At 43.8% G+C, this 115,343-nt stretch carries 113 protein-coding genes, 1 tRNA gene, 3 pseudogenes and 1 riboswitch (2 of these 118 running past the window's edge); of the genes and pseudogenes, 46 read left to right on the top strand and 71 right to left on the bottom strand.

The features are described 5' to 3' along the window. The 4 genes from JMN17_RS15595 to JMN17_RS15610 form a co-directional block, all read right to left on the bottom strand. Positions 1–1,149 carry the beginning of an ATP-binding protein gene (locus tag JMN17_RS15595; RefSeq protein ID WP_202328494.1) on the bottom strand. The gene continues 1,749 nt to the left of window position 1, outside the view, so 1,149 of the gene's 2,898 nt are visible here — the first part of the coding sequence; the start codon lies at positions 1,147–1,149; the stop codon falls past the left edge of the window. A gap of 4 nt (positions 1,150–1,153) precedes the next feature. Next, positions 1,154–2,380, bottom strand: coding sequence for a metallophosphoesterase family protein (locus JMN17_RS15600; protein WP_202328495.1), 1,227 nt, complete (start codon positions 2,378–2,380; stop codon positions 1,154–1,156). Positions 2,381–2,486: 106 nt separating this feature from the next. Further along, the gene (locus tag JMN17_RS15605; protein WP_202328496.1) at positions 2,487–3,746 is read right to left on the bottom strand and encodes an ABC transporter permease; all 1,260 of its coding nucleotides are present in this window, start codon (positions 3,744–3,746) and stop codon (positions 2,487–2,489) included. After that, on the bottom strand, positions 3,739–4,635 hold the full coding sequence (locus tag JMN17_RS15610; RefSeq protein WP_202328497.1) for an ABC transporter ATP-binding protein: 897 nt from the start codon (positions 4,633–4,635) through the stop codon (positions 3,739–3,741). Before JMN17_RS15610 ends, JMN17_RS15605 begins: the two co-directional genes overlap by 8 nt. A 133-nt stretch (positions 4,636–4,768) precedes the next feature. Between JMN17_RS15610 and JMN17_RS15615 the strand changes: the two genes are divergently transcribed. Then, entirely contained in the window at positions 4,769–4,954 is a 186-nt protein-coding gene (locus tag JMN17_RS15615; protein WP_202328498.1) for a YhzD family protein, read from the top strand. A gap of 20 nt (positions 4,955–4,974) precedes the next feature. On the opposite strand, the gene JMN17_RS15620 is transcribed toward JMN17_RS15615, so the two are convergent. Next, a complete protein-coding gene (locus JMN17_RS15620; RefSeq protein WP_087991299.1) occupies positions 4,975–5,742 on the bottom strand; it encodes an enoyl-CoA hydratase in 768 nt (255 codons plus the stop codon). 177 nt (positions 5,743–5,919) lie between these two features. Between JMN17_RS15620 and JMN17_RS15625 the strand changes: the two genes are divergently transcribed. The 3 genes from JMN17_RS15625 to khtU are packed head-to-tail and all read left to right on the top strand — an operon-like array spanning position 5,920 to position 8,016. Then, entirely contained in the window at positions 5,920–6,237 is a 318-nt protein-coding gene (locus JMN17_RS15625) for a hypothetical protein (protein ID WP_087991232.1), read from the top strand. A gap of 56 nt (positions 6,238–6,293) precedes the next feature. Further along, positions 6,294–6,791 (top strand): K(+)/H(+) antiporter subunit KhtT, encoded by a 498-nt coding sequence (gene khtT / locus JMN17_RS15630; protein ID WP_087991231.1) that lies wholly within the window; start codon positions 6,294–6,296, stop codon positions 6,789–6,791. Positions 6,792–6,798: 7 nt separating this feature from the next. Beyond that, the gene (khtU, locus tag JMN17_RS15635; protein WP_087991230.1) at positions 6,799–8,016 is read left to right on the top strand and encodes a K(+)/H(+) antiporter subunit KhtU; all 1,218 of its coding nucleotides are present in this window, start codon (positions 6,799–6,801) and stop codon (positions 8,014–8,016) included. A gap of 18 nt (positions 8,017–8,034) precedes the next feature. Here the strand turns inward: khtU and JMN17_RS15640 are convergent, their stop codons facing one another. Together JMN17_RS15640 and JMN17_RS15645 are read right to left on the bottom strand one after the other, a co-directional pair. Continuing rightward, a complete protein-coding gene (locus JMN17_RS15640; RefSeq protein WP_202328499.1) occupies positions 8,035–9,540 on the bottom strand; it encodes a coproporphyrinogen III oxidase in 1,506 nt (501 codons plus the stop codon). A gap of 112 nt (positions 9,541–9,652) precedes the next feature. Next, positions 9,653–10,519 (bottom strand): Cof-type HAD-IIB family hydrolase, encoded by an 867-nt coding sequence (locus tag JMN17_RS15645; RefSeq protein ID WP_202328500.1) that lies wholly within the window; start codon positions 10,517–10,519, stop codon positions 9,653–9,655. A 488-nt stretch (positions 10,520–11,007) separates the two neighbouring features. Here JMN17_RS15645 and JMN17_RS15650 point away from each other — a divergent pair, with 488 nt between their 5' ends. Beyond that, positions 11,008–12,081: a DNA alkylation repair protein gene (locus JMN17_RS15650; protein ID WP_202328501.1), complete on the top strand. Its 1,074-nt coding sequence runs from the start codon at positions 11,008–11,010 to the stop codon at positions 12,079–12,081. A gap of 246 nt (positions 12,082–12,327) precedes the next feature. Here the strand turns inward: JMN17_RS15650 and JMN17_RS15655 are convergent, their stop codons facing one another. Together JMN17_RS15655 and JMN17_RS15660 are read right to left on the bottom strand one after the other, a co-directional pair. Beyond that, the gene (locus tag JMN17_RS15655) at positions 12,328–12,681 is read right to left on the bottom strand and encodes a YlbF family regulator (protein ID WP_087991226.1); all 354 of its coding nucleotides are present in this window, start codon (positions 12,679–12,681) and stop codon (positions 12,328–12,330) included. A gap of 92 nt (positions 12,682–12,773) precedes the next feature. Further along, positions 12,774–13,907, bottom strand: coding sequence for a DUF445 domain-containing protein (locus JMN17_RS15660; RefSeq protein WP_087991225.1), 1,134 nt, complete (start codon positions 13,905–13,907; stop codon positions 12,774–12,776). A gap of 266 nt (positions 13,908–14,173) precedes the next feature. Between JMN17_RS15660 and spaC the strand changes: the two genes are divergently transcribed. From spaC to JMN17_RS15690, 6 genes are all read left to right on the top strand, one after another. Beyond that, positions 14,174–15,265 carry a spore coat associated protein SpaC gene (gene spaC, locus JMN17_RS15665; protein ID WP_202328502.1) on the top strand — a complete coding sequence of 364 codons (1,092 nt, stop codon included), beginning with the start codon at positions 14,174–14,176 and terminating at the stop codon, positions 15,263–15,265. After that, the gene (yheD, locus tag JMN17_RS15670; RefSeq protein ID WP_202328503.1) at positions 15,255–16,616 is read left to right on the top strand and encodes a spore coat associated protein YheD; all 1,362 of its coding nucleotides are present in this window, start codon (positions 15,255–15,257) and stop codon (positions 16,614–16,616) included. Before spaC ends, yheD begins: the two co-directional genes overlap by 11 nt. Before the next feature lie 147 nt (positions 16,617–16,763). Continuing rightward, positions 16,764–16,982 carry a YheE family protein gene (locus JMN17_RS15675; RefSeq protein WP_087991222.1) on the top strand — a complete coding sequence of 73 codons (219 nt, stop codon included), beginning with the start codon at positions 16,764–16,766 and terminating at the stop codon, positions 16,980–16,982. 209 nt (positions 16,983–17,191) lie between these two features. Continuing rightward, positions 17,192–17,395, top strand: coding sequence for a beta type acid-soluble spore protein SspB (gene sspB / locus JMN17_RS15680; protein WP_087991221.1), 204 nt, complete (start codon positions 17,192–17,194; stop codon positions 17,393–17,395). Between the two features lie 105 nt (positions 17,396–17,500). After that, entirely contained in the window at positions 17,501–17,626 is a 126-nt protein-coding gene (locus JMN17_RS15685; protein ID WP_087991220.1) for a hypothetical protein, read from the top strand. 38 nt (positions 17,627–17,664) lie between these two features. Further along, positions 17,665–18,285, top strand: coding sequence for an NAD(P)-dependent oxidoreductase (locus JMN17_RS15690; protein ID WP_087991219.1), 621 nt, complete (start codon positions 17,665–17,667; stop codon positions 18,283–18,285). A gap of 44 nt (positions 18,286–18,329) precedes the next feature. Here JMN17_RS15690 and JMN17_RS15695 read toward each other — a convergent pair. Continuing rightward, positions 18,330–19,094 (bottom strand): annotated as a pseudogene (locus JMN17_RS15695) (ABC transporter ATP-binding protein); the annotation flags it as partial. A 101-nt stretch (positions 19,095–19,195) separates the two neighbouring features. On the opposite strand from JMN17_RS15695, the pseudogene JMN17_RS21785 reads away from it, so the two are divergent. The 4 genes and pseudogenes from JMN17_RS21785 to nhaC all read left to right on the top strand — a co-directional run. Continuing rightward, positions 19,196–19,378: pseudogene (locus JMN17_RS21785) on the top strand (abhydrolase domain-containing 18); the annotation flags it as partial. 144 nt (positions 19,379–19,522) lie between these two features. Beyond that, complete coding sequence (locus JMN17_RS21790) at positions 19,523–20,188, top strand: alpha/beta hydrolase (RefSeq protein ID WP_141113391.1); 666 nt, start codon at positions 19,523–19,525, stop codon at positions 20,186–20,188. Positions 20,189–20,678: 490 nt separating this feature from the next. Next, positions 20,679–21,179: a universal stress protein gene (locus JMN17_RS15705; protein ID WP_202328504.1), complete on the top strand. Its 501-nt coding sequence runs from the start codon at positions 20,679–20,681 to the stop codon at positions 21,177–21,179. A gap of 124 nt (positions 21,180–21,303) precedes the next feature. After that, positions 21,304–22,665 (top strand): Na+/H+ antiporter NhaC, encoded by a 1,362-nt coding sequence (nhaC, locus tag JMN17_RS15710; RefSeq protein ID WP_202328505.1) that lies wholly within the window; start codon positions 21,304–21,306, stop codon positions 22,663–22,665. A 41-nt stretch (positions 22,666–22,706) separates the two neighbouring features. Here nhaC and dat read toward each other — a convergent pair whose 3' ends face one another. Then, positions 22,707–23,555: a D-amino-acid transaminase gene (dat, locus tag JMN17_RS15715; protein WP_202328506.1), complete on the bottom strand. Its 849-nt coding sequence runs from the start codon at positions 23,553–23,555 to the stop codon at positions 22,707–22,709. Between the two features lie 283 nt (positions 23,556–23,838). Here dat and JMN17_RS15720 point away from each other — a divergent pair, with 283 nt between their 5' ends. Further along, positions 23,839–24,687, top strand: coding sequence for a polysaccharide deacetylase family protein (locus JMN17_RS15720; protein ID WP_087991216.1), 849 nt, complete (start codon positions 23,839–23,841; stop codon positions 24,685–24,687). A gap of 25 nt (positions 24,688–24,712) precedes the next feature. Here JMN17_RS15720 and JMN17_RS15725 read toward each other — a convergent pair whose 3' ends face one another. From JMN17_RS15725 to JMN17_RS15735, 3 genes are all read right to left on the bottom strand, one after another. Then, positions 24,713–25,456 (bottom strand): NAD-dependent protein deacylase, encoded by a 744-nt coding sequence (locus JMN17_RS15725; RefSeq protein ID WP_087991215.1) that lies wholly within the window; start codon positions 25,454–25,456, stop codon positions 24,713–24,715. Between the two features lie 73 nt (positions 25,457–25,529). Beyond that, positions 25,530–26,645 (bottom strand): mechanosensitive ion channel family protein, encoded by a 1,116-nt coding sequence (locus JMN17_RS15730; RefSeq protein WP_202328507.1) that lies wholly within the window; start codon positions 26,643–26,645, stop codon positions 25,530–25,532. 150 nt (positions 26,646–26,795) lie between these two features. Further along, positions 26,796–26,903 (bottom strand): YhdX family protein, encoded by a 108-nt coding sequence (locus JMN17_RS15735; protein ID WP_003224203.1) that lies wholly within the window; start codon positions 26,901–26,903, stop codon positions 26,796–26,798. A gap of 233 nt (positions 26,904–27,136) precedes the next feature. Here JMN17_RS15735 and JMN17_RS15740 point away from each other — a divergent pair, with 233 nt between their 5' ends. The 3 genes from JMN17_RS15740 to crcB are packed head-to-tail and all read left to right on the top strand — an operon-like array spanning position 27,137 to position 28,603. Beyond that, entirely contained in the window at positions 27,137–27,868 is a 732-nt protein-coding gene (locus JMN17_RS15740; protein WP_087991214.1) for a glycerophosphodiester phosphodiesterase, read from the top strand. Beyond that, positions 27,855–28,250 (top strand): fluoride efflux transporter FluC, encoded by a 396-nt coding sequence (locus JMN17_RS15745; protein ID WP_087991213.1) that lies wholly within the window; start codon positions 27,855–27,857, stop codon positions 28,248–28,250. Before JMN17_RS15740 ends, JMN17_RS15745 begins: the two co-directional genes overlap by 14 nt. Further along, a complete protein-coding gene (crcB, locus tag JMN17_RS15750) occupies positions 28,247–28,603 on the top strand; it encodes a fluoride efflux transporter CrcB (RefSeq protein WP_087991212.1) in 357 nt (118 codons plus the stop codon). Before JMN17_RS15745 ends, crcB begins: the two co-directional genes overlap by 4 nt. Before the next feature lie 12 nt (positions 28,604–28,615). On the opposite strand, the gene JMN17_RS15755 is transcribed toward crcB, so the two are convergent. Both JMN17_RS15755 and loaP read right to left on the bottom strand, forming a co-directional pair. Further along, on the bottom strand, positions 28,616–29,998 hold the full coding sequence (locus tag JMN17_RS15755; protein WP_202328508.1) for a hemolysin family protein: 1,383 nt from the start codon (positions 29,996–29,998) through the stop codon (positions 28,616–28,618). Between the two features lie 196 nt (positions 29,999–30,194). Further along, entirely contained in the window at positions 30,195–30,737 is a 543-nt protein-coding gene (loaP, locus tag JMN17_RS15760; RefSeq protein WP_202328509.1) for an antiterminator LoaP, read from the bottom strand. A 972-nt stretch (positions 30,738–31,709) separates the two neighbouring features. On the opposite strand from loaP, the gene pdxR (JMN17_RS15765) reads away from it, so the two are divergent. Then, positions 31,710–33,128: a MocR-like pyridoxine biosynthesis transcription factor PdxR gene (gene pdxR / locus JMN17_RS15765; protein ID WP_087991209.1), complete on the top strand. Its 1,419-nt coding sequence runs from the start codon at positions 31,710–31,712 to the stop codon at positions 33,126–33,128. Between the two features lie 142 nt (positions 33,129–33,270). On the opposite strand, the gene JMN17_RS15770 is transcribed toward pdxR (JMN17_RS15765), so the two are convergent. Both JMN17_RS15770 and fabD read right to left on the bottom strand, forming a co-directional pair. Continuing rightward, complete coding sequence (locus JMN17_RS15770; RefSeq protein WP_087991208.1) at positions 33,271–34,452, bottom strand: pyridoxal phosphate-dependent aminotransferase; 1,182 nt, start codon at positions 34,450–34,452, stop codon at positions 33,271–33,273. Between the two features lie 36 nt (positions 34,453–34,488). Beyond that, a complete protein-coding gene (fabD, locus tag JMN17_RS15775; RefSeq protein ID WP_087991207.1) occupies positions 34,489–36,723 on the bottom strand; it encodes an ACP S-malonyltransferase in 2,235 nt (744 codons plus the stop codon). 856 nt (positions 36,724–37,579) lie between these two features. On the opposite strand from fabD, the gene cueR reads away from it, so the two are divergent. From cueR to JMN17_RS15790, 3 genes are all read left to right on the top strand, one after another. Next, positions 37,580–38,011, top strand: a complete 432-nt coding sequence (gene cueR, locus JMN17_RS15780; RefSeq protein WP_087991297.1) for a Cu(I)-responsive transcriptional regulator — start codon at positions 37,580–37,582, stop codon at positions 38,009–38,011. Positions 38,012–38,070: 59 nt separating this feature from the next. After that, the gene (locus JMN17_RS15785) at positions 38,071–39,405 is read left to right on the top strand and encodes a hemolysin family protein (protein WP_087991206.1); all 1,335 of its coding nucleotides are present in this window, start codon (positions 38,071–38,073) and stop codon (positions 39,403–39,405) included. Between the two features lie 142 nt (positions 39,406–39,547). Next, on the top strand, positions 39,548–40,447 hold the full coding sequence (locus JMN17_RS15790; protein WP_202328510.1) for an NAD-dependent epimerase/dehydratase family protein: 900 nt from the start codon (positions 39,548–39,550) through the stop codon (positions 40,445–40,447). Positions 40,448–40,467: 20 nt separating this feature from the next. Here JMN17_RS15790 and JMN17_RS15795 read toward each other — a convergent pair whose 3' ends face one another. The 3 genes from JMN17_RS15795 to JMN17_RS15805 all read right to left on the bottom strand — a co-directional run bounded on the left by JMN17_RS15795 (position 40,468) and on the right by JMN17_RS15805 (position 43,424). Beyond that, the gene (locus tag JMN17_RS15795) at positions 40,468–41,595 is read right to left on the bottom strand and encodes an NAD(P)/FAD-dependent oxidoreductase (protein WP_202328511.1); all 1,128 of its coding nucleotides are present in this window, start codon (positions 41,593–41,595) and stop codon (positions 40,468–40,470) included. Positions 41,596–41,696: 101 nt separating this feature from the next. After that, complete coding sequence (locus JMN17_RS15800) at positions 41,697–42,296, bottom strand: 1-acylglycerol-3-phosphate O-acyltransferase (RefSeq protein ID WP_087991203.1); 600 nt, start codon at positions 42,294–42,296, stop codon at positions 41,697–41,699. Positions 42,297–42,428: 132 nt separating this feature from the next. Next, positions 42,429–43,424, bottom strand: a complete 996-nt coding sequence (locus tag JMN17_RS15805) for an aldo/keto reductase (RefSeq protein WP_202328512.1) — start codon at positions 43,422–43,424, stop codon at positions 42,429–42,431. 194 nt (positions 43,425–43,618) lie between these two features. Between JMN17_RS15805 and sigM the strand changes: the two genes are divergently transcribed. From sigM to JMN17_RS15820, 3 genes are read left to right on the top strand one after another with little or no spacing between them, the layout of a single operon-like run. Further along, positions 43,619–44,110, top strand: a complete 492-nt coding sequence (sigM, locus tag JMN17_RS15810; protein WP_087991201.1) for an RNA polymerase sigma factor SigM — start codon at positions 43,619–43,621, stop codon at positions 44,108–44,110. Next, positions 44,100–45,176 (top strand): anti-sigma factor, encoded by a 1,077-nt coding sequence (locus JMN17_RS15815; protein ID WP_087991200.1) that lies wholly within the window; start codon positions 44,100–44,102, stop codon positions 45,174–45,176. The genes sigM and JMN17_RS15815 overlap by 11 nt, the downstream gene beginning before the upstream one ends. Then, positions 45,164–45,454: an anti-sigma factor gene (locus JMN17_RS15820; protein ID WP_087991199.1), complete on the top strand. Its 291-nt coding sequence runs from the start codon at positions 45,164–45,166 to the stop codon at positions 45,452–45,454. The genes JMN17_RS15815 and JMN17_RS15820 overlap by 13 nt, the downstream gene beginning before the upstream one ends. A gap of 31 nt (positions 45,455–45,485) precedes the next feature. Here the strand turns inward: JMN17_RS15820 and JMN17_RS15825 are convergent, their stop codons facing one another. Continuing rightward, positions 45,486–45,914 (bottom strand): GNAT family N-acetyltransferase, encoded by a 429-nt coding sequence (locus JMN17_RS15825; RefSeq protein WP_087991198.1) that lies wholly within the window; start codon positions 45,912–45,914, stop codon positions 45,486–45,488. A 109-nt stretch (positions 45,915–46,023) separates the two neighbouring features. Here JMN17_RS15825 and pdxR (JMN17_RS15830) point away from each other — a divergent pair, with 109 nt between their 5' ends. Continuing rightward, positions 46,024–47,427, top strand: a complete 1,404-nt coding sequence (gene pdxR / locus JMN17_RS15830) for a MocR-like pyridoxine biosynthesis transcription factor PdxR (protein WP_202328513.1) — start codon at positions 46,024–46,026, stop codon at positions 47,425–47,427. A 35-nt stretch (positions 47,428–47,462) separates the two neighbouring features. On the opposite strand, the gene JMN17_RS15835 is transcribed toward pdxR (JMN17_RS15830), so the two are convergent. From JMN17_RS15835 to citA, 4 genes are all read right to left on the bottom strand, one after another. Continuing rightward, a complete protein-coding gene (locus tag JMN17_RS15835) occupies positions 47,463–48,818 on the bottom strand; it encodes a sodium-dependent transporter (protein WP_087991196.1) in 1,356 nt (451 codons plus the stop codon). 120 nt (positions 48,819–48,938) lie between these two features. Further along, positions 48,939–50,336 carry a branched-chain amino acid transporter BcaP gene (gene bcaP, locus JMN17_RS15840; protein WP_087991195.1) on the bottom strand — a complete coding sequence of 466 codons (1,398 nt, stop codon included), beginning with the start codon at positions 50,334–50,336 and terminating at the stop codon, positions 48,939–48,941. A 254-nt stretch (positions 50,337–50,590) separates the two neighbouring features. After that, complete coding sequence (locus JMN17_RS15845; RefSeq protein WP_202328514.1) at positions 50,591–51,460, bottom strand: SDR family oxidoreductase; 870 nt, start codon at positions 51,458–51,460, stop codon at positions 50,591–50,593. Between the two features lie 78 nt (positions 51,461–51,538). Then, positions 51,539–52,639 carry a citrate synthase CitA gene (gene citA, locus JMN17_RS15850; protein WP_087991193.1) on the bottom strand — a complete coding sequence of 367 codons (1,101 nt, stop codon included), beginning with the start codon at positions 52,637–52,639 and terminating at the stop codon, positions 51,539–51,541. Positions 52,640–52,747: 108 nt separating this feature from the next. On the opposite strand from citA, the gene citR reads away from it, so the two are divergent. Continuing rightward, the gene (gene citR / locus JMN17_RS15855) at positions 52,748–53,623 is read left to right on the top strand and encodes a transcriptional regulator CitR (protein WP_087991192.1); all 876 of its coding nucleotides are present in this window, start codon (positions 52,748–52,750) and stop codon (positions 53,621–53,623) included. A 69-nt stretch (positions 53,624–53,692) separates the two neighbouring features. Here the strand turns inward: citR and JMN17_RS15860 are convergent, their stop codons facing one another. Continuing rightward, entirely contained in the window at positions 53,693–54,706 is a 1,014-nt protein-coding gene (locus JMN17_RS15860) for a C40 family peptidase (RefSeq protein WP_087991191.1), read from the bottom strand. Positions 54,707–55,237: 531 nt separating this feature from the next. Here JMN17_RS15860 and phoA point away from each other — a divergent pair. Next, positions 55,238–56,623 (top strand): alkaline phosphatase PhoA, encoded by a 1,386-nt coding sequence (phoA, locus tag JMN17_RS15865; RefSeq protein WP_202328515.1) that lies wholly within the window; start codon positions 55,238–55,240, stop codon positions 56,621–56,623. Between the two features lie 29 nt (positions 56,624–56,652). Here the strand turns inward: phoA and spoVR are convergent, their stop codons facing one another. Then, complete coding sequence (gene spoVR, locus JMN17_RS15870) at positions 56,653–58,059, bottom strand: stage V sporulation protein SpoVR (RefSeq protein WP_087991189.1); 1,407 nt, start codon at positions 58,057–58,059, stop codon at positions 56,653–56,655. 165 nt (positions 58,060–58,224) lie between these two features. On the opposite strand from spoVR, the gene JMN17_RS15875 reads away from it, so the two are divergent. The 3 genes from JMN17_RS15875 to JMN17_RS15885 all read left to right on the top strand — a co-directional run bounded on the left by JMN17_RS15875 (position 58,225) and on the right by JMN17_RS15885 (position 61,910). After that, positions 58,225–59,751: a mechanosensitive ion channel gene (locus JMN17_RS15875; protein ID WP_202328516.1), complete on the top strand. Its 1,527-nt coding sequence runs from the start codon at positions 58,225–58,227 to the stop codon at positions 59,749–59,751. Between the two features lie 109 nt (positions 59,752–59,860). Beyond that, positions 59,861–60,301 (top strand): nitric oxide-sensing transcriptional repressor NsrR, encoded by a 441-nt coding sequence (gene nsrR / locus JMN17_RS15880; RefSeq protein ID WP_202328517.1) that lies wholly within the window; start codon positions 59,861–59,863, stop codon positions 60,299–60,301. A gap of 151 nt (positions 60,302–60,452) precedes the next feature. Further along, the gene (locus JMN17_RS15885) at positions 60,453–61,910 is read left to right on the top strand and encodes a C40 family peptidase (protein WP_202328518.1); all 1,458 of its coding nucleotides are present in this window, start codon (positions 60,453–60,455) and stop codon (positions 61,908–61,910) included. A 41-nt stretch (positions 61,911–61,951) separates the two neighbouring features. Here JMN17_RS15885 and JMN17_RS15890 read toward each other — a convergent pair whose 3' ends face one another. Next, entirely contained in the window at positions 61,952–62,275 is a 324-nt protein-coding gene (locus JMN17_RS15890; protein WP_087991185.1) for a YqzG/YhdC family protein, read from the bottom strand. Positions 62,276–62,473: 198 nt separating this feature from the next. Between JMN17_RS15890 and JMN17_RS15895 the strand changes: the two genes are divergently transcribed. Next, entirely contained in the window at positions 62,474–62,716 is a 243-nt protein-coding gene (locus tag JMN17_RS15895) for a YhdB family protein (RefSeq protein ID WP_003224139.1), read from the top strand. A 14-nt stretch (positions 62,717–62,730) separates the two neighbouring features. Here the strand turns inward: JMN17_RS15895 and JMN17_RS15900 are convergent, their stop codons facing one another. From JMN17_RS15900 to JMN17_RS15940, 9 genes are all read right to left on the bottom strand, one after another. Then, positions 62,731–63,255: an NADPH-dependent FMN reductase gene (locus tag JMN17_RS15900; RefSeq protein ID WP_087991184.1), complete on the bottom strand. Its 525-nt coding sequence runs from the start codon at positions 63,253–63,255 to the stop codon at positions 62,731–62,733. Beyond that, a complete protein-coding gene (locus JMN17_RS15905) occupies positions 63,252–63,899 on the bottom strand; it encodes a response regulator (RefSeq protein WP_202328519.1) in 648 nt (215 codons plus the stop codon). The genes JMN17_RS15900 and JMN17_RS15905 overlap by 4 nt, the downstream gene beginning before the upstream one ends. Next, positions 63,896–65,038, bottom strand: coding sequence for a GAF domain-containing sensor histidine kinase (locus JMN17_RS15910; protein WP_202328520.1), 1,143 nt, complete (start codon positions 65,036–65,038; stop codon positions 63,896–63,898). Before JMN17_RS15910 ends, JMN17_RS15905 begins: the two co-directional genes overlap by 4 nt. 145 nt (positions 65,039–65,183) lie before the next feature. Continuing rightward, positions 65,184–66,929: a phosphoglucomutase gene (gene pgcA, locus JMN17_RS15915; protein WP_087991182.1), complete on the bottom strand. Its 1,746-nt coding sequence runs from the start codon at positions 66,927–66,929 to the stop codon at positions 65,184–65,186. Between the two features lie 133 nt (positions 66,930–67,062). Then, positions 67,063–68,730 (bottom strand): glycerol-3-phosphate dehydrogenase, encoded by a 1,668-nt coding sequence (glpD, locus tag JMN17_RS15920; RefSeq protein ID WP_087991181.1) that lies wholly within the window; start codon positions 68,728–68,730, stop codon positions 67,063–67,065. 141 nt (positions 68,731–68,871) lie between these two features. Next, entirely contained in the window at positions 68,872–70,362 is a 1,491-nt protein-coding gene (glpK, locus tag JMN17_RS15925) for a glycerol kinase GlpK (RefSeq protein WP_202328521.1), read from the bottom strand. A gap of 18 nt (positions 70,363–70,380) precedes the next feature. Beyond that, positions 70,381–71,205 carry a glycerol uptake facilitator protein GlpF gene (gene glpF / locus JMN17_RS15930; RefSeq protein WP_087991179.1) on the bottom strand — a complete coding sequence of 275 codons (825 nt, stop codon included), beginning with the start codon at positions 71,203–71,205 and terminating at the stop codon, positions 70,381–70,383. A gap of 177 nt (positions 71,206–71,382) precedes the next feature. Then, positions 71,383–71,961 (bottom strand): glycerol uptake operon antiterminator GlpP, encoded by a 579-nt coding sequence (gene glpP, locus JMN17_RS15935; protein ID WP_087991178.1) that lies wholly within the window; start codon positions 71,959–71,961, stop codon positions 71,383–71,385. A 27-nt stretch (positions 71,962–71,988) separates the two neighbouring features. Beyond that, positions 71,989–73,341 carry an aspartate aminotransferase family protein gene (locus tag JMN17_RS15940; RefSeq protein ID WP_087991295.1) on the bottom strand — a complete coding sequence of 451 codons (1,353 nt, stop codon included), beginning with the start codon at positions 73,339–73,341 and terminating at the stop codon, positions 71,989–71,991. A gap of 171 nt (positions 73,342–73,512) precedes the next feature. On the opposite strand from JMN17_RS15940, the pseudogene JMN17_RS21795 reads away from it, so the two are divergent. Beyond that, positions 73,513–73,863, top strand: a pseudogene (locus JMN17_RS21795) (IS1595 family transposase); the annotation flags it as partial. A gap of 127 nt (positions 73,864–73,990) precedes the next feature. Then, positions 73,991–74,500, top strand: a complete 510-nt coding sequence (locus JMN17_RS15945; RefSeq protein WP_202328522.1) for a MepB family protein — start codon at positions 73,991–73,993, stop codon at positions 74,498–74,500. A 122-nt stretch (positions 74,501–74,622) separates the two neighbouring features. Here JMN17_RS15945 and JMN17_RS15950 read toward each other — a convergent pair whose 3' ends face one another. The 4 genes from JMN17_RS15950 to JMN17_RS15965 form a co-directional block, all read right to left on the bottom strand. Beyond that, positions 74,623–76,164 (bottom strand): bifunctional GNAT family N-acetyltransferase/carbon-nitrogen hydrolase family protein, encoded by a 1,542-nt coding sequence (locus JMN17_RS15950; RefSeq protein WP_148964392.1) that lies wholly within the window; start codon positions 76,162–76,164, stop codon positions 74,623–74,625. Positions 76,165–76,179: 15 nt separating this feature from the next. Next, positions 76,180–76,842, bottom strand: coding sequence for an HAD family hydrolase (locus JMN17_RS15955; protein ID WP_202328523.1), 663 nt, complete (start codon positions 76,840–76,842; stop codon positions 76,180–76,182). A 125-nt stretch (positions 76,843–76,967) separates the two neighbouring features. Then, positions 76,968–77,390, bottom strand: a complete 423-nt coding sequence (locus JMN17_RS15960; protein ID WP_087993733.1) for a CBS domain-containing protein — start codon at positions 77,388–77,390, stop codon at positions 76,968–76,970. Between the two features lie 137 nt (positions 77,391–77,527). Next, entirely contained in the window at positions 77,528–77,923 is a 396-nt protein-coding gene (locus JMN17_RS15965) for a YhcU family protein (RefSeq protein WP_087993732.1), read from the bottom strand. 109 nt (positions 77,924–78,032) lie between these two features. Between JMN17_RS15965 and JMN17_RS15970 the strand changes: the two genes are divergently transcribed. Further along, complete coding sequence (locus JMN17_RS15970) at positions 78,033–78,941, top strand: RluA family pseudouridine synthase (RefSeq protein WP_202328524.1); 909 nt, start codon at positions 78,033–78,035, stop codon at positions 78,939–78,941. A gap of 29 nt (positions 78,942–78,970) precedes the next feature. Here JMN17_RS15970 and srtA read toward each other — a convergent pair whose 3' ends face one another. Continuing rightward, positions 78,971–79,567: a sortase SrtA gene (gene srtA / locus JMN17_RS15975; protein ID WP_087993730.1), complete on the bottom strand. Its 597-nt coding sequence runs from the start codon at positions 79,565–79,567 to the stop codon at positions 78,971–78,973. Beyond that, positions 79,564–83,181 carry a 5'-nucleotidase C-terminal domain-containing protein gene (locus tag JMN17_RS15980; protein ID WP_202328525.1) on the bottom strand — a complete coding sequence of 1,206 codons (3,618 nt, stop codon included), beginning with the start codon at positions 83,179–83,181 and terminating at the stop codon, positions 79,564–79,566. The genes srtA and JMN17_RS15980 overlap by 4 nt, the downstream gene beginning before the upstream one ends. An 82-nt stretch (positions 83,182–83,263) precedes the next feature. Between JMN17_RS15980 and JMN17_RS15985 the strand changes: the two genes are divergently transcribed. Beyond that, positions 83,264–83,917 (top strand): spore coat protein, encoded by a 654-nt coding sequence (locus tag JMN17_RS15985; protein WP_087993729.1) that lies wholly within the window; start codon positions 83,264–83,266, stop codon positions 83,915–83,917. On the opposite strand, the gene JMN17_RS15990 is transcribed toward JMN17_RS15985, so the two are convergent. Both JMN17_RS15990 and JMN17_RS15995 read right to left on the bottom strand, forming a co-directional pair. Beyond that, positions 83,849–84,817: a hypothetical protein gene (locus JMN17_RS15990; protein WP_087993728.1), complete on the bottom strand. Its 969-nt coding sequence runs from the start codon at positions 84,815–84,817 to the stop codon at positions 83,849–83,851. The genes JMN17_RS15985 and JMN17_RS15990 overlap by 69 nt on opposite strands. A 121-nt stretch (positions 84,818–84,938) precedes the next feature. Continuing rightward, positions 84,939–85,517, bottom strand: a complete 579-nt coding sequence (locus JMN17_RS15995) for a YhcN/YlaJ family sporulation lipoprotein (RefSeq protein ID WP_087993727.1) — start codon at positions 85,515–85,517, stop codon at positions 84,939–84,941. A gap of 149 nt (positions 85,518–85,666) precedes the next feature. Between JMN17_RS15995 and JMN17_RS16000 the strand changes: the two genes are divergently transcribed. From JMN17_RS16000 to JMN17_RS16010, 3 genes are all read left to right on the top strand, one after another. Further along, positions 85,667–86,107, top strand: a complete 441-nt coding sequence (locus tag JMN17_RS16000; protein ID WP_087993726.1) for a hypothetical protein — start codon at positions 85,667–85,669, stop codon at positions 86,105–86,107. A 593-nt stretch (positions 86,108–86,700) separates the two neighbouring features. Further along, the gene (locus JMN17_RS16005) at positions 86,701–87,030 is read left to right on the top strand and encodes a PadR family transcriptional regulator (protein WP_010327757.1); all 330 of its coding nucleotides are present in this window, start codon (positions 86,701–86,703) and stop codon (positions 87,028–87,030) included. Then, entirely contained in the window at positions 87,005–87,574 is a 570-nt protein-coding gene (locus tag JMN17_RS16010; RefSeq protein ID WP_087993725.1) for a DUF2812 domain-containing protein, read from the top strand. The genes JMN17_RS16005 and JMN17_RS16010 overlap by 26 nt, the downstream gene beginning before the upstream one ends. 247 nt (positions 87,575–87,821) lie before the next feature. Here JMN17_RS16010 and tcyP read toward each other — a convergent pair whose 3' ends face one another. After that, positions 87,822–89,213 (bottom strand): L-cystine transporter TcyP, encoded by a 1,392-nt coding sequence (tcyP, locus tag JMN17_RS16015; protein ID WP_202328526.1) that lies wholly within the window; start codon positions 89,211–89,213, stop codon positions 87,822–87,824. Between the two features lie 171 nt (positions 89,214–89,384). On the opposite strand from tcyP, the gene JMN17_RS16020 reads away from it, so the two are divergent. Further along, a complete protein-coding gene (locus JMN17_RS16020; protein WP_087993723.1) occupies positions 89,385–90,464 on the top strand; it encodes a GGDEF domain-containing protein in 1,080 nt (359 codons plus the stop codon). A gap of 2 nt (positions 90,465–90,466) precedes the next feature. On the opposite strand, the gene JMN17_RS16025 is transcribed toward JMN17_RS16020, so the two are convergent. After that, entirely contained in the window at positions 90,467–91,297 is an 831-nt protein-coding gene (locus JMN17_RS16025; RefSeq protein WP_087993722.1) for a MetQ/NlpA family ABC transporter substrate-binding protein, read from the bottom strand. Positions 91,298–91,731: 434 nt separating this feature from the next. Here JMN17_RS16025 and cspB point away from each other — a divergent pair, with 434 nt between their 5' ends. After that, a complete protein-coding gene (gene cspB, locus JMN17_RS16030) occupies positions 91,732–91,935 on the top strand; it encodes a cold shock-like protein CspB (RefSeq protein ID WP_087993721.1) in 204 nt (67 codons plus the stop codon). An 89-nt stretch (positions 91,936–92,024) separates the two neighbouring features. Here cspB and JMN17_RS16035 read toward each other — a convergent pair whose 3' ends face one another. The 18 genes from JMN17_RS16035 to queG all read right to left on the bottom strand — a co-directional run bounded on the left by JMN17_RS16035 (position 92,025) and on the right by queG (position 108,265). Next, on the bottom strand, positions 92,025–92,966 hold the full coding sequence (locus tag JMN17_RS16035) for an ABC transporter permease (RefSeq protein ID WP_087993720.1): 942 nt from the start codon (positions 92,964–92,966) through the stop codon (positions 92,025–92,027). Beyond that, positions 92,959–93,876, bottom strand: coding sequence for an ABC transporter ATP-binding protein (locus JMN17_RS16040; protein WP_087993719.1), 918 nt, complete (start codon positions 93,874–93,876; stop codon positions 92,959–92,961). Before JMN17_RS16040 ends, JMN17_RS16035 begins: the two co-directional genes overlap by 8 nt. A gap of 21 nt (positions 93,877–93,897) precedes the next feature. Beyond that, positions 93,898–94,596, bottom strand: a complete 699-nt coding sequence (locus JMN17_RS16045; RefSeq protein WP_087993718.1) for an ABC transporter ATP-binding protein — start codon at positions 94,594–94,596, stop codon at positions 93,898–93,900. Between the two features lies 1 nt (position 94,597). After that, positions 94,598–94,963: a GntR family transcriptional regulator gene (locus tag JMN17_RS16050; protein WP_087993717.1), complete on the bottom strand. Its 366-nt coding sequence runs from the start codon at positions 94,961–94,963 to the stop codon at positions 94,598–94,600. A gap of 2 nt (positions 94,964–94,965) precedes the next feature. After that, positions 94,966–95,727, bottom strand: a complete 762-nt coding sequence (locus JMN17_RS16055; protein WP_202328527.1) for a hypothetical protein — start codon at positions 95,725–95,727, stop codon at positions 94,966–94,968. A 165-nt stretch (positions 95,728–95,892) separates the two neighbouring features. Then, entirely contained in the window at positions 95,893–96,267 is a 375-nt protein-coding gene (locus JMN17_RS16065) for a hypothetical protein (RefSeq protein ID WP_202328528.1), read from the bottom strand. A gap of 13 nt (positions 96,268–96,280) precedes the next feature. Beyond that, positions 96,281–96,811: an NAD(P)H-dependent oxidoreductase gene (locus JMN17_RS16070; protein ID WP_087993714.1), complete on the bottom strand. Its 531-nt coding sequence runs from the start codon at positions 96,809–96,811 to the stop codon at positions 96,281–96,283. A gap of 22 nt (positions 96,812–96,833) precedes the next feature. Beyond that, a complete protein-coding gene (locus tag JMN17_RS16075) occupies positions 96,834–98,432 on the bottom strand; it encodes an MFS transporter (RefSeq protein WP_202328529.1) in 1,599 nt (532 codons plus the stop codon). A gap of 40 nt (positions 98,433–98,472) precedes the next feature. Then, a complete protein-coding gene (locus JMN17_RS16080; RefSeq protein ID WP_087993712.1) occupies positions 98,473–99,138 on the bottom strand; it encodes an HlyD family secretion protein in 666 nt (221 codons plus the stop codon). Between the two features lie 39 nt (positions 99,139–99,177). Continuing rightward, positions 99,178–99,636 (bottom strand): MarR family transcriptional regulator, encoded by a 459-nt coding sequence (locus tag JMN17_RS16085; RefSeq protein ID WP_087993711.1) that lies wholly within the window; start codon positions 99,634–99,636, stop codon positions 99,178–99,180. Between the two features lie 159 nt (positions 99,637–99,795). Then, positions 99,796–100,974, bottom strand: a complete 1,179-nt coding sequence (gene yhbH / locus JMN17_RS16090) for a sporulation protein YhbH (protein WP_202328530.1) — start codon at positions 100,972–100,974, stop codon at positions 99,796–99,798. Positions 100,975–101,152: 178 nt separating this feature from the next. Continuing rightward, positions 101,153–103,048 carry a serine/threonine protein kinase PrkA gene (gene prkA / locus JMN17_RS16095; protein WP_148964361.1) on the bottom strand — a complete coding sequence of 632 codons (1,896 nt, stop codon included), beginning with the start codon at positions 103,046–103,048 and terminating at the stop codon, positions 101,153–101,155. Positions 103,049–103,398: 350 nt separating this feature from the next. Continuing rightward, positions 103,399–104,106 carry a hypothetical protein gene (locus JMN17_RS16100; protein ID WP_087993708.1) on the bottom strand — a complete coding sequence of 236 codons (708 nt, stop codon included), beginning with the start codon at positions 104,104–104,106 and terminating at the stop codon, positions 103,399–103,401. An 11-nt stretch (positions 104,107–104,117) separates the two neighbouring features. Continuing rightward, positions 104,118–104,831 carry a bactofilin family protein gene (locus JMN17_RS16105; protein ID WP_087993707.1) on the bottom strand — a complete coding sequence of 238 codons (714 nt, stop codon included), beginning with the start codon at positions 104,829–104,831 and terminating at the stop codon, positions 104,118–104,120. Continuing rightward, a complete protein-coding gene (locus JMN17_RS16110; RefSeq protein ID WP_176365314.1) occupies positions 104,822–105,463 on the bottom strand; it encodes a YhbD family protein in 642 nt (213 codons plus the stop codon). Before JMN17_RS16110 ends, JMN17_RS16105 begins: the two co-directional genes overlap by 10 nt. A gap of 124 nt (positions 105,464–105,587) precedes the next feature. Continuing rightward, on the bottom strand, positions 105,588–106,070 hold the full coding sequence (gene trmL / locus JMN17_RS16115; protein WP_087993706.1) for a tRNA (uridine(34)/cytosine(34)/5-carboxymethylaminomethyluridine(34)-2'-O)-methyltransferase TrmL: 483 nt from the start codon (positions 106,068–106,070) through the stop codon (positions 105,588–105,590). Positions 106,071–106,107: 37 nt separating this feature from the next. Continuing rightward, positions 106,108–107,037 (bottom strand): amidase domain-containing protein, encoded by a 930-nt coding sequence (locus JMN17_RS16120; RefSeq protein WP_087993705.1) that lies wholly within the window; start codon positions 107,035–107,037, stop codon positions 106,108–106,110. Between the two features lie 67 nt (positions 107,038–107,104). Further along, complete coding sequence (queG, locus tag JMN17_RS16125; protein WP_087993704.1) at positions 107,105–108,265, bottom strand: tRNA epoxyqueuosine(34) reductase QueG; 1,161 nt, start codon at positions 108,263–108,265, stop codon at positions 107,105–107,107. A gap of 82 nt (positions 108,266–108,347) precedes the next feature. Between queG and JMN17_RS16130 the strand changes: the two genes are divergently transcribed. Beyond that, a complete protein-coding gene (locus tag JMN17_RS16130; RefSeq protein WP_087993703.1) occupies positions 108,348–108,971 on the top strand; it encodes a B3/B4 domain-containing protein in 624 nt (207 codons plus the stop codon). 90 nt (positions 108,972–109,061) lie between these two features. On the opposite strand, the gene JMN17_RS16135 is transcribed toward JMN17_RS16130, so the two are convergent. Further along, positions 109,062–109,135, bottom strand: a tRNA-Gly gene (locus JMN17_RS16135). A 193-nt stretch (positions 109,136–109,328) separates the two neighbouring features. Between JMN17_RS16135 and JMN17_RS16140 the strand changes: the two genes are divergently transcribed. Together JMN17_RS16140 and JMN17_RS16145 are read left to right on the top strand one after the other, a co-directional pair. After that, positions 109,329–109,529, top strand: a complete 201-nt coding sequence (locus JMN17_RS16140; RefSeq protein WP_087993737.1) for a helix-turn-helix transcriptional regulator — start codon at positions 109,329–109,331, stop codon at positions 109,527–109,529. A gap of 1 nt (position 109,530) precedes the next feature. Next, a complete protein-coding gene (locus tag JMN17_RS16145; protein ID WP_087993702.1) occupies positions 109,531–110,004 on the top strand; it encodes a hypothetical protein in 474 nt (157 codons plus the stop codon). A gap of 17 nt (positions 110,005–110,021) precedes the next feature. Here the strand turns inward: JMN17_RS16145 and rpsN are convergent, their stop codons facing one another. Both rpsN and JMN17_RS16155 read right to left on the bottom strand, forming a co-directional pair. Further along, on the bottom strand, positions 110,022–110,291 hold the full coding sequence (gene rpsN / locus JMN17_RS16150) for a 30S ribosomal protein S14 (protein ID WP_061188229.1): 270 nt from the start codon (positions 110,289–110,291) through the stop codon (positions 110,022–110,024). Positions 110,292–110,404: 113 nt separating this feature from the next. Continuing rightward, complete coding sequence (locus JMN17_RS16155; RefSeq protein WP_202328537.1) at positions 110,405–110,941, bottom strand: hypothetical protein; 537 nt, start codon at positions 110,939–110,941, stop codon at positions 110,405–110,407. Positions 110,942–111,411: 470 nt separating this feature from the next. Here JMN17_RS16155 and katA point away from each other — a divergent pair, with 470 nt between their 5' ends. Then, positions 111,412–112,863 (top strand): catalase KatA, encoded by a 1,452-nt coding sequence (gene katA / locus JMN17_RS16160; protein ID WP_202328531.1) that lies wholly within the window; start codon positions 111,412–111,414, stop codon positions 112,861–112,863. Between the two features lie 236 nt (positions 112,864–113,099). Here the strand turns inward: katA and thiC are convergent, their stop codons facing one another. Continuing rightward, positions 113,100–114,872: a phosphomethylpyrimidine synthase ThiC gene (gene thiC / locus JMN17_RS16165; protein WP_202328532.1), complete on the bottom strand. Its 1,773-nt coding sequence runs from the start codon at positions 114,870–114,872 to the stop codon at positions 113,100–113,102. Between the two features lie 131 nt (positions 114,873–115,003). Continuing rightward, positions 115,004–115,111, bottom strand: a riboswitch (TPP riboswitch). 59 nt (positions 115,112–115,170) lie between these two features. Further along, positions 115,171–115,343 carry the 3' end of a Type 1 glutamine amidotransferase-like domain-containing protein gene (locus JMN17_RS16170; RefSeq protein ID WP_202328533.1) on the bottom strand. 529 nt of this gene lie beyond the right edge of the window, so the window shows 173 of its 702 coding nt (coding positions 530–702); its start codon lies beyond the right edge, outside the window; it ends in the stop codon at positions 115,171–115,173.

A 115,343-nucleotide genomic window follows, 5' to 3' on the forward strand; every position in this document is an offset into this window, starting at 1 on the left:
CTGCACCGCCTGCTGTAGCTGCCATTCATAGTCATATGACGTGTTCATATTCAGGAGTTCATTTTCATCCGTTTTATTGAGCTGTTCCAGCCCTGCCGCTGCCTGTGCGGACGACTGGCGCAGCTGTGCCTGAATGGCGGCGAGCTGTTCTCCGCAGGATTGGTACATATGAAACGCTGCGGAAAGCTCTTGTATCAGCGTTTCTTTCGCCAACATTTCTTGATCCGGATTAAGCTTTTGCACCTGTTTGTCCAGCTCCGCCATCTTCACTCGAAGCGCCTCCGCCTGTGCGGATTTCGGGTGAAGGTGAAATTCATATTTTTCCAGCTGGTGCAGCCCGTCAGCCGGAAATTGTCCCGCCTGTTCCGGATATTGTGCCATCGCCTGTTCGAGCGCCGCTTTTTCATTTAACAGCGGCTTCAGCTCAATCGCTCCCTCAAACGATCGGATATGTCCTGCCGCCTCTTGCAATTCGGTATCTGCGGCTGCAAGACGGGATTCGAGCGTTCTTTTTTCTTCAAGAAGCTGATGATAACCCGCTTCCTCTGCTTCAGCCTGTTTTAGCTTCGCTGCCAGCTGCTTAAGCGTTTCCAGCTCTTGATTCAATTGAGGATTTCGCCCGTTTGGTTTATAGAGGATTTCGCTTTCCTTTGTCAGCCGTGAATCAAGCTTAGATATAGCTTCAGCGCCAAACAAGCTGGAAAACAGCAGAAATTCCCCAATCTTGTCCCGATTAAAGGCGTGAATTTCCTGCAGCCCGAATACATCAAATGAATAAATGGCTTTATACAGCGCCCTGTCCGTGCCTTGAAACAGCTGCTTTAAAACATCTCCCTGCTTCACTTCGCCGTTTTCTGTGTACACTCTTAGCTTTTCGGCAGTCCCTTTCGTCCGTTCGATCCTCAACACCCCATATTCGGGATGTTCAGCTTCAAGAACACCTCCGTAGACACCGCCTGTTTTCGGTTCATATTTTTTCGTTTTCGGAAAACCAAACAGCATGCTTTCAATAAATGACATCATCGTCGTTTTTCCTGCCTCATTTAATCCGTAGATTAATTGGACAGGCGAGGCGGAAAAGTGAAAGGTCCGATTGGAAAATTTCCCGTATTGGTAGATATGTAAAGATTTAATTCGCAAAGCTTTCACCGCCTCATGTTTCAAGCACCTTAAGCTGTCTTTTCAATAAAATCTGTGCCTGCTCTTTTATTTCCTTTAGCTCCTCTTGGCTAAACCGGTCCGCGTGCCTTCTATACACAGGATTCCGCTCAAGCCCCTCCAGCACATCTGACAGATCGCCGCGATCAATGTCAGTAAATAAACCGCCAAAAAAAGGATCAAGGCTTGTAAGGTTTGTTTCATGTTCTGTCTCGTCTTCCAATGAGAGCGGCCAAATGAAGTGTTCTTCCTCCGCCTCTTGCTCCTGAAACGCTTCAAGAAGCTCATCCAAAGTGCCTCTCGGCGCCTCCAGCAGCCATTGTGGTGCGGCCCCTTGCAACACGAGTCTGACACAAACAGGGCTCCCCTTTATCCGCAGCTTCGAAAACGCGTCCTCAATCATTTGGAAAAGGGCGGTCACATTCTTTGCCTCCGTCACATCAACTGCCGCTTTTTCCCACAGGACATCATGCGCTTTCTGGAAGTCATACGAAATGTCTCCGCTGGCCACACGAACGAGATAATAGCCTTTGTCTCCCGTCTCCTTCATATGGCGCGCTTGCATGTTTCCCGGATAGATGACCGCCGGGTGCTCGGCAGAAAGAATCTGGCGTTTATGAATATGGCCAAGCGCCCAATAATCCATCCCGCTTTTCACGAGATCATCATGTGTAAACGGGCAATACGGATCGTGTCCTTCAGCTCCTGACAGCGTGCCGTGAAGCATACCGATATGAAACGGCGCGTCAGTCGACCTCCGATAGCGGACGGCTTGGTTTTCCGTCACGGCTCTCTCCTGATAACTGAAGCCGTAAATGCTTGCCATGCGCCTGCCTTCCTTATAAAACGATTTTTCTTCAGGTACAGCGGACGAAAAAATATGGACATTCTCAGGCCATTCAATCGGCGTCCACTCCCCGCCAAGATGATCGTGGTTCCCAAAGATCACATAAACTGAAATCCCGCACTCTCTGAGTCTTTCAAACTGCTTTCTTAAAAAGAGCTGGGCCTTTAAACTTCGATTGGCTTCGTCGAACAGGTCCCCCGCCAGCAAAATGAAATCAACGTTTTCTCTCACTGCGGCATCAATCATATGTCTCACGCTTGCAAACGTGCTTTCTTTGATCCGGGCAAAAATCGGTTCCGGCAGATGCGATATCCCATAAAACGGGCTGTCGAGATGTAGATCTGCCGCATGAATAAAGGTTAGATCAGTCAACATTCTGCTCCTTTCCAGGATGAAGTACCCTTATTTTAGCACCGAATTCTGGCGAATGCACGTTCTGTCAAAAAAGAAACAGCCTGAGGATGCCCAGGCTGTTTTTCAATCAGTTTTTCGCTAAACGAAGCGCTTGTTTGATCGCTTTGAACGCGCTTGAATTGCCGTAAATCAACACACCGCCTTTGTAAATTCTGGCGCCGATGACAGCCAGTATGACGATGGTAAGCAGTGTGATTCCAATTCCAGTAGCTGCCTGCCAAAACGGAATATCAAGCATGCCAACGCGCAAGAACATAATCATTGGCGTAAAGAAAGGAATAAACGAGGTTACCGTAATAAATCCTGCGTCAGGTGCATTCAAGCCGAACATCGCAATCATAAAACCGGCGACAACCAAAAGTGTCATTGGCGTGATCGTTTGCTGCACGTCCTCTATTCTGCTGACGACACTGCCGAGAAACGCGGCAAGTGTCGCGTATAAAAAGTATCCGAGCAAAAAGAAAATCACAGCATAGATGACAGTGGCTGCTGAAACGTCGGTCAGATTAAGGAATCCTCCGACAGATGAAGCTGTTTCGCTCGTTTTGTTCAGCTTTAGCGACAATGAGCCAGCAGCTATGATGACAGCAAGCTGCGTCATTCCGACGAGCCCGATGCCAAGCAGCTTTGCAAACATCTGCTGGATCGGCGGCATGCTCGAGATCAGAATTTCCATAACACGCGAGGATTTTTCGGTTGCGACCTCCATCGCAATCATACTGGCATACATAATGACTGAGAAATAAATGACAAACAGCATAATGTAAACAAGCCCCGCTGTTTGGCCAAGCTCTTCCTCAGACTTCGCCCCCTCTTTCAGCGTCTCCTGTCCGACAGTAACGGGCGCATAAAGACTGCTGATCGTTTCCTGCGAGACACCGAGATCCGCTGTTCCGACAGCCGTTTTGGTTTGCGTCAGCGCCTGCTGCAGCGTATGGTACGTGCTATCATCAGAAATCGTTAACGCTTTATAAGTTCCTGAAATGGCCCCTTTTTCATCTCGTTTGATGATGAGCATGCCATCGAGCGCTTCATCTTTGACTTGCTTTGTGACCTCATCCTCCGATTGCTTCGACTGCTTCACATCTAGACCGCCGTCTGTATCCACCGCTTTCAGCTGGTTCGAGAAAATCGGATATAATTCGTTTGTTTCATCAACAACGGCGATTTTTTCTTTCGTATCATCACCTTGAAACATAGAAATGATCGACTCCATATTCGTTACAACTAAAACAAGCAGTACCGTGATAACAGTCGAGATAATAAAGGATTTTGCCATTATTTTATTTTTATATGTATGAGAAAGCATGAGCCAAAATTTATTCATAGACGGCACCCACCTTTTCTATAAAAATATCGTGCAGTGACGGCTCTTCAAGCTCAAACTTTCTAATAAACCCTTTTCCTTGGAGCATGGCAAAGATCTCTTGAGAAATATCTTCATTAGCGATCTGCAACTTGACGCCGCCAGCCGTTTCCTTACATTTGAGAATGCCTTCATGAGACTGCAAAAAACGCAGATCTTCATCGGAGTGGATCGTGACATTCTTCTTGCCGAAGGAACGCTTGATCTCCTTCAGCCTGCCTTGCACAACCGGCTTTCCTTTCTGTAATATGCACAGGTGCTCACAAAGCTCCTCCACATGCTCCATCCGGTGGCTGGAAAATAAAATAGAAACACCGCTGTTTTTAAGAGAAATCACAGACTCTTTTAACAGCTCAACATTGACAGGGTCCAGACCGCTGAACGGTTCATCAAGGATCAGCAGCTCCGGCTTATGCAAAACAGCCGAAATGAATTGGATTTTCTGCTGGTTTCCCTTCGAAAGCTCTTCCACCTTCTTATTCTCGTAATCTGTTATATTGAAGCGTTCAAGCCATGTGCCGAGCTCTTTTACAGCCTCCTGCTTCTCCATCCCTTTTAATCTGGCAAGATAGACAAGCTGATCTTTCACCTTCATTTTCGGATAAAGGCCCCGCTCTTCCGGCAAATAACCGATTTTGTTGCTGATACTGTAATTTACAGGACGGCCTTTCCAGCTGATTGAGCCCTCCGTAATGCTTAATAAACCAAGGATCATGCGAAACGTCGTCGTTTTTCCCGCTCCGTTTGCACCTAAAAGACCGAACATTTGCTGCTCCGGAATGTCTAAGTCCAATCCGTCAACAGCTTTATAATCTCCAAATGTCTTCGTTACGTGATCAATCTTAAGCACCAAATCTCCTCCTTCCCTGACCCATTATATACTAATTTTGGATTAAACTTAATAAAGGATTTTGAATTCTTTTTTAGAATATAAATATAAATGAAGAAAGACTGATAAACCTTGAAAATGGAGGGGAAACCTGATGGCTGATTATTTCCTTACAGCTTTTGAACCTTCGGGGGAAACACTGGTTAACGAGCGATTTGAGGCAGAGAATGAAGAAGCGGCTAAAATGCGTGGTGAAGCCCTATTAAAAGAAAAAGGGCTGCACAGTCACACCCATCGTGTAGTCAATGCAGCCGGAAAGCTGATTTTGTTTCATAGATGATCAGCTTTCCGGCTGATCTGTTACGCTTGAAACTTAGGCTCTCGTTTTTCCAAAAAGGCACGGATTCCTTCCTGGTGATCCTTGGTCCTTCTCATTTTCTCTTGGGCGCTGCGTTCAAGGGCAAGCACCTTTTGCAGTTCTTCAAGCTGGAGGCTTTGAAAGATGGCTTTCGTTTCGATCATCGCCAAAAGAGGCGAGGCCAAAAGGGTTTCAATAAAGGGTCTTGCGCCTTCCGCAGGGTCTCCGGCAAATGTCCCGTCAAGAAGGCCCAAATCGGCGCCTTCCGCGGCGGAAATTTTTTTTCCGCTCCAAATGAGCTTTTTCGCCTTCGCTTCTCCAATTCTTTTCTTCAGCAAATAATGCCCTCCGCCGTCCGGAACAAGCCCAATGCCGATAAAATTCATCGCGAGAACGGCATTTTTTTCCGCGAGCACAATGTCAGCGCAAAGCGCCAAACTCAAACCCAGTCCCGCAGCAGCGCCGTGAATAGCTGCAATTGTCACTTTCTTCATCTGATATAATGACAGAGTGACAGCCTCAATCGTATCCATCAGCCGCTTAAATTGATCAGGGTCATGCTCTGATGTCATCATCCGAATATCTCCGCCAGCTGAAAAGCCTCTCCCGGTTCCTCTCAGGAGAACGATGAGCGCCTCGCTTGCAGCCGCCTTTTCAACCGCCTCCTTCAGTTCAGACAGCATCTGTTCATTCAGGGCGTGATGGGCTTCAGGGCGATTCAAGATAATCTCCGCAACGGTTCCATTCGATTCATATTGAATAAACTCCATGTGAAGCACCTCCATGTATGCGTTTTCTTTTTTCTTTCTCCTATACATTCCCCGCCATCCTCTAATAAACCTTTTTATTTTTCAAGATCAATAGATACTGAAAAATGCATATTGTTTGAGTGGAAACATAAAGTTTTATATAGTGAAAGAGGGCTATTCGAAAGGAGGAGAGGAAGCATGGATAAATTGCTTGTCAGTTTACTGTTAAGTTTATTTGTGGTGTACTTTCCCCCTTCGGACGTCGTTCTGCCTTCCCAGCTTGAAGAAACCACTGACAGCTATGTGCCTATGTCCTCATATCCGCAGGAAACACAGTCGGCCAAAACGCCGTCGCCGGGTAGCCTGTACATCGCAGAGCTAATCAAAGAATACAGTCCCCTGGCGCTGTCTGTCGGGCAGCTGTCTGTCAAACCCCTTGACGAACCGCTGATAAACAGGCTGGAAAAGGTTTGCGCCGTCCCTGTCAAATACCAGTCTAATTACCTCCGAATATAAATGTTCTTGTTTGTAACTCACCCCATTAGCCAACACTACATTCGGAGGGATTTTCATTGAATATTAAAGAAAACGATCTGCCGGGCATCGGCAAAAAATTTGAAATCGAAACGAGAAGTCATGAAAAGATGACCATTATCATTCATGATGACGGAAGAAGAGAAATTTACCGGTTTCATGACCGGGACCCGGATGAGCTTCTTTCCAATATCTCATTGGATGATTCCGAAGCAAGGCAAATTGCGGCTATTCTCGGTGGCATGGTCTATAAACCACAAGCACTGGAGTCGATCGAAATGGCCTTCAGCGATCTCATTATTGAATGGTTTAAGGTTGAAAAAGGCGCCAAATCGATCGGGCGAACACTCGGGGAGCTTGATGTTCGCCAGAACTGCGATGTCACTGTGATCGCCATCATCAAGCACAGCCGGGAAAAACTTTTAAACCCCGGGGCAGACTCGGTTATTGAAGAAAATGACACACTTGTCCTCTCAGGTGAAAGAAAGCATCTGAAGAAACTGATTCACGATTTTCTTTCTGGAGAGGGCGTGTAATCGGCCGATGGATCATCTTGTATTTGAAGTCGGGACTGCGCTTGTGCTTGTGGCGCTTGCCAGTGTGATCGCCAATAAAATTAAATTTTCGATTATTCCGTTTCTGATTGTGCTGGGAATGCTGCTTGGCCCCCACGCCCCGAAAGCGGGGATTATTGACCTTACATTTATAGAAAGCAGTGAAATCATCGCGTTTTTCGGGCGGATGGGCGTGCTGTTCCTCCTCTTCTATCTCGGACTCGAATTCTCTGTTGGAAAATTAATCAAATCTGGAAAGTCAATCGCGGCCGGCGGAACGATTTATATCTTGATTAATTTCAGCCTCGGGCTGCTTTACGGGTTTATCACTGGGTTTTCTTTTCTGGAAGTCCTCGTCCTTGCAGGCGTCATCACGATCTCATCAAGTGCGATTGTCGCAAAAGTGCTCGTTGATTTAAAAAGAACGGCCAATCCGGAAACCGAGCTGATCCTCGGTATTATCATGTTTGAGGATATTTTCCTTGCCGTATATTTGTCCGTTGTTTCCGGTCTTGTACTAGGTGATGCGACATCAGTCGGGAGTGCGTTTTTGTCCATTTTGATCGCCTTCAGTTATATGCTGCTGTTTTTTATCGCAGCCAGAAAGCTCCCGCCTCTGTTGAATAAGCTGTTGGACATTCGCTCAAATGAAGTGTTTATTATCGTCATTTTCGCCGCGCTCTTTTTTATTGCCGGATTCTCAGAGACGATTCATGTAGCGGAAGCGATCGGCGCGCTGCTGCTCGGTTTGGTTTTTTCCGAAACAGAGCATTCCGACCGGATTGAACACCTTGTCGTTCCGTTTCGCGACTTCTTCGGTGCGATGTTCTTTTTCAGCTTCGGCCTCAGTATTGATCCGTTTTCGCTAGGTGAAGCGGTTTGGCTTGCTTTAGGAGCAGTCATTCTGACCATTCTCGGAAACTTTATCGCCGGAATGGCGGCCGGACGGCGCGCAGGGCTTTCTCATAAGGCGTCATCGAATATCGGACTGACAATCGTATCACGGGGAGAGTTTTCGATTATTGTTGCGAATCTCGGGATAGCGGGCGGCCTGTCAGCCACATTAAAGCCGTTTGCCGCATTATATGTTCTCATTCTGGCGATTTTAGGACCGCTTTTAACAAAGGAATCAAAACGAATCTACCGCCTGCTGAACAAGGTATTTAAATGGAAGCCAGAGGTTCAGCCTGCAAGAAAACAGGGTTAAAAAAAAGCAGCACTGTGATCAGTGCTGCTTTGTCGTTTTCTCAAAAGTCTGCTCTAAATAGTTGATTTTTTCGTCCGTGTAGTGCTCAAATCGCTCATTGTACGATTTCGGATCTTTCGGATTGGCAAAGTGTGTGATTTTCCCTGTATCCCGGTCAATAAATTTACTTGCCGCGCCGCAGCCGATGCCGATAATCGTCTGCACCTCTTCCATAATCATAATGTTGTAGATGCTTTCTTGTCCCGGCAAAGAGTATCCGACATTCTCCAGGTTCCCGAGGATGTTTTTCTGGCGGTACAAATAATAAGGCACGTACCCATGCTCTTTCGTCCAGACTACCGCGTCATCCATCATTTGAGAAACCTCTTCCCTGCCGGCGACTTTGTACTTATGCTTGTTTCTTGTCATTTCTGACGCCCGTTTAAAGGAAAGAGTATGAACAGTAAGGGATTCCGGCATCAGATTTTCCGTTTCTGAAAGGCTGTGTCTAAACTCCTTCACGCCTTCCCCAGGCAAACCGATAATCAGGTCCATGTTGATATTATTCATGCCGTGCCGGCGTGACAGATGATATTTCTCAATGGTCTCTTCAACCGTATGATGCCGTCCGATCGCCTTTAGCGTTTCATTTTCATAGGATTGCGGGTTGATGCTGATTCGGTCAATGTCATATTTGTTTAAAACGGCAAGTTTTTCTTCTGTAATCGTGTCAGGGCGGCCGGCCTCCACCGTAATCTCACGAATGTTTTTCACATCCGGGAAGGAGCGGACCATCTCTTCATACAGCAGATCCATTTCCTCCGCTGTAATGCTTGTCGGCGTCCCGCCGCCAAAGTAAATGGTTGTTACCTTAACATCATGTTCCTTCAGCCATTCGCCGATTTTCTGCATTTCGTAATGCAGCCCCCATAAAAATGAACCGACTCTGCCCGCCTGCCCTTGGATGGCATACGCAGGGAATGTGCAATACGCGCATTTTGTCGGGCAAAACGGAATGCCAATATAAATACTGACTTCATCCTTTACTTGATACAAATCCGGCACTGCCGCCAGCTGCCGGTCAACAATGTCCTGCATTAATTCGATTTTCTCATCGTGAATTAAATAGTCTTTTCTCAATTCAGCATGCGCTTGCTCCTTCGGCATTCCGCTTTGCAGCTTTTTATGAAGCAGCTTTGTCGGCCGGATTCCTGTGAGGATTCCCCACTTTTGCGTGATGCCCGTGTGCGCTTGAAGAAGATTGAGGTACACATAAGAAATCGTGTTTTTCACTTGCTTGAAAGCTTCTTTTTCATTCATGCCTGAAGAAATGGATTTTGTATGCTGTTCCGTTATGCCAGTCCCCTTCACCTCTGCCGAAACCGTTACATGCTCATCCGTTTGTAAGCAGTCTAAAGAAATAACAAAACCTGCGGGCTCCTCTCCGCCGTACACCAGCTCGCACTCTTCATAAAACAAATTTGCAATATTTTGCAGAGGCCGATGCAGGCGGTCATCATGTATGCCTTCTATTTTAATTTGCAACTTCATCACCTAATTTATCAGATTCAAAACTTTCTTTAGTGTACAGAAATAAACCGCTAAAATCAATCCGGCAAAAAAGCCGCCGCACCTGTCAGGGCGCGAGCGGCTTTATTTACACACGTTTCATGTGGAACTTATCAAGAAATCCTTTTCGCTGCTGCATTCGGAAATATTCCTTCATCATGTAAGCGACACCCTGCTCGTCATTGGACCTTGTGACCCAATCAGCCTTTCTCTTGATCTCCTGAGCGGCGTTTCCCATCGCTACCCCAAGACCGGCAAGTTCAATCATCGGGAGATCGTCATACTGATGCCCGATGGCCACTACATCTTCCATAGTCAAACCCAGCTCTGAAGCGACGAGGGCCAGACCCGCTTCCTTCGAGACACCTTTCGGGACGATATTCAGCTTCTCATCGTTTACGCGAATAACGTCAACAGCAGAGAAGGCTTTCGTAATCGTTTCTGTAATGTCAATCTGAATGTCGTGCTCCGTGTACACCTCGATGACAGGCGCACTCACCGGCTCATCCATGAGAAGATCGCTTAATGATTCTACAAACTGGACTGGATAAAAGATCGGATCAGACGGATGAATGAGTGCTTTCCCCAATAAATTTGAATTCACCTTTTTCTTGTTTCCGATCGAATACTTCTCGTGAAGAAGCCGAATATTGCATTGATAGCTCTCCAGCACTTGAACAATATTAAAGGTGTGATCGTCAGAAATTCTTTTTTCAAACAACGGAGCGTCTATTTTCTCAGCGATGTATGCCCCGCTATGAGTGATCAGCTTGGCATCAAGCTTCAGCGATTTTGCTATTTTCTGTGCTGAACGAAAATGACGGTTGGTTACGAGTGTGACGTAAATCCCTTTTTTCTTAACATATTCGATCGCGTCTTTCGTTGCCTGATGAATCTTTCCGTTCGACCGAAGAAGCGCTCCATCTATATTTAAGGCAAGCAATTGTTTTGACACAGAGATGTCCCCCTCCTTGATGACTGTACTTGTGTATAGGATATGACCCTGTCTCTGTGTTTAGAACAACCTTTTCTGCCAAGCAAAAAAAGCCTGACTCAGCAGACTTTATGTATGGCATGATGATAGGATACGATCGAAGCTGCCATTCTCCCTAATATCGTTATTTCGATTTACGAAAAATCATGTATCAGGAACCCCTTGTTTGACCAATGACGCGCTCCGAACACTTACTCTCTCTGTTGCTTATCCCCTCTATATAACGGCATGATATGCGACCGTATCCAATTGAAACCAGGTAAGTGTAGGCGCTTTCAATGCTATTATCTCAGTTTTTCTTGCTGATGACAAGGGTTTTTTTAACTAAAAAAAGCAGCCGAGTGATGTATAGTAAGGTAGGATCTGTTGTTAATTTTTGGAATAGATCACTTAATTCGGAACATACATTCCCATATAATATATATAATAAACAAAAAAGCGGTGATCAGGTGGCTGACTTAAAAGAAATATACAATGAAAAACTGATATCTCAATTGATACACCATATAAAGGCATCTTGTCCTGATTTTAACCAAGACAGATTCGAGGAACAATTGCTGCAGGAAGACTGGCCTGAACTCGCTTTAAAAGAGCGGATGCACCGCATTACAGCTTCCTTATACGAAACGCTGCCAAAACATTACGATGAAGCGCTCGCAATTTTACGGAATGCAGCCCCTCATTTCAAAGGACTCAGCGGAATTCTATTCCCTGATTATGTGGAACAGTACGGGTTAGCGCATTGGGAAGAATCAATAAAGGCGTTGGAATACTTTACACACTATTCTACCTCAGAATTTGCTGTGAGGCCTTTTTTGCTTTTAGATCAAGAAAAAATGATCGCACAATTGCTTGCATGGTCTGAGCATGAAAATGAACACGTGAGAAGACTTGCGAGCGAAGGAAGCAGGCCCCGCCTGCCATGGGGAAAATCAATACCCGCTTTAAAATCGGACCCTTCCCCCGTTCTGCCGATCCTTGAGAAACTGATGCAGGACGAGTCCTTGTATGTAAGGAAAAGCGTGGCCAACAGCCTTAATGATATATCAAAAACGCATCCTCATTTGCTGAAAAAAATCGCAGATCAATGGCACGGAACACACCCCTACACTGATTGGATCATCAAACACGCCTATCGAACCTTATTAAAAAAGGGCGATAAACAGGCCTTACAGCTTTTTGGTTATGAAAATGCTGATTCGATCCAATTACATGATTTAACATGCCAATCCAGCCGTATAGCCATTGGCGAAAACCTCGAATTCTCTTTCTATATTCATTCAGAAAGGGATCAAAAAGTAAGAATTGAGTACGCAATTGATTTTATAAAAGCAAGGGGTCAGCGTCATCAAAAAGTATTTAAAATTTCAGAAACAAATATACGAAAAAATGAAACTAAGTCATACACAAGAATTCAATCCTTTAAGGATCTGACGACCAGAAAGCATTACAAAGGAATCCATACATTATCAGTGATCATCAATGGAGAAGTAAAAGATTCATTGAATTTCCAAGTTTGCTGAATCAATAAAAAATCCCTTCTTTTCCAAGAAGGGATTTCAGATGTTGACAAAATCCTAAAACGGTTTTCGTTTTAGGATTTTGTCATCTTTTCAGCGTGATTGAAAACCATTGAAGTCTAGGAAAGGCGAGCATCGGAGCACAGCGAATGTTGAAATTCGTGAGCACCGAAGCGCATCCTTGACAACGAATGCGAGGGTTTGTCGACACGCTAAAATCCCTTCTTTTCCAAGAAGGGATTTTGCCGATTAGCCTTCGACACTACCGTATAGCTCTTCTAAAGGCTTCATAATGATTTTGTTTAATTCACCGATCAGCACGCTCATGCGCTGCTCCGCTTCCATCAGCTGAGAAATTTTTTCGTGCTGCTGTACAAGCGCAACTGTTTTTTGAGCCTGCGTCACTTCTTCTTCTGTAATTTCTTCTCCTGCCATTTGCTTTTGCTGGAGTCTAAGCTGCACATCACGGAAGTTTTCGAACATGCTTTTTGCAGATTCATCTGCGTTTACTTCATCATAAAGGTTTTTTAAACGGGTGAACTCTTCGCTCCCGCGTAATGATTTTTCCAGTTCATACGCTACATCATAAAAATTACTAGCCATTGTGAATAGCTCCTTTCATCGTTGCCGTTTGACATACCACTCCACTATAACAGACTATGGAGCACCTTTCATTAATCAACAATCATTTCTTCTTAAAAAAGGGTGACAAACAATGCCTGAACCGCACCTATGATTCCACCTAGAAGGCCTCCCAAATAGGTAATCATTTTAAATTCTTTTTTTGAAATGGACAGCACCATTTCTTCAAGACGCTGCACCGGGAATTGATCCACCTGCTCCTTGACGATTTCCTCAAGGCGCATCCGTTTTAAGACACTTTCAAGATTGGCCGAAACCCCTTCAAGTAATGTATCTAACAATGCCGGAAGCATTTGCTGGGTCAGCTCAGATTCATAACGGAGGGTAAGGGTGCCAATCGTATTGTCGAAGAAAGGAGCCGTCGAAAATGTTTGCAGCACTCTTCGTTTCAGGCTGAAAATGAGCGCTTTGGCATTCCACTTTTCGTCTGCTTCATAGAACGTATACTCCCTCAGCTTGCCCCATTCGTTTTTCAAGAGATCAGAAAGCAGTTTTTTTGTCTCCTCATTCCGCAAAAACTTGAGAAGCTCCGGAAGCACGCGATCTGCAAGGCTTGTATTGCCTAGAAACATTTGCACCATGCTTCCAAGCATGCCGCGCTCTTTTAAAAAGTCATCAATCATATTGCCGAGACGGATTTTCCCTTCATCACTTTCAAAATAATGAACACCGCGTGACAATATATATCCTGAAATCATCGGAATCTTTTCCTCAAGCTTTTCCTGCACTTCCAAAGGCACCAGCTCTTTTAATGATTGGTGCTCGTATTGGCGGAAAAGCTCATTCAGCTTATCATCCGTCCAGCTGCTGATCCATGCGTCTGCCGCTTCATCAGGACGCTTAACTCCGGCTTTTTCAAGCGCTTCTTTTACTGTCATTTCAGAAAGTGACAGCTTTTGAATCAGCTGTTCCCCAACTTGAAGAGCCTGTTTTTTGGCTGTATCGGAGACGAGCCGCTTTTTAATACCCGCAGGGGTTAAGAGATGATTGACGACCATCAGTCCCATTTGTTTTGCAAGTTCATCCCGTCTTCTCGGAATCAGTCCGGGGGTAAAAGGGACTCGTTTCCCAAACAAATAGTACGCTTTATATGGCCTAAATAGCATTTGAATCGCTAAATGATTGGTAACTGCGCCAATGACAGCGCCGATCACAATCATAAAAATAAAGGTTCCTGCAATACCCATTCCTATTCATCTTCCTCCATCTGTGCTTCATCTTTTTTCTAATAGATCATGTACCTATTCGTATTATAGAGGCTGATGCAATCACTTAGCAAACGAGGAGACTAATTCGTGTTGTCAGAAAATCAGCTTGTACATCTGGAATAGGGCAAGGTGAAGAATCGTAATCTGTAAAGTAGAATACCGTCAGCTGCGTTCGTCCTGAATGTTTTTACCGTAAAGCTGCTGACACCCGCCGGCAGCTTTTGAATAAAAGGGGGAGTCTCATCATGATAACACTCGGTTTTATGTCCTTATCCCGCCAGCATGAAGCGGATTATTCCGCAGAACTGGCCGAAAGAGCACCCGAATTCGGCATACGATTCATCCGCTTTACACCGTTTGATATTTCACCTGACACCTTGCGTGTCAAAGCATCGGTCTATCATTCGGCCAGCGGCACTTGGAACGAAACTGAATTGGCGATTCCAGATTATATTTATGACCGCTGTTTTTATGGCAAGGATTCACAATCCCAAAAAGCGAAGCCGATTGTTGAGTGGCTCAAAAAATATCCGAAAACGGAATTCATCGGGCGGGGTCTTCCTGATAAATGGACCGTCCTTCATGATTTGCAGCAGCACGCTGTGATCAATCCTTATATTCCGGAGACGATGAAAGTAAGCCGCTATGAACAAATCCATTCCTTTTTATCCAAGGAAAAAGCCTGCATCTTAAAACCGGCGTTCGGCGCAGGAGGCAGAGGCGTTATTTTATTGGATCTCGGTAAGAAAAACATAACCGCCACGTATCACATCGGAAAGGATAAGCAGACAAAAACCTTTTCCAACCATGCTTCTTTTAAAACATGGTGCAAAAAAGTGCTTCAGCATCACTATTTGCTTCAGCCTTATTTAAATATTCAAGATAAAGAACAATACCCGTGTGATATTCGCCTGTTCATGGAAAAAAACGAAGCAGGTGAATGGAATACAGTCGGAAAAGCCGTGAGACGCGGATACAAACACGGGCTGCTGGCCAATTTGTCAGGCGGGTCTGATGCGCTGACATTCGATTCTTGGTTTGAAGATATACCGAAAAAACAGCAAGTAGTCTTACTTGATGACGTGTTCTCGATTACCCAGTCGGTTCCGTATTATCTTGACGAGCGCTATGGGCCGCTGTTTGAACTTGGTCTCGATATATGCCTTGCGAAGGACGGGAGAATTTGGATCTTAGATATTAATTCCAAACCAGGCAGAAAGTCAATTCTGCGTGTCTCTCCCGAGCAAAAAGATCAGCTGTACACTTGTCCCCTAAAGCGCTGCCAATATCTGTTTTCTGAGAAACGCCAGAAAGGAGTTCTTCCGCGTGAATCATAAACAGTTTTTGATCGGCATAGACAAAACGAGTGAAAATACCCTGATTTTGCCCTCTTCGCTGAAGCGAGACGGTCTCTTGCATGCCGCGTTCGGGACGAAGGTTGTCAGATGCCACGTTTCTTACAGGCGGCATTTAGAACAAACCGTACTTCTCTCTGAAAATCTGTTTCACGAGCTTTTTCTTCCCCATCGAAGCAGGGCTGACATTCTGATTCATGATCATACGGTACATATCGGGCCGTTAATCGGCATTTTTACGGCGGGGTTTACCGTATCTCTTGAACGCCCTTTTAAAGATCGTTCCCTCTTTTTTTCTAAGCTTGTCACATTACACGAGCAAGCTGGAGGCTACTGCTTCGTTTTTGGCGCTCACCAAATCAATTGGGAGGAAGGCACGATTGAGGGGCTCCTATACAGGGAAAACGGCTGGGAGAAAAAAATCGTCCCGCTGCCGAACGTCGTTTATGACCGTTTGCCAAACCGAAAAATTGAAGATTCGCTTCTCTTGCAGCATACAAAAAAGAGACTGATCGATGAATATCAAATTCCATGGTTTAATAAAACATTTTTTAATAAATGGAGCGTTCATCAATTGCTCGAAAAAGATCCGAGAACAGCCCCATTTTTGCCGAAATCCGAGCTTACGCCATCTGAGGAGCGGATTGATGAGCTCTGTGATGCATACAAAAAAGTCTATATCAAACCAGCGAACGGAGCACTCGGCACCGGAATTTATCAGCTGACAAAAACAGACGATGGCCTGATGGTGAAACATACGAATGACGCCAAAACATTTTCTTCTATCGATTATTCCGACGCCGCCTCATTTCTGGCAGAATTTCAAAAACAGCACGACCTGTCTGACTTTCTCATTCAGCAAGGTGTGGATCTGATTGAATTTCAAGGCAAACCAGCGGATTTCCGTGTCCATACCAATAAAAACAGAAAAGGGAAATGGACAGTGACTGCAATAGCAGTAAAAATTTCCGGAGAAAACAGCATTACAACACATCTATCTAATGGCGGAATCGTAAAAACACTTGCAGAAGTATACGATGTTCCCGCTGAAAGAATTGAGGTCATTAAAAAGCTTTCCGCGGCCGCACTGACGGCAAGCCATGTGCTTCACGATCATATCGAGGGGTTTATCGGGGAGATCGGTTTCGATTTTGGCATTGATCAAAGCGGTAAAGTATGGATGTTTGAAGCGAATTCGCGTCCGGGCCGCAGTATTTTTTCTCATCCGAATTTGCATCATGTTGATTCTCTGACAAAACGAAGAAGCTTTGAGTACGCGTCATATTTATCCGAGAAGGCGATCACCACCCCTGAAGCGCTATGGCCTTCGTAATCTGTCCGCTTTTTTGATAAAGCGGGCTTATCTTTATCCATCGCTGGGACAAACTGCATCACAAAGACCTTAATGATGTTCTAAAACAGTGATACAATGAAAATAATTCGTTCGTCATCAGGTCAATTGATATCAATGTTAAGGAGCGTGGCCGTCATGATTTCTCATTTCAGCTGGAAACCTTTGTTTCAAAAAGAAAAGCTTCCGGGATGGAGAATTTCGTTTTATTATAAAGGAACCCATTATGAGGGCATCTATCATAAAAGCGGAGAAATTGAATGGGGAGATATGTTTCCCGCCCGCGCTGACAAGCCTGCTCTTACGAACGAAATACATGAACTGATGCTTTTTCATATTTATGACTAGCTTAGCCTGAACGGCTAAGCTTTTTTATGCTTTCTCAACATTTACCACTCAATTTTCCGTATGCGTATCCGGCCATTTTAACATAATACTAGTAACAAGCCGGCAAAGCATTGGGTTACGCCCAGGCGGCAGTGACACCCGAGACGGGTCCACAGACTGGTGCAACTCCAGTTAACCCAACCATACTAAACAAAAAGGAGATTTTACACATGGCTAACCAAAATTCTTCAAACCAATTAGTAGTTCCTGGCGCAGCTCAGGCTATCGATCAAATGAAACTTGAAATCGCTTCTGAATTCGGCGTTAACCTTGGAGCGGATACAACTTCCCGCGCTAACGGTTCTGTCGGTGGAGAAATCACTAAACGTTTAGTCTCTTTCGCTCAGCAGCAAATGGGCGGCAACGTTCAATAACAACTCAATATATGGCTATAGAGGGCGCGGTTTTCGCGCTCTCTTTCTATTTGTCACCCTTTTTTCCCACTTCACATATCCTAGAAAAAAAGGGAGGAAATAAAGGTGGCCTTCATTGCCATTGTGAATTGGGAGCTGGTTCAGTTCGTCAGTATATCCATGCTTCATGAATATGTTTCCCATCGTTCTGCCTATTTGTACAGGTATTCTTTCCCGCGCTGTTCAAACTGAGAGCATCCTTTTATAATGAGGGGCAAGGAGGTTTTTTGATGAAAATCGCTTTATTTGGAGCCAGCGGCCGCGTCGGACAAGCTTTTTTAAAACAAGCTGCCGCAGATGAACAATTTGATATATACGCTCTGGTCAGATCTCATCATGCTGAGCTCCCCCTTTCAAAAGACCGGATCGTCATAGGGAATGCGCGCCGCCGGGAAGATGTAAAAAAAGTGATGAAGGATGCTGAGATCGTGATCAGCTGTCTCGGCACAGATGGTGATGATACCTTGTCTGTAGCGATGGCAAATATAATCGCCATTATGAAAGAACAGCATATCAAACGGGTGATTACGATCGGCACCGCAGGCATTCTTAATTCCCGATATGAACCGGGAAAGTACCGGTTTGAAACAAGTGAATCGAAACGAAAGCTAACCCGAGCAGCCAAGGAGCATGCAAAAGTATACGAAATGCTAAAAGAATCCTCTTTAGACTGGACAATCATCTGCCCCACTTACCTCCCGGACCGAGCAGCAACCGGCGATTACCGTGTGGAGCGTAACGTTTTGCCGGAGGGCGGTACAAGCATTACGGTCGGCGATACAGCTGATTTTTTATATCATGAGCTCATTACAGGCGAGTATGCCGGATATCGTGCCGGACTGGCTTATTAATTACATAACAACCCCAAAACACGATTGTTTTGGGGTTGTAAGCATTATGCTATGGAATGTTTCTTGCCTTTTTGCAGCTTATACATTTGATAATATTGTCCTTTGACGGCCATTAATTCCTCATGGTTCCCTCTCTCAACAATTTCTCCTTTATCAAGGACCAAAATCTGATCCGCGTTTCTGATTGTTGAAAGCCGATGGGCGATGACGAAGGTGGTGCGTCCTTTTTTCACGACATCGAGCGCCTTCTGGATCACGGCCTCTGTCTCTGTATCAATATGCGCCGTTGCTTCATCTAAGATCAAAATGGCGGGATCAAAGGCCAGAGCTCTTGCGAAAGATATTAATTGCCGCTCTCCAGAAGATAGCGTGCTCCCTTTTTCAATCACGGGTTCATTGATGCCTTGGGGCAGCTTTTCCAAAAGGCTCTCAGCCCCGACTTGCCGCAGTGCTTTTTTGATCTTTTCATCGGTCATTTTTTCATCATCAAGGCTTACGTTAGAACCGATCGTGCCCGAGAATAGGTAAGGGTCCTGAAGCACAATGCCCATATGGGATCTGAGTTCCTGTCTTGACATGTTGTAAATGCTTTTTCCATCAATCAGAACATCCCCTTTTTGCGCATCATAAAAACGAAACAGAAGATTCAAAATCGAGCTTTTTCCTGATCCGGTATGGCCAACGAGCGCTACGGTTTCGCCTTTTTGCGCGGTAAAAGAAATATGTTTTAACACCTCTTCACCGTCATGATATGCAAATGACACATTACGAAATTCAACCCGCCCCAGCGCGCGCTCCTTCGCCGGTTCACTCGTTTAAACAACCAAATTAGGAAAAATGCTGCGGCTGGCTTTAAATGCCTAAGCAGCTTTGAGGGATAAAAACATAAAAGAGAAACACCATATTTTTAATAATCAAGGAGGACTTTAAAGTGCATTTTTCAGAAATGATAGATCGTTTTGCCCTATATGATTTACACAGAAAAAGAAGCAAAGATAAACATTTTTCTGCTGCTTTTACAGCCGATATAGATAATAGAGAGGAATTTTACAGTGCAAATATAGCTGATGTTTCCATTGATTTGAATGAATCTAAAGAAAGTTATAGGGTTGGACCATTTAGTTATGAATCCTTAATTCAATCTGGGAATCTTGTTAATGATACTTTAAAAGGGGAGGTTTTTTTAAATGAAAATGATATAGATCAACCCAATGTCATCTTTGTACACGGCTGGCGTATGGTTTCGTACAATAGGATCAAAAAAATATTTCATAATCGTATCATGAACGATTTAGGCTGGAATATGTATTATTATTCTCTTCCATACCATTTTGAAAGAGAACCGGAAAATTCACTGTATAGTGGCGAATTGATGATTAGTGCAAATATTGATCGTACAATTGAGTCGACAAGACAGGCCATTGTAGATTTACGTGCGTTAATTCACTGGATAAAAGCAAATAAAAAAGGCCCTGTTATCATAGTGGGAGTAAGCTTAGGGGGATGGGTTACTAATCTAATTGCTACCCTAGAATCTCAAATTGATGCAGTAGTATCAATCTTTTATGCCAATCGCCTTTCTTATTCGATATGGAACACGATCCCAGGTAAATTCATAAGAGAGGAATTAGAACAAAATGGTGTGACCTATGAAGATTTAATTAATTATTGGAATATCACTGATCCTAGCCAAGCCTTGCCGAAAGTTAATAAAGATAACATTCTGCTGATTTCTGCTAAACATGATCAATATATTGACTTAAAAGATGCAGATTATTTATGGGAAAGTTGGGAGAAACCCAAAAGATATGTCTATAATTGTGGTCATTCCGGTATTGTTCTTTGTCGCAAAAAGCTGGCAAATGATACGCTTTCCTTCATTCGAAATCAAATAAAAAGGTAGATTAAGATGCTTATACTCACTGCGTTGCTTTGGTTAATGAGTTGCATTCTATGAAACTCGTAAAAACATTCAATTTGCAAGGGGAATGTTATGGATAAAATTAGAGTGATGATTGAGGGTGATTCAGTCTAGTTGAAATGTATATCTGATTTGGTTCAAAAAGAGACCGGTATCATAGTTGTTAGTCAAGCATTTACTAAAGAAGAAGCTCAAAAAAAATGATTCTTTAGATGTTGATGTTGTATGAATGAATTTTACTTTATCTGAAAATGAAGAGTTACGTGGTCTTCACTTGTCTGTCTAGGGAATTAAATGAGAAAGGCTTTTGAAAAAATTATCATGTTGACATTCTGGGACGAGCCAGCAGTCATCTTAGAACCTTTTGATAAAAGAATAACAAATTATATCAATCTTCACTTGATAAGGAAAAGGTTAATGGTTCTCAAATCCGGGTATTGTCTTGTAAGACGTTTTTGAAGGGGTGAAAATGATGTTTCATGCTGACCGTATTATCGTTGCATTTGACGGGAGTGAAAATAGTAAGAGAGCGCTTCAGACAGCCATTGATCTTGCTAAAACCCTAGATGCCGCCATTACCGTCGCCCATTCACATGATATGAAAGACACTCAGACCATCATCGACCCGCCGAGGCCCGAAGCAGGAGCAAGTTATATGGGCGGAGGCATGACGAGTGTTCCTGATCCGCTGATATCAGATGTCGCACCAACTGAGCCAATCATCTACGAGGACCGTACGGAAGAAGTCATCGCCGAAGCCAGAATGATGCTCAATGACCAGCAGGCCAATGGGGATATAGATATAGTAGAAGGCGATCCGGCTGAATCCATTATCGAGTATGCGAACCGCATTTCTGCTGATATGATCGTAACCGGAAGCAGAGATCAAAACAAGCTGAAAAAGTTATTATTCGGAAGTGTAAGTGAAAAACTTTCAGCGAAATCGGATATACCCGTCCTGATTGTAAAGTGAGCACGCCCAGTGCTCGCTTTTTTAAAGTCATAATTGTGAAAAAACATAGATTTTCGTTTTTTTCTGTTATAATGCTTTCGTGCCCAAAAGCACAAAAGCATTAAAGATCATATGGGGTGTTATTTTGGATTCTCAAAAAAAGCTGACATTTCCGTTAGCCCTCGGTTTATTTATATTTATGTTAGGCATCATTATTTCTTGCTTATTCTTGCTTCATACAGAACCGCATATCCCGCTGTTTCTATGTGTTGTCATGCTTTCAGCAGCCGGTTTATGGTTCGGTTTTTCCTGGAAAACCCTAGAAAAAGGGATTACAGATGGGATCAAGAACGGCGTACAGCCGATTATCGTACTGGCGCTGATCGGTATCTTAATCGGCGCTTGGATGTACAGCGGCGCAATACCGTCCGTAACAGTTTACGTCCTGTCCTTTATTGAACCCAGCCACCTTCTTTTGACGGCTTTGTTTTCCTGCATGATCATCAGCACGCTTGTCGGCTCAAGCCTGACAACTGTAAGCACGATTGGAGTCGCACTGATTGGCGTGGCGAGCGCGGCCGGCGTTCCGCTTGAATGGACGGCAGGCGCGGTCATATGCGGCGCATGCTTTGGTGATAAAATGTCGCCGATGTCGGACACAACCAATTTTGCCGCCGGCATAGGCGAAATACCGATCTTTGAACACATTCGGCATATGATGGGCACTACTATTCCGGCTTTGCTCATCACCGTCGTGCTGTTTTACTTTCTCGGTTTATCAGTATCAGCGGACACGGCTTCAACCGATGATATTCAACATGTCATAACCGGCATCAAGGATGCCGCAAATGTGACGCCATGGGCGCTTCTTTCACCTCTTTTAGTCGTTTTGCTGGCGGTTAAGCGTGTGCCCGTGATTCCCGTTCTGACTGCAGGAATTATTTCCTCGGGAATTTTGACTGCTATCTTTGTACCTGACAGCAGCATGCAAGCATTTATGACAGCTTTGCAACATGGCACGGCGTTCGAAACTGACAATGAGGCTGCCGCTAAAATTATCAACAGAGGCGGACTGCAATCCATGATGGGCTCAGTCTCGCTCATTATGATTGCTTTTGCACTCGGCGGATTGATGGAGAAAATCGGGTTAATTTCCGCGCTATTGGAGGGTGTCATGAAAGGCATCCGCTCGAAAGGCCAGCTGATTGCGGCGACTGTCTGTTCAAGCATCGGCGTCAATTTGGCAACCGGTGAACAGTATTTATCAATATTAATACCGGGACAATCATTTAAAACCTTATACGACAAACAAAACATCCAGCGAAAATTTCTTTCCAGATCCTTAGAGGATGGCGGGACATTAATGAATCCGTTGATCCCTTGGGGAGTATGCGGAGCCTTTATGGCGAGCGCGCTTGGCGTTCCCGTCATAAACTATATCCCGTTTGCATTCTTCCTTTATATATCGCCGATGATCTCAATTCTGGTTGGATTTATTAAAAAATAAAAAGAGCTCCGCTTGCAAAGCGGGCTCTTTTTTATGCGTCATTACGAAATGCTTGCTGCCTGCTGAATGCTTTCTTGAAAAGCAGCCTGAAGCTGTTTTGTCACTGGTCCGGGTTCGCCGTTTCCGATTGAGTCCCCATCGAGCGTCACGACCGGAATAATCTCTGCCGTCGTTGACGAGATAAAGATTTCCTCTGCCTGTCTCAGCTCTTCCTCACTGACAGGCGTCTCATCAAACTTGAGCCCGTTCTTTTCAATCAGCCCTAAAATATTCATCCGTGTAATGCCATTAAGAATGAGCCGGTTAGCCGGATGCGTTCGCACCGTCCCGTTGATAACGGCGTAAACGTTAGAGGATGTACCTTCCGTAACAACACCGTCTCTAATTAAAATGGCCTCAAAAGCTCCAGCTTCATAGGCCTTTTGCTTCGCCATGACATTATACAGTAAATTCAGACTTTTAATGTCACACCTCAGCCAGCGAAGATCCTCATCTGTAATGGCTGCCACTCCATACGCCTGTTCTTGCTGCGGTTTTTTCACAGAAAATGTGTAAGCAGTCGTCTGCGGCTCAAGTCCAGCTTCGTACTGGTGCTTTCGCGGCGCCGCACCTCTTGTCGTCTGAATGTATACAGCTCCCTCACTGACCGCATTCTCCTGAACAAGCTTTTCCAGATCCCACTCGAGATCTTCTATACTGAACGGGAGTGAGATTCCGATTTCAGCCGCACTTCTGAAAAAACGCTCCGCATGCTCGCGCAAGCCGAACAATACCCCTTTGTACACCCTGATAACCTCATAAATACCGTCGCCAAACTGATAACCGCGATCTTCCAAATCGATTGATGCTTCGCTGCGTTTGATCAGCTGGCCGTTGACTAAAACCTTCATAATAGCCCTCCCTTTTCGAGATTTCCCTGAAGTTTTTCTAGCTGTCATTGTCACTTATTCTACCATATTGGATGAGCTGAAAAACAGAAAGAACAAGAGATCTATAGCGGGAAGGAGTTTATTTTTTCCTTAAAATCTGACATTTCGACATTTTTTCTATGTTCTTCCCATTTTTATTCCTGTATACTTGACTCGTAATACATAATTTGTAAACTTATGCATCTTGATAAGCTGCCTGCTGTATAGCGGTATGTAGAGATTTTATGCCAATGGAGAGATTGTTATGCGACAAACGAGAGGAGACGCTTCTCCTTCTGCAGTTTCGCTTGCCTTTAAATTTGCAAGTTTAGCAGTTTTGTGTGTGCTGCTTTTGATTATGGTGATGTTGGTTTATTCCAACAGCTCAACGAAAGCAAAGGAAGTCACTGTCACAACAAACGGCGAGCTTCGCAATGAGAAGGAAAGCCTGAAGCTGAAAAACGACTCCCCCGATCTGCTGATAAAACATCTGCAGACGAAACAGAACATGGGAGATAAGACGGTTTACCTAACCTTCGATGACGGCCCGTCAGCCTATACAAACCGCTTGCTCGACGTATTGAAGCGCGCTGATGTAAAAGCGACATTTTTTATGCTGTCACCGCGGATGAATGAATTCAAACAAGCTGTGAAAAGATCAGAAAAGGAAGGCCATGCACTCGGTTTACACGGCGTCACCCATAATAATAAACTATTCTACCAAACACCGACATCCCCGTTAAAAGAAATGCGAGAGGCGCGTGACACGCTGCAAGACATTACAGAATATAAAACCGATCTTGTCAGAACGCCATACGGCAGCAAGCCGTCATTGACCTCCTCACAAATCCGCAATCTTGAGAAAAACGGTTTTGTGTACTGGGATTGGACCATCGACAGCATGGACTGGAAATACCGGAATTCAGCATATGTGACGGCCGTCTTACAGCAGCTGGAGAATATGGAACACAGCCATTCAAGCCGGCCATATGTGATTCTCATGCATGATCTTCCGGCTACAGTGAACGCGCTGCCGGTATTAATCAATAAACTAAAAGAAAAAGGCTATTCCTTTGGGGTATTAGAGGACACAATGGTTCCTGTTCACGAATAAAAAAGTGAGGCGCATGAGTGCGGCCTCACTTTTTTATTCCCAAACTTCGGGCAAACTCTCCAATTTTTTGATGGATGACCATGTCAAACAAGCTGTCGCAATACGTCGGTTCTAGGTTAATGATGACTTTCTTCATGCCGGGAATCCGGCTTGCGTCCTCAGGCACAAATCTTGCCGGAGCGACTTCGAGAGATGTGCCGATGACCAATAAAAGATCTGCTTGATCCAGCTTTTCATAAAGGGTCTCAAAGTGCAAGACGGCATCGCCAAAGAGAACCACATCGGTTTTTAATACCGTTTTGCAAATGGCACCATCTTTTCCGGACGCCGTACACTCCGGCACCTCCCGCTCCAGCAAATGAGGGAGATCATATGGCGCTCCGCATGCCGGGCAGGCTGCTGTCTGGATAGACCCGTGCAATTCGTACACATGTCTGCTCCCGGCTTTTTTATGAAGGCCGTCAATGTTTTGCGTAAAGATATCGACCTGCTTCCCTTGCTTCTCCAGCTCAGCTAAAAGCAAGTGCCCTTCATTCGGTTCAAAGCTGCCGCTCATTTTCATCTGGAACAATTCTTTGAATTTAGGCCAAAACTGACGCGGGTGGCTTAAAAAATAATCAACGCTCATCGCTTCCATTCTTGCGGCATCCTCCGTCCAGATGCCTCCTGCCGAACGAAAGTCGGGAATTCCTGATTCGGTGCTCATTCCCGCTCCGGTCAGCACGACAATTCGCTGCGCTTCATTTAAAATGTTTCTGAATGCTTCCAACTTAACACCGCCTTTTTTCTCTTATTTTACCACGAAAAAGACTCCGCCTCTGTCAGACGAAGTCTTTCCCTTTTTAAGCCCGTTCCTTTTCCTCTTTACTTACATTCACTTGGAACGGATCGTTTTGGTGCTTTTGCTTCACAAAAACCATTTGGCCGGGATATGCAAACTCGACACCCTCTGCGGCAAGGATTTCAATGATTTTATAGTTGATATCCTCTCTAATATCGAGGTTTTCAGCCCAAACCGCTGTTTTTGTATAGAAGTTGAAAAACAAATTGTAATAGCTGTCGGCAAACGTATCAAAGTTGACCATGATCGTTTCATTATCAACGCCCTCGTGCTCTAAGAGCATTGTTCTGAGAGTACGAATAGAGCGGTCAAGGTTCTCAACCGGCGTAGCGTAGGACACATGGATGGAAAACGTGATCTGGCGTTTGGTCATTCTTGTCCAGTTCGTGATCGCTTCCATCGACAGCGTAGAGTTCGGCACTGTTACAAGCGCCCCCTGTGCGGTTCTGAACCTCGTACTTCGGAAGGTAATATCCTCTACTGAGCCCGTTACCGTCGACGTCTCCACCCAGTCACCGATGGTAAACGGTTTTTCTGTAATAATAATGATTCCGCCGAAGAAGTTGCTGATGGTATCCTTCGCTGCAAGCGCAAAAGCAAGTCCGCCAAGACCTAAGCCCGCCACGAATCCATTGACATCATAATTGAATTCCTGAGCGATCACACTGACACTGAGCGCAATGATGACAAAACGAAGCAATTTGGATAAAAACGGTGCCAGAATGTCATCCATCTCCAGCTCAAAGCGCTGATTCACCTTATGGAAGATAAACGACGACGCTGCGGTCAAGTTACAAAGCCCCCAGCACAAAAGCGCCACAATCAGCGAGCGGTATATGTTGCTGATGACAGGCATTTGTTCGTCTAAAAACGGTGAATACCGGATCGCTAAAAACAGCCCTAAAGCCACAAAAAACCATCTGGCCGGCTTTTCAAACGCCACAACCACCTGTTTGAAAATTTCTGTTTTCCGCCGATTCGTGAGATTAAAAAGCAACTGAAAGAAATATCTTGTAAACAGTTTTCTGAGTATAAGAAACACCAGCAAAATCGCCAAGCTGATGCCGATTTGTATCATTTTATCAAGTGTGAAGTATTGTTGCAGATAATCTAGCATGACAGTCTCCCTTCTATTTAAATCAAATGTTTATTATACTAAAAGATTCGTAAAGATGCTCATCTAAATGTCTTTTTTCAGCACAAGACCCCGGCGGAACGCCGGGGCCATTTCTCAATTCATCTATTCAGCCAGATTCAACAGGGACAGTCACTTACTTTTTTTCGTTTGTGTCTGATCAAGGAGAGTTGCTTTTTGCATTTCAGCATCCGTTTCGGCTTTAATTCTTTCTTCCACTCTGATTCTCCCTTTTCCCATGATCTCGCCTCCTTTTTTGCTATTATAAAGTAACAGAATGTTTTGTGAATATGTCGAAAGGCCTAATTTCCTGACGAAATATGTTCTGATACGCTGAGTGTCTTTATTTAGATATACGCGGTTCTCAGCCAGGACCATTCCGATATGGCAGAAAAAATTCACCAGTTTGTATCGCCGTGCATATATGGATTTGATACAATAACAGAAATGCCCATATGAGGAGCTGACTTAGCTTGTACACCATTGCCCATCGCGGAGCATCAGGTTACGCTCCGGAAAATACGTTTGCCGCATTTGACCTTGCGGCGGAAATGAATGCAGATATGATCGAACTGGATGTCCAGCTTACAAAAGACAGGCAGATTGTTGTGATACACGATGACAGAGTTGACCGAACAACAAACGGATCGGGTTTTGTTAAAGATTTTACATTGGAGGAATTGCAGAAACTCGATGCAGGAAGCTGGTACGGCCCTGCTTTTCAGGGAGAGCGTATTCCTACCTTGGAAAAGGTGCTCAAGCGCTACCACAAAAAAATCGGCCTATTAATTGAATTAAAAGGCCATCCATCTCAAATCGGAATTGAAGAAGAAGTGGGACAGCTGTTAGGGCAATTTTCTTTTTCTATCAACAATATTGTCCAATCCTTTCAGTTCCGCTCCGTCCAGAGGTTTCATGAGCTTTATCCATCGTTTCCGACAGCGGTCATTATGAGGCCCAATTTTGGGATGCTGTCCAGAAATCAGCTGAAGGCCTGCCAATCTCTCGCAAACTATGTCAATATAAAATACACACGACTCAACCGGCTGATGATCGCTTCAGGCCATAAAAACGGCTTAAAAGTGTTTGCATGGACTGTCAATAATCAAAAGACAGCCGCAAAATTACAAGCCATGGGCGTGGACGGCATCGTAACAGACTACCCGGATTTCATCAAAAAGGATGGCAAACATGAAAAGATATAGCGCGGTGTTTGTCGGAGGAGCGCTTGGCGCCTGCCTCCGATACGGATTAAACATGTGGATACAAACCGATCAGTTCCCCGCTGCAACCTTGCTGGAAAACGCGGCTGGAAGCCTTCTATTAGGTATTCTGACCGGTTTTTTTATGATCAAGGCAAAACGGCCTCTGCTGCCGGTTTTTTTAGGTACCGGCTTTTGCGGCGGCTTTACAACAATGTCCACGTTTTCTAAAGAAACGGTGATGCTTTTGCAAGCACAACCCTCATTAGCTGTTTTATATATGGCACTCTCATTGATATCAGGAATCGTTCTTGCGCTGGTTGGCGTACTGGCGGGCCGCGGCATAGCAGGCATTCAGCAAAGAAAGGAGCTGCAGGAAAGATGACACTGGCGGGTATCTTTATAGCGGGCGGCCTTGGCGCGATGCTGCGCTTTTGGCTTGGCAATGTCATCACCGCCAAAACCAAAGGTCCCAGCCTGCCCATTGGCATATTAACAGTCAATATACTTGGGGCTCTCGGGCTTGGATTGTTTACAGGGCTCCACGTCACAAATGCTTCGGCCTCCCTCATCATCGGCACGGGATTTTTCGGCGCCTTTACGACCTTTTCCACTTTCAGCGTTGAAAGTGTTCAGCTTCTGCTGGCCAAACGCGTTATGGAAAGCATTCTGTACATCACCCTAACGCTTTGCGGGTCGCTTTTGGCGTTTTGGTGCGGCTGGACAATTGCAACGTAAAAAACCTTGAGCTTATTTCTCGCTCAAGGTCGCATTGTTCAGCATCACAGGCTCGGGCATCGGCAGCGTGTGGTGCGCGGTAACCCCGGTTGTGCTTGCTGCTTCTTTTATCTCGATTTGCTTGATTAATCGGCCGTCCATCTTCAGCACCTTTATCGTGTATGAACCGATGCGGATGGATTCACCAGCCTCAATATCGATGTTTTCTTTTAATATCAGCCCGCCGATCGTATCGACGTCTTCTTGAATCGCTGCACCAAGAAGGCTGTTCACCTGATCGATCCGAACCTTTCCATCCATGACATAATGGCGATCGCCAAGATGTTGGATCAGCGGCTGTTCATCCTCATCAAATTCATCTCTGATCTCGCCGACAATTTCCTCAAGAATATCCTCTGTCGTCACAAGTCCCGATGTTCCACCGTATTCATCAGACAATATGGCCATATGAATGCGTTCGCGCTGCATTTTAATCAGCAAGTCATGAACCGGGATGGTTTCAATCACTTCGATTACCGGCCGCACATACGGATGGATCGTCATCTTCATTCGTTCCTCTTCTGTCATAAACAACAAATCAGAAAACAAATGCTTCGTATTGACCAAACCGATGACACTGTCTTTGTCCCCGTCTGTCACAGGCCAGCGTGTGTATTTATCCTTCAGCATGACTTCAAGCATCTCGGCCATCGTCATCTCTGTTGACACAGCCGCCATTTCCTTTCGCGGTATCATAATTTCTTTGCCGATCCGATTATCAAATTCAAAAATCTTATTTACATATTTATATTCAGACGGATTAATCTCTCCGTTTTTTAAACTCTCAGACAACAGCATTCTGAGTTCTTCCTCAGAATGGGAACCATCATGTTCTGACGCAGGCTTTAAACCGAACAAGCCGCATAAAATCCGCGCAGATCCATTGAGGATCCAAATAAACGGAAACAGGAGCAAATAAAATAAACGCAATGGACCCGCTATCAGCAAGGTCAGCTGTTCTGCCTTTTGGATCGCGACCGTTTTCGGGGCCAGTTCACCTACTACAACGTGCAGAAACGTGATCAGGCCGTACGCGACCGCAAAAGAGATCGCATGAGAAACCGATTCCGGCAGGCCGAGCGGTTCAAACAATGGATGCAGAAGCCGTTCAAATGCCGGCTCCCCCAGCACGCCAAGTCCGATCGATGTCAATGTAATGCCCAGCTGGGATGCGGATAAATATTCATCCAAATCTGTTATGACACGCTTTGCGAGTATCGCCCGTTTGTTTCCTTCTGTTATAAGCTGATCAATTCTGGATCTCCTTACTCTAACAATCGCAAACTCGCTTGCAACGAAAAACGCGGTTAAAGCAATGAGCACACCAATTAAAATCAGACTGTCAATATCGTCCATTTAACCTTATCCCCTCATGAAAGGATAAGGAGTCACCTCCTGATATAATCATTTTTCCTTAACATTGAGGTACGCGGTGTATTGTTGCCTAAGCAGAGGGCCCCATCATACCACCTCCAAGTCAAAGTTTGATTATAAATTGTATATTTTATTGTAACACAACTCATTCCAAAAATGATTTTTAATTTTTAGACTTTTAGGAGCGGACGGAATCATTAACGCTCAGTTCAATCCCGAGTTCTACCGTTTGTTCTTTACCGAGCAAATTTAGCTGGACTTTTGCTCTTTTTTTGCGTTTATCAATTTTTTTAATGGTGCCTTCCAGCCCGTGAAGAGGTCCTGAGACCACATAAACTTTGGATTCCTCTATTTTAATCTTCGAATAGCTGATAATGTCGCCTTTTTCTATCAATTTAAATAAAACGCTCATTTCCTCTTCTCTTATCTGACAATAATATTCCCCGGCTTCTTTAGTGTAACAGCTGCCATTATTTACGAATCGATAGAAGTCAGGAATTGAACGCATTTTATGTAACATGTTGCCATTCATCCTTGTTTTGATAAGTACGTAGCCCGGAAATAATGTTTTCACGACATGGTAAATTTTACCTTTTCTTCGTTCGGGCACAACCCTTCTCGGGACCATTGAATAAAGTATATCCGCATCAAAATACATGCTCAAATACTTTTGGACAATTTCTTCTTTTCCGCTTTCAACAAAGATTGCATACCAGTTCATTTGATATTATCCTCCAAGTAAAATAGAAATATCTCATTTTAATGTCGGCGCCATCTCTTTGATCGGCAAAACAGCAGCTGCTCGATTACTGTGCACAGTATCTGGATTTAATCTGTCCCAATCTAGATGCGCAGCCTTGTTTTTTAACAAATTTTCACTGAGGTACCAGACATGGATTCGTTTTCAAGCAGATTTTAATTCAATTGTTCCGCCTTTATACCATCGGGGAGGGAGAATGCATAAAACAAAATTCGTCTGCGATGGTATAACACAAAGCCAATGTTTTTTTATTTTTCCGTTAAGCGGCGGCGTGTGCTTCTGATCCCTCGATCTAAGCTTTAAGATCCTCCTGATCACACAGTGCTGCCAGCGCCAGCTTTTGCCTGAGCCAGTTTACGTATATTATCATTACCCTCATCAATTTCTGGATAAGTTCTTTATCAGCAAAACAGCGGCCAGAACGGGCACCACAAAGTGAAAAAGTATTGGAACTGTTCACACCACTATCACATTGTCATAGCTTAAATCAAAGGTATCTCTGATGTATTTGAAACTGCAAAATCCTTATAAACTTCATCTATGAAGACGAGTCCGGAGAACATACGGGCCAGTCTTTCTGCTTCTGAGGATGGCTGCAGGAGCACTGTCGGAGCATTCGATGTCGGATATAATCGCATGTTCTCTTCTCAGTACTTCCCTGACTAAAACTGGATGTGGATATGAATTTTTACTCAGATTCAGCTTGATGGCGCTACCTTTTATGGGCTGGCTTGCAGATACATACGGGGTCATCAGTTTGATATGAGGCAAAGTGACAGACATGTCTTACAACCCTTAACTATTAAAATCTAGCAATTATATACATAAGTTTGAAAAAATGTTATGATTACCGTATCAAAATTTCAGAAAATGTTAAATGGTCAGTTTTTGCTTACTTTTGGATGTCAGTTTATTAATAAAGGAGTACTATCAGTGATTGAACTCATGCCGCTACTGAATGAAAAATCGAATATCCCTTTGTACATACAACTGTACCAATACATACGCGAGGAAATCATATCGGGGAGAATCAAACAGGATACTAGGCTTCCATCAATCAGAAATCTATCAGTATATTTAAAAATCAGCAGAACGCCTATCGCTGATGCCTATGAACTATTGCTAGAAGAGGGATACATCAGAAGCAAGCCTAGAAGCGGTTTTTACGCTGTTTCACCGGAAAACATATCGGATTTGCAAACTGAAGCTTCCAGAGAACCCAAAGAAGAGAACCCCAAAAATCAAATTGCGAGTTTCGACTTTCATTATGACCATGTCGATCTCTATCATTTCCCTTTTAAAAAATGGAAAAAATGGAGTAGTTTATGTTTAACGTCTGAAAATCTTCATCTGCTCCAAAAAAACGCAGACTTGCAGGGTGAATATGGCTTACGAAAGGAAGTTGCTTCATACTTGCATCAAGTACGGGGGGTGTGCTGTTCACCAGATCAAATTATAATCAGTGCAGGAACCTATCATTCACTTCAGCTTTTGTTTCATCTACTGAAGGATGATGTCAAAATAGTAGGTACTGAAGAAGCTGTGAACATTGGAGTAAAAGCAATATTCGAACAATACTCATCCTTCAGCTACCGCTCAATAACTCTGGAGTCTGATGGCATTAGTATGGAAGATTTATACAATAGTCAGGCTCAAGCCGTTTATGTAACCCCCTCTCATCAATTTCCTTTTGGTATGACGTTTTCGATTAAAAAGCGAATGGAGTTGCTGCAGTGGGCTTATGAAAAAAACGCTTACATAATCGAAAATGACTATGACAGCGAATTCCGTTTTAAAGGACGTCCGCTCCCGGCGCTCCAAAGTCTAGATAAGCATGATAGGGTGATTTATACCGGTACTTTCTCAAGGATTTTGTCACCTTCTTTCAGAATCAGTTATCTCATCCTACCCCGCTCTTTGTTTCACCGCTTTCAGCAGCAGACACACAGCTATAATCAGATTGTGTCCCCTATATTGCAAAAGACACTCCAATTGTTTATGGAATCAAATGATTTTGCAAGGCACATGCGGAAAATGCGACATTTATACCAAAAGAAACATGATATTTTAGTTGATGCGGTAAATTATTTCTTTCAGGATCAAGCAGACATTTCCGGGCAGGGGTCAGGCTTACATATTTTGTTGAAAGTAAAGAATGGTATGACTGAAAATGAACTGATTCTTGCCGCGAAAAAAGAGGGCATCAACGTGTACCCATCATCCATTTATCATCTGGAACCGTCAACGGCATCACCCGCTGCCGTTCTGCTAGGATTTGGTGCATTATCTGAAGAAACGATAAAGCACGGTATAAAAAAGCTGGCAAAGGCTTGGAGAATCAAACAAATATAAAAAGCTAACAGCACACACTGTTAGCTTTCTAGCTAGCTTATTCATGTGTTGGATATCTTCTTCAAATCTCATCAGCCAGTTATATCGAGGAAACAAAGATATGACAGGCGCGCTCCCTTTAAGGCTCCACTTGCTTCACTCTTTACACAAAATCTTTATATAAGGCAATAAAGATATCCCGTGAGTTTTTAATCTGTTCTATCGGCACACTGAAGGATAAACGGAAGTGCCCTTTCATTCCAAAGCCGCTGCTCGGCACGATTAATAATTTGTATTTTTGGGCGGCATGCACGCAAAATGCGACTTCATCTTCAATTGGCGATTTCGGAAATATGAAAAAACCGCCCTTCGGCATTTCAAATTCAAAACCTGCTTCTTTTAAAATGCCGACCATTAAATCCCTGCGCTCTTTATAAGCGCTTGCGTCTACTCTTAAATCATCCATTCTTGCCACAGCCCGCTGCACCATGACAGGCGCATTCACAAATCCAAGCGTTCGATTACAGAACACAAAAGCGTTGATCAAAAGGGCGGCATCCGGCATCTTGCTGTCTAATCCGATATACCCGAGCCGCTCTCCGGCTATGCCGAGATCCTTACTGAATGAGCTCGCCAAAATCACACGATGATACGATTGAAACGGATTTGCCAGCTCTTCATCATAGATTAATTGACTGTACGGTTCATCAAAAAGCACATAAATCGTCTGTCCGCTCTTCTCTTCTATTTCTTTTAATAAAGCGCCTAAATCATCTATATTTTTCTGGCTGAGAACAGTGCCTGTCGGGTTATGAGGTGTATTGAGGATCAGCCCTTTCGTCTTTGAGGTAATCGATTGTCTCACCGCCTCAATATCAATCTCAAACCGGGACGTCAACGGGCAGCTTACAGCTTTTCCCCCGTAGTTCTCAATATACAATTTATACTCGGCAAAATAAGGTGCGAGAATAATAACCTCTTCACCCGGGTTTACGATACTTTTTAACGCGACATTCAATGCACCGCCTGCGCCTACCGTCATGACGACGCGTTCCGCCGAGAACTCGGCTTCAAAACGGGCCCCCAAAAATTGCGCTACTTTTTCTCTTGCTGCCGGAAGCCCTTGATTTTGTATGTATCCGTGATTGCCTTTGGCAGCTTCCTCTATTAATGCTCTCTTAAAAGCTTCAGGCGGTTCAACAACCGGATTTCCGATTGAAAAATCAAATACCTGGTCATCCCCGAACTCTTTCTTCAGCCTTGCGCCTTCATCAAACAGCTTGCGGATCCATGATCCTTTATTTAAGTTTTCTTCAATTTCCCGGGATAACCCAGCCAATTTCATCTGTCCCTTCCGCACTTAAAAACTAAAATTCTATCTTTAATTGACCATCGCGAGATAACGCTGATTCAATAAATCGGCAGTTTCCGTTATTAATTTTTTTCCAATTTTATGGACGTGGCGGTTTCTCCAATTTTCCAGTTCTGATCCTTTGACCCATTGGTTAAAAGCGCCGAGAGCAGGACCACAGTGAATCTGATAGTTTACTTTTTGCTCTTCATCCCCAATTAGTGCAAGCCGCGTTGCGTTTCCGAAATACCATTTAAAGATAAGTGCCATTTTGTATTTTGGCTGACGTTCCGCTCTTTCTATCTCATGCGGAGACCTATATTTTTTTATGTCTGCATAAACTTCTTTAAATGTCCGGTGAAAATATTTATCTTCTACCATTTTTCTCGTTTTTTCATCTATTTCATCTATTGATTTATAATTCCGATACAAGTCATAAAGCTTATTAGCTCTGACAGGAAAAAATAATCCTTTTTTGAGTACTTGGACTTTGGCCCCGATTTCAAACATATCTCCAGCTGGAGCATAATCGGTATCTTGTACATTCGCGAGCTGAAGCAAATCCTTTACGGCATCGCTTGTCCCGGCTTCCACAGTACACTGGTTAATGGAGCCTGTCACAATATAATCAGCGCCGAGCATAAATGCAGCAGCAGCCGCTTCTGGCGTTCCAACCCCCCCCGCTGAGCCGATTCGTACTTTTTTGGGATAGCGGTATTCAGCATGAATCTTATCCCGCAACTTAATCATAGCTGGCATGAGAGCGTACGCAGAACCATTGTCCGTATGTCCGCCTGAATCAGCCTCAACAGTTATATTATCAGCCATCGGAATTTCTCTCATTAATTCGGCCTGTTCCTGAGAGATTTTCCCCTCTCTAGTTAATTGCTCTAATAAATGATTCGGGGCAGGTCGCAGGAAAACTTCTGCCACCTCAGGCCGAGAGACCTTCGCAAAAATCCGGTTTTTCGCTTCAACCTTTCCATTCTGATTTCGTTTGGCACCCCGAGCCCTATACATCACGAGCGGAGCGGTTAAGCTGATATAGGCGGCTGCTTCAATAATGTTTATCCCATACTGCAAATACAATTTTATCCTTTCTTCCTCTATATAAGGCTTATCCGGACTGCACAGTAAGTTCATGCCGAAAGATTCAGCATTTGTCAGTTCGCGTTGGATACATTGAATGGCTCGTTCAATTGATTCAATTTTCATGCCTCCCGTTCCATAAAACCCAAGCATCCCCGCTTTTCCGACTTGTACCACCATTTGTTCCGACGCAATCCCTTTATACATAGAACCTGTCACATATGCATATTGTAAGCCGTATTCTTCTTTAAATGCATTGCTGCCAAGAGCCTTCGGTGTAATCTTTGTGACGGGCTCAGACTGTTCTTTCCTATGATTCAGCTGAAGAGGCTCTGCTTCTTTTTGAATTTTTTGCGTCAGCTTCGTGAGCACATTACCTGGACCCACTTCCTCAATGGACTGCACCCCAATTGCTGACAAGTACCTTATGCTGTCTGTCCATTTGACTTGATGGGTAATTTGCATGGTAATATTCTTTTTGATGTCATCTCGGACATAAGGCATTCCTTCAACATTTGAAATAACAGGAATTTTTGGAGTCTTTAGTTGTATGCCTTCTAGAAAGTCGGAAAACTCTCTTTTCGCATCCGCCATATAACGGGAATGAAATGCTCCGCTTACCTTTAACGGGATAAAAGCAGCTGCGCCTGCTTTTTCAAAAATAGGCTGCGCCTGCAGGATATCCGATTCCAAACCAGAAATCACAATTTGTGTCGGTGAATTGTCATTAGCAATATCAACCGGCAGGCTATTTTCTTTTAATAGGTGCTTAATCTTTTGGACAGAAAAACCGATGACCGCAGCCATACCTCCGTTAACGGCATTGCCCATCAGTTCTCCTCTTTTTTTGACAAGCCGCAATCCAGTTTCAAAATCAAATACACCTGCGGCAAACAAAGCGTTATACTCGCCAAGGCTATGTCCAGCCACAAAATCAGGCATTTTTCCTGTTTTATTGACCTTGTTTAAATAGCATAATGCATTCACAACAAAAAGGGCCGGCTGAGTATATTCAGTTTGTTTTAGTTTTTGGTTTTCGTCATGTAGACATAAATTCTTAATTGAATATCCCAAAATATTATCTGATAGTTTTGTCAGGTTTGAAAACTCATCAAATAGGTTGCTGCCCATTCCCTTATATTGAGAGCCTTGACCCGGAAAAACATATGCTTTCAATCTCTTGTCTTCCTTTCTGTTTTGTAATAAGTCTGATTATTCTACAGCAGAGCAAGACCAATATTTCTTTTGGCGAAATTATCCGAAGACCATAAAAGATTAATTTCGACATATATATATGTAAACCATTAATTACTCTCAATCGACAGTCAATGATTTCATCTGCGAAGCGGACATGAGGCTGGTCACAGACAGCTTGATAAAAGGCGAACTTAACTCCTGTAATATATTCCCAAGAGAATTACTAAAGAAGCATTTGCAAAGGGCTGCCAAACCGCCAAAACCGCAAATTCCAAGCCGCACCATCGCTGAACTCTCTTCTCTCCTTATCGTCCAGCTCAGTAAACAGAATTGCAAATCTATATCCATCTGATAGTACGAGAGCCTTGATTAGAAACCTAAATAAATACAGTGCGGTCATTCAGCATTTATTCCTTTATGTGCAAAGGATTAAAATCGGAATATTCAGAAAAATAAAAACAACATAATCAAATATACAGCTATAAAAAATTGTATATCATAAAGTTCGCAAGATCAATGCTAAGCACGCCAGGATATTAATCTGGTGAAATCTTGTGAGATTGTTTCCATTTCCCTTGATCTCTGCTTATGTTCCCTATGTTCCACCATCGTGCCGCAACATCGAATGGCTTCCCTTATTTCTTTTTCAGTTTCGTTCTGTATCACACTTGATTATGCAAAATATGTATCATTTAGTCAATGCTTTTATATGATATTTTCAAAAAACACACTAAATTTATATTCTTGCCTAAATTAGCTTCGCGAACTCATCAAAAACAATAAACTTGTGCAAGACACCCTTCATATATTAAACTATTCTCATAACTATAACGTGATGGTTGGGAGGGATATAGATGGGGCTGAGACTTATCGCATCAGTGAACTAGCAAAACTTGCCGGAGTAACGAAACGAACAGTTGATTATTATACGAATATCGGTCTGCTTACGCCGGCCAGATCCTGTTCAAATTACCGTTACTACGATGAAAATGCACTTAAACGACTCATATTTATTGTAGATTGCAAGAAGCAGCGATTGGCCCTGTCCGATATTAAAGATCGACTGGAGAACCAGTTTCCCTCTTCAGCTAAACTTGATGATGAAATTGGTAAACTGGCATTAGAAATTGATCATATGAATCAAAATATCTCCGGAATCTTGCATCGGTTTGAACGGCTGAAGCCCGAGGATCGTGACAAGCTGAAAAACAAGCTCCCACCCGATAAGCTCGCCGTGTTCCAATCATTTATGCTGCTGTTAAGTTAAAACCATTTTATCTAACAGGAGGTGTTACCTTCATTCTCATTCTAGAGTGAAGGTTCTAATTGGACATAGTGAATTTGATTTTAGTTGCTGTTTTAATCGCCCTGACGGCATTTTTCGTGGCCTCTGAGTTTGCCATTATCAGAATCAGAGGCTCACGAATCGATCAGCTGATCGCGGAAGGAAATAAAGCAGCAATAGCCGCAAAAAAAGTGACTACGCATCTTGATGAATATTTATCTGCGTGTCAGCTCGGAATTACATTGACTTCCATTGGATTAGGGGTTTTAGGCGAGTCCACAATTGAAAGGCTGCTTCACCCGCTTTTCATACAATTGAATGTGCCAGGTTCCCTTTCACATGTCATATCGTTTATTTTTGCGTATGCCATTATCACGTTCCTGCACGTTGTTGTTGGAGAACTTGCGCCTAAGACAGTCGCCATCCAAAAGGCGGAAGCAGTGTCTATGCTGTTTGCGAAACCGCTGATTTGGTTTTACCGCATCATGTTCCCGTTCATTTGGCTTTTGAACAATTCCGCTCGGTTATTGACAAAAGCATTTGGCCTGGAGACCGTTTCAGAAAACGAACTGGCTCACTCTGAAGAAGAGTTGCGAATCATTCTGTCTGAAAGCTATAAAAGCGGTGAAATTAACCAGTCAGAGTTTAAATATGTGAATAAAATCTTTGAATTTGACGACAGGCTGGCGAAAGAAATTATGATTCCGCGGACTGAAATTGTCAGCCTTCCGCATGATATCAAGATTTCTGAAATGATGGACATCATTCAGATCGAAAAATATACCCGCTATCCTGTAGAAGAGGGCGATAAAGATAACATTATCGGGGTTATTAATATTAAAGAAGTGCTGACCGCCTGCATCAGCGGCGAGGTATCTGTTGATTCCACCATTTCTCAATTCGTCAACCCGATCATTCATGTCATTGAATCCGCGCCGATCCAAGACCTGCTTGTCAAAATGCAAAAAGACAGAGTCCACATGGCCATCCTGTCTGATGAATACGGCGGTACGGCCGGGCTTGTGACGGTTGAAGACATCATCGAAGAAATTGTCGGCGAAATCCGCGATGAATTTGATATTGATGAAATTAACGAAATCCGCAAAATCGGCGAAGGCCATTATATTCTTGACGGAAAAGTGTTAATCGATCAAGTAAACGACCTGTTCGGCATTCATTTAGAGAACGAAGAAGTCGATACGATCGGCGGCTGGTTCCTTACCCAAAAATACGATGTTGAAAAAGATGATTCTATCATCGAAGAAGGCTGCGAATTTATCATTAACGAAATCGACGGCCACCACGTCGCTTATATTGAAGTCAAAAAACTCGCGGCAGAAGAGCTGGTTGAAGCTGGAGAACCGAAAGAAGCATAATATAAAAAGACACCTTTTATTGAGGTGTCTTTTTTATTATGTTTTGTTTCTAACCTCCCTATTCTTTTATAAAAACTGAATCCTCGGGAATTCTAATCAGGGAACTGGATCTCATTTAAAAACAAGAAAAAGGAGTGAAATGATGAAAGTAGTGGTAACTGGAGCAGCAGGTAAAATAGGACGGTGGGCCGTAAGAACAATATTGGAGGCCGGCCACGATGTAACAGCATCAGATAGAGTATTAACAGAGGAATCAGCATCAAAAACATTTATCCAAGCCGATTTGCGGGATTACGGCCAAGTATGCCAGCTTATTATGGGCTGTGATGCTGTGGTCCATCTTGGGAATATTCCGACCGATGTCAGAAATCCCTCCCAGGCGATATTTGAAAATAATATGCTTGTTAACTTCAATATTTTGGAGGCTTGTAAAGATTTTAAAGTGCGTAAGCTTGTATGGGCTTCGAGCGAGACGGTGCTGGGATATCCGTTTGTACCGAAAGAGCTCAGCTACCTTCCTGTAGACGAAGAGCATCCGACAATCGTAAAATCGTCTTACGCAATGGCAAAGCGTCTGACCGAGATCCTTTCAGATATGTTTTCAAAGCTGATGAATACACAAATTGTCACCCTCCGCTTTGCAAATATATATGAACCTGATGAGTATGAAAAAATTCCAGGCATGCATTGGAACGAAAAGCAAAAGGATATCCAAAAGAAAAATGCATGGGCGTATTGCGATGTGAGAGACGCTGCGCACGCTTGCCTGCTTGCAATCGAAAAAAACAATATCGGCAATGAGGTCTTCCACATTACGGCGCCGGATACCATCATGAAAGAACCGAGTGAAGACTTGGTAAAGAGGTTTTTCCCAGAAGTCTCTTTAAAGCGGGATATAAAAGGATATGAAACACTGATGGCGATTGATAAAGCGAAAAAGATCCTCGGTTATGAACCCCGTTATACATGGCGTTCTGTATTAAACAATGACGGCTCACTCAAAGCACTGCCAGAGGACCAGCTTTCATTATCCAAAATATAAAACAAAAAAGCAGCGGATGTTCATTGAACTTCTGCTGCATTTTTTATATCATATTCTTCTAAATCGATGTCTACGTCCATTTTAAGAGCCAGCTTCGCCAGCTGTTGCCCCATATAAGGTCCCATTGTCAAACCGGACGATCCAAGGCCATTTGCCGCTATGATCCCGTCCCAGCCGGGAAGAGGTCCGATCACCGGCACATCACCCGGTGTAATCGGTCGTAAACCGACTCTTGCTTCTTGAAAGGTGCTGTTTGCTAAACCAGGAGCCATTTCCAATCCTTTGTTCAACAATTCCTGCAGCCCGCCTGCCGTGATCCGTTCATCACGGCCTTCTATATCATCTTCACGAGTCGCTCCGATGGCCATTCTCTTGTCAGCATAAGCTAACAGATATTCCTTAGAAGGCGGCATGACAGCAGGCCAGCTGTCCATATTGTTTGCGTCAGGAACCTGTACATATATGATCTGCGCTTTTTGCACGCTTACTTTAAAGCGAATGCCTAAAGGCGCCAGCAATTGGTCTGCCCATACACCGGCACAAACAATCACCTTGTCAGCAGAATAACATTCATCACCGACGGTTACTCCTGTCACTCGTTTCGAATGATATTGGAGCTTGGCATCGCCTGTTAAATAAACGGCGCCCATTCTATGAGCAGCACGCAATAATGCATCTCTCAGCATCTCGCCATCCACTCGGGCGGCTCCGCTTATATGAATTGAATGGTACCGTTTAGCCAGCAATGGAAACATGCCGGCGGTTTTGAATTCAGATAGAAAAGAAATGTCTCCGATTTCCGGGGCGTCTTGTTTGCGTTCTTGCACCCGTTTTTCAATCTTTTCAATCTTTTCTTTCTCGTGATGAATACTAAGAGCACCAACCGGAGCATAACCCGTTTCTATCTCGCCTGCTTTTCTAAGCTCCTCTATGAAACAAGGGTAAAAGTGCGCTCCTGCCTTTGCCAGCTTGTACCACGCCTGATTTCGCCTCGGTGACAGCCATGGACAAATAATGCCTTTCGCTGCATGGGTGGCCTGTCCCTTATCTTTCCGATCTATGACAAGAACCTCAGCCCCCATTTTGGCTAACTGATACGCTGTTGACGCTCCTAGAATTCCAGCCCCTACTACGATAATTTTCATCATTTTCCGTAACCTTTCCCAATAATTAATTCCTTATATAGTATAGCTAATTGCCAAGGAACTTATAAACAATCGGGAAATCGGGGAATGCGGGCACTGGTGGATTATAGCTGTTCCAGCTTGTTTTCAAGCTCTTTAATACTGTTATTTAAAGCCTCTGTCATGGCTGCAAGTCTTTCTTTTGACGGCAGGTGGGCAAAATCAGCCTGCTGAAGCGGCTCACCGATAATGAGCTTCATTTTTCCTTTTTTGAATAATCCCTTTCCGCTTGAAGGTCCTTTATATGCAGCGGGAACGAGCGGCGCTTTCCCCATTTGCGCAATTGTCACCGCGCCTCTTTTTAAAGGCACGTCCTCGGAGGTCCTTGTTCCGCTCGGGAAGATACCGACGATCTCTCCTTCTTTCAGCAGCTTAATCGGGGTTTTAATACTGCTTGGTCCGGGATTTTCACGATCTACCGGAAAGGCATTGATTTTCTTCAAGAACGAACCGATCCATTTATTTTGAAAAAGCTCTTTTTTCGCCATGTAGTGTATTTGATAAGGAAGAATCCCGACTCCGAGTGTGATCACATCAACCCAGCCGGAGTGTGTACACGCGATGACAAAACCTGAATCGGCCGGAAGGTTTTCTTTGTTATACACCTTCACTCCTCCGCGAAGAGAAAGAATAACTTTTAAAGCATTTGCACAAAACTTATACATATCGCACTTCCTTTGTCGTAATCAATGATTCTTTCTGCTTCTATTATAACAACATTTTTTATTACCTGGTACTAATTTTTAAGATTTCTCTGGTTAAAACGCCAAAAAGCTGAGGATCGCCCTCAGCTTTTGTTAGATTTCCTCCCTGGTCGGGGGTGCCATAAACTCGGGCCCGACCGGGTCTGAAATCGTATTTTTCAATATGGTATTGATGTCTTTATGATCTTCACTGCTCAGCGTCCAGTCTGTAATCTTCGATACCGCATCAACCTGCTCAGGCTTTCTCGCCCCCCAAAGAGCGATATCCGCTCCCGGCTGATCTAAGATCCATCTGACGGCCAAGTGAATCACTGATTTTCCATAACGTGTCTGCGCCAGCTCATCCAACTGATGAACAGCAGAAAGATACTCTTTAAAACGGGGCTGCTGGAATTTTGGATCATGATTTCGCAGATCGTCGCCCTCAAACGTGTACTCTTCGGTCATTTTACCTGTTAGCAGCCCTCTGCATAAACTGCCGTATAATATCGTTGTAATCTGTTTGTCTTTCGCATATGGAAGAACATTCTCTTCAATTTCTCTTTCAAACAAATTATATGGAGGCTGAATCGTTTGAAGCGGTGCAATGGCGCGAAATGTATCCAATTGTTCAACTGAAAAGTTACTGACGCCAATCGCCCTGATTTTGCCGGCATCATATAATTCCTTCATGACTTCCGCCGTTTCTTCAATTGGCACAAGCGGATCGGGCCAATGCACCTGATAAAGATCAATATAATCCGTTTGCAGCCGTTTCAAAGAAGCCTCGACTTCCTCTATGATTCTCGCTCTATTCGCATGGCGGAAGAGCTGGTTGTTCTTCCAGTCCACAGCCGTTTTCGTTGCGAGAATCACCTGATCTCTTTTGCCGTGCTCCTTGATCGCCTTCCCGACGGTTTCCTCGGACTGCCCGAAGCCGTAGGCCGGAGCGGTGTCAATCAGTGTGATCCCCTCATCAAGAGCGGCGCGGATGGTTTTGATTGATTGTTTCTCGTCAGTGCCTCCCCACATGGTTCCGCCAATCGCCCATGTGCCCAGGCCGATTCTGGAGGCTTTTATTTCGGTGTCTGCTATACTGGTATATTCCATTGTGCCACTCCTTCTTTTTTCACTCTCTTTTCCCCACTGGAAAAAATGTTAAACATTTCTCGGTACTATCTTTCGCGGCCATTTTTAGGTACTATATAGGAATGGTGTTTGATGAGGTATAAAAAGCCGTTTGCATGTAATGTGCAACTTTAAACCTTTCTTATGCGTGTATAACATAGAGGGGAGAAAAGGCAGTGACGATCGATGAAATTTATCAAATGTACATGAATGATGTTTACAGGTTCCTGCTCTCCATGACAAAAGACAAGCATCTTGCCGAGGACTTGCTGCAGGAAACCTTTATGCGGGCATACATACACATTCACTCCTATGATCACAGCAAAGTAAAGCCCTGGCTTTTTCAAGTGGCGCGAAACGCCTTCATTGATTACGTCAGAAAGCATAAGAAAGAAGTAACCATTTCTGATGACTTAATCGGAAGCCTCTTTCAAAGTGCTGTTCAGAGCCCTGCTCATCAGGTAGAGATAAAGGAAGTGCTGACTGGTTATATGTCCGAGCTCCCCGATAATTATCGGGAGGCCTTAACGCTATATTATTTAAAAGAGCTAAATTACAAAGAAGCATCGCATATTATGAATATTTCAGAGGCGAATTTTAAAAGTGTTTTATTTCGCGCCAGACAGCGGCTGAAAGCACTTTATAATAGAGGTGTTAATGATGAATGAAGAATTTAAAAAGCGTTTTGATCAATATAAAAATGGGGAAATGAGCGACCGGGAAATGACCGCATTTGAGGAAGAACTAGAGAAGCTCGAAGTGTATCAGGAACTGATTGATAGCGAGCTAGAGGACGATAACGATTGGGATGTCAGCATCAGTCCAGAAAAACAAAAAGCGATTTTAGCCTATGGGAAACGCAAGTCTTATTTACGAATTTCTGTCCTTGCCGTTATTTCGACCTTGATGATTTTGCCGCTTTGCACGCTGGGAAGCTACCTTTATTACGGAATGGGAGGAAAACAAAGCACCGGCAATGAGTTTATGGAAACCGCCGCAGTCACTGTAGCCCTGACCATGCCAAATGTTCTTGTCGATACATCCGGACTGAAAAGCCAAGTGAAGTTATTTGGCATGAATACCGAATTCCCGCTGCAAAAGCAGATCGGTACGAAGACAGTCGCAGTGGGGAATGAACGAGTTGAAATGTTTTATAATAAAGTGAAAGCGCCTGTCGTTAACTACTATGATTTAGAAGTGCATAAAACCGGCCATTACTTTACACACCCATCAAATGCGTCTGAACAATCCACTGCAAAAGCTGACCAAACGTTAAAGACATTGCCCGAAGGAACGGTTTCCGAGGTCTACCTTTCATATGACCGTGCATACCCGACAAAAGAAATATATAACAAATTCAAAGGGTATGATGTGAGCTTTTTGTGGAATGCAATTGAAACAGAGAACAACAACAATGAGAAAGTATACGCAGAGCCGCTTGGCTATCCCGGGAAAGATTCAAAGTTCTTGGCTGCGCTTAATACAAAAGGCAAGTCAAATGGCGATCAGTTTATCAACGCCTTGACATTCATGTCCAAGCACGAAAAATGGGCGCAGGTTATTTCAAAACGAAAAGACCTGAATGTGGTTAAACGATTGGATTATGTAGAGAAAAACGGTGTCAATGTATACGGCTCGGTCGTTACAGGCCCAACCAAGGAAATCCAGAGCATGCTGAAAAACAAATCTGTAAAATCAGCGAATGTCGGCGAGGTGGAATTATGGAACTGGTAAGAATTTTTAAAGAACACAATGTATTCGGCTGGATTTCAGTCGGGACAGCAATTCTGTCCCTGCTCTTGCTGAATTTGGCGATTATCAGCAATGTCACAATTTATTCCTATCAAATGCTTCCGTTCGCCATGGCCGCCGTTCCGTTTGGCATTATTGAACTCTTCATCAAGAGAGGGCGCACCGGGCCAGGCCTGCTCGGTGTCATCCTGAATCTATTTGTGATTATTTGTGTGTATACCATTGTATCTGTAGATACTAATTTACAGTTTGGCTTTTAAAAGAAGACGCCTGAAGGGGCGTCTTTTTTGATTACAGCGGCTTTCTAAACAAGTAGCTTTCTATCGTAAAACCCATTTTGTCTATATAAAATCGGTGTGCGTCTTTACGCTGAAGGCCAGATGAAAGACTGACAAAGCCAAGTCCGGCTTTTCTTGCCCAGTCTGCGGCATAATCCAAAAGTAATTTGCCGTATCCCTTTGATCGGCAAGGCGCGGTTGTCACAAGATCCGCAATCCACAAATGCTCTCCCTTGTGAATGGAAACCCTCGGCAGCGCGCCGCACAGCGCCCTGATTGCCGTATCCTCATATAAGGCAAACAGCATATACGATTCTTGCTGCACACAGGCGTCAAGCCTTTGTAAATACGTTTCTTCATCCAGTTCTGTTCTCAATTCACTCATAACCGGATACGATTCAGCCCATTCTTCTTTCGTAGTTAACTGTTTCATATGAATCATCTTCTCAATCCCCTTTCCTTTCGTTACAATGATCATAGCTAATAAATGGCATTTACCAAATAGCCAATATCAAAAAACATGACCATGCCAGATATAAAGGAGACTCGAGATGGATATCACGCCGTTTCTTGATAAAAAAAGCAAAACACCGCTGTATGAGCAGCTTTATATCTTTTTCAAACAAGAAATTTTACACGCGAGAATTACGAAAGGAACAAAACTTCCGTCAAAACGCAGGCTCTCTGTCTTGCTCGGTGTCAGTACAGCAACAATTGAACATGCTTACGAGCAATTAACTGCTGAGGGCTATGTCAAAAGCAAACCAAAAATCGGCTGGTTCGCGGCGGGAGTAGAAGCAGATTTCCCAGCGGCTCCTGACTATTTTCAGCAGTCTGTGCAACAGGTCTTGCCTGAAGAGAACGCACCTGTTATTGACTTTCATCAAGGCAATGTCGATCCGGCCCGCTTCCCCTTTAACGCATGGAGAAAAAGCATCGTAAAAAGTCTGGACCGCTATTCCGGCCACACCTCTGGAGACCCTCAAGGAGAGCCTGAACTCAGGCGCATGATTACCCGTTTCGTCAGGCTGTCAAGGGGTGTCATTTGCGAGCCCGGCCAGATCATGATTGGCGCAGGAACGACCGTGCTTCTGCAAATTCTTTGTCTTACGCTTAAGCACGGCACAAAAATCGGGTTTGAAGAACCGGGTTTTCATCGTTCAAGAAGATTATTTGAAGCAAATCGCATGCATGTCATTCCGATTTATTCTGATGAAGAAGGCGTCCTGCCGGGTGAGCTTAAAGCGCAGAATCCATCTCTCGTGTATACGACTCCTTCGCATCAGTTTCCGCTCGGGAGCATTATGACGATAACCCGAAGACAAGAGCTTCTGGCATGGGCAAAGGAAGCAAACTCGTTCATTATAGAAGATGATTACGATGGGGAATTTCGCTACAGCGGCCAGCCCATTCCGTCTTTGCAGGGTCTTGATCCAAATGGCAGAGTCATATATCTCGGCACTTTTTCAAAGTCACTGCTGCCTTCCTTGCGGCTCAGCTACATGATCTTGCCCCCTGCACTCATGGAATCGGTCAGAAAAAACGCTCACTTAATGAAACAAACGGTCTCTTCCCACTCTCAAATGGCACTGGCAGACTTCATCGAAAGCGGAGAGTGGCAAAAGCATGTAAACAGAATGAGAGCCTTATACCGAAAAAAACACGCTGTCCTGTTAGAAGCCATACGGTCTGAACTAGGGAACAGCGTTGAGGTTCTCGGAAAAAATTCCGGTCTTCATATCCTCCTGCGGCTTTTGTTTCCGGCAAGTGAAGAAGAAGCGATTAGTGCTGCTGCCGACAATGGCGTAACCATCTATCCCGTATCTCCCTCTTATAAAGGACAGCCGCCATTTGTTTCTGTTTTAATCGGTTATGGCGGTTTGTCAGAAGAGGACATCAGGCACGGGATCCAAAAACTGAAAACGGCATGGGCACCGTTGATATCGTCTTATTAAATAAGAAAACAGGCCCCGGAAACGGAGCCTGTTGTTTAAAATGATAAAATCCCGATTAAATTTAAGAATACGATAATAATGGCCAGCGGTACGATAAAACGAAGCAAATAAAACCATGTATAAAAGAATGCTTTACCTGCATTTGATCCGTTTCTCATTTCTGCTAAAAGCTCGTGCTTCGAAATTTTGAGCGGGATAAAAAGAGAAATTAACAAAGCGCCTAATGGCATCAAAACATTGCTGACAGTAAAATCGGCAATATCAAAAAACGTTTTACCGAATATGTTCACATCGCTCAATACGCCATAAGACAAGCAACAAGGGATTCCGACCAAAAAGATCAACAGCCCGCTTGTCCATGACAATTTTTTTCTCTTCTTTTCGTCCCCTTTTCCGATTGTGGCGACAATAATTTCAACCATCGAAAACGCTGAGGTTAAGGCTGCAAATAAAAACGCAACGAGAAAGCCGATAAAAAACAACGTGCCGAACGGAAGCTGTTCAAAAACGGCCGGAAGCACTGTAAACAGCAATGTCGGACCTTCATTTGGCTGAAAACCGAATGAAAAAACCGCCGGAAAAATGGCCAGGCCCGCCAAGAGTGTCACAATGATATTCATCACGACAATGGAGGCTGCCGAACGAGGGACATTTTGCGTTTTCGGCAAATAAGAGCTGTAAGTCACCATCACCGAAACCCCCAGTGTTAACGTAAAGAAGGCCTGTCCCAGCGCGAATAATATAGATTCCGGAGTCAAATTACCGAAATGAGGCACAAGCAAAAATTTTACGCCTTCCATCGCACCATCAAGCGTGAGTGACCGAAGAACGAGCAGAATAAACAATAAAAACAAAATCGGCATGATCACCGCGCTGACCCGTTCAATCCCTTTTTGAACCCCTCTGGCGACGACCAAGACAGTCAGCACCATAAAAACAAACTGAGCCGCGAGCGTCTGCATCGGATTTTGAATAATAGAAGCAAACAGGGTTCCAAACTGTTCTTGAGAAAGCCCGGAAAGTGAACCAGATGCTGTTTTCACGATATACAGCAAAATCCACCCTCCGATTACACTGTAAAACGACAGCACTAAGAAACATGCGGCTACACCGACCCATCCCGTGAGAAACCAAGCAGTTCGCGGCGCTTCTTTTTTATATGCATCAATGGCATTCGTCTGGTTCCGTCTTCCAAAAATAAACTCTCCCACTAAAAGCGGATAGCCTAAGAGAATGGTAAATAACACGAAGATAAGAAAAAAGGCGCCTCCCCCATTGGTCCCTGCTACATAAGGGAACTTCCAAATCGCGCCCAAGCCGATAGCCGAGCCGGCGGCTGCCATGACGAAACCGATTTTCGAAGCCCATTGGACTGGTTTTTGCTCAGACAATAAACGTCACTTCCTTTCCACCCTATATTATCTCTTATTTTTGTCTTCATTTCTATAGATTCATTTACCAAGAACACAAAAGAGAGAGCGTCCTGAATGACCGCTCTCTTAACCACAAGATTATTGATTTAATTTTGAATGCTTTCTTGAATACAAGAAATAGATTGCCAATCCGATTAACAGCCACACAAGGAAGCGGACAATCGTCACCCATCCAAGATTTAAAATTAAGAACAGACAGAACAGAATCGCCAGACCCGGGATCACTGGAACCCCCGGACATGTAAAGGCTCTCGGTAGATCAGGCTGTTTCTTTCTCAAAACGATCACTGCCACAGAGATAAGCACAAACGCTGACAGTGTTCCGATGTTTACCAGTTTTGCAAGTTCATCCAGTGGAACAAGTGAGCCGAGGAGCGCCGACATTGTGCCGAAAAACCAAGTGGCCACATAAGGTGTTTTGTGCTTTGGATGGACCTTAGAAAGTGAGCCCGGCACCAGTCCGTCACGCGACATAGCAAACATGACGCGTGTCTGCCCATAAAGCATCACGAGCATAACTGTTGTCATCCCCAAAACAGCGCCAATATCAATGATGCCTGCCACCCAATTTTGCCCGGCGCTTTGGAGAACAAGAGAAACCGGATGATCCACGCCCGCAAACTGTGCAAACGGGATAACCCCTGTCATGATGGCTGATACAGTGACATATAAAATCGTGCAAACCAATAAAGAGAATATTATGCCTTTAGGCAGATCCTTCGCAGGATTTTTTGTCTCTTCCGCAGCAGAGGATACAGCGTCAAATCCGATAAAAGCAAAAAATACGAGCGCCGCTGCGCTGAATACGCCGCCAAAGCCCATCGGCATAAACGGCTGCCAGTTATGCGGCTTCACATAAACGGCTGCCACCGCGATAAACAGCAAAACAACCAGCACTTTCAAGATCACCATGATGTTGTTGACTCTTTTTGATTCTTTGATGCCTAAATAAAGCAAAAACGTTATCGCCATCACAATCACAAAGGCAGGCAGATTAAAGATGGTAAATGTGCCCTCCACCGCCCCCGGTGCCGCTGTTAAAGCAACCGGAAGATGAATGCCCAGCCCTGATAAAAACGATTGGAAATAACCAGACCAGCCGACTGACACCGCACTTACCGCCAGCATGTACTCTAAAATTAAATCCCACCCGATAATAAAGGCCAAAAGCTCTCCCAATGTCGCATACGTGAATGTATACACCGAACCTGAAACAGGCACACTTGAAGCAAATTCTGCGTAAGACAGGGCGGCGAATAAACAAGCCAGCGCCGCCACAACAAATGAAATGGTCAGCCCGGGACCTGCCGTGACTGCACCTGTTCCCGTCAGCACAAAAATCCCTGTGCCAATAATGGCTCCGATTCCGAGCAATGTTAAATCGAATGCCCCTAATTCTCTTTTTAAAGATTTTTCACCGCTCGTCGCAGCGATTAAATCCTGAATGCTTTTCTTCCTAAATACGCTCCCTTTCATTCCCCTTCAACTCCTAGACTAATTATCTATTTATATATATTTTATTTGAATTTTCTGAATTCCATGAGCGATAATGGTCAATTTTCTTTTTTTTTACTCTATTTGTACCGGTGAGCGAATCATTCCTTTCTCCTAACAATATTATATATAAAATCACAAAAATGAAAACCTAATTGTCAGAAAAGTCGACAAATTCTTATCTTGAAATATCTCCTCACATAAAAAAACCAGCGATCACGCTGGTTTTTCGTTGATTATGTTGAAATAAAACGGCCGCCATTTACATGAATGGTCTGCCCTGTCATATAGGACGATTCGTCAGACGCCAGCAGGACATATGCACCTGCATGCTCAACCGGCTGCCCCGGTCTTCCCATTGGCGTGTCCAAGCCGTGCTGTTTCACTTTTTCTTCCGGGAATGTCGCCGGAATAAGCGGCGTCCAAATCGGACCAGGCGCCACCGCATTCACTCTGATGCCTTTATCCGCAAGCGACATCGCCATGGATCGCGTAAAGGAAACAATCGCACCCTTTGTGCTGGAGTAATCAATTAATGCCGTATCCCCTTCATAAGCGGTAATCGATGTCGTATTAATGATGGCACTTCCCTCTTTAAAGTGAGGCAAAGCTTTCTTCGTCATATGAAACATGGAAAAAATGTTTGTGCGAAATGTCTTTTCCAGCTGTTCTGTTGAAATATTGAGAATACTGTCCTGCGGATGCTGTTCAGCAGCGTTGTTCACCAAGATATCAAGTTGGCCAAAGTGATCCGCTGTTTGCTGCACAGCTTGTTCACAATGATTCTCGTCCCCAACATCTCCCGGGATAAGCAGGCAGCGGACATTTTCCTTTTCGATTCGTTTACGCGTTTCCTCTGCGTCAGAATGCTCATCTAAGTAAAGAATGGATACATCAGCCCCTTCTTTAGCAAACGCAATAGCTGCTGCTCTCCCTATGCCGCTGTCGCCCCCGGTAATGATGGCAACTTTCCCTTTCAGCTTTCCGCTTCCTTGATAATCCTCGTCCTCTGACAGAGGCAGCGGATTCATTTCTGACTCAATGCCCGGCTGTCTGTCCTGATGCTGCGGCTCTTGCCCTTCTGTTTGTCTGTCCATTGGGTTCATATTCATCACTCCTAGACATGTGGTTGATACTGAACGTTACCACGCCCTAGAAGCGAATAAACGGCAAAATATGTTTTGTTATGAAAGAACTTCTTCAGGAATGGTGCCTGTATATTTCGCTGACGGACGGAAAATCATATTGTTTTCTGCTTGTTCCAGCACATGGGCGCACCACCCTACCATTCGGCTTGCTGAAAAGGTTGGTGTAAACAATTCATCGTCAAAGTCGATGGCCTTCATCACAGCAGCCGCATAAAACTCAACATTTGTATACAGCTTGCGTCCTGGTTTATAGATTTCAAGCAAACGAATTGCCTCTGCTTCTACATGCAGCGCAAGATCAAGATCGCGGTCATTGCCGGCCACTTCTTCTGCTTTCTGTCTCAAAGCTTCTGCCCGCGGGTCCCTCGTCTTGTACACCCTGTGCCCGAATCCCATCAGGCGCTCTCCTTGTTCCAGTTTTTCTTTCAGGTATGCTTCAGCATGTTCTTTTTCTCCAATGTCTTCAAGCATTTTTGTCACCGCTGAGGGAGCCCCTCCGTGCAGCGGGCCTTTCATCGTGCCGAGAGCGGTAGTGACGGCTGACACTAAATCACTCTCTGTAGATAATGTGACCCGTGCAGAAAAAGTGGATGCGTTCATGCCGTGCTCCATGGCCAGAATCATATATGTTTCAAGCGCTTTCTTTTTTGCCTCTGAAGGCTGTTCACCTGTGAGCATATAATAGTAGTTTTCGACATGTCCGTACTGGGAAGATGGTGTAATTGCTTGTTCACCGCGCGCCCATCGTTTTCTATACGCAATGATGGAAGGCGTGATGGCAATCAGCCGAATTGCTTCTTCTGTTTTCGGATAGAACGTGTACGCATTTTCCCCCAATGCTGAAACAACCGTTCTCAGCACCGACATGTCGTCCATGTTGTTTGGCAGTGACTGAATCAATCGTTCGATGTGTTCCGGCAGATGCCGCTCAGCAGTCAGCTTATCTTCAAATGTCTGTAATTCCTCCGATGAAGGCAGCTTTCCAAATAAGATCAAATAAGCGGCTTCTTCAAAGCTGTGATTCAGTGCGATGTCTTTTGCATGGTGGCCTCTGTAAATCAGGCGGCCTTTTTCACCGTCAATATGGCTGATGGATGTTTCCACACATGTAATTCCCTTTAATCCGTAATGTACCATTTGTATTCCCCCTATCCTTTTCTGTTATTATAGTAAATATAATATTTAAAAAATATTGAATATTTTAAAGGATATTAATTAAAAATATTAATCAGAGGGAGAATAGAAATGGATTTCAAATGGCTTCACACCTTCGTGACTGCTGCGAAATATGAAAACTTCCGGAAAACAGCGGAAACGCTTTTTTTATCTCAGCCCACTGTAACCGTACATATCAAGCAATTAGAAAAAGAAATCAGCTGCAAACTGTTCGAACGAAAGGGCAGGCAGATCCAGCTGACTGATGAAGGCAGGGCTTATTTGCCGTATGCGCTCAGGCTGCTTGATGATTACGAAAACAGCATGGCAGAGCTTCACAGAGTGAGACAAGGCTACTCTCAAACCTTACAGCTCGCGGTTTCTCCGCTTATCGCAGATACAGTGCTTCCTTCTGTCATGAAGCGGTACACAGCAATGAATACAGAAACAGAAATGGCAGTGACGATTTTTGAATCGGCGGAAATCGCGTCGCTGATTAAAGCCGGGGAAGCAGATATCGGGCTGAGCTGTTTAAAGGTACAGTCTTCCTCTTTAACCTGCCACTGCTTATATAAAGACCCGGTAGTCCTTGTTGCCCCGCCCGATCAGCGTTTCATGGCAGACAAAGAAATTGATGCCAAAGAGGTGCTGGAGCAATACCTGCTTTTGACCCACAATCATCCTGATTACTGGGACGACTTGCTCCGTCAAGTCAGAGTGACATTTCCATTTGTGAGAACAATGAAAGTCACTCAAACACATATAACGAAACGGTTTATCAAGGAAGGGCTCGGGGTTTCATTTCTGCCCTTATCGACAGTAAAGCGTGAGTTGGCAGAGAAACAGATGATCAGAATCCCTTATCAATCTGTACAGCTTCCCTATGCCGGCGCTTATGCAATCGCCCTTTATGAAAATAAGAAAGAAAAAAAATTCTTGGACTTTTTATCACATTTTCATTTTTAGGAGCAACCAAATCGGAGATTCTCCGCCTAATGAAAAAACCCGTTCCAATGAACGGGTTTCCTTTTAAAATTAGAATCTTTTCGCACCGAGGTAACGAGGCTTCCAGTAGCTGTTGTCCAGGCTGCTGATCTGAACACCGTTAGATCCTGCATGAACGAAATTGTTGTTGCCGACATAAATCCCCATGTGAGAAGGGCCGGATTTATATGTTGTGAAGAAGACAAAATCACCGACAGACGGGCTGGAAATGCTCTCCATAGAACTCCAGTATCCCGCAGTGCTTGTTCTGCCCACACTTGTTTGTTTATTCAGCACGTACCAGATAAATCCGCTGCAGTCAAAGCCGGAAGTCGTTGTTCCGCCCCATTTGTATGGCGTTCCGCTTAACGCCTTCGCATCAGAAACCAGCTTGCTAACATTAAGTGATGTAGTAGATGGTGCTTTGCTGCTTGAAGATGATGAAGAGCCGGAAGAAACAGTTTTTGAGCTTGTGCTTGTTCCTTTCACTTTCAACACTTGGTTGACATAAATCAAATCTGATTTTAAGCCGTTTAAGCTTTTTAACTTGCTAACCGTCGTGCCGTATTGCTTTGCGATTTTAGACAGACTGTCCCCGCGCTTCACTTTATAAGTGGAAGTTGAAGACGTTGATACCTTCGATGAACTAGAGCTGCTAGAACTTGTTGAACCTTTCAGTTTCAGGACTTGTCCGATACGAAGCAAGTCTGACTTTAAGCCATTCACTTTTTTCAGTTCACTGACTGTCATGCCATATGTTTTTGAAATTTTCCAAAGGCTGTCCCCGCTCTTTACTTTGTATGTAGAAGATGAAGAACTGGAAGAGCTGCTGCTTTTTGAACTTGAAGTTTTGCCGTTAATTGATAAAGTCTGCCCTGCGTAAATCATGTCTGAATGAAGGCTGTTCTCTGATTTAATTTTACCGATCGTTGTGTCGTATTTTCTTGAAAGTCCCCATAACGTGTCGCCTTTTTTCACCTGGATGCTTTGTGCAGATGCCGCTCCTGCAAATAGTGTCGATCCTAAAACCACTGCTGACGTAGCTGTAATGATTTGCTTTTTCATATTTTCCTCCCCAATGTTTATCTCTCTCTATATATGTATCTCTTTTTTTAAATTAATCTTATTGGTTTCTATTATAAGGATAGATTCCCAACAGAAATAGTCTTGACTTCATGTGACTAATTTCTTACTTATTCGTTCTTAAAAAAAGTTTTTAAGGGTATAAAATATTTCATTTTCGTTTCAAAGGTGACAAAAAACGCGTCCTTTTGTCATGTTTATTGGGCTATTTTCCATTATAAAGGGGATAAATGACAAACTTTCGGGGGTCAGCTCACATAGTGGAAAAGTGAGACATAAAGCAATTCGAGGAAAGCTGCGGTTATCCGCAGTTTTTTTATTTAAATAAACATATCACGCAAGGGCAGAGGGGTAAAGATTTTTCTGAAAAAATGAATGCTTTGATTGAAAAAAGGCAAGATAACGAAACAGATGTTTTCATTTCCTTACAATGCTTTACTTAATGTTTACACGATCAAAAGCCGCGTTTAACAAAATTTCCCTAACATGATAAACAAATACATTAAAGGAGGCATGCAAAAAATGAATTTGTTTCAAAATCTGAAATCTAAACTGCTGCCAATCGCAGCTGTTTCCGTGCTTACAGCCGGCATATTTGCCGGTGCAGAACTGCAGCAGACTGAAAAGGCCAGCGCAAAAAAACAAGACAAAGCCGAGATCAGAAATGTCATTGTGATGATCGGTGACGGCATGGGGACGCCTTACATAAACGCCTACCGTTCCATGAAGAATAACGGGGAAACACCGAATAACCCAAAGTTGACCCAATTTGACCCTAACCTGACAGGCATGATGATGACGCATCCTGATGACCCGGACTTTAATATTACAGATTCAGCCGCCGCCGGAACAGCATTAGCGACAGGCGTTAAGACATATAACAATGCAATTGGCGTCGATAAAAACGGAAAAAAAGTGAAATCTGTGCTCGAAGAAGCCAAACAGCAAGGAAAATCGACCGGGCTCGTCGCAACGTCTGAAATTAACCACGCCACCCCTGCCGCATACGGCTCCCACAATGAATCACGGAAAAACATGGACCAAATCGCCAACAGCTATATGGATGACAAAATAAAAGGAAAACAAAAAATAGACGTTTTGCTTGGCGGCGGAAAATCATATTTTAACCGCGAGGACAGAAATTTGACGAAGGAATTCAAACAAGCCGGCTATAGCTACGTGACAACAAAACAAGAGCTGAAGAAAAATAAAGATCAGCAGGTGCTTGGCCTTTTCGCAGACAGAGGGCTTGCTAAAGCGCTCGACCGTGACAGCAAAACACCATCTCTCAAGGACATGACGGTTTCAGCAATTGACCGCCTGAACCAAAATAAAAAAGGATTTTTCTTGATGGTCGAAGGCAGCCAAATTGACTGGGCGGCCCATGACAACGATACAGTAGGAGCCATGAGTGAGGTTAAAGACTTTGAACAGGCCTATAAAGCCGCGATTGATTTTGCAAGAAAAGATAAACACACGCTTGTCATTGCAACTGCTGATCATACAACCGGCGGCTTTACCATCGGCGCAAATGGTCAAAAGAATTGGCACGCGGAGCCGATTCTCGCCGCAAAAAAAACACCTGAATTTATGGCCAAAAAAATCAGTGAAGGCAAACCGGTCAAAGATGTGCTCACCCGCTATACAAATCTGAAATTCACCTCTGATGAAATCAAAAGTGTTGAAGCCGCTGCACAGGCTGACAAAAGCAAAGGCGCCTACAAAGCCATCATCAAGATTTTTAACACACGATCTAACAGCGGCTGGACGAGTGCCGATCATACCGGCGAAGAAGTGCCAGTATACGCGTACGGCCCCGGAAAAGAAAAATTCCGAGGACTGATTAACAATACCGATCAGGCAAACATCATATTTAAGATTTTGAAAGCGGGAAAATAAAGAGGATGCAGAACGCTGCATCCTCTTTTTTATAGATATCTGCGGTGAACACCTTTTCCATCGTACGAAAACATGACTTCCTTATCCTCAAGCACAGACTCGATGTGCACGCTTCTTCCCCATAGCTGGAATAAGTAAGGGAGCACTTTCTCTAAATATTTCAAATCCAGCTCTATGCCCTCATACCAATGCTTAATATAGAGCTCGTTATTTTTCATATAATCGCCGTCGTTTACTGTCAAATACGGAAACCCGCCGTTTACCCGCATGCTTACGAGCTGGTCGCGCACCGACTTCCACGCTTTATCGACGATTTTATAATCTCTGCCCTGTTTTTGAAACAAATAAAGATCCTCGCGCATCACTAAGTCTTTTGTTAAATAGTTGCGGATGAAAGAGATATCGGATTCAATTTCCCTGACCTCAAACATTTTCTCCCGGCCCGAGTCAGCCTGTACGCCCACTTTCTTCATTTCATCCGTCGGATTATTGTACCGCTCCTCAATGTTTTCAAATATTTTCAGCCCTAAATAATAAGGATTGATGCCTGTTTTGGACGGCTGGACGACACCAGCATTCAGCTTGGCGAACTCGACCGCTTCATCAGAGGTTAAATCAAGCTCGCGTATAATTCGCTGGTGCCAATAGGAAGCCCAGCCCTCATTCATAATCTTTGTTTCCAGCTGAGGCCAGAAATAAAGCATTTCCTCTCTCATCATCGTTAAAATATCACGCTGCCACGGCTCCAGCTCACGTGAATGCTCCTCGATAAATAGCAGAATATCTTTTTCCGGCCGCGGCGGGAAAGGTTTTTTCGATTTTTTCACGTGTTTTTTCGGTTTCTTTTCATCCAAAGACCATAAATCATCGTACGGCGTCGCTGCCTCTTCCATTTCATCTTCCTCATCATCCACACTCCATAGGAGCTTCGGACGGACCAAAGAAGGATCGATATGCTCCTGAATCGATAGGATCGCGTCTAAAAAAGCCTCTACTTCCTTTATCCCGTGAACCTGTTCATAGTACTTAATCCGCTCGGCTGTTGCCGCCATGCTTTCCACCATATCGCGCTTCGTGTTTTGGAAACGGCAGTTATTTTTGAAGAAATCACAATGGGCGAGAACGTGAGCGACAATCAATTTATTTTGGATCAGTGAGTTGCTGTCCAGCAAAAAAGCGTAGCATGGATCCGAGTTAATGACCAGCTCATAAATCTTGCTTAAACCAAGATCGTAATGCAGCTTCATTTTGTGAAACTGCTTGCCGAAGCTCCAGTGGCTGAATCTTGTCGGCATCCCGTACGCGCCGAATGTATAAATAATTTCAGCCGGGCAGATTTCATATCTCATCGGGTAGAAATCAAGGCCGAATCCTTTTGCAATTTCGGTAATCTCCTCAATTGCCCGCTGTAATCCCTTCTTCTCCTCCGCGTTCAACCGAATCCCCCCTACTTGGACTTATCTATAATGTATGAGCCCGCCTGACAAAAGATGATAGCCGCACTTGGGCAAGAAAAAAATTCACCCGGCACATTCATCTGTTTGCCGATTGTGCCAGTGGGTAAAAACACACCATATTATGAAAAAAAGGAGCGATACCAATTGAATGCAGCAGACATGCTTTCTTCTTATCTCAGTAAGCTGCCAAACTTAATCATTGCTTTACTCGTCTTATTAATCGGATGGGCTATCGCTAAAATCATTGAAAAAGCGGTATACAAAGGGCTCAGAAAAACAAAAATTGACGATAAGCTGTTTGCTGGGAAAAAGCCATCACGCTATTCCTCGGAAAAAGTCATAAGCAAGGTCGTTTATTTTATCGCATTGATTATCGTCTTTATTTTATTCTTTAACATTTTGCACCTGACAACAGTGGCATCACCGTTTGTCAGCATGCTTTCCGCCATTACCGCGGCTATCCCGAGCGTGCTGAAGGCCGGGCTCATTCTGCTGTTAGGATGGGCTGCAGCCTCTGTTTTGAGCTTCCTTGTCAAAAAAATCGGGATGAAGCTGAACACAAGTGACAAGCTGCGCAAGTGGAATGTTGTGTCTGAAGGAAAAGATATTCATCAGGCAGTTAATGCCGCTTCACAAGTTGTCTTTTATCTCGTGCTGCTTGTTTTCCTGCCGGGGGTCTTATCTTCTTTGAACATCAGCGGCATTTCGGGTCCGTTTACAAATATGATGGAAAGCGTGCTCGCTTTTCTGCCGAAATTATTTGCTGCCGCACTTATCGTTTTAATCGGCTGGCTTGTTGCCCGTCTTGTACGTGATATCATAACAAATTTCCTTGCAAGCATCGGCACGGAAAGATTCGCCGCACGTATGGGTTTATCAGTTTACTTAAAAGATACAAGCCTTTCTGCAGTCATCGGAACAATCGCTTATGTGCTGATTTTAATACCGGTTGTCATTTCAGCACTTGATCAGCTGGATGTCACCGGCATTTCGAAACCGGCTGTCTCTATGCTGAATACTATTTTAAATATGCTTCCGAACATCATCATTGCCATCGTGCTTGTTATAGCCGGTATATGGACAGGAAAATGGGTGAACAACATGGTGTCCCGACTGCTCCATCGCGCAGGCTTTGATTCTGTGTTAGGAAAAATGGGGATGGAAACAGGAACACCTGCAAAGCTGTCCCTATCTCAAGTTGTCGGCATGATCGCGCAAGTCATTGTCATTCTGCTGTTCACAGCCGAGGCGCTGCAAATTGTTCAGATGCACTTCCTCGTAGAGATTGCGACTGGCATTATCGCGTATCTGCCGAATGCCCTTGTCGCCGTATTCATTCTCGGAATCGGTCTTTACGCTGGAGAATTGGTTCGAAAAGTGCTTTCTAGCATCATTAAAGGCCAAGAATTCAAGTCTTTGGCGGCGATTGCCAAATATACGATTATCGCACTTGCTCTCTTTATGGCCCTGGATCAGCTTGGTGTTGCTGAAACGATCGTCAATTCCGCGTTCATCATCGTGCTTAGCGGCTTCGCACTCGCTTTCGGTTTATCCTTCGGCCTTGGCGGAAAGGATTTTGCATCACGTTATCTGTCTGCATTTGAACGCAAAATGCAAAACACCGAAATCGATAAAAACCGTAAAAACCAAAATCCGCCGAATAACATGTAAACAAAAAACGTGCACCCTACTGGGCGCACGTTTTTTAAAAATTCCTTTTTTTTCATTTTTCAATCGATTATGATAAGATATAGAAAATCTCTTTTTCCGAGGTCTTATTATGAAATTAACAAATTATACTGATTATTCATTAAGAGTGCTGATTTTTCTGGCTGCAGAACGTCCTGGAGAACTTTCAAACATAAAACAGATTGCCGAAACGTATTCTATTTCAAAAAACCATCTCATGAAAGTCATATACAGGCTCGGCCAGCTCGGATACGTAGAAACGATACGCGGACGAGGCGGCGGCATACGCTTAGGCATGGAACCTGAAGACATCAACATCGGTGAGGTTGTCAGAAAAACGGAAGACGATTTTAATATTGTTGAGTGTTTTGATGTGAATAAAAATCTTTGCATCATTTCCCCGGTGTGCGGCTTGAAGCATGTGCTTAATGAAGCGCTAATGGCCTATCTTGCGGTTTTAGACAAATACACACTGCGCGACCTTGTCAAAAACAAAGAAGATATCATGAAGCTTTTAAAAATGAAGGAATAGATAAAGATTCCTTCTTTTTTTATGCCCTTTTTCCCCCTTTTTGTTAAGAAAATTGGGCTGTTTTTAAAAAAAGGCAAAACGATGAGACGAAGCTGCCGATATAAAAAAGAAACAGTAAATTCAAATCATTGGGGGAAAAAGGAGAGCTCAGATGAAAAAGAAATTAGCAGCAGGGCTGACAGCTTCTGCGATTGTCAGTACAACTCTAGCAGTCACACCAGCTGAAGCAGCTACGATTAAGGTCAAAAGCGGAGATTCTTTATGGAAACTGGCCCAAAACTACAATACAAGCGTGGCGGCCATCACATCCACCAACCATCTTTCGACTACCGTTCTGTCGATCGGCCAGACGCTTACCATTCCAGGCAGCAAGTCCGGAACTTCATCTACTTCAAGCTCAACAACCAAAAAGAGCGGAAGTTCTGTTTACACAGTGAAAAGCGGCGATTCACTTTGGCTGATCGCAACTGAGTATAAAATGACGGTGCAGGAACTGAAAAAGTTAAACGGACTCAGCAGCGATATGATTCGTGCAGGGCAGAAATTAAAGGTGTCCGGCACGGTTTCTTCAAGCTCAAGTTCCAGTTCCAGCTCCAGCTCTAGTTCTAATACAAAAAGCAGTTCCAAAAAGAGCTCTAGCTCTTCATCTTCTGCCGGAACATACAAGGTGCAGCTTGGCGATTCGCTTTGGAAAATCGCAAACAAAGTCAACATGTCCGTCGCCGAATTAAAGGTCTTGAACCACTTAAAATCAGATACCATTTATGTGAATCAAGTGTTGAAAACAAAATCAAGCGGTTCTAATACGTCTTCCAAAGACACTTCATCTCATTCAAACCAAACGTCGGCAACATCGAAATACACTGTAAAAAGCGGAGATTCACTTTGGAAAATCGCAAACAGCTATAACGTGACCGTACAGCAAATCCGAAACAGCAATAGCCTGAAATCAGATGTGATATACGTCGGACAAGTGCTGAAGCTGACAGGTAAAGCATCTTCAGGCACTTCCTCACCGTCATCGTCTTCTAAGTCAAATGCAAGCTCTGGCACATCGACGACTACATACACGGTGAAAAGCGGCGATTCCTTGTGGGTGATTGCTCAGAAGTTCAATGTAACAGCTCAGCAGATTCGGGAGAAAAACAATTTGAGAACGGATGTCTTGCAGGTTGGCCAAAAATTGGTCATTACCGGAAAAGCTTCCCACTCTTCCTCATCCGGTTCTTCAAGCACGTCCAGCTCAACAAGCGCGAAGATTAATACGATGATTGCCGCCGCTAAAGAACAGCTTGGCGTTCCGTATCGCTGGGGAGGCACGACACCGGCCGGATTTGACTGCAGCGGTTTCATTTATTATGCGCTAAACAAAGTCACATCCGTATCAAGATTAACGGCAGCCGGATATTGGAACACAATGAAATCTGTCAGCCAGCCTGCTGTCGGAGACTTCGTTTTCTTTTCAACATACAAAGCCGGCCCTTCTCATATCGGGATTTATCTCGGAAACGGAGAATTCATTAATGCCAATGATTCCGGAGTTGTTATTTCCAGTATGAACAACTCTTACTGGAAACAGCGCTATCTCGGTGCAAAACGATATTTCTAAAGCAGAAACTGTATGGCCTTAACGGCTGTACAGTTTTTTGATTAGAGCCGAAAAACGTTAATGCTGATCATATGTTTTGTCACCGGATGAAAATAGACTTCGGCCCGAACAGAAAAGGTGTCGTCATTCTGTCTGACCGTCACCCGAAAGACATCTTTTGTCTGCTGATCATTCACCTCGGTCCGCCCCATATAAGCGTAATCAGAAAATGAAGCGCCCTTATATTCATCCTGAATTCTGCTCCAGGCAAGCTGTTCCCACTTTTGAACAGACTCGTTTGTGTTCGCTGAATGCCCTTTTGCAGCCATTGACACAATGATCAATCCGCAAAAAAGAAGCGCAATTGAATACGGCAGGGATTTCATATTTTCAGTCTCCTGTACCCAGATTTGTTCTCTCATAGGTTTTCCAAAAGCGATGGCTTCATTCAGTCATTTTGATTTTATGTCTCCCTCATATTGCTACCCTGTACTGCCGCAGACGCCAAGTTTTGCAACGTCAATTACATAGGATGCGGCATAAACTAATCATGAACTTCTCACACAAGAAAGGAGAAGCGATTCATGGATTATGCCGATTACGATAAAGCGCTGTATTACACCCACCGTTCCCAATGGGATAATTTATTAATTTTAATGGTGCGTACAGAGGATGATTTGTTATCAAAACGAATCGAGCATTTTCTGCACGCGTATCATTTTGAACAGGATTACGCTGTTCTTGAAAAGATGCTGTATTCCCTTCTCCGTTATATTGATCATGCCACAGAGCTGACTTACGAAGATCAATTAGCCCTGCTCACATAAACAAATCCCGGCGTTCAGACGCCGGGATTTCCTGCTTTTGCAAACATAGTGAGTTCTTCGACAAGCTCTTTTATGCTGATCTTTATAGGTTCCGTAACTGCAGCCTTTTCAATATCAATGTGCACTGGATCAAGTACAAGCTGTTTCGGAATCACATTGGCGTAGACACCCCGCATCACAGTTCTCATATTGTTCAGCGCGTTGATGCCGCCTTTTCCGCCTCCCGCCACTGCCAATAATGCAACGGGCTTATATTTAAATTGTTCGCTGCTTAGAAAATCCAGAGCATTTTTTAAAGCGCCGCTCATCCCGCTGTGATATTCAGGCGATAATAAGACAATCGCATCCGCTTTAGTGACGCGCTGCTTAAGCTCCTGTACCTGCAAAAGTTCTGATTGCTCTGCTTCACCGTTAAAAATCGGCAAGATAAACTCGCTTAGATCAATCAAATCCGTGTGATACAGCGCTGAAATGCAGGATGCGGCAATTCTTGTTCTGCCATGTTTTCTGGGCGTGCCATTTATAACTAACATGTTCATGTCGCGATCTCTCCATTCAGGTTATATTTTACTGCGAAAAGCGCTGCTTGCGTGCGGTCGGCCACTTCAAGTTTTGCTAAAAGATTCGACACATGGGTTTTCACTGTTTTTTCTGAAATAAACAAGGCCGCCGCGATTTCTTTATTGCTTTTTCCGTTCGCAATTTCGTTCAGAACGTCCTTTTCTCTTCGTGTTAATTGATAAAATTTTTCTTTTTCCGGATCGCGCTGATTTCTCATATGTGTTAGCACATGGGGCATAATAGCTGAAGAAAGCTTGTATTCTCCACCATGCACTTGTCTAAGTGTTTTCACCAATTCCTCGGGCTCCGTATCCTTTAATTGATACGCCTTCGCTCCTGCCTGAAGCGCGGGGATGACGTGATCTTGATCGGAATAGCTCGTCAGCACAATGATTTTGACCCCTGGAAATTGCTGAACTGCTTTTTTTATGGCTTGTATTCCGTCCATCTCGGGCATAGACAGATCCATCAGCACAAGGTCGGGCTTTGTTTCTCCGATGATACGAAGAGCTTCTGTTCCGGTTGCGGCCTCTCCGGCAACTTCAATATCATCTTGGGTGGCAAAGAAAAAACGAAGCCCCTTTCTGACAACATGGTGATCATCCGCTATTACAATTTTCATTGCATTGTCCTTCCTTTCTGATTGGCTAGCGGAAGCTTGACGGACACCTTTGTCCCCGCTCCAAGCTCTGACTCAATCAAAAACTCCGCGCCGGCTTTTTCCGCCCGTTCTTTCATACCCTTGATGCCAAGTGAAGGCAGACCGGCATGCGCTTCATAGCGAAACCCTGCCCCATGATCGATTATATCCAGCTCCGCATGGCATGAAGAAGCAGTCAGACTGACATACGCCGTACCAGTTCCGGCATGCTTTTTGCAGTTATTTAAAGCTTCCTGTACGACACGCCACAGCATATGCTCCTGCTCATCAGTAAGAACCTGACAGCCTTTTTGTGTGAAAATGACATTCAATCCGATGAGCGCGCCATAGCTTTTAATGGCTTCAGACAGCCCTTTTTCCAACCCTCCGGGGCGAAGCTGCCAAATTAACGCTTTCATTTCTGCGAGCGCGTCCTGTGATAAGTTTTGAATGAAATCAATCATCTGCTGCAAATTCTCATCTTTTGTGAGTGTCTTTGCCGCTCTGGCTGTTAAACTAACGGAAAACAGCATTTGATTGACAGAATCATGGAGCTCCTGAGCGAGGCGGTTGCGCTCCATTAATAGCGCATTTTTTTGTTTATATTCAGAAAGATTCATGCGCTGGATCGCGGTTCCGATCTGAAAGGCGACAGACTCGAGTAAATGCAGCTCCCCCTCATCAAACATGGTTTTTCCGGCCGCGGCTACATTTAACAATCCGAATCTCCTGTCTCCGTCTTCTAAAGGCACAGTTGCATGATGCGTAATCCCTTCTGTGTCAAAACAGTGCAGCTCTTCGGCCGACTCTATGCGTTTGCAGTTCATGATATTAGCCGCCCTTCTAAGCCCTCCGTTATTGAATTTCGTCAGGCAGTAGCACTCTCCTTCGCACATCAGCACTTTTTCCTTGCGGCTTAAAGCGGGGGGCAGATAGGCGTCGGCCGCTAACGTATAGGAGCCGTCTTCTTCGATTAGAAAAATCCATCCCGATTGAAGGTTCGTTACACTCAGCAATTCTTTTAACACCTCATCCAGTGTTGCTTTGACATCGTGTCCTTGATTTAAGGTTTCCGCAATCGTTTTCAGCGTTTTTAATTTTTCCATCCTCGTTTTGCTCACGTCACTCACTCCGGCATTCATCTCCTGTTATCTAAGATTATACCAGTTTTATGTCATTCATTACTTCGCTTGAGGGATGATTTTCTTTCAGACTTTTGGATGAGAAAAAAAGCCGGATCACATAAATGACCCAGCTTTTCTTGAACTATTTAGCTGTAGCCTCTACAATTTCGTCTACCGTCTTCATTACATCGTCAGAAAGCGCGGCAAGAAGCTTTTCACTGTCTTCTAAAGATGTTCCTTTTACGGCGAAATAGAATTTGACCTTCGGCTCGGTTCCGGAAGGACGAAGGCAGAACCAAGACCCGTCTTCCAAGAAGTATTTCAGTACATTTGATGTTGGCAAGCCGATCGCTTCTTCTTTGTTTTCCGTCAGAAGCATCCGTTTGCTTACTGCGTAATCTTCGGCTGTCACAACCTGTTTGCCAGCCATTTTTTGCGGCGGATTTTGTCTGAAGGAAGCCAAAATCGCTTCAATCTGTTCTGCTCCCTGTTTTCCTTTCAGCGTCAGGGATTTCAGCCCTTCACGATAAAAACCGTATTCGTTAAAGAGATTAATGAGCGCTTCATACAATGATATTCCTTGTTTTTTATAGAACGCGCAAACCTCAACTGCCAAGAGCGCCGCCTGAATGGCATCCTTGTCGCGGGCAAAATCCCCGATTAAGTAACCGTAGCTCTCTTCATAACCGAATTGGAAGGTGTACTGGCCTGTCGCCTCGTATTCCTTAATCTTTTCACCGATAAACTTGAAGCCTGTGAGCGTATCAATCGTATCAAGACCGAACGAAGAAGCGACAGCACGCCCGATTTCACTTGTGACAATTGTTTTGAGAACAACACCGTTTTCAGGCAGGATGCCTTGTTTTTTCTTTTCAGAAAGCAGGTAATGAAGCAGCAACGCACCGGTTTGGTTTCCTGTAAGCACTGTATATTTACCTTGTTCGTTTTTCACCGCTATGCCAAGACGGTCAGCGTCAGGGTCTGTTGCGATGAGAATATCTGCGTTCCGCTCTTCCCCGAGTTTAATGGCATATTCGAAAGCCGCATGCTCTTCCGGGTTTGGAGAGGGAACAGTAGAGAAGTCTGCATCGGGCAGCTCCTGTTCTTTGACAACCGCTACATTATTGTAGCCGAGTGCTTCAAGACCGCGTCTGACCGGCTTATTGGCCGTTCCATGCAGCGGTGTAAAAACAACATTTACATCAACTTCTTCGGGTAATTCAGGATGGACGGAAATGGACGTCAGTTTTTCTGTATAGGCTTTATCAATATCTTCACCGATGATCTTAATTAAGCCTTTTTCTTTTAATGTATCTTCAGTGTCGACTGTGATCGTCAGTTCATTTTCAATCGCGTTTACCTGCTCAATGACGATGTCCGCTTCCTTTGGAGGCAGCTGGCCGCCGTCATCTCCGTATACTTTGTAGCCGTTATATTCAGGCGGGTTATGGCTTGCCGTCACCACAATTCCCCCGTAGGCGTTCAGCTGTCTGACAGCGAATGACAGCTCCGGTGTCGGGCGAAGCTCATCAAATACGTATGATTGGATGCCTTGTGTCGCAAGTGTTTTTGCCGCTTCCATCGCGAACTCCGGCGATTTATGGCGGGAATCATAAGCAATGACAACGCCCCGTTTTTTCGCTTCCTCACCTTGCTCTGAGATGTATGCCGCAAACCCGGCTGATGCTTTGCGCACCGTGTAAATATTCATCCGATTCGTCCCAGCGCCGATTTCTCCGCGCATACCGCCAGTGCCGAATTCAAGGTTTTTATAGAAACAGTCTTCAAGAGCCTGTTCATTCCCCTCTAATTCAGTAAGGCGTTCTTTTAGTTCCGGATCTAAATGTTCTGTCTGTTTCCAGCGTTCATAACTTTTTCTCCAAGTCATATTCGTCCTCCTATGTATTAGCTTATGCCGTTATTTTAATATGAAGCGAGTGCTTCTGTCACTTGAAATCCTTGGATCCGGCGCTTTCGGCCCGTAAAAAGAAATAACGGGCTGAGAGACAGCCCGTTATGATTTATCGTTCGAGCGGCACAACCGCATCGTGTAAAAGCTTGTTGAGATTTTCAGTATGTTTGTTTTTCGTCTGCTCATTCCATTGGAATCGCTCGCTCATAAAATCAATAACGGCATCTTTATATGTTTTTACCCAATTGATATCAAAAAATAAACGTCCAGTTCTGCGGACAAAGAAGTCAGCAGGTGTTGCGGCCAACTCTTCTTCTATACTGTATTCTGCCTCAGCAAGAATATGAACCGGAATGTGGCGTTTCGCAGCCTCATCTTTCAGCGCTTCCACTCGGTTAAAAACTCGCTCTACGTTGGAGCCGTATCTGATCGCCAGCTGTTTTGCGTCTTTTTCTGATAAGCCGGCTGCGATTCCTTCTTTCGTTTTCGCGGTGACAAAGGATATGAGATTTTTCGAACCGCCGACGTGTCCCCCTGAGATTGGCATGTTTTTCGTTTTACATGGCCCGAAATCCTTTTCGCCTTCTTCTTTTAAGCGATCATTCACAAGATCGACGATATGCTCCGCCATTTTTCTGTATCCGGTCAGTTTTCCGCCGGCGATGGTGATTAAACCTGAGTCAGATGTCCAAATCTCGTCTTTCCGTGAAATTTCAGAAGGGTCTTTGCCTTCTTCATGAATCAGCGGTCGCAGCCCCGCCCAGCTGGATTCGATGTCATTCACTGTGATTTTCAGCTCTGGGAACATGTAATTGATTGAACTGATGACGTAATCGCGATCCTCCGTTGTCATTCGTGGATGCTCCAGCGCCTCTTTGTAAACGGTGTCTGTTGTCCCCACGTATGTTTTTCCTTCACGAGGAATCGCAAATACCATACGGCCGTCAGGCGTATCGAAATATACCGCCTGTTTCAGCGGAAAAACAGACTGGTCAAATACAAGGTGAATGCCTTTCGTATGCTGCAAATGCTTTCCGTTATTCGAATGATCTTTTTCTCTGAGCTGATCGACCCAAGGGCCTGTCGCATTGACAATTTTTTTCGCGTACACTTTATATTCTTTCTTTGTCAGCATATCCTCAATTAATACGCCGACTGCTTTGCCTTTTTCGTAAAGAAGCTCCTTCACTTTCGAATAATTCACAGGCTCTGCTCCGAATTTCACCGCTTCCTTCATGACTTCGATTGTCAGTCTCGCGTCGTCAGTGCGGTATTCCACGTAGTACCCGCCGCCTTTTAAGCCGTCTTTTTTCACCAATGGCTCTTTTTGCAGCGTTTCCTTTGCTGAAAGCATGCTTCTTCGTTCTGATTTTTTCACGCCTGCTAAGAAGTCATAAACTCTTAAACCGATGGATGTTGTAAACGAACCGAATGTGCCGCCTTTATGAAACGGAAGCAGCATCCATTCCGGTGTAGTGACGTGCGGGCCGTTTTCATAAACAATCGCCCGTTCTTTCCCTACCTCGGCAACCATTTTCACTTCAAATTGTTTTAAATAGCGCAAGCCTCCATGAACAAGCTTCGTTGATCGGCTTGATGTTCCCGCCGCAAAATCCTGCATTTCACTGAGCGCGACCTTCATTCCCCTTGATGCCGCGTCAAGAGCTGTTCCCGCTCCTGTAATTCCTCCGCCGATAATAAATAGATCGTATGTTTTTTTCGTCATGTCTGTCAGCATGCGATCTCTTTCCAGACTTGAAAATTGATGTTTCATTATTGCTCCTCCTTGTTGTCACGGTGTGTAAATAGAAAAAGAGACCACAACATCCAAAGTGCATACTTACACTTTGGTGCTGTGGTCTCTCCTCATCTCAGGACCGTTCTTATTAACTTGTAACCATTATATCATACTCTTATTCTATTTAAAAGCCATAGCTGCTTTTACGGCTTTTTGCCAGCCTGTATACAGCTCATTTCGTTTTTCTTCTTCAAAATCAGGTTCAAACCGTTTATCCAGATTCCACTGGTTCGCGATTTCAGAACGGTCCTTCCAGAATCCCACAGCAATACCTGCCAAATAGGCCGCGCCAAGCGCAGTTGTTTCATTAATTTCCGGACGCTCCACAGGCACATTCAGAAGATCTCCTTGGAACTGCATCAGGAAATTATTTTTCACGGCGCCTCCGTCTACACGAAGCGTCTTTAATGAAATGTTTGAATCAGCTTCCATTGCATCAAGCACATCTTTTGTCTGATAAGCCAATGCCTCCAGTGTCGCGCGGATAAAATGCTCTTTTGTTGTGCCTCTTGTCAGGCCGAAAACCGAACCGCGCACGTCGCTGTCCCAGTAAGGCGTTCCCAAGCCGACAAATGCGGGAACAACATATACGCCGTCAGTTGAATCCACTTTCTCCGCGTAAGATTCGCTTAGCGAGGAATCTTTGAACATTCTCAATCCGTCTCTGAGCCATTGGATGGCAGAGCCTGCGACAAAAATACTTCCTTCTAAAGCATATTCAACTTTTCCGTCGATGCCCCATGCGATTGTCGTCAAAAGCCCGTGTTCGGACTTAATTGCTTTTTCCCCTGTATTCATCAGCATGAAACATCCTGTGCCGTACGTGTTTTTCCCCATGCCTTCTTCAAAGCACGCCTGGCCGAACAGTGCGGACTGCTGGTCGCCTGCCGCTCCCGCAATCGGGATATTTTTTCCGAAGAAGTGATAATCAACAGTTTCCCCATACACATGGGAGGACGGCTTCACCTCAGGAAGCATGGATTTCGGTACGTCCAGAATGTCTAACAGTTCATCATCCCATTTCAAATCGTAAATATTAAACATCAGCGTTCTGGACGCATTGGAGTAATCGGTCACATGCGCTTTCCCGCCGGACATTTTCCAAATGAGCCATGTATCAATCGTTCCAAACAGCAGCTCGCCTTTTTCCGCTTTTTCTCTCGCGCCTTCCACATTGTCTAAAATCCATTTTACCTTCGTGCCGGAGAAATACGGATCGATTAAAAGCCCCGTTTTTTCTCTAAATACATCATTATGTCCTTTTTCACGAAGCTCCTCACAAATGCCGGACGTCTGTCTGGACTGCCAAACGATCGCATGATAGACAGGCTTTCCTGTATCCTTATCCCACACAACCGCCGTCTCGCGCTGGTTCGTAATACCGATGCCGGCAATTTGAGAGGCGCTGATCCCTGATTCAGAAATCACTGATGCGATAACGGCGAGGACAGAACCCCAAATTTCATTCGCATTATGCTCAACCCATCCTGGATGCGGGAAGTATTGTGTAAACTCCTTTTGAGCAGAGTGAACGATTTTGCCTTCTTTATTAAAGAGAATCGCTCTTGAACTTGTCGTCCCTTGATCTAAGGATAAAATGTATGTTTCCATAAGATGTCTCCCCTTTGATTAAATATATTTTGAATTTGATAATGTTTTAGCTGAATGTGTTTTCGTATAGCCATAGAGTCCTAACAATAACACAACCAATATAACGCTTACAATCCAGAAACTGCTTGTGATATGCCCTTTAAATGCAGCGTTGTAAAATACGCCGCCGAACGATCCGCCTAAAATGGGACCGACTACCGGTATCCATGCGTACTTCCAGTTTGATGGGCCCTTCCCCGGAATCGGAAGAAAAGCGTGGGCAATCCGCGGACCTAAGTCGCGGGCCGGATTAATCGCATAGCCGGTGGTGCCTCCAAGAGAGATACCGATCGCCACAATGAGAAAACCGACGATTAAAGGATTAAGCCCTTCTGTAAATTGATTTGCCCCAATGGATAAGATGCCAAGCACAAGGACAAATGTCCCGATCACTTCACTTAACACGTTTGAAAATGTATGCGGAATGCTGGGTCCTGTTGAGAAAACACCCAGCTTGGCAGCGGGATCTTCCGTTGACTTCCAATGCGGAAGGTAATGCAGATAGATTATCACCGCACCGATGATCGCTCCAATCATTTGCGCCGCAATATAAACCGGAACCTCTTTCCATGGAAAATCTCCAACAAATGCAAGCGCTATCGTTAGCGCCGGATTCAAATGGGCTCCGCTGATGCCGCCAACCGCATATGCAGCCATGGCAACACCCAATCCCCACCCGAATACAATAACAATCCAGCCAGACTGGAATGAAAGCGATTTCTTTAAATTGACACCCGCACAAACACCTGCCCCAAAAATGATCAGCAGCATCGTACCGATGACTTCTCCCCAAAATGCTGTCATAGCACATTCCTCCTAAAGTCACGATTAACAGTATGATAGAGAAGAAGAGAATAAAAAAACCACAACAAACCGCTTTACTGGTGCATAGACATGTACCGTAAAGAGCTGCTGTGGTCTCCGAGTTCTCCATCACAATGTATTAACCTAGTGCAATTGTATCAGTTGATGTAAGCGGTGTCAATCACTTTCTGTCAAAAAGTTTTCATATTTCTTCCATAATTTGGTGTTTGATGTTGTGACGGCCACAGCCCCCGCTTTCAAGGCCCGTTCCACATCCTCTTCCGTACGGATGAAACCGCCGGCAAAGATAGGAATCCCCGTTTTCTCTTTTATTTCTTGAATGAGTGACGGAACGATGCCTGGCAGCACTTCAATGAAGTCAGGTTTATGCTTGCCGACAAACTCCATGCTTTTCTCCATCGCGCTTGTATCAAGCAGAAAGAGGCGCTGAATCGCATAAATTTTCTTCTGCTTCGCTTTGGCAATCACGCTTGACCTTGTTGAAATAATCCCGGCAGGCTTGATGTCCTGGCAAATAAACTCTGCTCCGTATTCGTCATGCTTGATCCCTTGAATGAGATCGACGTGCACCATCATGTTCTTTCCGTGCTTTTGCGCTTCTCTGATCACGCCTTTCAGCTGGCCGAGATGAATATCAAGAATAACACCGTAGGAAAATGAACTGTTCAAAAACTCATCAAATTGTTTCATATTTCGTATAGCCGGTAAAATCGGCTGATTGTGAAAACTCATCATGTGCTCCTTTAATAAATCACTTTTATATTACATCGTTTGAAAGCTTTCTTTCACCGTTTTCACGATAAAGGAAAGGTCCTCTTCTGTCAGGCAAAATGGCGGCGCGAGCTGGATGACGTTGTTGTAGCCGGCGACTGTATCCCCGTTTTTGCCGATGATCAGCCCTTTTTCTTTGCACGCTGCAACCACTTGGTTTACTTTGTCGACATCTGCCGGCTCTTTTGTCAATTGGTCTTTGACGAGCTCGATTCCGATCAGCAGCCCTTTTCCTCTTACATCTCCGACTGCCGGGTGTTCTCGCAAAACCTGAAGCTCACCCAAAAGCTTTGCCCCAAGGTCGCGGGATCGCTGAGTCAGCTGTTCGTCCTCCATAATTTGCAGGTTTTTCAACGCCACTGCACAGGCAGCCGGGCTTCCGCCGAACGTGTTCACGTGACGGAAACGGTCGTAAGGCGCTTCCCCCTGATACGCTTCGAAAATATCCCGTTTAACAGCAGTCGCTGACAATGGCAGATACGCGCTTGTGATTCCCTTTGCCATCGTAATGATATCAGGCTTCACGCCGTAGTGCATAAATCCGAACGGCTCGCCTGTCCGTCCAAACCCGCAAATGACTTCATCGCAAATCAAAAGAGCGCCATGGCGGCGGCAAATATCCTCCACCCTCTTCATATATCCGTCCGGCGGCATTAGGATGCCCCCGCCTGTTATGATAGGCTCCATGATGACCCCGGCAATCGTTTCGCTTAATTCCCATGTCATGATGCGGTCAATTTCATTTGCGCTTTCAAGCGTGTCGGCATCCTCCGGGTTCCGGTATACATCTGGCGGGGCTGCATGCAGGAACCCCTGGCTTAAAGGCTCGTATTTATATTTCCGCTGCGCCTGCCCGGTAGCCGAAAGCGCTCCCAATGTATTGCCGTGGTATGCCCTGTATCTCGAGATGAATTTATAACGGCTGTGGCCGCCGTTTTGCAGATGGTACTGGCGGGCGATTTTAAAAGCAGTTTCGTTTGCTTCCGATCCGCTGTTGGAAAAAAAGATGACATAATCGCCGCCGAGCCATTCATTCAGCTTTTCCGCCAGTTGAATTGCCGGTGCGTGACTTTGCGTTAACGGGTAATATGGAAGCTCCTTTAATTGCTCATAGGCAGCCTCAGCAAGCTCCGTTCTGCCGTAACCTATATTGACGCACCACAATCCTGACATCGCGTCCAAATAACGGCGTCCGTCTATATCGGTCACCCAAGCCCCCTCGGCCTTTTGGGCAATCAGGCTGTCCGCTTGATGCGCTCCCTTCATGGCATGCCACACAAATTGCTCATCTTTTTGCTTTAATCCCTGATGTTGCTGAATGTTTTCCATCCCCATCATCTCCATTTCATTAGCGTTCACTAAAGTGCCAATTCAATTGAAACAGACCTTCTCTTATGTGATGTCTTGGTGATGATTTCCCTGCCTTCAATATAAAGCCAGACGGGGTTCGAGTCAATAAACCGCGGAATGAATAAAACACCCTCTATCTCAAGAAGAAAGAGGATGCAGCATCCAAAGCAAAACAGGCAAGGTGTTCTTGTTACAGATGCTTGGAGAGCCTATAAAACTATGCAAAGGAAAAAGTGATAGAACATTACCGTATTAAATTTAATGATGGTAAGACGTTATTAAAGGTTTGTACTTATTCAAATGTTAATGGACTGCACTCACGTCTAAAACATTGGATCAACCGTTTTAAAGGTGTGGCACTAAATACCTTGATAATGGTATCTGTAGATAGGCAGTAATAAAAGTACAAAACATAACATCAAAGAGCTTCTTTTGACTTCATTTGTTTTTGTGTTGAAAGAAACATATTACAATTTACGTTTATCAAAATTCGCTATTAAGTTCTTATTTAACTAACGGAGCAGAATAACTAGAATAAGAAACGTGATAAAACAAGAACGTTTTTGACGATATTTTATGACTAGACTATTCTATTCTAGAAAACATTGTATTACGTAGTATCAAAAATAAGGAGTACAAAACAGTGAATGAATTTTACAAGGCATTAACATATGTAAATAAATTGTTTTATGAACCAAATCACTTAACTATAACTGCTATTCGAGAAGAAGCTCAAAATTCAGATTATGGGGCTGGTGTGTTTCAACTACATTCAAAATCAGTTAGATTTAGAGTCGCAAAAATAACATCTAACAAGATAGGACAATTTGTTACTTTTTGGGAAAAAGATAAAGATAATAAAAACCAAGCTTTTTCATATGAAAAGGCTACTGATTTATTGGTTATCAATACGTTTACTAGTAATAATAATTTTGGACAATTCGTTTTTCCAAAAGAAGTTCTTGTAAAACAAAATATCCTTAAAACAGCCACTACAAAAGGAAAAATGGCAATTAGAGTTTACCCTAGATGGGAAACCCCCACTAGTAAACAAGCTATCGAAACACAAAAATGGCAGTTAACATATTTTGTTGAGGTGAACAATACAAATCGTTTTTCAGTGCAAGAACTATTAAAGCTATATTCTAACTAAAATGGGATAACCCTGAGTCGGTCGGGTAGAAACCTCAAAATGTAACAGATTTTAAAGCAAGCGCGTAACCGTTTCAATTCCGCTTATGATAAAAAACCCGCCAATTCAGGCGGGTTTTGGGATTATTTTTTATATTGAATATGATAAATATCACGCCGTCTGTCTTTTAGCTGGCGCACCGTACCGTTTTGGCGCTGTCTTCTGAGAATTTCAAGATCAACATCACCGATGACGACCATTTCGATATTCGGATTTGTTTCACCGACAATGCCGTCTCTGGCGAATTCAAAATCGGATGGTGCGAAGATGCCTGACTGAGCGTATTGGATATCCATATTTTCCGTTTGCGGAAGGTTTCCAACCGTCCCGGAGATGACCGTATAAATTTGATTTTCAACCGCTCTTGCCTGCGAACAGTATCTGACACGCAAGTATCCTTGGCGGTCTTCTGTACAAAATGGCGTAAAAATGATTTTTGCGCCTTTATCCGCCGCAATCCGGGCGAGCTCAGGAAATTCTATGTCATAACAGATCTGAATCGCGATTTTTCCGCAGTCCGTATCAAACACGCGAACCTGGTCTCCTGCGCTGATTCCCCACCATTTGCGTTCATTCGGCGTAATATGAAGTTTGTATTGCTTCTCGATCGTTCCGTCCCGTCTGAACAAGTAAGCGATATTGTAAATCTTGTCTTCCTCTTCGACAAAATGCGACCCGCCGATGATGTTGACATTATACTTCACAGCCAAATCAGTAAATAAGCTGATGTAATCTTCTGTATACTCGGTAATTCTCTGAACCGCCAAGCTCGGTGACCGTTCCTCAAGGAAAGACATCAGCTGGGTTGTAAAAATTTCCGGAAACACAGCAAAATCAGATCGCGCATCTGAAGCGACATCGACATAGTATTCTACTTGATTGGCAAATTCCTCAAAGGAATAAATTTTCTTCATTTCGTATTGGATAACACAAATTCTCACAGGAAACGCCGATTTATAATAGCGTTTTGTCTGCTGAGGAAGATAATCGACATTATTCCATTCCATCAACGTCGCATACTTGATCGAAGCTGTATCGTCCGGGAGATAATTCGGGTTAATCCGCATAAGGGTAAAACCATTCATCAGCTGAAAAGATAGGACCGGATCGTAAATTTGGTGGCGTGTCACCTGCTCAACATACTCTCTCGCCGTCATTTCATCTGCATATTTGTGAAAGTTCGGAATCCGTCCGCCTATGATAATGCTTTTCAGATTTAAACGTCTGGCCAAGTCCTTTCTCGCCTCATACAAACGATGGCCGATCTTCATTCTTCTGTATTCCGGATGAACCATGACCTCAATGCCGTACATATTCAAGCCATCAGGATTATGATTGGTGATATAACCGTCATCTGTAATGTCCTGCCACGTATGGCGGTCATCATATTCATCAAAATTAATCAGGAGGCTTGAGCACGAACCGATTATTTCACCTTCGAATTCTGCACAAAACTGCCCTTCGGGAAAATGCTCCAAGTGGCTGATTAAATGCTCCCGCTTCCAAGGGTCCATCCCCGGAAAACAGTCCTTTTGAAGATCAATAATCTTGTCGATATCTTTCTCTTCGATATTGCGAATGGCCATTTTCTTTTCAAAACGGCTCAAATCTAATTTCTCAGACAATCTACTCGCTCCTTTTTAGTGTTGTGCGTTCAGTTGATCAAGCAATAGGGCGAGCTCCATCTCCGCCATTGATTCAAGCCTGTGATCATAGTCTTCAAACATCAAGGTACCAGTCACTTTATTCGGGACAATGACACACTTCATCCCCGCCCTTTTCGCAGCAATCGAACCATTGACAGAATCCTCGAACGCCAGACATTCAGATGGCGATACCCCAAGGTTCTTTGCCGCCAATACATACAGCTCGGGATTCGGCTTCACCTCTTCCACATCATCCGCCGTTTGAATGACCTCAAAATCATCAAACAGGCCGATTTGCTTCAAATGGCCGGACACCCATTTATAGTCAGAGCTGGAGGCAAGGCCTACTTTTAAGCCTAAATCCTTTGCCGCATTCAAATACGCTTCGACACCCGGTCTCGCTTTTTCTGTTTCCATGCGTTTCGTAAACCGCTCTCTTCTCAGTTTTGTCAGCTCTTCATGGTTCAGCTTTTGGCCGATCTGCTCTTCTAAATATTTAAAAGGCTGAAATCCCGCGGCTGTTCCGATGACCTTTCCCCAGACGGATAGCGGAAGGACCGAGCCATGTTCCTCAAATATTTCCTGAAGGACTTCATATTCGTGTGTTTCTGTATCGAGAATAAGCCCGTCAAAATCAAAAATTAACGCTTTAATCACTGCTTACAACTCCTTTAGCCCAAATTGAGACATATGTATACACTCACTATACCCCGAAACATGCCTGCTTTCAAAAAGTAAGGTTTATGTGAAGAAAGAGCCTGCACACCGCAAGCTCTTTCTTATTAATGAATGTTTTGATGAGAAATGTTTGTCAGCGCTACTCCCGCAGACTCGTTCGACATCTGATTGACTGCCAGGTCTCCAAGCGCAACGATCCCGACTAGATTGTTTTGATCTACAATAGGAAGGCGGCGGATTTGGTGCTGGGCCATCAGCTGCGACGCGTCTTCCAGGCTCATATTAGGATGACCTGATATGAGGTCTGTTGACATCACTTCTGAAACGGGTGTCTGGCCATCTCGGCCGTGAGCTGTAGTTCTTAATGCAATGTCGCGGTCAGTCAGCATTCCTTTTAAAACACCTTGATCTACAACAGGAATCGCCCCGACGTTATACTGGTTCATGAGAGAAGCCGCTTCCTGAATCGTTTGATTCGGAGAAACGGTTGCCACCTGCGTTGTCATTGTATTTTTAACTGAACTCATTGTCAGCACCCCTTTCACCCATTAGTATGTTCAGACACGCGCTGATTAAAAAGGGAGTTAGAGGAAAGGTTTTATGATATGATTTCTTTGATGCAAAAAAGAGCTTTTCTGAAAACGGAAAAGCTCCTGCCGCCGGATTATATCAGCCTTCTGTGACCGGAAAAGTCTTTATTTGTCTTCGTTTGAAAGTCAGAAAAAGCAAACGGAAAATATATCCCAAAATCATTCAGCATCTTGCTGTTTTTCTCAAAAATCGCCTGATTACTTATATCAGCATGCGGTGAAGGCTTTGTCAGAATAATATGTATCATTTGCAGACAAGCCATAATTTGAAATGCTTCTTTTAATGTTCCTTGGTAATCATGGTTATTTAAAGACAGAACGCCTTTCTTTTTAAAGCGCTGAATGTCCAGTTCGGAGAAATAAAGAGGAAATACATCATGGAAAAGCTCCATTGACAGCTCCTTGATAAAGCTCTCCTGTTCTTCAGTTGCTGCGTTCACAATTCTCACGTCAATCACCTTTCTTGCCATCGAATATCCTAACTCTTAATCAAGAATAGCACAGAAAAAAACCCGAATGCTAAGGTAAGTGTTTCCTATGAGAAACGCGGCCTTCCGCTTCGAAAAGGAGCCATTTGACATGAAACAAAAAGGCAGAGGGCTTGAGCTCCTCATCAATGAAAAACAGGATGGCCAATGGCTGTTTTCTGTACTGAAAACAGCGCTCAAAGCCTCTAAACCCGTGCTTCAAGACTGGGTGTCCCATCATCGGATAAAGGTCAATCACGAATCCGTCTTACACAATATAACCGTAAAAAAGGGAGACCGCCTGTTCATTGATCTTCAGGAAAATGAAGAATCTTCCGTCATTCCAGAATATGGAGAACTTGATATTTTATTTGAGGACAATCACATGCTCATCGTGAATAAACCTGCGGGCATAGCGACACATCCGAATGAGGATGGCCAAACCGGCACTTTGGCTAACTTGATCGCATACCATTATCAGGTGAATGGCGAAACATGCAAGGTGCGGCATGTCCACCGCCTTGACCAGGATACATCTGGTGCCATCGTTTTTGCCAAACATCGTTTGGCACACGCCATTTTGGATCAGCAGTTAGAGAAAAAGACGCTGAAACGCACGTATACCGCCATCGCTGAAGGAAAGCTAAAGACAAAAAAAGGGACAATTGATTCACCGATCGGCAGAGACAGATCACACCCGACAAGACGCCGGGTTTCACCAGGCGGGCAAGCAGCCGTCACTCATTTCAAGGTGATTGCCGCCAATGCGAAGGAGCGGCTGTCACTCGTTGAGTTAGAGCTGGAAACAGGCAGGACACACCAAATTCGTGTTCATATGGCGAGCACCGGCCATCCACTGGCAGGAGATGCGCTTTACGGAGGCGGAAGCACGCTGCTAAACAGACAGGCGCTGCATGCCAGAAAGGTACAAGCGGTTCATCCGATAACAGGCGAGCTGATTGTTGCCGAGGCGCCTTTCCCAGCTGATATAGAAAACCTTTGCCACTCTTATTTTTCCTGAAGAAAAGCCGCAGGCATCGCCCGCGGCTTTTAAGTAATCCGTTTTCCATATATGATATAGCGTTTCGGGGCATTGCCGATATATGAAAACGGATAGCAGGTCGTCAGAATGAGTTCCTCTTTTTCATGCTGGAGTGTAATAATGGATGTGTCATCTTTATCGACTATTTTTGTTTTTACTATTTCATACGTGAAATCGCCATATGACAGGAAAATACGAAGCCTGTCCCCCTTTTCCAGCTCTCCCGTCCGGCGAAACACGGTATCACGATGTCCCGACAGTACAATTTGCCCGTTTTCATCAGGATAATAGCTATCCTTGTAATGCCCGACACCTTTTTCTAAATCATCTGCATCGGTGCCCTCCACGATCGGAAGCTCCGCCTTAATTTTGGGTATTTCCAAAATGCCGCTCGCTTGTCCGGTCTCAGGCTTAAATGATGCTTTGTTCTCTGCTTGAACAGCGCTTTTTTTCTCGCGCGAAGCTACCCGCGGCTTTTCAGACGCCAGTTTCGCTTCTTTTAATGTCTGTTCGGTCTTCATATGGGTATCGATCAATTTAAGGCCACCATAGCCTGCGATCACTAGGCCGGCCGCAATGATGACGAGTGGAATAACCTTTTTCACGTTCTGGAGGCGCTCCTTTTTCTTCTGACATATAGATAAGTTCCGGACAGTGCCGCCGCCGCACCGATCACGATAAAGTTATAGTAGCCCGCTGATGTATCCGGAAGCTGATGATCAGACCCGCTTTCGGCAATCCCGTTTGGCACTGGCAATGTGCTGATACCGCCCGCAGTATCAGCGGTTTTTTTCGGTATTTCGTCGATTCTCAAACTGGCTGAAGGCGGAAGCTGATGAAACGGTACAGTACCCGGAGTCTCTTTTATATCAGTATGATCCTCACCAGGCTCTGGGACGTCTTTAACCGGCTGATTCGTCCCCGGTCCATTTCCCGGGTCTTCTGTTACAGGATCTTCAATGTCACTGGCTTCAGCAAGCTTAATTCTTCCCTCTTTTGTATACGCAATCGGTTTATCAAAGCTCTTCACGTACTCAACTGTCGCGTCCAAATCCTCGGGCCCTGTCACCGGATTTTTCCCAAGCGATCCGATTGGCTGATATTTGGTCCCTGTCGCCGTCGCCATAAAATTATTAACGGTCAGTGTGTATGTCGCATCAGGCTGAATCTCGGCGCCATCTGCCATTTTCATCTCGACAGCTTTTCCGGTTTCTTTATCCCACGTATACGTAAACCCGCTGATGCTGTAGTCAGGCCCAAAAACCGGCGAGATTTGCGCATTGATAATTTTTCTTAAATCTTTTCCCTTAATCTCAAGCTTCGTTAACACATTACCGAAAGGCTGAATATTGTAAAGATCTCCCCACGTAATGGGGCCCTTCTTCAGCGCTTCCCGTATTCCGCCGCCATTCATAAGGGCAAAATCCGTTTTCATGGCCGCTCTCATGCCATCCGCAATCAAATTTCCAAGAGGCGTGTCCCCGTCATTCGAATAACCGCCTTCCATGTCAATAGCCGCTTCACCGACAACCTCACTGATAATCGGTTCGGCTAGTGTTTGATATTTATTTAAAATAGCTGAGGCGCTTGGATCCGGTTCTATTTTACTCTGATCGACATATTCGATTTCCGCCGACTTTTTCACAATGTCTTTTGTCGTTTTATCGATCTCTACATCAACAACACCTATCGCTTTTCCATATTCAAAAGCCTGAACGATCAGTTTTCCGTTCACTTCGCCGTTAACAATCTTGTGATTATGCGCTGCAAAAATCACATCTATTTCAGCATCTGTTTTGTTTGCTAAATCTGCTGATTCACCTGTAATTGCAGTGCCATTTTGTTCAGCTGACATATGTGCGAGAACCGCGATGGCCTTCACGCCTTTTTTCTTCAGCTCTTCGGCCGCCTCATTCACCGCTGTCACTTCATCGGTAAATTCGATGTTTTTTATTCCCTCAGGCATGACCATACCCGCTGCCGACTGTGTGACAACCCCGATAAAAGCAACCGGTATGCTCTCCACATTTATGATGTCATATGCCGGCAAAAAGGGCTCTCCAGTCGATTTCATCTTACAATTTGCGCACACAAGGGGAAAGTTCTGTCCATCATATCCGCTTGTGCCTTTCGGGTGATCTCCGCCGTTTAAAATCCTCAGCAGTTCATCCGCACCTTCATCGAACTCATGATTGCCGACCGTTCCGACATCAAATCCGATATCCTCCATCAATTCTACAGTTGGCTCATCTTGTAGAAGAGATGAAACTGGAGAGCTGCCTCCGATCATATCTCCAGCGTGAACAATCAGCGTGTTTTTCTTTTCAGCCTTTTTTTCTTTCAAATATGCGGCGGCATAGTCCATGCGCCCAAAGACGCCGTCTGCAGTTCCGTTTCCATCAAGATCTAGCTCATACTGCTGATCAATCTTGCCATGCAAATCGTTCATACTGAGAATGCTAAGCGGCACATGTTGTTCCGGTGCCGTTTGCCTTTTTTTATATCCTGCGTTTTCCGCTTCACTTGCAGAGGCGAAGAAAATTCTATTTTCCACAGCTACCTGTTTCCATTCAGCTGGCTCCACATACGTTTTATTTGACGAATCTCCCACATATCTTGTCAGGCCTTTCCCTTGCTCTCTGGCTCTAAATTCAAAAGGCATTTCCATGAGGGGATCGTTTTCATTCCATATTCCTTTTTGTGCTTTTTTCGCAGCGGCTGCGGCAGCCTGAAACTGCTGATAATCCTCTTCATTGTCTACCGGCCAAATAAAATACGTCGGAGCATAGCCATTTTTCACAAGCTCTAGGTTTACATTGGAACCCGATTCCGTTATGACCTGCCCAAGAAGTCTGCCATAACTGTCCTTCGCTTCACTCCCGACCTTGACAGTAATCCTCTCTCCTGAAGACAAAATTGTTTTTAGATAGTCAGATGCTTTTTTGCCAAAACTTAATTGATTTTCGTCCGCTTCATTTTTTGGTGTGTGATACGTTTCAGGTGTATCTACATTCACAAACCGGACTTTTGTCGTTCCAAGTATGGGAGATTTGAGATGAATGGTATCACCGTCAACAACCCGATCCACAATACCTTCATATTCACCCTCCGCAGACGGAGGAGCTGGCTGTTCTTCGAGCAGCTTCAGGTCAGACGATTTTCGCGGAAGCAGCTGAAGGGATTGGTACCTGCTTAACACACCGGTAAATTCATACCATTTTCCCTCATCAAGTTCGCCTATGGCCCCTGTTTCATTCATAACCCGAAGCATCATAGCATGGTGATCTCCATCAATCATCGTTACATTATAGCCACCGCCGGCTGGAGAATTTGGAATTGAGGAAACAAACGCTTTTAGTGTCACAAGCCGGCCTTCAAACTGATCACCCAGACTGCTATTAACCAGTTCATTGATGGTTGAATGTATAGGAGCGGGGAGAGATTGGTTTGACTGGTTGATTTTGATGCCTGATGAGTTTGGAACGATTTCTGTCAGCCCTTGGTATGTCGTGATTTTTCCTTTTACCGTGATATCCATGCCTTCTTTTAACTCGGGAAATAGTTCAGGGGAAGACGAATAAATGTTAATGCCTCCGGTTTCATCCTGCACAAAGGTCGACAGCTTCCCGCCTCCGACCGCGCTTTGATCAGCAGTGACGATCCCTTTTATTGTTACTTCTTTATTCAGCCGACCCCGCGCTTCATTTATCGTCACCAGCTGTTCAGCCGGCGGTGTTTTCATGTCATCAGTTAAGTTCATCGACTGAACGTTCTTAAGTCCTGTCGTGTTAAAGTATTCTTCAAGCTGTCCTTGAACAGTTATCTTTTTTCCAAGAAGCAGCGGATTAGTTTGCAGCCCAAATCGGCTCCTAAAGTCGGAGGGGATTTGCACAGGAAGGATGTGTTCCGGCGATGCCTCGTTTTTACTGTCCGCCAGCGCAACATGATAATCATTTGAAAAAGGGCTTGTCAGTTTATACCGCTGCGGAGAAACAGCCTGGCCGACAGCATATCCTTCAACAAGCGCCTGTCCTTCTTTTTGCTGTACCGCCATATCAACCGATATCGGATGTTGCGGCTCAGCCGCCTTTACAGCTTCGCACGTGTACATCACATTTAAGAACATCAATGCCGCGACTAACACTATATGCAGAATACGCCTCATCATTTTTCCTCCCTTAATAAACACATTACAGCTTATCATTTCGACAGGCACCATATAATTCCTTTCAGGCTTCTGCATAAAACGCGGCAGACTGATACAAAATACAGCTGATCTGAAAAAAAAGGAGGAATTCGGTTTGGATCAGTTAAATCAGCAGCAGCAATCCCAAATGAACAAAGGCATCCCTGGCAAACCGCATAAAAACCACGGCGGACATGAACTGTTTGATATGCACGAGGTGCTTTCCGGAACACTTAATGTCCTTGACCAGTTTACGATGCTGAAACAATTTTGTAAGGATCAGGAATTAGTAAACATCCTTGATCGACAACATCAATTCATTGCGTCTCAATATAACTTAACTGCTGAATGCTTTAAAACAGGAAACGAACCTTCACAAAAAACAGCAACTTATATGATGAAGGAAGATAATCAGACTGTTTACGGCATGCAGCCATCACAGCCTAAAAAACCTGTTCAATCCATGAATGATATTGATGACAGCATTATCAGCCGACAAATGCTTTGCACTGTTAAAGCACAAGCCTCTATGCTAACGATGGCTTCTCTAGAAATGACGAATCCAGCCGTAAGACGCGTGTTGTCGGCGCAGATTCAACAGTATGTTGAAATGGCTTTCGAAATTTTCCTATACCAAAACAAACACGGCTATTACCAAGTTCCTCAGCTAGATGCGCAGGACATGGAACAAATGAAAAATTCATTTGCTCCGGCACAAGGACAAATGCCTCCAACTCAAGGCGGTATGGGCCAACAAGGACTTCATTAATAACAAAGGCATTGGATAGGATCTATCCAATGCCTCACTGTTTTCATCAAATGTTTTCTTAAAATCTTTTTCAAATTGATCAAGACTTTCCTTTGTTGCCGATTTAAACCCTTCTGTAAAGTCTCCTTTCTTTGCCGTTTCCTTTATCATTTTTGAGATAACGCCTTCCCCGTATTTGCCCGTCAGCTCATTGATCATATAAAAGCTTTGCAAATAGACATCAGTGTCATATTCGACTCGTGCTTCCTGCCAGTCTTGATCTGTCTGCAAACGGTCAAAGGGCACGACAGAAAACGTGACCGGATCTATGAGCAATTCATAGTTCGCGATCCACTCGCTTAACCCTTCATGAAACCATAACGGAAACTCAGCAGGATCTGCCTCAAGCTCCTTCAATTTCTGATGAAACGCATGGTGCGTATATTCATGAATCAACAATCTCTGATACAAATAAACCGCTACCTCGTCACCTTCTAAAAGCTTCTTTTTTTCTTCAGGCAACAAACCGATCAGCTGCTCCCGTTCAGAATAAAAACCGACGACATCCAATAAACCGGAGTAATCCTCCATCAGTTTTTCATTAGAAAAAAAAATAATATCAATAGGCTTTTGATTCGAATATCCAATCATAATCTGATTAATATTGACCGCATATTCAAGTGTTTCTTTCGTCAACGGCAGTAAGGACTTTTCCTTTGAAGTGTAATAAATATCGGCCTGTTTGAATGACTCTTTCTTCATGTGCTTCGTCACTTGTTCTTTCGTTATACCAGATGCCTGCCCTGGCAAAGACAGTATATACAACGTGCTGGATACGATGGCCGAGCTTACAGCCAGCATCACAAGGACTCCGCACAGGAATAGAGCGGATGCCGCACGCTTTCCTATGCCATCCCGCAAACGTCTCCCTCCCTGAGCCGGTCCGTCTTGTACCTTTTTTTTCACTCTATGCAGCAAGAGTTTGCGGTGTGCCATTCACGCCAAAAAAGCCGCACAAATTGTGCGGCTGCTTTGTTCGTCCTTATTCAGGTTGCGGGAATATACGCTGTACAGTTTCACTGAATTCATCGAAAAACCCTGCAACCGGATCGCCATTTTGAATCCGATCGCCATATCCCTGCATTCGGTCTACAAAGTCTGGGTTAGCTGAAACATAAACATTATCCATGTTTTTATCAGTATCTTTTACTTTTTCGGAAATTTTCTTTTTCAGATCCTGTCCAACATCTTCTTTTCCATTTTTCAATACAACTGCAACATACGCTTGATTTCCTGCAACGATCACATTTGCTTGCTCTACTTCTTTCATATCAGAAATTTTATCAGCAGCATCGTCAGCAACTTCTAATTGTTGATTCTCATTACCATTGTTATTGCCGTTATCGTTAACATTGTCTGTTACATTATTATCGACATTGTCACGATTGTTATTGACGTCGTTAATATTTCCTCTGCCGTTATCGTTCACCGGATTACGGTAGTTAACGTTTTCTGGATCTGCATTATCACGTCTGCCCTCACCCTGATTGGCCATACCGCAGCCAGTCATAAGCAAAGGGATAAGAAGCATGGACGCAAGGACTTGTTTTTTTCCAAGCATGTGAATTCCTCCTTTATCACTTTATCTATAGGTTTTTCTAAATCGCTTTAAATATGCATGTAAATCTGAAGGAAATGCTTTCCCGGGAAATAAAACGGTTAATTTGTCTAATGAGGGGGAAAATATGAATACACCAAGAAGGAGGGATTATGTTGTTCAATCAGCGAAGAGGAATCAGTCCCGCAGCATTGGTGATAGGCTCAACGATGCTTATTGCTGCGTTATCGCCTCAGATCCGCAAAAGATTCAGCGGGTTTATCACAGGACAAATGAACAGACGGAATTCTGATAATAAGATGTTTGATGCTTCTAATGTAGGAAACATGGTCAAACAAGTATTGGGCGGCGGCGATAAACAGGAACGTTCACAACATCAAAGCCAGCAGCAAAATGGCCGGCAGCATCAGCATGACGAACAGCAAAAAACACAGCACCAGCACACACATTCTCAAACGAGTCAAACCGAGTCAGCTGCGAAAAAAAGACAGTCTCATTATGCTGAACCCGTTCATTTTGACCAAAGCGCAATGAACGTTATGGATGATAACACCATGATGGGAATCCTGGAGGATTTAGAACCTGGCCGTTAAAAAAACGTGTCATCCAAGATGGATTGCATAATGGTTCAAATGGTTAATTTTGCTTTTCATTTTTCTTGTTTTTTATTTTTCTGCCTGTTTTGGAGTACAATTGCTAGCATTAAAAAATCCTTCTTGCGTGAAATGAACGTTTGAAGGATTTTTTATTTATGCTGCCACTGAAGCCAAAGCAATCTTTATTGATTGATGTTACTAAAAGGTGAAGCAAGAACACTAGTTAACACTGTTACTGCCAATATAACCCCTCTGAGTTTCATTAATAATCTCTCCCTTTTTATGTTGTTTCTTGCTTCAACACTCAACATATCATATTCACTTGACGTTGGAAGTCCTGTTTTCTGATGAAAAACTGCGTCACTTCAATCGCATTCTAAATTTTCATTCATTTTCTTTGAATCAAAATATACATATGCCCGCTAAATAATTCATACAAAAAGTCGCTTTCCCTTACGTAAGGAAAGCGACTTTTAGATTGAATCCCCCTTATTATCAAGCTTTTTGAAAATGTGTTGACTATTCAGTTGAACTGTATTATGTTGTTATTAAGTTGAACTATATAGTTGAACTGAAGAGAGGGTGAGGGTATGAAACATAAATTATTACCGTTGTCTGAAACGATGCATTATATTTTATTAGCTCTGCGTGAACCACTCCATGGCTATGCCGTAATGCAGAAAATAGAAAAGATAAGTAATGGGACTGTTATGTTAGCAGCCGGTACACTATACGGTGCGATTGAAAACTTGAATAAGCATGGTTGGATTGAACCTGTTGGAGAGTCAGGCCGGAGAAAAGTTTATATGATCACTGCTGAAGGAAGCACCATTTTGAAAATGGAACAAAACAGGTTATTGCATATTTTATCCCTGTACGAAGGAAGTGAATCGAATGAAGAAAATGAAGATGTTTTTTGATATTGAAAAAGAGGAGCAATGGCTGAACGAGCAATTACAAAAGGGTTATCGTTGTACCAATATTAGTGGATTAGGCATATACACTTTCGAAAAAACTGACAAGAGATATGTGATGCGACTGGATTATCAAGATATTTTATTAAAGAAAAAGTTCAAAGATTACAAAGGGATCTATGAAGACTTCGGTTGGATGTATATAAATGGCTCCTTGCTTAGTGGAATACGATATTGGCAAAAAGAGGATGATGGTCAAAATGAAATCTTCTCGGATCGCCAATCAAAGTGTCACTATTATAAAAGATTGATAAATTATTCTTCTGGTTTCGGTTTACTGTGTTTGTTTTTTTCTTATATGATTTACAAGGATTCAGGTTTATATTTAACTGAAGGTCTTTGGAGTATGAAAGGTGCATGGTTTTGGAAAGCATTTTTATTTGAAACTCCATTTGCTCTTTTGAGGTCGCTTCCCGCCCTTATGTTTGCTTTCTTTGCCATCAGTTTCTATAAAGCGTATCGAAAGTATTCAATGTTAAAAGAAAAATAATGAGGCCATGTATTTACCACAGTCAGGCGCTTTTCTTTCATTCGTGGCCAAAATTTAGAAATCACAACATATCGCCGAAAGCCTCTTCAAGAATGTATTGATCATGGTCAAGAGGAAATCCTTCTGAACCCAGTTACATTTGCACAGTGGAATAAAAGCATAAAAAAGAACCCATGAAACCTTTACATTACAGGGTTCATGGGTCTTTTATTGAAATGAACATCAAAACGAAGCGGGTTACACGCTGTTACGCTTCTTCAGCTTCAATCACTCTGGATTGATCATTGAATACATTTGAATCAATTTCCTTTGTGATCTTACTCGTAATAAGACCTGATGTCATACTGCCGCTGACATTCAAAGCAGTACGCCCCATGTCGATTAACGGTTCGATTGAGATTAATAAACCGGCGAGCGCGACAGGCATATTTAATGATGATAAAACAAGAAGCGCCGCGAATGTCGCTCCGCCGCCAACTCCGGCAACACCGAAGGAGCTGATGGCAACGACTGCGATAACTGTGATGAGAAACACCGGATCAAACGGATTCTGGCCGATCGTCGGGGCAATCATCATCGCCAGCATCGCAGGATAAATGCCGGCGCATCCATTTTGGCCAATCGAAAGACCGAACGAACCTGCAAAGTTAGCGATTCCTTCCGACACACCCAAGCTTCTCTGTGTTTTAATATTCAGTGGCAAAGCACCCGCGCTGGATCGTGATGTAAATGCAAATATAAGTACAGGGAGCGCTTTTTTCAAATAAACGATCGGGTTCAAGCCGCTGAGCGTCAGCATCAGCAAATGAATGATAAACATTGCGATTAACGCGGTATACGAAGCAATTACAAACATACCTAGTTTTAAAATGCTGTCAATATCACTCGTCGCGATCGTTTTGGTCATAATCGCCAACACTCCATAAGGCGTCAGGCGCAAAATGAGGGTGACGACACGCATGACAATGGCATAAACGGCATCAACCAGCTTTTTAAATGTTTCTGCCTGTTCCGGCTGTTTACGTTTTACGCCGAGGAATGCCATTCCAAGGAAAGCAGCAAAAATCACGACAGCGATCGTTGAAGTCGGTCTAGCTCCTGTAAAATCTAAAAACGGGTTTCCCGGCAGCAGTTCAACAATCTGCTGCGGCAATGTTTTCGCTGCCATATCCTCTGATTTCTGCTCAAGCTCCTGCCCCCGTGAAAGTTCAGTATCTCCTTGGTCGACTTGGATCGCCTGCAAATCAAAAGAGAGCGCGGACGCAATACCGACAGCTGCAGCTACAGCTGTTGTTGCAACTAAAATCCCGATAATTAAACCGCTGATTTTCCCAAGATTTTTTGTCAGCTTCAGCTTTGTAAATGCACCGAGAATTGAAATAAAGACGAGCGGCATAACAACCATTTGAAGCAATTTGACATATCCGCCCCCGGCAATATTAAACCAGTCGGCTGTTTGAATGACTATATTTGAAGTCGGGCCGTAAATCAGCTGAAGCGCAAATCCGAATACAATCCCCAGCCCCAGCGCAGTAAATACACGTTTGGAGAAGGAAACGTGTTTTTTCTGCATAGCAAAAAGCCCTAAGATAAGTAACAATAAAATAAATACGTGTAATACGACTAGTAAAGTCTCCAAAGCAGGTAAACTCTCCCTTCAAATTTTCTTTTTTACTATATTACACTAATTCCGATAGGTCAAGTGCGAATTATTCCAGCTTATGATTCCAGTAAAAAAACCTTATATAATCCCTTTTTTGTTCTTTTCTTTCTCTTCCATCTTTAGTACCTTATATAAAGGTGATAACATTTGCTGAAAGAACTGTTTGTAAACTTGACCATTTTAATCACATTTAATTATCTCTTCACCCACCTGTTTAAAGAAAGGTTAGTGCATAAAAAAGACAGCATGCCCTTCCAAGCTGTTAAAGGACTGGCCTGCGGTTTGCTCGGGGTTATTCTGATGTTTTTCGGATTGAACTATCAGCATTCAATCATTGATCTTCGAAATATCCCTATTATGATGGCCGCTCTTTATGGAGGATGGGTTTCAACGGCAACGGCTTTGATTATGATTACCGCAGGCCGCATGCTGATTACGATGAACACATCTGCAATATACTCGGTTATTATCATTTGTATCGCTGCCATCCCGTCACTCATTGTTTCCAGAAGAAAAAAGGTTCAATTAAAACATGCTTTCTATCTTTTAATGATCACAAACAGTATGATTTCCTTTTCCTTTTATTTTCTTATAGATTTACATTCCTTTGAACTTCACTTGTATTTTTGGGCCACCTCATTAGCGGGCGGCATGCTCAGTTTATATATCATTGATCATGAAACAAATGCACATCTTCTTTTTAAACAATATAAGTTTCAGGCGCACTTTGACTTTTTAACAGGCATTTATAACCGAAGAAAATTTGAAGAAATCTCACAAGCCCTGTATCAACAGGCGGCCAATACCCCGCATTTCCAATTCGCACTGATTTATATAGATATCGACCATTTCAAAACCATCAATGACCAGTACGGACATCATGAAGGTGATCAGGTGCTGAAAGAGCTGGGTTCACGGCTGAAGCAGAGCATCCGAAATTCTGATCCTGCCGCACGGATTGGCGGTGAAGAATTTGCCGTGCTCCTGCCAAACTGTACGCTTGATAAAGCAGCCCAAATCGCGGAACGGATCAGGCGCGCTGTCAGTGATACACCGATTGCATTAACAAACGGCGATGAGCTGTCAGTTACGATATCACTGGGGGCTGCTCATTATCCCAATAATACAGAGCATCCAGAATCTTTGCCGATTCTTGCCGATCAAATGTTGTACAAAGCGAAAGAAGCGGGACGGAACAAAGTGTGTTTTTCAGAAAAAAAAGAATGAATTCAATGTTCGAATTCATTCTTCCAATCTGAAAGACGTTTCAAAGGCAGAAAAGCCGGGACAAGGTCTCCCCGATACTTTTTTTCTATAAATGCCGCTGTATCATCAGCTTGATAGAGCTCGATAATGGTTTGCAGTGCTTCCCGATCTTGATCCTCCGCTCTGACAACAATCAAATTCATCTCTTCCTTGGACATGAGCCCGCCGCTCTTTAAAGCATGTTTTTCCAGGCTCAACCCCGCTTTTTTTGCTTCAGAAGGTTTCATGACAAACACGTCGGCACCTCTCACAGCATCCTGTTGCCGGACTGCTTTCAATTTCAGGTGTCTCGGATTGTCTTTGATCATATCGACTGAACCTGTTCCGTTAAATCCGTTTTTCAGCGTTAGCAACCCCGCCTCCTGAAGCATCGTAAGCGCCCTTCCAAAATCAAACACTTTATCCGGAACGGAAACAACAGCTCCTCGTGGTATATCTTGAATTCGGCCATATCGTTTTGAATAAATGCCCATAGGCGTTATGTATGTCGTACCGAGCGGCGCCAGCTTATGTTTGTATTTTTCAGTGAACGACTGAAAATATGAAATGGTTTGCAAGGCGTTGGCATCAATTTCTTTATTTGCAAGCGCGATATCAGACTCCGCATAATCAGAAAAAAGAATCAGTTGAATATCCAACCCCGTCTCTTCTGCCTTTTCAGCAATATAGTTCCATATTGCCTCGTCAGACTCAGCAATTCCGATTTTTATCGATTCATGTTCTGCCGACGGTGAGCATGCAGTGAATGAAACGAGTAGAATAAAAACAAAACTGCATATAAGCCACTTTTTCATTGTGACCATACTCCTATCTATGTATTAGAGCATGCAAGCAATATCATACATAAAAATCAAACGCTCTCTTTAGTTGATAAACATTGTCATTTGCAATATTGATACGTTTTACCTTACTCATATCCAGTAGGGTTGTCAATTCCTATTATATTCTCTTCCCTAAAAGAAGATATCTCAGGCAAACGTATGATCACGTATCGAGAAAGCAGATGAATTTCAGTGAATAAATATCAAATTGAAAAATAAATATGGTATTTCACGAAAAAGTTTCGTTTAGCAGTTGTTTTTTCTGAAGATTACTGGTAGAGTAAAGGTAATTATTTTTGTTCGAACTATCTTTAAGAAGAAAGTTTTGTAAGAGTTTTCGTCTTGAAAGTTTGTTAAGAGCAAGAATAGTGAATTTAAGCGTTATGATCGCTTTAGGAGGAAATTTCATGTTAGAAGGTAAAGTAAAATGGTTCAACTCTGAAAAAGGTTTCGGATTCATCGAAGTAGAAGGTCAAGACGATGTATTCGTTCATTTCTCTGCTATTCAAGGCGAAGGCTTCAAAACTTTAGAAGAAGGCCAAACAGTTTCTTTCGAAATCGTTGAAGGCAACCGTGGACCACAAGCTGCTAACGTTACTAAAGAAGCGTAAGCATAAATTGATATGAAAAACTGCAGGCGCAAACCTGCAGTTTTTTTCGATAAAAAAGCTGTTTTGCTTAAGCAAAACAGCTTTTTACATTAGTTCGCAATATCCCGTTTCATAAAGATTCCGAAAGCCAACAACAGGAAGACAACAAAGTAAACTGCCAGCATAACAACCGAGAAAGTCATCGTCATCCCTTCTACCAACGGTGATCCCTCTACATATTGCATTAAGCTGACATTGGCAAATAAAATATACTTTGCCCAGTCAAACTTCATCGCAATAAATGCAGTGGCTGTCGTACCCGTTACCAATAAAAAGATGGAAAAACCTACTGCCAGCGAGCTGTTTCTAAAGACAGCCGACAGCATAAATGCCATCGTTGCGATCATTAAAGCTGCAACAGATTCCGAGAGATATGTTTTTGCCAAATATCCCATCATATTTTGTTCAAAAATATGGCCGTCCTTGTAGATTAAATGAACATTCGCAGCAGTGTCGCCGCCTGTCCCGAAGAAGATCAACCCTAATAAAGCAGACCCCATAAATAAAATAAACAGCAATAAAAATCCAAACAGGAGAACTGTAATATATTTAGAGAGCAAAATCTGAAAACGGCTGAGCGGGCGGATCATTAACAGCTTAATCGTTCCCCAATTAAATTCGTTCGCGACAATTCCAGCTGCGATAATAATGGTGAATAGACCGGTCAGGATCGTAAAATTTGCTGAATCTGTTACATAAGACCATACAGTATACCCAGTGTCATCGGGGATATTATGTTCAATACGATAGTTGTTGACTGTAATCGTTTCTTCATAGCCATCTTTCAGTGAAGGATTTTCTTTGATCTCTTTCTTCAATGCGGCATTTTCCGCTTGAAGCGTTTGTTTCCATTTCGGATTTGCTTCATCCGACGTAAAATGGTTTGTTAAGAACGCCCAGCCAATCATGGTCAAAGCCAGAATCCCGATCATCACCCATGTTCCGGCACGGCTGAAAATTTTGACCCATTCATTATAAATCAAATTAAGCATGTTGAACCTCCTCTTTTGCTTCACCTGTCACTTCTAAGAAACGGTCCTCTAATGATTTCGCCATTACTTTTACTTCATAAATCCGGATTTGCTGCATCACCAGCAATTCAATGGCCGCAGGGACTTCGTCTTTAGACAGCTTGACTTCTACACCGTTTGTCTTGCCCACCACATCATACTCCTTTAGAACAGAAGCGGCTTCATTCGGCTGCTCAACGTTGAAGAAATATGTATCTTTTTCATCAGTGATTTCATCTTTTACATTTTGAATATCGATAAGCTTCCCTTTTTGTAAAATCGCAATTCGATCACACATCAGTTCCATTTCTGAGAGCAGGTGGCTTGAAACAATGACAGCCATTCCTCTTTCTCGCGTCAGCTTTTTTAAATGATCTCTGATTTCCCTGATTCCCGCCGGATCAAGGCCGTTGGTCGGTTCATCCAAAATCAGCACTTTCGGATCGTGCAGAAGGCATTGTGCCAAGCCGAGACGTTGTCTCATCCCAAGAGAATATGTTTTCACCTTGTCATGGATTCTGTCTGTTAAACCGACTAGTTCAATGACTTCATCAATTTTTTCCTTCGTGACGCCCTTGACCATCCTTGCGTATTGCTGGAGATTTTTATATCCACTTAAGAATTTATACAGCTCTGGGTTTTCTACGATCGCCCCAATATGCTTAATCGCCTTGGCATACTCTTTCGTGATCGATTGGCCGCAAATGAGCACATCACCTTTTGACAGTTTCATTAATCCTACCATCATTCTGATAGTTGTCGTTTTCCCCGCTCCGTTCGGCCCTAAAAAACCGAATACTTCGCCTTCTCGAATTGTAAAACTAAGATGATCAATGATCGTTCGCCCTCTGATGTTCTTTGTCACATTTTTCAATTCCAACACAGTCTTCATCATATTCCTCCTCTTTCTTTTCTAGTAAACTTCCATTTTAGATTTAAACCATTGCAAAACAGACATGCCTTCCTGCTCACGAATGTCCTCCACATCACGCTGCGCAACCTTCTCTCCATTCGCAAGCACGATGACTTCGTCAAGCAAGGTTTCTATTTCATCAATCTCGTGCGTAGCGATCACGACAATCTGCTGCTCAAAATCAATGTACGAAACCAAGCTGTTTACGATGGAATCCCTCACCATCGGATCAAGCCCGGAAAAGGGTTCATCCAGCAAGATGACGGATGCCCTTCTTGCTAAAGCAAGAACGATTTTCAGCCTGCCCCGATTTCCTTTTGACAGCTTTTTGATCTTTTTTTCCGGATCGAGCTGCATCTCATTCAACAGCTTATAAGCTTGGTCTGCTTGAAAATCAGAAAATTGAGACTGATAGAACTTCACCATGTCTTTTACAGTAAAATGCGGATAAAACATATCAAGCTCTGTCAGATAAGCCGTGTGGCGCACCATATCTCTCGTAACCTGCTTTTCATCCGCTTTTACCAACCCTGATGTAGGAAACAGAAGGCCGGCCATCATTTTTAAGGTCGTTGATTTACCGCTGCCGTTCGGACCGATCAGACCATAAATCCGTCCGGATGATAAGGAGATCGATACATCTTGAACGGCGGTGTGGCTGCCGTATTTTTTTGATACACGTTCTAAAGTGATTTCCATTTCAGCCTCCCTCAGTGAATGTTTTAATCCCTTCAACCATTTCTTCTTTCGTTAACCCCAGCTCTGTCATTTGCTTCACAAAGCCTTCCAGCACTTCTCGTGTCAGCCTGTCTTTCAGCTCATCTACGATGTCTGCTTTCTCCGCAATAAACGTCCCTTGACCTCTTCTTGTCTCCACAATACCCAGCCTTTCCATCTCACTGTATGTTCTTTGAATTGTATTGGGATTTACCTTGGTTTGAATCGCCATTTCTCTTACAGAAGGAAGCTTGTCTCCCGGAAGCAGTTCCTTCCTGACAAGCCGATAGAAGATCTGGTCAGCAATCTGCAGATAAATCGGTTTCGAGGATTGGAAATGATTGTCCATCTTCACACCTCTACTTTACGATCAAGCAGTTTTGAAGCCGCGATAAGCAGCAAGATTGTGATGACAATAGCGATAGGAAACCCAAGCACAGGTAGATGTATCGGTTTTAATTCCAATCTCCAAACGTCACGGAAGTGAAAATCAAAATTACAATAAACTGTTACAGGCCAGAAGTGCTTTTGAGATTCTAATAATGGGCTTATGAGGTATTTATCGAGAAAGAACCACACTGTGGCCAGCAGCCCCATCGCAGCCCATCGCATTGCGCGCCAATTCTTAAGTGAATGAAAAACAGTCCAAAAGACAACTATCGTTACTGACATATATAACGAGGAAATAAGCCCGTACACATTCAGCAAAACGACTGTGCTTGTCATATCAACATGATGCTCCAGCAGGTTTTTCACGGAGAACATATGATAAATCCATATGCCATAAGCGGTTAATGCCAATTGAATCAGAAATTGATAGAGCAAAGTTGCTGCCAATTTGGAAGAAAGCAGCCTAAAACCGCCATTTGGATTATACAGCCAAAGCTGTGATTTCCCTTCTTTGCGAAGGTGATAAAACACAAAAACAGGAGATAGGAAAAGCAGAAAAAAAGCAACTGCAACAAAGAAACCAAAAATGAAAAGAGGTTCTTTTGTGCGAGAAGCTATGATATGACCTGGCACCAATAAGAAAATGATTCCGCATACCCAAACTAGCAGCCACATTCTTGAAAGCTTTATATCTTTCTTTAACAGACCTAAAAAAGAATCCATGTCTTTCCCTCCCGGAAGCCTCTTCGGTGTATGAGTAACATAGTACACTAGTTCAAACCTGAATACAACATATTCCATGGATTTATTTGATAAAAAAATATAATTCATACATGCACACAGAAAAAAAGGCAAATCCGCTATGAGTAAACGGATTTGCCTTTTTTATTACTTATTCTTACTTTTCATGGAGAGCAGCGCATCACGATAGCTGCTGTCCTGCATTTTGTCACTTTCTTCAGTGACCTTTTCTTCTGACTGATCTTCATCAGAATGCTTAAACTTTTGCAGCGCCTGCCTGTAAATATCATCACCCATTGCGTCACGTTTCTCTTTTGGGGAATCGTTTTTCACAACGGCTGGCATATGCTCGGCAGCCCTTGTTTCAGCAGGGTATTGCGCTTCGTTTTTTTCCTCTTCTGGAGGGGCGATTTTTTCGGTTGTTTCTTGCTTCTCAGGTCCAAGAGAGGCGTTGCGGACGTTAAATGTTATAAGACCCGCAATGACAATGACAGCAGCAATAATTGCGATAATAATGGCCATTTCAACCTCTCCTTTACTGACCTGCTGTTAGGTTTCCTGTGACTTGGCTGACGCGTCTTCCTAAGGCGCGCCCAAGCTGAATACCTTCCTCAGACATTAACTCGTCACTGTCAACCGGACAGGTGACGCCTGCACCGTAATAAGAGCCGTACAGTGCGTTTTCAGGCACGTTGCCAGGCAGGCCGACAACGATCATGCCTTGGTGGAACATCGGCGTGATGAGATTGTGCATTGTCATTTCCAAGCCGCCGTGTGTTGTTGCCGTTGTGCAGAAAACAGCGCCGACTTTGTTGATCAGCTCGCCTTCAGCCCACAAATAGCCAAGTCTGTCGATCCAAGCTTTGAGACCGGAGCTGATTGTTCCGAAATGCCCAGGGCACCCCCAAATAATCGCATCCATCTCTTTCAGTTTGCGGATATCAGCCTGATCGACATGGTCGATCAGTACCTCAGCCGCCTCGTTTTCTCTCGCGCCTTCAGCAATCGCTTCTGCAAGAGCCTTTGTATGTTCACCTTCACTGTCATACACTACATAAATTTTCATTCAGGAAACCTCCTTGTACAGATTAAGATTCCTTCACTTCTTTAGGAGCCGGAAGCAATGAAAGCTCCTCTTTTCTCTTTTTCCGCAATTTATCTTTTCTGACGTCACGCAGGAACAGACTTAGAATTAAACCTGCCAAACAGAACAATGTTGCCCACATAAAAGCGTCATTAATCCCCATGACGTTTGAATCGAGTGTTGCATGTTTATAAATATGAGAGTAAACATACGTTTTCGCTGTTTCGTAGGATACATTCATATTCACCATTATATTGGAAACCGCATTTTGGAACGCATGGAGGAAGTTCGGGTCCGCCGTGCTTGTTTTATCTGCAATTTGTGAATAATGGAATGTCGTACGGTTTGTATAAATCGTCGTAATTAAGCTTGTACCGATTGATCCGCTGATTTGGCGAAGCGTGTTGCTCATCGCCGTACCGTGGCTGTTCAGACGGGCAGGAAGCTGGTTCATCCCCGCTGTCATAACCGGCATCATTAAGAGTGACATACCGAAGGCACGGATTGAGTAGATCAGCATGATGTGTACATATGATGTATCAATCGTTAATTGTGTATATTGATAGGTTGTGACCACTGTCACGAGAAGCCCGATAATCGCGAGCGGTCTCGGACCGAATTTATCAAACAAAATACCAGAGATCGGTGACATGATCAGCATGACGATCGCACCCGGAAGCAGAAGCAGCCCGGATTGAAGTGCCGTAAAGCCGACCAGGTTTTGCAGGTAAATCGGCAGCAGGAACATACCAGTGTACAGCGCTACTGTAATAATAATATTAATGACACTTGATAGTGAGAAAATGTCGTATTTAAACACTCTGAAATCAAGCATCGGATCGTCATGACGCAATTGCTGAACAACAAAAGCAACAATTGCTATGACACCGATAATAACTGTAGACAGGACAATCGGATCTGTCCAGCCGTCAGAACCTGCTTCACTGACTCCGTATAGTAAGGAGGCGAATCCGACAATGGAAAGAATCGCTCCAAGCGTATCGAGTTTGATTTTTTGCGGCTCCACCATATTTTTAAAGATGAAGAAAGCCACGATAATAACAATTGCGCCGATCGGCACAAGTCCGTAAAACATGATGCGCCATGTGTAATGCTCAATAATCCACCCGGAAAGAGTCGGGCCGACCGCCGGAGCAAACATCATCGCAAGTCCGAAGATCCCCATTCCTTTCCCCCTGCTTTCAGGCGGGAAGATGAATAGAATAGTTGTCATAACGAGCGGCTGCAAGATTCCTCCGCCCACGGCCTGAATCAAACGGCCGATCAGCATTGTGGAGAAGTTAGGTGCGATACCGCAGACTAACGTACCAAGTGTAAAACAGAACATGGCGACGAGAAAGAGACTCCGTTGGCCAAATCGTGTAATAAGGAAGGCTGATAACGGAATCAAAACGCCGTTAACAAGCATGTAACCTGTTGTGAGCCACTGAATCGTCGTTGCGCTTACACCAAATTCAGTCATTAAGTGCGGCATTGCGACGTTAAGCAGCGTTTGGTTCAGTATTGCCAGAAATAAACCCGCCATTAGCACAATCAGCAATGACATTGGGCTTTTCGCTTTATTTTCTTTGCCTGTAGCCATCTAAGACAACCTCCTTTCATGGTTTGATGACTGATCTGTTTTACTCAGAAATTTTAACAGATGCATTCATACCAGGAAGCACCTTATCAGATGGGTTTTTGATTGAAATTTTCACTGGAACTTTTTGCGTTATTTTTGTATAGTTGCCGCTTGAATTTGCAGATGGAAGCATATCAAAAGTTGAATTTGTCGCATAACCGATTTCTTCTACAGTACCGTCAAATGTTGTGTTAGGTTCTCCATCAACGACAACGTCTACACTATTGCCTACTTCAACATCCGCAATATCTGTTTCTTTAATATTCGCAGTGATGTACAGGTGGTCCATGTCAATGGTTTGGGCAATTGTTGTGCCAGCTTGTACAGTTTGTCCGTTTTTCACTTCGTTTTTCACAATTGTTCCATCCATGATGGATTTTACGTCAACAGATTGTTCACCTTTGATTTTTGCAACTGTGTCGCCTTTTTTGACTGTTTTTCCTTCTTCAAGATCCCAGTCAGATACTTTGCCTGCTGCTGGAGCTGTAATAGCAGCCATATCGCCGGCTACTTTCGCTTCGTCTGTTTTGATAAAGTTAGTGCTTTGATAATAGTAATAAGCACCTCCGCCTATAATTGCAAGAACAACAATCAAACCGATAATGTTGGTCAGAATTAAACGTCCTCTGTTCATTTTGTTTTCTCCTTTCGTTTCATCCTCTATCATTTTGCGGAATGGTGGTGAAAATATGTGAGAAGTTTTTCATTACCGCTTTTCTGAACAGCCTTCAGCAATCTTCGTTAAGCTTCCGGCAAGCTTACGCAAATATTGAAGCTGGGATGTATCAAGCTTTTGGTACAAACCCGCCCCCATTTTCGCATAATGTACAGCGGCTTTTTCTAGCAGTTCTTCCCCCTCTTCGGTTAACTGAATCATAACGATACGGCGGTCATCAGGACTGTCATATCGATTCATCAATTGGCGCTTATACAGAATATCCGTCATCCGCGTCACAGAAGCAGGCTTAAGATCAAGCGACATTGCCAGCTTGCTTAACGGGGTGCTCCCGCTTTGATGAATTTTAAACATCAGCAAGTATTGAAGGACTGTAATATCAAAAGGCTCAAGCACAATCTCCAATATCTTCTTCTGTTTTTTATAAATTGCCCGAGACGTATCGAAGAGCTGTTCAAAAGTGAGCAAAGCACGTTCTGATTCAGTCAACTCCTTTTCACCTCAATCCTCAATAATAGTTCACAAGATAAAATATTAATAAATGAAAGGAGATTTGTCAAAGGAAAAATATCTTTTTTTCTCGTATTTTTTCCGCAACCGTTTTCTTACTTTTATTAAATTAAAAAAAGCCCTTAAATGGGCTTTTCTTTACGAAAATTGGTGGCTCACGCCAGATTCTTCATTTTTGAAAAAGTTCTTCAAAGCCTGAAAAACGTCAGACTTCTGTTTTAAAATATAGTACTTAAATTTATCGTCTTTCACATTTTTGTATGCAGACATTAACGTTGAATGCCTGTTGTACTGATTGACTTCGCCGTAGCAGAAAAGATTCGCTTTCTTCATAATATCATTGACCAATTTCACACAGCGCGCGTTATCAGATGTCAGGTTGTCACCGTCAGAAAAATGAAACGGGTAAATATTATAGCGGGCGGGATTGTACTTTTCATCAATCAGCTCAAGCGACTTTCGGTATACGGAAGAACAGATTGTTCCGCCGCTTTCTCCCTTTGAGAAAAAGTCCTCTTCCGAAACGACTCTCGCTTCTGTATGATGGGCAATAAATTCAATTTCTACAGTCTCATATTTCGTCCGCAAAAAACGGGTCATCCAGAAAAAGAAGCTTCTGGCCATGTATTTTTCCCAAACACCCATACTGCCGCTTGTATCCATCATCGCTAAGACGACAGCCTTTGACTGGGGCTTTGTTATGTCATTCCATGTCTTATACTTCAAGTCCTCCGGGTAAATCGGATAGAACGACGGCTTTCCTGACATCGCGTTTCGTTTAAAAGCTGACATCATTGTTCTTTTCTTATCTATATTACCGGTTAACCCTGTCTTACGGATATCATTAAACTCAATATCTGTATGAATGATATTGTCCCGCTCTTTTTGCTGGAGATTCGGGAGTTCTAATTCCTTAAAAAGCGCTTCTTCTAAATCCATTAATGAAACTTCTGCTTCATAATAATCTTCGCCTGCCTGGTCACCGGCGCCCTGCCCTTTTCCGGGTCCCTGTTTTTTGTCTGATCCATCCCGGGCCACGACATCTCCAATCTGGCTGTCGCCTTCTCCTTGGCCTACGTGTTTATTTTTATCATAGTTATAACGAATTTTATACTCATCCAGTGAACGGATCGGGATCTTCACGACATCTTTTCCGTTGGACATAATAATGCTTTCCTCAGTCACGAGGTCCGGAAGATTGTTTTTAATCGCTTCCTGCACTTTTTTCTGGTGACGCTGCTGGTCATCAAAGCCTTTGCGATGGAGGGACCAGTTTTCCTCAGAAATCAAAAAATGGCCGCTGTCATTTTGGGACATGAATTCCCCTCCTTAACCATTTGTGGTCGTGATACATACGTATTCCTGCTTGTGCGGGATTATGAAACAAGTCTTCGAAAAGATTTATATTCATCATATGCACAAAAGCACGGTTAATTGACAAACTATTTAGAAAATGAGACAGAATAACCCGCCCTATTCGGACGGGTCACGTTGCTTATCGGTTCAGCAGGCTGCCGACATATTTCAGCAGCTCATTGGCGCTCGTCGAGTTGTAGCCGTGCTCATCAATTAAACGGGCCACGACTTCATTTACCTTTTTCAGCTGCTGCTCATCCGGCGTTTTGGTTGAAGTCGTAATTTTAACGACATCCTTCAGATCAGCAAACAACTTTTTCTGAATCGCTTCACGCAGTCTTTCATGAGAATTGTAATCAAACCGCTTTCCTTTTCTCGCATAGGCCGAGATGCGGATTAAGATTTCTTCACGGAACGCTTTTTTGGCGTTTTCCGAAATGCCGATCTGCTCTTCGATTGATCTCATCAGCTTTTCGTCAGGGTTCATTTCTTCTCCTGTCAAAGGATCACGCAGCTTGTTTTTATTGCAATAAGCCTCTACGTTATCAAGGTAATTGTCCATAAGTGTTTTTGCTGATTCTTCATATGAATACACAAACGCTTTTTGAACTTCCTTTTTCGCAATGTCGTCATATTCCTTGCGGGCGGCAGAAATAAAATTCAAAAACCTCTCCCTGTCCTCGCTTGAAATCGAAGGATGCTGATCAAGACCTTCTTTTAAGGAACGTAGAACATCAAGTGAATTAATCGATTCCATATTTTTTCTGATAATCGTTGAAGAAATCCGATTGATCACGTACCGCGGATCAATGCCGCTCATGCCTTCATCATGATATTCTTTTTTCATGTCCTCAACGTCGACAGAATTATATCCTTCCACACTTTCTCCATCATACAGTCTCATTTTTTTAACCAGATCAATATCTGACCTTTTAGGCTCTTTTAATCGGGTGAGAATCGAGAACATTGCAGCGACCTTCAACGTATGCGGGGCGATGTGAACATCCGACACATCGCTCTCGGCGATCATTTTTTCATAAATTCTCTCTTCCTCAGACACTTTCAAATTATAAGGAACCGGCATCACAATGATTCTTGAGTGCAGGGCTTCATTCTTCTTATTAGAAATAAATGAGCGATACTCCGTTTCATTCGTGTGAGCCACGATCAGCTCATCAGCAGAAATTAACGCAAATCGCCCGGCTTTAAAATTCCCTTCCTGTGTCAATGAAAGCAAATGCCAGAGAAATTTCTCATCACATTTCAGCATCTCCTGAAACTCCATCATCCCGCGGTTGGCTTTATTCAGCTCCCCGTCAAACCGATAAGCACGCGGATCCGATTCTGAACCGTATTCGGCAATGGTTGAGAAATCAATACTTCCCGTCAAATCGGCAATATCCTGAGACTTCGGATCAGATGGGCTGAATGTTCCGATTCCCGTACGCTTATCTTCTGAAAAGAAAATGCGCTCAACCTTCACATCCTCAATTCTTCCTCCGTACTCTTCCTCCAGCCTCATGACATTTAAAGGAGAAAGACTTCCTTCTATTCTTATGCCGTACTCTCTGTAAAAGTCATCTCGCAAATGATGGGGGATTAAATGTAGAGGGTCCTCGTGCATCGGGCAGCCTTTAATCGCATATACGGCACCATTATCCGTCAGCGTGTACGCTTCGAGACCTTTTTTAAGCATCGTGACCAGCGTTGATTTACCGCCGCTCACAGGCCCCATCAGCAATAGAATCCGCTTTCTGACATCAAGCCTTTTCGCGGCCGGATGAAAATACTCTTCCACAAGACGCTCCAGTGATTCCTCAAGCCCGAACAGCTCACGGTCAAAAAAGCTGTACTTCTTCCGCCCGTCGACCTCCTCTATCCCGCTGTCTTTTATCATATTAAAAACACGAGAATGAGCAGATTGCGCGACCATTGGATTTTCTTTAATAATCTCCAAATAATCGGCGAATGTTCCTTCCCATTTCAGCCGCTGCTCTTCCTCTCTGTACTGTTCAATTTTCTTTAATATATCCATAAGGACCTCCTCCATCATGTTTGATGCGCTATGCAAATAAGGTACTTTGATACAATCTATGCCGCCATCTCGTGATACATGCTTTGGTTTCTTAAAATAAAGATGCTTACACGGGCGTTGACAAGGCAGACCGCGACCGTTCATAATAAAGAAATAACAGAATCATCCAGACTCAGGCAGCACGGAAAAATTGAAGAGGGGGAGAGACGGTGAATACAATCATCATGATGGGTGTCATTGTCACTTTTTTAGTATCAATTTTTACCGCAGGGTACGAAAGCAAGCCGGGAAAAGAATAAAAAAAGGGTGCTCCTCATAAGAGCACCCTTTTTGTATAACAGAACAGTGTTTTACAGTTTTATTTTTTCTTTAACCTTTGAATGATGATCGCATTCGTATTTGTTTTTGTACTCAATTGTTCCGATGCTGCAGCCCGGCCCGATGATCACTTCTTTTCCCCTGACAACTGCCGCCTCGGTATTCTCCAAATAAACCTGATCTCCTTCTATGACATTGGCAATCAGTTTTGTATTCTTCCGTTTAAAAAAGCTCGCGCGTCTTTTCACTATTATTGTTGTTCCGCCGATTTCCCGCACATAGCTTACATCATGGCTCAATCCAAGCTTAATGTCACCCGCATTCAATAATCCTGACACATCAACGCAGCCTGTGACATGGAACATTTCTGTTTCACAATCGCCTTTGACGCTAAGCTTCCCTTTCACATCGCACGATTCTCCAGTCATATTCCCGCCAATTTCAGTCAAACCTTTCAGATTGAATCGATCAAATTGAAGTGAACCGCTTACTTTCATTGTGCCGTATACATTGATTCTGCCGGCTGTCAGATCGCCTTTAAACTCACTTTCTCCATACACACGCAGCCGATCAGTCTCTGCTTTCCCGAGAAAACATCCTGTTCCGAATATGCGGCAGCCCGCGGCAGACAGCCCTTCACCGACCACACCTTCTCCTTTGATGCTGACATGGTGATATGCGCCTCCTGCAGCGTGACCGGCGCCATATAATTTTAAATTTCCCAATTTTGTTGTCTCCATTACGATCCTCCTCACATCTTCGTGCATGTTTCTACCGATGCGCTCGGATCACAAGTATAGTCCCCGCTGTATTCCACGGTTTCAATCTGGCAATTCGGTCCGATTTTCACTTTATTTCCTCGCACGGTTTTCGCCTTTGTATTTGTCAGCTCAATCACGTCCCCTTCAATCAGTTCAGCCGTTAAAACAGGCTGCGGCAACAGTCTGAGCAAGGTCAGCATCCCTTTTCTGCCAGTCACTTGAAGATGGCGGCAGCCAATTTCACGCACATTACTTTCCCCGGCAGAAAGCTTTATAATCACTTGGTCAGCATTTAAGAGCCCGCTGATGTTGCATTTCCCTTCCGATTGAAAGGTTTCCGTTTCACAATCCGCTTCCATGACTGCTTTTCCGCTAATGACAATGTCATCAGCCTTGACTGTACCGCCAAATGTCGATGATCCAGCGATATTCAATTGTTTTGCAGATACCTCTCCCTCAATTAAACCTGTTCCGTTAATCCGAATAGATTCTGCTTCAACGTCTCCATGTATCTTACCTGAACCGCTGATGGTTACCGCTTTCGCTTTGACGCTGCCGTCAGCTTTTCCAGTTCCGTTAAAAGAAAAAGTCTCACACTCTACGTCCCCTGCCACTGTTCCGCTGCCGTTAATCTCAACTGATTGAAACGTTCCTCCCTTTGAACTTCCTGATCCGTTTATCACCAGCTTTTCCATTACATCCATTGATGGCCCTCCTGCATATATGTTGTTTTTAATTCCTCTGACGCCTTAGCTAAATCTACCCGTTCCACAACCTTGACGGATGACTCAAATAGAATGCTGTCCGCCGCGGCCGCTATAAAACAAGTTGTGACACCGAGCTTCCGCAGCATAATCAGCTCCGTCTGTTTCTTGATCTCTTCAGTATCATGCTGCTTTAACACCCCTGCAGCCATTTTCGCTTCTGCCAAGCTCACATTTCCGGACTGCAGCAGCCCTTCAAGCACATACAGCGAAAGCAGATCACGTGAAGAAAAAACCGAATTCTCGCCGCCTTCTGAAAAGACATCAAGAGCAGTCCTTGAAATCAAACCTTTATGAATCAAATCATCAGCGGTCATGCTGACATCCTTCATTTTCGGCGACAGCATTTCCCTCATTTCATCCAGTGACAAATTTTCCTTCATCTTTTGAATCATTGAAATGCGTTTTAAAATATCCTCTCTCGGAAAAAACGTCTCTTGCCCTGTAAATGTGGACTTGCGAATAAACCATTCCTCAGGAATTAAGTTTTTCCGCTTCCACCGATACAGTTGACCGTAAGAAATCGATGTTTTTTCAAGTAATTCTTTTTTAGAGATTAATTGTTCTTCCATAGGTCCAGCTCCTTCGATGGATTCATTGTAACATAACACTGTTACGTTGTTAAGCCCAAATACAAAACAAAGCATCCCTAATAACATAAAAAACCCGCCCATCATTGATGAGCGGGTTTTTTCACTATTTTAAATCACGGTAATTTTGCTGGCGCAATGCTTCATAAATAAGAATCGCCGCGGTATTGGACAGGTTTAATGATCTGACGTGCTCTGTCATCGGAAGACGCAGGCAGCGGTCCATATTATTTTGAATTAAATCCTTTGGCAAACCGCTTGTTTCTCTTCCGAACACGAAGAAATAATCTTCGTCAAGCTCAGTGTAATCAAATGATGTATGAGGCTGCTGACCGAATTTCGTAATAAAGAAAAACTGGCCTTTTTGATATGCCTCAAACAATTCTTCCAACGAATCATGATAGACAACGTTAACAAACTCCCAATAATCGAGCCCGGCACGCTTCAGCATTTTATCATCTGTTGAAAAGCCGAGCGGACGAATCAGGTGGAGCGTTGTATTGGTTGCTGCACAAGTACGTGCAATATTCCCTGTGTTAGCGGGAATTTCTGGTTGATATAAAACGACATGTAATGCCACAATGTTCACCTCTGTTTTTCTTATCCGCCCATCATTATATCATTAATTATGCTTTTGTCGTATCATCAACGATATGAAAAAAGGCATATCGTATTGACGGCGTATATGCCGTAGAATCCTCATACGACCAAAATCTCATCCGGCTGTCATACGACTGGGCGTTAACAAGCGGCATATTGCCTTTGTCCTTCGCCACGACAATCGTTGTATGATTAAACCGGCCGTCTCCTTCAAAGTCATAGCAAATCACATCACCCGGCACCAGTTCTTCCGCTGATTTCACCCGCACCGCACGCAGGCCGGCCTTTGAATTCGACAAAAACATTTTCATAGAATGAGCCACCGTCCAGCTGTAGCTCCATGAACTTTGTTTCATCCACCAGCCTGACCCTCTGTTTGGATGGCCGCGCATCGGTGCGTCTCCCGCATGAAGACACTGAGAAATAAAATTCGTGCAGTTATCGCTGAAATTTTTATAAGCCGGGTTGCGCTTGTTCCAAAATTTCTCGGCATATTGCACAGCACCGAGACGATCGTATTGAAATGCCCTGCCAAACGCTTCTCTTTCCTCTTGAGAATAGTCAATAATGCTGGTCCCTTCATGAAATCCAGCCGGCTTTTTCTCAATTTCCTGATCACTAATTAAAATGTGATCATAAAGGAAAGCCACCCGCTCCTCTATGTGCTCTTCCATATACAAGCTGTCGTCCTGCTCCTTACACACGTATTCATAATGGATGGTATACATCATGCAGGTCGTTCCGTCATCCTCAATCCGCGCATGACCGATGACGGCCTTCGCTTTCGCTTTTACGATATCAACTTTACGCTTTTCCAGAAGCTTCTTCTTTCGCTCCATGACTTCTAGGTCTCCGACTTCAGACTCCTGTCTCATAGCATGCCCGTTCACCAAATAGCTCAGCCGCTCCTCCGCTAATTGTTCTAATATGTGCTTCAAGCTCACCCCACCCGCCATACTTTGTTATAGAGAAAAAACACTTGGATGCATCTCAAGTGTTTTTGCCTTCTGTTCTATACGTATGTCAGGACAGGCCTTGTTTAGTCATGCCAGAAGCTTTTAGCAACTCAATTCCTTTTTCAATTTCCTGATTTGCCTCTTCATCCTTCTCTTTTTCCAACGCTTTTTCAAGCTCTTCCGCGTATGCATGGTCTCCGATTTTACCGATCGCCCATGCAGCTGTTCCTCTGATAACAGGACGCGGGTCCTTATGCATCAGTTCCGTCAATTCAGGCAGTGCGGAAGCATCTTTAAAATGGGCAAGGGCGAGAATGGCGTTTCTCTGAATCGGTTTCTTCCCGCGCCAAGAACCTGAAACATGTCCGAATTTCTCCTTAAATTCCCGGTTGCTGATGGTTAAGAGCGGCTTCAATAACGGCTTAGCAATCTCAGGATCAGGCTCCATTTCCGGATGAAGATGAAAGTCCTTCCCTTTATTAAGAGGACACACCGTTTGGCACGTATCGCACCCATACAGACGGTTTCCGATCTTTGTACGGAATTCATCAGGCAAAAATCCTTTCGTCTGGGTCAGAAAAGAGATGCAGCGCTGCGCATTCAGCTGTCCCGGATTGACCAGTGCTCCCGTCGGGCAGGCGTCCAGACATTTCGTGCAGGAGCCGCACATGTCTTCAATCGGCACATCGGGTTCAAAAGGTATATTTGTGATCATTTCCGCTAAATACACATAAGAACCATACTCAGGCGTTGTGATCATACAGTTTTTCGCGCTGAATCCGATACCCGCACGCTCCGCAACCGCCCGATCAGATAATTCACCTGTATCGACCATTGACTTGGTTCTGATATCCTCATGCTTGCTTCTCAGAAATTCCTCCAGCAGATCGAGCTTTTCCCTTAGCACATCGTGATAGTCTTTGCCCCAGGAGGCTCTGCAAAAAATGCCCCTGCGCTCAGTTCTCGTGCTTCTCGGCGCATCCTTCATTCTAGAAGGATATGCGAGAGCAATCGCCACAATTGATTTCGCTTTCGGCAAAAGCAGCTTCGGCGTCACCCTTTTCTCGATATCCGGCTCTTCAAAGCCGGAGAGGTAGCCGAGTGATTCTTGAAGAATCAAACGGTCTTTTAAACTGTCAAAAGTATCAGCGGTCGTAAAACCAATCTTGTCCACGCCAATACTTTTCGCGTATTCAATTAATTCTTCTTTGAGCTGATAAATGTTCATGCTTTGCACAGCCTCCTTTCTTTGTGATAAAACGATACAGCGTTTATAATAGGTTGATATCCCGTATCTGGAGTGAATGCTTGTGAATATCAAACTTGATTCTGTTATTACTGAACGTGCGCCCGGCTTACACGCGGCGGCTGTGATTTATGAGAATATCGAAGTTGGTTCCTCTCCGCAAATGCTGAAAGGCAGGCTTCGCCTATTTCAAGAATCCTTGTTTTTTGATTATGCGGACGGCGGAATATCCGATGAACCCTTCGTCAAGGAATGGCGAGAACTTTTTAAACAGCTTACCCCTTCATTTGAGGGAGAAACAACTCCAATGGAGGACATGCTGATCCCGATATCCAAAGAACAATTCCTGGAAAGCAAGGATTCAGCCCATGACACCATTGATTTTTTCGCATTAAAATATTCTCTGCCCATTATGATTTATGATGCCGGCAAGCTTCATGAGCCAGTCCGGATCTCATTGGGAGAAAAAGAAAACATCATGCTATTCTCTGATAAAAACGGCATATTTGGCGATTTCAAAAACAGCGTCAATCGCTTTCCCGTTACTAACGAGACCAAGAACATGCTGCAAATCATCTTTTTCCTGCCATCCATAAAAAAAAGCAGCGCTGTTAAACTCTTATCATCATTAACGAAAATGTTTGAACAAATTCACGGCGGCGCCCATACAGTACATTGGCTTACGTAAAAGAACACAGATAATGTGTTCTTTTTTACATAAAAAAACGCAATACTTCGTTTATCTAAGAAACGAAACACTGCGTTAATAACGTATGTATGGAGCGGGTGATGAGAATCGAACTCACGACATCAGCTTGGAAGGCTGAGGTTTTACCACTAAACTACACCCGCATTTGTGATAGTCAGTAACAGTATTGCTCTGACTTTTTTTATATTACACGTTTATTGATTTTTCGTCAAGGGAGTATAAAAATTTTGTCGAAAAAATGTTTTCTTTTTGTAAAGTTGTTAAGTCGCATTTACATAATGTTAAGTATACTATACAATATAATCAAATGAGATTGTGAAGGGGACAGACGTCATGATGAAAAATAAAGTGAAAGAGCTGAGGGCGCGTTTGGGCTATTCTCAGGAAAAACTCGGAGAAACAGTCGGCGTCACAAGACAAACGGTGGCAGCTATCGAAAAAGGCGACTATGTTCCCTCACTGTTGTTAGCACTAAAAATCTGCAAAGCTTTCTCCATGAAAATGGAGGATGTCTTTTGGTTAGAGGAGGAATACTAAGATGAGCATGAAAACAAAAGCAGCTTTTCAACTAGTTTTGTTTGGCCTTGCATGCTGGACGCTGATTGCATACTTTAAAGCCTCTGAAGGCATAGCGGCCTTTTCCCGTACAAAGAGCGGCGAGATGGTGTTTGAATTAAACCTCACTCCCTTTATTCTGTTTATTGCGGCGGCTGCGGTTTATATGTACTTGCATAAGAAAAGCCGTCCTGCCCGAAAGCAGCTTCTCCTGCCTGATGAATTTGAAGAGCAGGATGAAAGAGAGCAGATGATGACGGCAAAAGCATGCCGCGCGTCTTATATCGCCGTCTATTTCTCGCTTCCTGCCGCAGCGGTTCTTCTCATTTTTTATCCGCTTTTTCAATCGCATATTCCGTTTTTCCCAATTATTATTGTGTTTATCATCATGATCATCCAGCACCTATCCTACGTCATCGCTTTCAAGAAAAACGAAAAAAACTCCGGCGCGCTGTAATCGGCCGGAGTTTTTTCTTACCAGCTCGCTTTTTTCACACCGGGAATCTGGCCTTTATGAGCCAGCTCCCTGAAAGCGATTCTGGACATTTTAAACTTCCTCATATATCCTCTCGGGCGCCCTGTTACCATGCAGCGATTGTGGAGCCTTCCCGGTGCCGAATCTCTCGGCAGCTTGCTGAGTGCCTCGTAATCTCCTTTTTCTTTCAGCTCGCGTCTAATATCAGCGTATTGTTCAACAAGCTGCTGGCGTTTTAACTCTTTTGCCACTTTTGATTTTTTAGCCAAGTCACATAGCCTCCTTTTTAAATCGAAATTATTACGATTTAAAATGTATCACGCACGATTCAAAAAAGCAAGTATACCGCTTTGTAAAACAGACGGCCTGAAGCCGCCCGTTTCTAATGATGCAATTCCACATAATACAGTAGCGCATCTTGATGCTTAATGAGCTCTTTTTTGTGTTCAGAGGTGTGCATTGGTTCGTCAGTCCCTTTAATACTGCTGCCGATCAATACAGGTTTTTCGAAAGAAATCGGTTCAGCCGACGAAATCTTCTGAGTCACTTCCTGTGCCGCGCTATCATCACGCCGAAACGACGAATCAGCCGCAATATTTCCTTGTTTATCCACAATTCCAAAATGAACGGTGCTCAGTTTATTCTTACCTTCTCCCTCCTCATTCTCAAAGCAAACAAATTGTAATGAATCGGGTTTTTCCTCCGAGTAATCTGCACTTACCGGTCCAATGGTTTCAAAAAGCTTTCCATTTTGATAATGCTCTATATACATTTCAGCTCCAGAAATACTATCGCTGATATTTGCGACCTCGGCAGTGAAGGTTTGTGAGGCTGCAACATTCATTCTATTTTTTTCGAGATCTGACATATCCGCCTCTTTGATTTCCATTTGTTTTGTATCTTCGCATGCTGACAGCATAGCAATCAGGCAAATGATTGTTATGCTTATCAATGTTTTCAGAAAATCAGCTCCCTTCTTTACATATCATACAATGTGTTCAAGGGCTGTGTTTTACTTAAACCGGCGCCTTATCCCCCTTTTGTTCTAAAGCTTTCTCGTTCGCTCATTTTCAAATGGCAGAAGCAAAAGCCAAGTCTGCAAAATAAACACTTTTCTAAGTGAGGATACCGGTCATAAACCAACTCTATTTAAGCGAGATTTTGTCTGCCTGTTTATCACTTACTCTGCTTGTTTCGCAAATAGAAAAGAAAAAATCATTATCACACAAATTTTCATTGTTTTAAAACCTGTTATGACAGGGGGTTATCATCATTTTCAATACTAGATATCGATTAATAGAGATAACTATTTTATAATGATTATAAAATAATATTGACTTTTTACTTAGAGATGATATTATGTTCTTATAAATTCCAAGAGGTGATCACATGAGTTCAAATAAACTGACAACTAGCTGGGGCGCCCCGGTTGGAGATAACCAAAATTCAATGACTGCTGGTTCTCGCGGACCAACTTTAATCCAAGATGTTCATTTACTCGAAAAATTGGCCCATTTCAACAGAGAACGTGTTCCTGAGCGTGTTGTTCACGCCAAAGGAGCAGGTGCTCACGGATATTTTGAAGTAACAAACGATGTAACAAAATACACGAAAGCCGCTTTCCTTTCTGAAGTCGGCAAACGCACACCGTTGTTCATCCGTTTCTCAACAGTTGCCGGTGAACTTGGCTCGGCTGACACAGTTCGCGACCCGCGCGGATTTGCCGTTAAATTTTATACTGAAGAAGGAAACTATGACATCGTCGGTAACAATACACCGGTATTCTTTATCCGCGATGCGATTAAGTTCCCTGATTTCATCCATACACAAAAAAGAGATCCAAAAACACACTTGAAAAACCCTACAGCTGTATGGGATTTCTGGTCACTTTCACCAGAATCGCTTCACCAAGTGTCGATTCTGATGTCTGACCGCGGGATTCCTGCGACACTTCGCCACATGCACGGCTTTGGAAGCCATACATTCAAATGGACCAATGCCGAAGGCGAAGGCGTATGGATTAAATATCACTTTAAAACAGAACAAGGCGTGAAAAACCTTGATGTTAGTACCGCTGCAAAAATTGCCGGTGAAAACCCAGATTATCATACAGAAGATCTTTTCAACGCGATAGAAAACGGTGATTTCCCCGCATGGAAACTATATGTGCAAATCATGCCTTTAGAAGATGCAAATACGTATCGCTTCGATCCGTTTGATGTCACAAAAGTTTGGTCTCAAAAAGACTATCCGTTAATCGAGGTCGGGCGTATGGTGCTTGACAGAAATCCGGAAAACTACTTTGCAGAAGTAGAACAAGCGACATTCTCACCTGGAACACTTGTGCCTGGCATTGATGTTTCTCCGGATAAAATGCTTCAAGGCCGGCTGTTTGCTTATCATGATGCACACCGCTACCGTGTTGGCGCAAACCATCAAGCGCTGCCAATCAACCGCGCACGCAACGAAGTGAACAATTATCAGCGTGACGGACAAATGCGCTTTGATAACAACGGCGGCGGATCTGTATATTACGAGCCTAACAGCTTCGGCGGCCCGAAAGAGTCACCTGAAGATAAACAAGCAGCATATCCGGTAGAAGGAATCGCTGACAGCGTAAGCTATGATCACAACGATCACTACACACAAGCCGGTGACCTCTATCGTTTAATGAGCGAGGATGAGCGCGCCCGCCTTGTTGAAAACATCGTAAACGCCATGAAGCCGGTAGAAAAAGAAGAAATCAAACTTCGTCAAATCGAGCATTTCTGCAAAGCCGATCCTGAATACGGAAAACGCGTGGCTGAAGGCCTTGGATTGCCGATTAAAAAAGATGCTTAATAGAGATGCAAAAACCCGCTGTGCAATTAGCGGGTTTTTTATTTAGTTACGCACTTCGTATGCTTCATATCAATTTCCTCCATTGGCATCGCACTTCATAACCTCTCGTTTGTTTTCAAAATCAGAGCTTAAACGGCAAAATCTTATTCCCATTAATACATAAAAAGGCCCTTATCTAAAAGATAAGAGCCTTCGGTGCCCCGATCAGAAATGCTGAAATTAGTGCTGGCAATCTTTTATTTGTAAAGCTGGCTGCCTTGATTTACAAATTCTTCGGCTTTTTCTTTCATCCCCTCTTCGATGGCATCCCATTCACTAAGCTCTTTGTCCTTCGCATAGTCGCGAATATCCTGAGAAATTCTCATGCTGCAAAACTTCGGACCGCACATTGAACAGAAATGAGCGGTTTTCGCTCCTTCTGCCGGCAAGGTTTCATCATGGTATTCAAGCGCTCTTTCCGGATCAAGAGATAGATGAAACTGGTCTCGCCAGCGGAATTCAAAGCGGGCTTTCGATAAAGCGTCATCCCTTATTTGCGCTCCGGGATGCCCTTTGGCAAGGTCAGCGGCATGCGCAGCAATTTTATATGTAATGACTCCTTCACGTACATCATCACGATTAGGCAGCCCCAAATGCTCCTTCGGCGTTACATAACAAAGCATAGCTGTTCCATACCAGCCGATCATCGCCGCTCCGATCGCTGAAGTAATATGGTCATAGCCCGGCGCAATATCTGTCGTCAGCGGCCCCAAGGTGTAAAAAGGCGCTTCTTTACAAATGTCCATTTGTTTATCGACGTTCTCTTTAATTTTATGCATCGGCACATGCCCTGGTCCCTCAATCATCACCTGAACATCATGCTTCCAGGCAATTTGCGTCAATTCTCCGAGAGTCTCCAATTCAGCAAACTGCGCTTCGTCATTGGCATCAGCGATTGATCCGGGGCGAAGCCCGTCCCCAAGAGAGAAAGCAATATCATACGCTTTCATGATTTCACAGATTTCTTCAAAATGAGTATACAAAAAGCTTTCCTGATGATGAGCCAGACACCACTGTGCCATAATCGCTCCCCCGCGTGACACGATTCCGGTTGTCCGTTTAGCGGTTAACGGCACATACCGCAGCAAAACACCCGCGTGAATCGTAAAATAATCCACCCCCTGCTCTGCCTGCTCGATCAGCGTATCACGGTAAATCTCCCACGTTAAATCCTCCGCTACGCCGTTTACCTTTTCAAGCGCCTGATAAATCGGAACAGTTCCCACAGGCACGGGGCAATTGCGGATAATCCATTCACGCGTCGTATGAATGTCTTTTCCGGTAGAAAGATCCATCATCGTATCCGCTCCCCAGCGAATGGCCCACGTCATTTTTTCCACTTCTTCTTCTATAGATGACGTAACCGCTGAATTCCCGATATTCGCATTAATCTTCACATGAAAATTCCGGCCGATAATCATCGGTTCGCTTTCAGGATGATTAATATTTGAAGGAATGATCGCCCGGCCGCTTGCTACCTCATCTCTGACAAATTCGGGAGACACATGCTCGCGGATTGCGATAAACTCCATCTCAGGTGTAATGATCCCCTTTTTGGCATAATGCATTTGTGTGACATTTTGACCTGCTTTCGCCCGCAGCGGTTTCCGCTTTAGTCCTGGGTAGCTCACGTTTGAATTTGCTTTTTTATAACCGTTATCTTCTGGTTTGATCGCCCGTCCCTCATATTCTTCGACATCGCCGCGCTCACTGATCCATTTTTGGCGGAGAGGCTTTAATCCTTCTTGAATATGAATGGTCACATCAGGATCCGTATAAGGTCCGCTTGTATCATAGACACGCACAGGCGCGTTTTCCTCTTCGCCGAACGATCCTGTCGTCGGACTTAAGCCGATTTCCCTCATCGGCACTTGGATGTCCGCAGAAGAACCTTCCACGTATACTTTCTTGCTCCCCGAAAAACTCGACATAATGGAAATGTTGGCTTGCTGCACTGAATTGTTTTGCATCACTAATCTTCCCCTCTCTTCGTTTGAAAGGACAAAATCAAGCCCATAACCAGCACAAAAAACCGGATTCAAATGAATGAACCCGGTTAAAGTCAGAAAGAAACTTATTATTGCCCAGCACGACAATAATAAAAACAATTTCTCTACTTCCCCACGCTGGTACGAACCAGATCAGGTCCAAAGGGTTAAGAAGCTTACCTTCTCTCTCAGCCCGAAAACGGGCACCCCCAGTAACTATTGATTTCGGACTCATCTTAACATAAAACCAACCTAAAAAAAAGAGGAATATATAAAATATTCAGCTAATTCGCCCCAAATATTTAACCGGCAGCGGGGTTTCAAATATTTCATGTTCACCCCTCGTTACCCGATATGCCTTTGCACCCGGTCTTGAACTCACTGTCTGAAATAGCCGATTATTTATGAAATGAAGAGCCGCTCCATCGTCCGCCGCATAGCCCTCGCACAAGA

Source organism: Bacillus sp. RHFS10 (assembly GCF_016757475.1).
In the GTDB taxonomy this organism is placed as follows: domain Bacteria; phylum Bacillota; class Bacilli; order Bacillales; family Bacillaceae; genus Bacillus; species Bacillus subtilis_G.

Bases quoted from the DNA above. Each gene is read 5' to 3' on its own strand.
- citA (WP_087991193.1), bottom strand. From the start codon at position 52,639: ATGGTACATTACGGATTAAAGGGAATTACATGTGTGGAAACATCCATC.
- glpF (WP_087991179.1), bottom strand. From the start codon at position 71,205: ATGACAGCATTTTGGGGAGAAGTCATCGGTACGATGCTGCTGATCATT.
- JMN17_RS15890 (WP_087991185.1), bottom strand. From the start codon at position 62,275: ATGAAATCCCTGCCGTATTCAATTGCGCTTCTTTTTTGCGGATTGATC.
- JMN17_RS16005 (WP_010327757.1), top strand. From the start codon at position 86,701: ATGAAACATAAATTATTACCGTTGTCTGAAACGATGCATTATATTTTA.
- JMN17_RS15620 (WP_087991299.1), bottom strand. From the start codon at position 5,742: ATGGAGTTTATTCAATATGAATCGAATGGAACCGTTGCGGAGATTATC.
- JMN17_RS15795 (WP_202328511.1), bottom strand. From the start codon at position 41,595: ATGATGAAAATTATCGTAGTAGGGGCTGGAATTCTAGGAGCGTCAACA.
- JMN17_RS15995 (WP_087993727.1), bottom strand. From the start codon at position 85,517: ATGCTTGGAAAAAAACAAGTCCTTGCGTCCATGCTTCTTATCCCTTTG.
- JMN17_RS15845 (WP_202328514.1), bottom strand. From the start codon at position 51,460: ATGAACCCAATGGACAGACAAACAGAAGGGCAAGAGCCGCAGCATCAG.
- loaP (WP_202328509.1), bottom strand. From the start codon at position 30,737: ATGAACTGGTATGCAATCTTTGTTGAAAGCGGAAAAGAAGAAATTGTC.
- spaC (WP_202328502.1), top strand. From the start codon at position 14,174: ATGATAACACTCGGTTTTATGTCCTTATCCCGCCAGCATGAAGCGGAT.
- JMN17_RS16105 (WP_087993707.1), bottom strand. From the start codon at position 104,831: ATGGATGTAATGGAAAAGCTGGTGATAAACGGATCAGGAAGTTCAAAG.
- JMN17_RS16070 (WP_087993714.1), bottom strand. From the start codon at position 96,811: ATGAAAATTTATGTAGTGTATGACAGTGAAGGTGAACATACAAAGGCT.
- JMN17_RS15745 (WP_087991213.1), top strand. From the start codon at position 27,855: ATGAAAAGATATAGCGCGGTGTTTGTCGGAGGAGCGCTTGGCGCCTGC.
- JMN17_RS15770 (WP_087991208.1), bottom strand. From the start codon at position 34,452: ATGAAATTGGCTGGGTTATCCCGGGAAATTGAAGAAAACTTAAATAAA.
- JMN17_RS15970 (WP_202328524.1), top strand. From the start codon at position 78,033: ATGAAACAAAAAGGCAGAGGGCTTGAGCTCCTCATCAATGAAAAACAG.
- thiC (WP_202328532.1), bottom strand. From the start codon at position 114,872: ATGCAAAACAATTCAGTGCAGCAAGCCAACATTTCCATTATGTCGAGT.
- JMN17_RS15690 (WP_087991219.1), top strand. From the start codon at position 17,665: ATGAAAATCGCTTTATTTGGAGCCAGCGGCCGCGTCGGACAAGCTTTT.
- JMN17_RS15820 (WP_087991199.1), top strand. From the start codon at position 45,164: ATGGAACTGGTAAGAATTTTTAAAGAACACAATGTATTCGGCTGGATT.
- JMN17_RS15705 (WP_202328504.1), top strand. From the start codon at position 20,679: ATGTTTCATGCTGACCGTATTATCGTTGCATTTGACGGGAGTGAAAAT.
- JMN17_RS15815 (WP_087991200.1), top strand. From the start codon at position 44,100: ATGATGAATGAAGAATTTAAAAAGCGTTTTGATCAATATAAAAATGGG.
- pgcA (WP_087991182.1), bottom strand. From the start codon at position 66,929: ATGACTTGGAGAAAAAGTTATGAACGCTGGAAACAGACAGAACATTTA.
- JMN17_RS15940 (WP_087991295.1), bottom strand. From the start codon at position 73,341: ATGGAGATGATGGGGATGGAAAACATTCAGCAACATCAGGGATTAAAG.
- JMN17_RS15900 (WP_087991184.1), bottom strand. From the start codon at position 63,255: ATGAACATGTTAGTTATAAATGGCACGCCCAGAAAACATGGCAGAACA.
- citR (WP_087991192.1), top strand. From the start codon at position 52,748: ATGGATTTCAAATGGCTTCACACCTTCGTGACTGCTGCGAAATATGAA.
- JMN17_RS16035 (WP_087993720.1), bottom strand. From the start codon at position 92,966: ATGCTTAATTTGATTTATAATGAATGGGTCAAAATTTTCAGCCGTGCC.
- JMN17_RS15720 (WP_087991216.1), top strand. From the start codon at position 23,839: ATGCGACAAACGAGAGGAGACGCTTCTCCTTCTGCAGTTTCGCTTGCC.
- prkA (WP_148964361.1), bottom strand. From the start codon at position 103,048: ATGGATATATTAAAGAAAATTGAACAGTACAGAGAGGAAGAGCAGCGG.
- cueR (WP_087991297.1), top strand. From the start codon at position 37,580: ATGGTTGGGAGGGATATAGATGGGGCTGAGACTTATCGCATCAGTGAA.
- JMN17_RS15905 (WP_202328519.1), bottom strand. From the start codon at position 63,899: ATGAAAATTGTAATAGCGGATGATCACCATGTTGTCAGAAAGGGGCTT.
- queG (WP_087993704.1), bottom strand. From the start codon at position 108,265: ATGAACATTTATCAGCTCAAAGAAGAATTAATTGAATACGCGAAAAGT.
- JMN17_RS15800 (WP_087991203.1), bottom strand. From the start codon at position 42,296: ATGTATAAGTTTTGTGCAAATGCTTTAAAAGTTATTCTTTCTCTTCGC.
- pdxR (WP_202328513.1), top strand. From the start codon at position 46,024: ATGGATATCACGCCGTTTCTTGATAAAAAAAGCAAAACACCGCTGTAT.
- JMN17_RS15735 (WP_003224203.1), bottom strand. From the start codon at position 26,903: ATGGGAAAAGGGAGAATCAGAGTGGAAGAAAGAATTAAAGCCGAAACG.
- JMN17_RS16075 (WP_202328529.1), bottom strand. From the start codon at position 98,432: ATGGCTACAGGCAAAGAAAATAAAGCGAAAAGCCCAATGTCATTGCTG.
- phoA (WP_202328515.1), top strand. From the start codon at position 55,238: ATGCAAAAAATGAATTTGTTTCAAAATCTGAAATCTAAACTGCTGCCA.
- JMN17_RS16120 (WP_087993705.1), bottom strand. From the start codon at position 107,037: ATGGCGGGTGGGGTGAGCTTGAAGCACATATTAGAACAATTAGCGGAG.
- JMN17_RS15860 (WP_087991191.1), bottom strand. From the start codon at position 54,706: ATGAAAAAGCAAATCATTACAGCTACGTCAGCAGTGGTTTTAGGATCG.
- bcaP (WP_087991195.1), bottom strand. From the start codon at position 50,336: ATGAAAGGGAGCGTATTTAGGAAGAAAAGCATTCAGGATTTAATCGCT.
- JMN17_RS16010 (WP_087993725.1), top strand. From the start codon at position 87,005: ATGAAGAAAATGAAGATGTTTTTTGATATTGAAAAAGAGGAGCAATGG.
- JMN17_RS16050 (WP_087993717.1), bottom strand. From the start codon at position 94,963: ATGGACAATCATTTCCAATCCTCGAAACCGATTTATCTGCAGATTGCT.
- JMN17_RS15960 (WP_087993733.1), bottom strand. From the start codon at position 77,390: ATGAGTTCAGTTAAAAATACAATGACAACGCAGGTGGCAACCGTTTCT.
- glpK (WP_202328521.1), bottom strand. From the start codon at position 70,362: ATGGAAACATACATTTTATCCTTAGATCAAGGGACGACAAGTTCAAGA.
- JMN17_RS15805 (WP_202328512.1), bottom strand. From the start codon at position 43,424: ATGGAATATACCAGTATAGCAGACACCGAAATAAAAGCCTCCAGAATC.
- JMN17_RS16055 (WP_202328527.1), bottom strand. From the start codon at position 95,727: ATGGATTCTTTTTTAGGTCTGTTAAAGAAAGATATAAAGCTTTCAAGA.
- JMN17_RS16155 (WP_202328537.1), bottom strand. From the start codon at position 110,941: ATGCTGTCAGCATGCGAAGATACAAAACAAATGGAAATCAAAGAGGCG.
- JMN17_RS15885 (WP_202328518.1), top strand. From the start codon at position 60,453: ATGAAAAAGAAATTAGCAGCAGGGCTGACAGCTTCTGCGATTGTCAGT.
- JMN17_RS15965 (WP_087993732.1), bottom strand. From the start codon at position 77,923: ATGGCAAGAAAGGTGATTGACGTGAGAATTGTGAACGCAGCAACTGAA.
- katA (WP_202328531.1), top strand. From the start codon at position 111,412: ATGAGTTCAAATAAACTGACAACTAGCTGGGGCGCCCCGGTTGGAGAT.
- JMN17_RS16140 (WP_087993737.1), top strand. From the start codon at position 109,329: ATGAAAAATAAAGTGAAAGAGCTGAGGGCGCGTTTGGGCTATTCTCAG.
- yhbH (WP_202328530.1), bottom strand. From the start codon at position 100,974: ATGTCCCAAAATGACAGCGGCCATTTTTTGATTTCTGAGGAAAACTGG.
- JMN17_RS15980 (WP_202328525.1), bottom strand. From the start codon at position 83,181: ATGGTGCCTGTCGAAATGATAAGCTGTAATGTGTTTATTAAGGGAGGA.
- JMN17_RS16100 (WP_087993708.1), bottom strand. From the start codon at position 104,106: ATGGAGACAACAAAATTGGGAAATTTAAAATTATATGGCGCCGGTCAC.
- JMN17_RS16080 (WP_087993712.1), bottom strand. From the start codon at position 99,138: ATGATAGAGGATGAAACGAAAGGAGAAAACAAAATGAACAGAGGACGT.
- glpP (WP_087991178.1), bottom strand. From the start codon at position 71,961: ATGATGAGTTTTCACAATCAGCCGATTTTACCGGCTATACGAAATATG.
- JMN17_RS16110 (WP_176365314.1), bottom strand. From the start codon at position 105,463: ATGGAAGAACAATTAATCTCTAAAAAAGAATTACTTGAAAAAACATCG.
- crcB (WP_087991212.1), top strand. From the start codon at position 28,247: ATGACACTGGCGGGTATCTTTATAGCGGGCGGCCTTGGCGCGATGCTG.
- JMN17_RS16045 (WP_087993718.1), bottom strand. From the start codon at position 94,596: ATGGAAATCACTTTAGAACGTGTATCAAAAAAATACGGCAGCCACACC.
- khtU (WP_087991230.1), top strand. From the start codon at position 6,799: ATGGATCATCTTGTATTTGAAGTCGGGACTGCGCTTGTGCTTGTGGCG.
- JMN17_RS15730 (WP_202328507.1), bottom strand. From the start codon at position 26,645: ATGCTAGATTATCTGCAACAATACTTCACACTTGATAAAATGATACAA.
- JMN17_RS15615 (WP_202328498.1), top strand. From the start codon at position 4,769: ATGGCTGATTATTTCCTTACAGCTTTTGAACCTTCGGGGGAAACACTG.
- JMN17_RS16000 (WP_087993726.1), top strand. From the start codon at position 85,667: ATGTTGTTCAATCAGCGAAGAGGAATCAGTCCCGCAGCATTGGTGATA.
- JMN17_RS16065 (WP_202328528.1), bottom strand. From the start codon at position 96,267: ATGGCCATTATTATCGCAATTATTGCTGCTGTCATTGTCATTGCGGGT.
- nsrR (WP_202328517.1), top strand. From the start codon at position 59,861: ATGAAATTAACAAATTATACTGATTATTCATTAAGAGTGCTGATTTTT.
- JMN17_RS16145 (WP_087993702.1), top strand. From the start codon at position 109,531: ATGAGCATGAAAACAAAAGCAGCTTTTCAACTAGTTTTGTTTGGCCTT.
- sspB (WP_087991221.1), top strand. From the start codon at position 17,192: ATGGCTAACCAAAATTCTTCAAACCAATTAGTAGTTCCTGGCGCAGCT.
- JMN17_RS15655 (WP_087991226.1), bottom strand. From the start codon at position 12,681: ATGGCTAGTAATTTTTATGATGTAGCGTATGAACTGGAAAAATCATTA.
- JMN17_RS16025 (WP_087993722.1), bottom strand. From the start codon at position 91,297: ATGAAAAAGTGGCTTATATGCAGTTTTGTTTTTATTCTACTCGTTTCA.
- dat (WP_202328506.1), bottom strand. From the start codon at position 23,555: ATGAAGGTTTTAGTCAACGGCCAGCTGATCAAACGCAGCGAAGCATCA.
- JMN17_RS21790 (WP_141113391.1), top strand. From the start codon at position 19,523: ATGGTTTCGTACAATAGGATCAAAAAAATATTTCATAATCGTATCATG.
- JMN17_RS15625 (WP_087991232.1), top strand. From the start codon at position 5,920: ATGGATAAATTGCTTGTCAGTTTACTGTTAAGTTTATTTGTGGTGTAC.
- JMN17_RS15895 (WP_003224139.1), top strand. From the start codon at position 62,474: ATGGATTATGCCGATTACGATAAAGCGCTGTATTACACCCACCGTTCC.
- JMN17_RS15600 (WP_202328495.1), bottom strand. From the start codon at position 2,380: ATGTTGACTGATCTAACCTTTATTCATGCGGCAGATCTACATCTCGAC.
- JMN17_RS15660 (WP_087991225.1), bottom strand. From the start codon at position 13,907: ATGGGTATTGCAGGAACCTTTATTTTTATGATTGTGATCGGCGCTGTC.
- JMN17_RS16040 (WP_087993719.1), bottom strand. From the start codon at position 93,876: ATGAAGACTGTGTTGGAATTGAAAAATGTGACAAAGAACATCAGAGGG.
- JMN17_RS15790 (WP_202328510.1), top strand. From the start codon at position 39,548: ATGAAAGTAGTGGTAACTGGAGCAGCAGGTAAAATAGGACGGTGGGCC.
- JMN17_RS15825 (WP_087991198.1), bottom strand. From the start codon at position 45,914: ATGATTCATATGAAACAGTTAACTACGAAAGAAGAATGGGCTGAATCG.
- JMN17_RS15605 (WP_202328496.1), bottom strand. From the start codon at position 3,746: ATGAATAAATTTTGGCTCATGCTTTCTCATACATATAAAAATAAAATA.
- cspB (WP_087993721.1), top strand. From the start codon at position 91,732: ATGTTAGAAGGTAAAGTAAAATGGTTCAACTCTGAAAAAGGTTTCGGA.
- JMN17_RS15755 (WP_202328508.1), bottom strand. From the start codon at position 29,998: ATGGACGATATTGACAGTCTGATTTTAATTGGTGTGCTCATTGCTTTA.